Below are 113,156 nucleotides of genomic sequence, written 5' to 3' on the forward strand. Positions count from 1 at the left end.
GGCAAAGGCGTCCATGCCGGTGCCCGCGGTGATCACCTTGGGCATGCCGACCGTCAGTTCCGGGTCGCAGATCGTGACTGCCGGTAGGAACTTCGGATGGAAGATCACCTTTTTCACATGGCTTGCCGAATTGGTGATGACGCTGGCGCGGCCGACTTCAGAGCCGGTGCCGGCGGTGGTGGGCACTGCAATGATCGGTGCAATGCCTGAGACGCTCGCCCGCGTCCACCAGTCACCGATATCCTCGAAGTCCCAGACGGGGCGGCTCTGCCCGGCCATGAAGGCGACGCACTTGCCGAGGTCGAGGCCAGAGCCGCCGCCGAAGGCGACGACGCCGTCATGGCCTCCATCCTTGAACGCCTTCACGCCGGCGGCGAGATTAATGTCGTTCGGGTTCGGATCGACGTTGGCAAAGATCGCGCGGCCGAGGCCGGCGGCCTCGAGGATATCGAGCGCATTTTGCGTAATCGCCATCGGCGCGAGGCCCCGATCGGTAATCAGCAGCGGCTTCTTCATGCCGACCGCCTTGCAATGGTCGGCAAGCTCCTTGATCCGGCCGGCACCGAACTTGATGGACGTCGGATAGCTCCAGTTGGCGGTGATGGTCATGCGGTGACTTTCTTCAGATGATAGGATTTCGGACGGGTGAGGTTCTGGAAGCCGATGACCGAAAGCGAGCCGCCGCGGCCGGTTTCCTTGACGCCGGTCCAGCAAAGCGCCGGGTCGAGATAGTCGGCGCGGTTCATGAACACCGTACCAGTCTCGATGTCGGCGCCGATGCGCGCGGCACGCTCGGCATCCCTGGTCCAGAGCGATGCGGTAAGGCCATACTGGCTATCGTTCATCAACTCGATCGCCTGGCTGTCGCTATTCACCTTCATGATGCCGACGGCAGGGCCGAAGGTCTCTTCGCGCATGAAGGCCATGGAGTGGTCGACATTTACGAGGATCTGCGGCGCGAGATAGGCGCCGCCGTCGTCGGCAGGGAAAAGCTTCGGGTCGATCAGAGCCTTGGCGCCCTTGGCAACGGCGTCGGCGATCTGCTCGCGCACGGTGGCAGCAAAACGCTTGTTGGCCATCGGCCCCAGCGTCGTTTCCGGATCGAGCGGATTGCCGAGCTTGTAGTTGGAAACCCAGGCGACCGACTTCTCGACGAAGGCGTCGTAGAGCTTTTCGTGCACGTAGATGCGCTCGATGCCGCAGCAGCACTGGCCAGAATTGTAGGTGGCGCCGTCCATCAGCGTGTCGACGGCCGCGTCGAGATCCGCGTCTTCCATGACGTAGCCCGGATCCTTGCCGCCGAGTTCGAGACCGAGACCGGTAAAGGTACCGGCCGCCGCCCGTTCGATCGAACGCCCGCCTTCGACCGAACCGGTGAAGTTGACGAAATCGAAGCTCCTGGCCGCAATCAGCGCCGCCGTTGTTTCGTGGTCGAGGAAGATGTTCTGGAAGACGTCGGCGGGAACGCCGGCCTCGACGAAGGCGCGCACCATGCGTTCGCCGACGAGGATCGTCTGGCTCGCATGTTTGATGATGACCGTGTTGCCGGCCATCAGCGCCGGCGCGACCGTGTTGATCGCGGTCATGTAAGGGTAGTTCCAAGGTGCAACGACGAAGACGACACCGTGCGGCTCGCGGGCGATGCGGCGCTCGAAGCGGTCGCTCTCCTCGATCACCAGCGGCTTCAGTGCATCGGCGGCGATGGTCGCGACATAGTTCGAGCGCTCGTTGAAGCCCTTGAATTCGCCGCCATAGCGCACCGGCCGGCCCATCTGCCAGGCAAGCTCCGGCACCACTTCGTCGACCATCTCGTTGAGGCGCGCGACACCGGCCAGAACCAGATTGACGCGCTCGTCGAGCGGACGGCGCGCCCAGGCCTTCTGCGCCTGGCGGGCGCGGGAAACCACCTGCTTTGCCATGTCCAGCGGCATCGCCGGGCGTTCTGCGTAGACCTCGCCGTTCACCGGCGAAATGCACTTGATCATGCTCATGATCGTCTTCCTGCTTTCATTGCGAATGATGCGATGGCCGCTCCGGTCAGGAACGGCCATCCTTGTGAATGATTATGTCGCGGGTCAGGCCCGTTCGAAACCGCGTGCGACCTCCCAGTCGGTGACGCGGCGATCATATTCTTCCTGCTCCCAGCGCCCTGCCCGTGCATAGTGCTCGATGACCTCGTCGCCGAAGGCGGCGCGCAGCATCTTCGATTCCGTCAGCGCGGCCGTCGCATCGCGAAGCGTGCGCGGGATCTCGCGCACGTCCTTGCCGCCATAGGCATCGCCGACGAAGGGCGCTTCCAGTTCCATCTTGTTTTCGATACCGGAAATGCCCGCCGCGATCAAAGCGGCGAAAGCGAGATAGGGATTGAGATCGGAGCCGCCGACGCGGCATTCGATACGGATCGCCTTGGTGTCTTCGCCGCAGAGACGATAGCCGGCCGTGCGATTGTCCTTGCTCCAGACCGCCTTGGTCGGCGCGAAGGTACCGGCCATGAAGCGCTTGTAGGAGTTGATGTAGGGGGCGAGGAAATAGGTGATCTCGCTCGCATGGGTGAGAAGCCCGGCCACGTAATGGCGCATCATCTCGGACATGCCGTATTTGCCGCTCTCGTCGTAGAACTTCGACGACTTGCCGTCCGCGCTCCAGAGCGACTGGTGGATATGCGAGGACGAACCGGCGGCCGCATAGTTCCACTTGGCGAGGAAGGTGATGGCCTTGCCGCGCGACCAGGCGATTTCCTTGCAACCGTTCTTGATGATCGCATGCCGGTCGGCCATCGTCAGCGCGTCGGCATAGCGTACGTTGATCTCTTCTTGGCCGGCCGACGCCTCACCCTTGGAATTCTCGACCGGAATGTCTGCACCCTGGAGACCGTTGCGGATCGCCCGCATCACGTCCTCTTCCTTGGTCGTCTGGAAGATGTGGTAGTCCTCGTTGTAGCCGCTGACGAGCTGCAGGTCGCGATAGCCGGACTGGCGGGCGTCGTCATAGGACTGGTCGAAGAGGAAGAATTCGAGCTCGCTCGCCATATAGGCCTTGAGGCCCATCTTCTCGAGACGCGCCACCTGCTTCTTCAGGATCGCCCGCGGCGAATGCGGCACTTCCTCATGGGTGTGATGGTCGAGCATGTCGCAGAGAACCAGCGCCGTGCCTTCGAGCCAGGGGATGCGGCGAAGCGTCGAAAGGTCCGGCTTCATCGTATAGTCGCCGTAGCCTTTTTCCCAGCTTGTCGCCTTGTAGCCGGGAACGGTCTCCATCTCCATGTCGGTCGCCAGCAGGTAGTTGCAGCTATGCGTTTCCTTCCAGGCGCCATCGACGAAGAACTGCGCGTGGAAGCGCTTGCCCATCAGCCGGCCTTGCATGTCGACCTGGCAGGCGAGCACCGTATCGATGCGGCCGGCGGCGACGTCTTCCTTCAACTCGTCAAACGTATAGCTCATCAACTTCCATCCCATGTTTTGTCACGCGGCCGTTCCCTTGAGGTCACGATATTTTTTGGCCGCGTGAACGTGATCAGCTCGAATTGTCTGGCGCGGAGTGCGGGCCGGAAGCCGCGCACATTGTTTTCGATTTCGTCCGGCCCCAAAGAAAAGGCGGAAGTCGCGGTCGCGCTTCCGCCCTTTTGTCGTTGATCAGATCTGGCCGACGGCCTTCTCTGCAGCGGCGATCTCTGCCTGGCGGCGTGCCACTTCGTCACCGATCGGCGGGCCGCGGAAGCGGCGGCTCTCGAAGCCGAACCAGACAGCGCCGGTCAGCACCAGGAAGCCCACGGTGATGTAGAGTGCCCAGTCGTTCGGCGGCTGCACGCCGAGGATGAAGATCAGCACCATGGCGATGATCGAGAGCACCGCGAACAGCTTGAACATGCTCTCGCCGAGGTTCCACGGACCCATCTTGTCCCACTTCGAAGTGCCCCAGGCGAACAGGCCGAGGGTGATCGGGATCGCGAAGGAGAAGAACAGGAAGATGACCGTGCACGAAACGACGATGGTGTAGACCGGCGTCTCGCCGATCGAGACCAGCGACGAGCCCCAGACGAACAGGACCGACAGGATCGAGCCGATCCAGATCGCGGCAACCGGCGTGCGGTAGGTCGGGCTCACCTTGGCAAGCGCCTTGGAGGCCGGCAGGCCGCCGTCACGCGAAAACGCGAAGATCATGCGCGACACCGAGGTCACCGTTGCCAGGCCGCACAGCCACTGGCTGACGAGGATGGCGAGATAGAGGATGTCCTTGATGATGGGGTGCACCTGCGCATCCATTGCCCAGAAGAACACGTTCCAGCCCTGCTTGGCGGCTTCGTCCATGTTCGGGATCATCAGCACGAACGAGCACAGCATGATATAGCCGAAAAGCGCCGACCAGAGCACCGACGAGACCATGCCACGCGGCACCGAATGGGCGGCTTTGACCGTCTCTTCGGAGGTGTGCGCCGAAGCGTCATAGCCGGTGATCGTGTAGATCGGCAGGAGCAGGCCGAGTAGGAACACCCAGGTGCCCGAGGTCTGAGGCCACACGTTGCCGCCGGCTTCACCGGAATAGTTGGAGAAGGTGAAGAGACGGGCGATGTCGTAGCTGTCGGCTGCGACCAGGCACACGAGCGCCAGCAGGATCGACGTCGCGAAGATCAGGTAGCCCGAAAAGTCGGTGAGCTTGGCTGTCAGCCCGATGCCCATGTGGTTTACCAGCGCCTGCCCGCCGGTGATGATGGCCAGGAAGACGATGCGCGTCAGCGTCGTATCGGCGAGGCCGAAATAGGGCGTGCCGAAGGAACCCATGAAGAAATAATAGGTGCCGACGTTGATCGCACCGAGAACGGTGACGAGACCGAGCAGGTTGAACCATGCTGTCAGCCAGCCGGTGAAGCGGTTGCCGAGGATCGAACCCCAGTGATAGAGGCCACCCGCCGTTGGATAGGCCGAGCTGATCTGTGCCATGGCAACGGCGAAAACCAAGGAGATGAAGCAGCCAAGCGGCCAACCGATGCCGATCGCGGCGCCCCCCGCGCCGGCGGTCGCCTGGGCGAGCGAGTTGATGCCGCCCGAAAGAATGCAGATGATCGAGAACGACACCGCGAAGTTCGAGAACTGGCTCATGCGCCGCTCGAGCTCCTGGGCATAGCCCATCGAGTGCAGGACGCTCATGTCCTGCTTTTTGTCTGAATCACTGTAGTCCGACATTTTTCTTCCCCTGATTTCTTCAGACCACACCGCCCCATTGCGGCAGGGTCCCATCAACCACCTGCCCCGGTTGGCCGGAACAGGACCGCGGCAACGCCGCTCCCCAGGGTCTTTTATTGTGCTGAAACAGCCGCAGCGCCTTTGCGCAGCAGCCCTTCCAGGTAATCGGCCATGACCCTTTGGCCGATGTCATTGCGAATGAGATCGTTGCGGATCTCGATCATCACATTCGGCAGTCCGTTGTGGACGCCATATTCGATCAGGCTATGGGTAACGCCGTCGGCCGGCCCATAGGGCTCGTTGCGCCGGATGTCGTAGGCAACCTGCCCCTTGGTGGCAGTCGCGAGCATATGGTCGGCAAGCCGGCTGTCGGCATCGTGAAGCACGCCGACTTCGACGGCGCGCGGCTTGCCGAAATAGACGGGCGTGAAACTGTGCATCGTCACGAGAACAGGCGGGCGTCCCGCGGCCTTGCGATCGGATACGAACCGGGCGACGGCATCGTGGAACGGCCGATAGATCTCGTCGACCCGCGCCTGGCGCTCGTCGGCCGACATCGTCCGGTTTCCCGGGATCTCGTAGACCTCGCTGACAGCAGGCATCGCCGCGTCCGCTTCCGGCGGTCGGTTGCAGTCATAGGCAAGGCGGGAGAAGCGCTGGTAGATCAGGGACCCGTCGAGCTTTGTTGCGAGCAGCTTGGCAACCGCAAGCGCACCCGGGTCCCAGGCAATATGACTTTCGAGCGCCTGTTCGCTGAGGCCAAGCGTGCCCAGCCGTTCGGGAACGAGGCGCGAGGCATGCTCGCAGACGAGCACAATATCGCCTTTGCCTGCGGCGTTCTCGATCGCAACCGGATCGCCATCTGCTTCGGTCAAAAGTCGCGTCAACACCGGCATCCCCTCTTGCCCCGTTAGACGTTCGTTAATGAAAAGAATTCTTCAGAGGATGACGCATGTCAATCAAAATCTGAAACGATCTCTTCAAAATTGCGATTGACTCCAATTGTGACAGCGATGTTTAATCTGTCACAAACCGGCTTAAGATCGGTTCAGGGGAGACAATTTGAGCAGCAAGGCGACGTCCACCACCGTGTCGGATGTGATCAACGCCCACTTCACCGTGCTGACCCGCGCGGAGAAGCAATTGGCAGAGACGCTTCTCGACAATTATCCCGTTTCGGGACTCGGTTCGATCACCACGGTTGCCGAGAACGCCGGCGTTTCGACACCGACGGTCGCCCGCATGGTGCAGAAGCTCGGTTTCCGCGGTTTTCCGGATTTCCAGGCAAGGCTGCATCAGGAATTGGAAGCGACGATTTCCAATCCGATCACCAAGCACGACCGCTGGGCGGCCAATGCGCCCGGCACCCACACGCTCAACCGCTTTGCCGACGCGATCACCAGCAATCTGCGCGAGACGCTGACCCAGATCGAGCCGCAGGAATTCGACGAGGCGGCCGCGCTGATCGCCGACCGCAAGCGCAGCATCTATCTGCTCGGCGGCCGCATCACCCGCTCGCTCGCCGATTATCTCTTCACCCACCTTCAGGTCATTCGGCCGGGGGTCACCGAAATCGCCACCAATGCCAGCGCCTGGCCGCACTACGTGCTCGACATGCGCCAGGGCGACGTGCTGATTCTCTTCGACATCCGCCGCTACGAGCAGGAGATGGTGACGCTTGCCAAATCCGCCCGCGAGCGGGGTGTCGAGATCATCCTTTTTACCGATCGCTGGAGTTCGCCGGTCGCCAAGTCCGCCTCAAGGGTGTTTCGCTCGCAGATCGAGGTGCCCTCGGCCTGGGACAGTTCCGTCGTCATCCTGTTCTTGATCGAGGCTCTGATCGAGGCCGTTCAGAGTTCGAACTGGGACGAAACCCGGGATCGGATGAAGACGCTCGAGGGCCTGTTCGATTCCACCCGCATCTTTCGCAAACCGGTCTAGGAGAATTCGCCGACACGTTCACAGGATTTCATGCAGTTATGCGACAGTGGCCCGCCGAAGCCAAAAAAGAAATGTTCTTCCAACGACATACGCGGCGCGAACGGATAAACCCCTGTCACATTACTTTCATCGCATCTCTTTAACAGCTTCGCCGAAATCGACTGAAACCCAACGAATTTGACTAAACCCATAAGGAGAACTCCAGTGATTTCAAAAACCCAACGCCTGCTTTCGCTCTCCACCGCCATTTTCCTGGCGACGACGGCAATCGCCGCTGCCGAACCGAGCGCCGAGCTCATCGAAGCCGCCAAGAAGGAAGGCATGCTGACGACCGTCGCCCTGCCCCACGACTGGTGCGGCTACGGCGACGTCATCGCCTCCTTCAAGGCCAAGTATCCGGAAATCCAGGTCAACGAACTGAACCCGGACGCAGGCTCGGCCGACGAAGTCGAAGCCGTCAAGGCCAACAAGGACAACAAGGGCCCGCAGGCGCCTGACGTCGTCGACGTCGGTCTCGCCTTCGGCCCGCAGATGAAGGCCGAAGGCCTGCTGCAGCCCTACAAGGTCTCCACCTGGGACGAGATCCCGGACAGCGTCAAGGACGCCGAAGGCTACTGGTACGGCGACTACTACGGCGTCATGTCCTTCCTCGTGAACAAGGACCTCGTCCAGAACGCACCGAAGGACTGGGCTGATCTGCTGAAGCCGGAATATGCCGGCCAGGTTGCTCTCGCCGGTGACCCCCGCGCCTCGAACCAGGCGATCCTCGGCGTTCTCGCCGCTGGTCTCGCAAAGGGCGCAAAGTCCGGCAAGGAAGCCGGTGAAGCTGGTCTCGGCTACTTCGCCGAACTGAACAAGGCCGGCAACTTCGTTCCGGTTATCGGCAAGTCGGGCACGCTCGCCCAGGGCTCGACCCCGATCGTCGTTGCCTGGGACTACAACGCGCTCGGCTGGGCAAAGACCCTCAACGGCAACCCGCCGACCGAAGTCGTCGTTCCGGCCAGCGGCGTTCTCGCCGGCGTCTACGTTCAGGGCATCTCGGCCTACGCGCCGCACCCGAACGCAGCGAAGCTGTGGATGGAGCACCTCTACTCCGACGAAGGTCAGCTCGGCTGGCTCAAGGGCTTCTGCCACCCGACCCGCTTCAACGCCATGGTCAAGGCCGGCAAGGTTCCGCAGGAGCTGATCGACGCCCTGCCGCCGGCAGCCGCTTACGAGAAGGCCTACTTCCCGACGCTCGAAGAAGTCGACGCCAACAAGGCTGCCGTCACCGGCGGCTGGGATTCCGTCGTCGGCGCGAACGTTCAGTAAGCCTTTCCACAGACATGTCGCCCCGACCGGTTTTCCGGTCGGGGCGCATAGGTTATTCGTAAGAAATTCAAGTCCTTGGAGCGAGATCTGGGAGCCGTGCGCGGCTTCGTCGGTTTCCCGCTTCTTGCTTGCAACAATCGATAACGCCCGCGTGGAAAACGCGGCTTCAGGGGCGCGAACGGAATGTCATCTGCTAAACCCGACGCCAGCCCGCCGGCGCGTCGCCTACCGCTTCACTGGCTGGGCATTCTTCCCTTTGCCGCCTTCGTGACGCTGTTCCTGCTTTTGCCGACGATGAAGATCGTGGTCGGCGCGTTTCAGACGCCCGATGGCAGCTTCACGCTCGACAACATCCGCGGCCTGTTCACGCCCTCGATTCTGGCTGCCTACTGGATCTCCATCAAGATCAGCATCGCCTCGGCGCTTCTCGGCTGCCTGATCGGCTTTGCCATGGCGTCCGCCATCGTCTTCGGCGGCTTGCCGAAGGGGATCCGCGGACCGCTCCTGACCTTCTCCGGCGTCGCCTCCAACTTCGCCGGCGTACCGCTCGCCTTTGCCTTTCTCGCGACGCTTGGACCTGTCGGCATCGTCACCGTCTTCCTGCGCTCGAACTTCGGGCTCGACCTCCGGATGCTCGGCTTCAACCTGCTGTCCTTCTGGGGGCTGACGGTCACCTATCTGTTCTTCCAGATCCCGCTGATGATCCTGATCATCACGCCGGCACTCGACGGCCTGAAGCGCGAATGGCGCGAGGCCGCCGAGATCCTCGGCGCCACCGGCCTGCAATACTGGCGCATGGTCGCCTTCCCGATCCTGCTTCCGTCGCTGCTCGGCACGCTGGCGCTGCTTTTCGCCAATGCCTTCGGCGCCGTTGCGACCGCGATCGCACTCACCGGCTCGTCGCTCTCGATCGTGCCGATCCTGCTCTTTGCCCAGATCCGCGGCGACGTGCTCGGCAACCCGCATCTCGGTTACGCGCTCGCCTTCGGCATGATCGTCGTCACCGGTATCGCCAACGCGATCTACATCTGGCTGCGCAGCCGCAGCGAAAGGTGGCTGAAATGAAGAAGATCTGGGCCTGGGGAGCCCTCGTTTTCGGCCTCCTCTATTTCACCCTGCCGCTCATTGGCATGACCAACTTCTCCTTGAAGATGCGCCGCGGCGAATACTCCTTCGACGCTTACCAGAAGGTCTTCGCCGACCCGCGCTTCCAGGAGACCTTCACCTATTCGGTGCTGCAGGCCTTGTTCACCATCCTCTTCGGTGTTCTGCTCGTCGTGCCGACAGCCTATTGGGTCCGCCTCAAGCTGCCGCGGCTGCGCCCCGTCATCGAGTTCATAACGCTGCTGCCGCTGGTCATCCCAGCGATCGTCATCGTCTTCGGCTACATCCGGCTCTACAACACCTCGAGCTGGCTGCCGTTGACGGGCTCGCTCACCGGCACCAACATCCTCCTGATGTTCGGCTATGCGACGCTTGCGCTGCCCTACATGTACCGCGCGGTCGACACCGGCCTTCGCACCATCGACGTCGCCACCTTGACCGAGGCCGCCCAAAGCCTCGGCGCCGGATGGACGACGATCCTTGCCAAGATCATTCTGCCGAACGTGCTCGTCGCCGTGCTCTCGGGCGCCTTCCTGACCTTTGCCATCGTCATCGGCGAGTTCACCATGGCTGCCTTGCTCAACCGCCCGGCTTTCGGCCCCTACATGCAGCTCCTGGGCGCCAACCGCGCCTATGAACCGGCCGCACTCGCCGTCATTGCATTCGGCATCACCTGGGGCTGCCTCGGCCTCATCCAGCTCGTCTCGCGCTTTCAAAAAAGCGCGCCTCCTAAGGCCTGAGGACCGCACCCATGAGTTTCCTGTCACTCACCAGCATCAAGAAGTCCTTCGGCCCGGTTCACGTCGTGCACGATTTCAACATGGACATCGAAAAGGGCGAGTTCGTCTCGTTCCTCGGGCCATCGGGCTGCGGCAAGACCACGGTCCTGCGCATGATCGCCGGCTTCGAAAGCCCGACCAGCGGCAAGATCGTCATCAACGGCCGCGACCAGAACTCGCTGAAGCCCAACCAGCGCAACATCGGCATGGTGTTCCAGGCCTATGCGCTGTTTCCCAACATGAACGTGCATGACAACGTCGCCTTCGGCCTCAAGGTCGCAGGTACAGACAAGTCGGAGATCGACGCGAGGGTGAAGCAGATGCTCGGGCTGATCAAGCTCGAGCACCTGGCGGACCGCTTCCCCTACCAGCTCTCCGGTGGTCAGCAGCAGCGCGTTGCGCTTGCCCGCGCCATTGCGGTCAAGCCGCAGGTGCTGCTGCTCGACGAGCCGCTGTCGGCGCTCGACGCCAAAATCCGCGTGTCGCTGCGCGAGGAAATCCGGCAGATCCAGCAACAGCTCGGCATCACCACCGTGTTCGTGACCCATGACCAGGAAGAAGCGCTGTCGATCTCCGATCGCATCGTCGTCATGAATGCCGGCCGCGCCGACCAGATCGGCACCCCCTTCGAAATCTACAACACGCCGTCAACGCGTTTCGTCGCCTCCTTCGTCGGCACGCTCAGCATCATCGAAGGCAAGGTCGCGGACCCGGCCGCGGGTGCCGTCACGATCGGCAACCAGCAGATCGCGCTGAAGGATCCGATTGCCGGCATGAAGGGCGGCGACAGCATATCGCTGGCGCTTCGTCCCGAAGCGGGCTCGATCGCCGAGGGCGCCACGGGCGACACGTCGCTTGCCGGCGAGGTCGTCTCGACGAGCTTCCTCGGCTCGGTCATCCGCACGCGCCTTCGCGTCGGCGGCGACGTCATCTCCTTCGACATGTTCAACAATCCGGGTGTGGCCCCGCCGGTTTCCGGCGACAACGTCACGCTGCGCTTTGCCGCCAAGGACCTGCTGGTCATTCGGGAGTAGGCCGATTGACGCCATCGGAACGATTTCTTCCGATGGCTCCAAACACTGGAAAAATCTGTCGTGATTTCTGGCATTTTCGTCGCACCGTGCGTTTGACCGCGCGCGGTCGCGCTATATAGTCGCGTTGTTCTCAGGGCGGGGTGAAATTCCCCACCGGCGGTAGCGGCCGAAAGGCCGAAGCCCGCGAGCGCCTCAGGGTTTCGCCCTGGGGGTCAGCAGATCCGGTCAGAATCCGGAGCCGACGGTCACAGTCCGGATGGAAGAGAGCAAGCAGCAACGTGGGTCCCCGCGACGGGACCTCGCGCGCATGCATGTTCGCCCGACGGGATCATTGGAAAACGCCAAACCCTGAAAGGCTTGAGACCATGACCATTCTTTCCCACCCCGCCGCCAAGATCGCGATCGTTCGTGCCCGCTGGCATGCCGATATCGTCGGCCGCTGCGTCGATGCCTTCGTCACGCAATGGACGAAGCTTGGCGGGTCGGCCGCCGACGTCGAGATCTTCGACGTACCCGGCGCGCTCGAAATCCCGCTGCATGCGCAGACGCTGGCCAAGACCGGCCGCTATGCCGCGATCCTCGGCACCGCCTTCGTCGTCGACGGCGGCATCTACCGCCACGATTTCGTCGCCGGCACCGTGCTCGACGGCATGATGCGCGTGCAACTCGACACCAATGTGCCGGTGCTTTCCGCCGTACTGACGCCGCACAATTTCCAGGAAAGCGAACCGCTGATCGCCTTCTTCCGCGAGCACTTCGTTACCAAGGGTACGGAGGCGGCCAACGCCTGCGCCCAGATCCTCGACGCCCGCGCCAAGCTGGCGCTCGTCAACGCCTGATCGGCGAGATGCGCTTGAGGTTGGCTCGCCCCTCATCCGCCCGGTGAAGGCTCGCCCCTCATCCGGCCTGCCGGCCACCTTCTCCCCGCCTGCGGGGAGAAGGCTAGCGTGAGGGGGCAGCGGCAGGGGCGAACAGCGCCAAACGCTGCGCTTGAATCAACCTCTGAACCACCTGAATCGGCTCACCAGCTTGAGCCGGCAACGCGCTGTTTCGACTCGCAAAATCAATGCGCAGCCTCGTTCTTGCGCAGGCTGCGATCCAGTGCCGCCACGCGGTGCCGGTGCCCCGCCACCTCGTAGCCGACGATGGTGACGACGGGCGCGAGCATCAGGATGATCAGGCACTTGGCCATGTCGAGCCCGGCCATGGCCGCGACCACTGACGCGGCCAGCACCACTGCCGTGCCCGCGAGCAGCCAGAGATGCAACCGCTCCACCTGCTGCATAAGATAGGCGTACATCGCATAGAGCAGCCCGATGTAGCACGCGACGGGCACCGCAACGGTCAGCACCGTTGCGACCGAGCCGATATGCGCCTTGTGCTCGATGTAATAGGCCGCCACATGCAGGCCGGCGCCAGTCGCCACGATCGAGGCGAAGATCGGCATGTGGCCGTAGCCCCAGACGAAGGAGCGTTTTTGACGGTGCCGGTGCAGGATCTCGGCGCTCGGCAGCAGAAAATAGATCCACCACATGCCGAAGGTGAGCCCCGTACCGGCGAGGCAGACGAGCGCGACATCGAGGTTCCAGCCCTGCCCTTCGACCACGGCGGAGATTGAGGCGACCGTGCCGACCACCCCTTCCCCAAGCGCGATGATCGCGAGCAGCCCGTAGCGCTCGGCGATGTGATGGGCATGCCAGGGCGTTCCGCCGTAGCGCATCTCGGCGACATAGGGGCCCAGCATCTCGATCGCCGTCAGCCCCACGACCATGACGAAGGTCACCAGCAGCGAGAAATCGAAGAAGATCAGAACGACCCAGCCAAGCTGGGCGAGGCTGATTGCTTTGACATAGGCCATGCAGGCATCCCGTCGGGCCGGGTCCTGCCGGCTGGCGCGCAGCCATTGGAAGAGCATTGCCACCCGCATGACGACATAGCCGAGCACCATGATGCCGTTGTCGAGATGCTCACCCTTGTCGATCGATTCGAACATTGGCGGCAGGGCGATCGCAAGGATCAGCACGCCGACCATCTGCACCATGGTGACGATGCGGAATACCCAGTCGTCCGTGTCGTAGGCGGAGGCAAACCAGCTGAAATTGATCCAGGCCCAGCAGATGGAGAAGGTCGCAAGCGCGAAGCCGAAGAGGCCGGAAAAGAAGTGCCCTTCGGCCAGGAAATGAGCAAGCTGCGAAGCCGCCAGGCTAAAGGCGATGACGAAGGTCAGGTCGAACAAGAGTTCGAGCGTCGTCGCCGTCCTGTGATGTTCATGCGTGTCGCGACCGCTCATGCGCGCCACATGGTGGTGCGCGCTTTGATGCGGCTCGGTCGGGGTGGTTTCACTCATGCGGCGACGCCCTTCAATTGACGATCCGCAAGAATATTCAAATATTTGCAGAAGCTTCGTCAAGGCGAAGCGGGAGACCGGACATGAAAACGCCCGGCATCGCTGCCGGGCGTGTCGTCACGATGCCTGAGGGAGGATCAACGGCATCGCGAGATAAGGTAGGCCTTGAACCGGGAACCGGATGCAGACGGCAAGCCGCCCGCCCCTTCCCTCAACCGGCTCTTGCGGCATCCAGGCGATTGATCGCCTCGACATTGCCGGCTGAAGAGCCGTTCGGGTCGAACTCGGACGCGAGCCAGGTGTCGACGATCGACTTTGCCAGCTCCGGACCGATGACGCGGGCGCCCATGGTGATGATCTGGGCGTTATTCGACTTGGCGGCCCGCTCGGCCGAATAGGTGTCGTGCGTCAGCGCCGCGCGGATGCCCGGCACCTTGTTGGCCGAGATGCATACACCGATGCCGGTACCGCAGAACAGTATGCCGCGGTCATGCTTGCCCTCGACAACCTGCTGCGCCAGGTTCTGTGCGAGGTCCGCATAGAAGCCGGACTGGCTGAGATCCACGACTTCCACGTCGCTGCGGCCACCGAGATGGGCGGCTATGACATCCAGCAGGGGCTTGCCGGCGCTGTCGGCTCCGATTGCAATCTTCATGATTGTTCCTTTCGTTCTTCTTGAGCTGCAACGGCCGGGGCTCAGATCGCCTTGGCGACACGCTGCAGAATGTCGAGATAGCCAGTGACGTCCCAGGCGGAGCGGCCGATGAAGAGGCCGTCGATATGCGCCTGGGTGATCAGTTCTTCGCAATTGCCGGGGTTGACGCTGCCGCCGTAGAGCACCGGCACGCGACGGCCGAGGGCGGCTTCCGCCACCTCTGCGATGCGCTTGTGGCGCTCGTCGGCATAGTCAGCCGTCGCCGGAATGCCGTTGACGCCGATCGCCCAGACCGGCTCGTAGGCCAGCAGGATCGTCGCCTTCTTCGCCGCGCCTTCGAGAAGTGCCAGCGCGCCTTCGACCTGGCGCTTCAGCACCTGATCCGCCTCGCCCGCTTCGCGCTCAGAAAGCGTCTCGCCGATGCAGATCAGCGGCACCAGACCATGGCGCACGGCGGCTGCCGTCTTCAGGCCGACGGTGCGGTCGGTCTCGCCGAAATGCTCGCGCCGCTCGCTGTGGCCGAGCTCGACCACATCGAGGTTGCAATCCGCAAGCATCAGCGGCGACACCTCGCCGGTCCAGGCGCCGGCATCGTCCCAATGCATGTTCTGCGCGCCGACCTTGACGCTGGTGCCGGAAAGTCGCGCCTTGACCTCACGCACCGCCGTGAACGGCGGAATGACGAAGCGCTGGATGCGGTCGTCGCGCGAAGCGTCGGCAGCCGCCAGGCCGTCGGCAAAGACCATCGCCTCGGCAAGCGTCTTGTTCATCTTCCAGCTGGTGCCGACCCACAGGCCTGACTTGCTCATGCTTTCTCCTTGAGATTGTCGATCCTGACCAGCCGGATGCCTGCCTCTTCGAGCGGTGCGGCATGTTCGGCCGAAACTTCAGCGCCGGTCAGCACCGCGTCGAAGGAATCGAGCCCGGTCAGGAAATGGAGCGCAGAGCGCCCGAATTTGTCGTGGTCTACTAAGAGGTATTTGCGCTTGGCCGCCTTCACCATCAGGCGCTTGGCCTGCACCACCTCCTGGTCCTGGTGGAAGGCCGTGGTGCCTTCGATGGCAGAACTCGAGAGAAAGGCGATATCGACGCGCAGCGACCGCAGCGCCTCGTCCGTGACGATGCCGAAGAAGCCGTTGAACTTCTTGCTGTATTGGCCGCCGAGCGCGATGACGTTGATGCCCGCAGCACCTGAGAGGCTGGTGATCACGCCGAGATTGTTGGTGATGACCGTCAGCGGCCGGATGTCGCGGATGCAATCGGCGATCGCGCCGGTGGTCGAACTGTCGTCGATGAGGATGCTCTGCCCCGGCTCGATCAGGCTCGCCGCATGTTCGGCGATCCGCCGCTTTTCGGAGATGGCGATCTTTTCGCGGTAGCGGAAATCGCTTTCGAATTGCGGGCTCGACTGGATCGAGGCGCCGCCATGGACCTTGCGCAAGAGGCCCGCTTGCTCGAGGTCGTCGAGGTCGCGATGCACTGTCATCTTGCTGACGCCGAAGCGCAAGGAGAGGTCTTCGACGGAGGCCGTTCCGGCCTCCATCAACACATCCATGATCGCCTGTCGCCTGTCTTCCGGCTTCATCGTCTCGGTCCCGATCCCGCGCAGCCTCGACCACGCTCACCGTGAGAAGGTAACACCTATTTGTGATATTTCAATTTATCTAACGTGATTTTGTGATCTTTCAGTGTGATTTTTCTGTGCGATTGAAGCCCGTATCGATATGCGGCTCCCAGAATTCGACCGACTCCCGGATCATCTCGACGACGTTGTGGTCCGTCGGCTCGCGTTCGCGGAAGGAAAGCTCCAGGCAGATCTCGTTGTCGGTGCCGCCACCGGCCTTGACCGCGCCGATCAGCCTCTCCGGCGTGATGCGGCCGTCGCGGTTGTAGGCGGCGGTGAACGGCCAATGACCGCCCTTGTTCATCGAGGATTGCTTGATGTGGATGATCGGCGAGCGCTCAGGGAACGCCGCCGCCCAGGCATAGGGATCGATGTCGTTGGGGTTGTCGGAGGTGACGTCGCCGTGGTCGATATCGACCATCATCTTCATCGGGATCGGCAAATGGGCTTCGGCGAGCCGCCGGTCGAGCGCACGGCATTCCTCGATCGTGTGGCCGAACTCGCGCCCGACCGACATCGGCTCCCAGAAGACATAGGAGAGCCCCGCCGCCTTGCCGTGCTCGGCAACTTCGCGCCAGCAATCGATGGCGATCCGCATCATCGCCTCGCGCCGCGACGGGTCGTCGTAATCGCGAAGCGTGAAGATCGCGAACTGCGTGCCCATGCCCGAGGCGCCAAGATCGGCGGAGATATCGGCGAAGGTCTTGAACCAGTCGACATAGTAGCGCCTGACATCCGGGTCCGGATGGCCGAAATGATTGAGCCGACCATAGGGGCCGGTCATGCCGGAGGTGATCTTCACGCCGGTACGGTCGAGCGCCCGACTAAACTGCCTGACGGTCTTGGCGATCGTTGCCGCCGGCCAGCCGGGATTGACGAACTCGTGGGTGAGCTGAACGTAGCCGATGCGGATCTTCTCGGCGATCGTGTCGATCAGGTCGTCAGGCTCGGCGAAGCGGTTGACCAGCGGATTGGTGTTGAGCGACAGCGTGAAGGCCACGACCTTACTCCCGGCTACCAGAGAAATTTCGGAAGGATGAAATCGGGGTTGGCGCCGTGTTCGGCAAAGAGCTTGCGGCGCTCCGCGTCCGAGGCGCGCTCCAGGATCCCCGTCGTCACCAGTATCGAGCGAAGTCCCGCGCTCGCGGCACCGGCAATGTCATGCTCGATGCTGTCGCCGATCGCGCAGACACGCGTCGGATCCGGATGGCCGAGGAATTCCAGCGCGGCTGCATAGATGTCGGCAAAGGGCTTGCCGATCCAGCGCACACTGCCGCCAAGCTCTTCGTAGAGCTCGGCGATACGCCCGGCGCCGAAGGCGGTACCTTCCTTGATCAGCATCACCTTGTCCGGATTGGTGCACAGGCAGGGCACGCCGCGTCTGGCGGCCGGCGCCAAAAGCGCCTCGTAGTGGGAAAGCGGATGGACATCGCCCTCGCTCGCGGCGAGCAGCACGAAATCGGCATCGGCACCACTGGTCGTGCGTTCGAGGTCTAACCCCGTCAGCGGCGAGAGGTCACCGTCGCGACTGATCAGCAGGCACTTGCGCCGCCCACCGGTGGCACCCTCGCCCTCCCGCCTGAGAATCTGCCAGGCGACCTCGCCCGAGGTCAGGAACCAATCCCAGCTCCCCGCGACGAAACCGAGATCGACGAGGCGACGGTCGTTTTCCGCCGAGCGCTTGCCGGAATTCGAGAGGATGATGATGCGCTTTCCCGCATCCTTCAGCTTGACCAGCGTTTCGGCCGCACCCGGATAGGGCCCGCGGCCATCGCGCAGCACGCCGAACTGATCGATCAGGAAGGCGTCGTAGCGATCGGCAATCTCGCCAAGCCTCGCTATCGCAGTCGTTTGAGCAAACGTCACAGCACACCAGCCTTTCTGGCACCGGCCAGCGCCAGCCGTGCCGTGCCGGCCGCCGCCTCCTCGGACAGGACGGGCAGGAACGGCACGCCGAGCTTGCGCGCCCGGATCGCGCTCCAGGCCGCGTTCTTGGCGCCGCCGCCGACACCGCGAAGCGATCGGAGCCCCGGTCCGCCAAGCGACGCCAGCCGCTGATAGGCGAGGCTCTCGACGCCGGCGATGCCCTCGAAGATTGCCTTGAGGAAGGTCGCGTCATCGGCCGGCCGCGGGCTCATGCGCGGGGCGAAATCCGGATCGGCGATTGGGAAGCGCTCGCCGGGCTTCACCAGCGGATAATAATCGAGCCCGGTGTCGACGGCCGGATCGATCCCGGCCGAAAGTGCAGCGATCCGCTCCGGCGAGAAATGCTCGGCCAGCACCACCCCGCCCGTATTGGACGCCCCGCCGGCGAGCCACATCTCGCCGATGCGGTGACTGTAGAGCCCGTATTCCGGCGCAAACAGCGGACGGTCGGACAGCATCTTCGCTGTCAGCGTCGTGCCGAGCGCGCTGACGCCGTCGCCCGGCTGATCGGCGCCAGTGGCGAGAAACGAGGCGCATCCGTCCGTGGTGCCGGCAACGACCACCACCTCGCTTGAAAGCCCGAAGGCTCCGGCCGCTTCCGGCGAGATCGTCGCGATCGGCGCACCAGCCGGCAGCACATCCGGCAGCAGTTCGACGCGGGCGCCGGTCTTTTCCATCCAATCCGGCCAGGACCGCGACACGGGATCGTAGCCGGTCTTCAACGCATTGTTCTCGTCGGAGACATCGTAGAGCCCGGTGAAATGCCCGGCCAGCCAATCGGCCTGATGGATCACCCGGAACACGCCCGGCACAGTCTGGAAAGCGAGAAGCTTGGCAAGGCCGGATGTGGCGCCATGGGCCGCACTTTCGCGCGGCGCATAGGCAGAGACCGCATCGAGCGGTGCGCGGTCGGCAACCGGGTCGTTGTACATCATAGGCGTTGCCAACGGCGCGCCCGCATGATCGACCGGCAGCATCGTGCCCGATGTACCGTCGATCGAAAGTGCAACGACCTTCTGCCTGTCGGTACCCCCAAGCGCTTCTTCGAGCGCCGCCTGCACGGCCTTCCACCAGCCGATCGGATCGCGGTGATCCGCAGAAAAAGCCGAGAGCTTCGCTGCACCCGATGCCACGACCGTGCCGTCCGCCGCCATCGCGACCGCACGGGCGCCAGAGGTGCCAAGGTCGATGCCGACGACCAGCTTGCGATTGTCACCGCTCATTGCAGCACCTGTCCGGCGCGGTTGAGCTGCTGGCGGTATTTCTCGGCGTCCCAGCCGAGAAGCTCGGCGTTCTCCGCCTCGGTCAGGTAACGTAACCGTGCGTCCGCTGGAATGCGTGCCGTCACGTCGGCAAGGCACCGCGCCATGGCGAAGGCACCGGCAGAAATCTCCTTCTGCACGAGCACGCCCTTGCCCGGGAAGAGCAGCAAGGGCGGCAGGCTGTCGCCGCTCGCACGCCGCTTCGTCTCGATCGAAAGCGCGGTCTCGCCGGGCGCGGCCACCGACACCCCCTTGCCGAGGAAGATGACATGATCGGGATAGAGACTGCCGCCGGCAGCAAGCCGGCAACTGTCGAGATCGGCGGCGACCGAATGCAGGGCAATGTCCTCCGGCAGCCGGTAATCGCTGTCGACCGCAAGCCGACCGAGCGACGCGAGATCGGCGGCCAGCGCCTGCCGACGCGTGCCGGTCAGGCGGCGGGTAATGTCGGTGAGCAGGATCGCCGCGTCGACCACGGTTTCAGCGGCGACGACCAGGCCGTGATTGCCGAGGATCAGAACCGACGTGTTGTCCTGCATCCGCTCAGCGATTGCTCTTGCAAGCGGCAGGCCCGGGCGGGCATAGGGCACGAAAACATGGGGGTAGCCGGCAAGCCGCTCAGCAGTGATCGCCGCACCGTTGGTCTGCACCGCCGTCGCGATCGTCTCGACGCAGTGCACATGCACCACCACCTTCTGCGGCATCAGCGCATGCACGGTGGTTTCGATCGAGGGGCGCAGGCCCGAAGGGTTGCGCTCGGTTATCACGAAATCCTGCGCCTTCTCGGTTGCCGGGTCGTTCGCTTCCAACGCATTGAGCAAGGGCTCGAGTGCCACCGGCACCATGACGTCGCGCTGGCGCGCATGCGCCAGCCACAGGCCCGAGGCCTTGATCCAGAGCGTACCGCCCTCCTTGATCGAGGTATTGCCGCCCGCCCCCTGCACCAGCAGCGGATCCGCCCCGACGCGGGCCGAAAGATCGAGAAGCGCTTCGAATTCCAGACTTCGCATCCGTTCTCCTTCAGGCCGCGGCCTGCTGGCGGTCCAGCCAATGAGTAAAGGCCTGCCGCTCGGCCGGCGTCATGTGCAGGCCATGCTTGGTGCGCCGGTCGAGAATGTCGTCCGCCGTCAGCGCCCATTCGTTTTCGATGAGGAAACGCGCCTCGCGCTCGCGAAAGAGCGAACCGAAAGCCGGGCCGAGATCATCAAGCGATGTAGCGCCGGCAAGCAGCGCATGCGTGCGGGTGCCATAGAGCCGCGCATAGTGTTTGACGAGATCCGATGGCAACCAGCGATAGCGCGCCTTCAACTCACCCAGGAACAGATCGAAATCGGCCGCCGCCATGTCGCCGCCCGGCAGATGCGCCTTCGCCGTCCAGGCCGGCCCCATCTTGGGGAAAAACGGCTTCAGCCGCTCCAGCGCATGTTCGGAAAGCTTGCGGAAAGTGGTGATCTTGCCGCCGAAGACCGAGAGCAACGGCGCCTGGTTGTCAGTCGCATCGACCTCGAAAATATAGTCACGGGTGACGGCCGAGGGGTTTTCGGCATTGTCGTCATAGAGCGGTCGTACGCCGGAGAAGCTGTAGACGATATCGTCCGACGTCAGCTGCTGCTTGAAGTAGCGGTTCACCGATTTCAAGAGATAGGCGATCTCGTTGCCGTCGGCGGTCACGTCCTCCGGACGGCCTTCGTAGGGGATATCCGTCGTGCCGATCAGCGCCAGGTCGTTCTGGTAGGGATTGATGAAGATGACCCGCTTGTCCGGGTTCTGCACCAGATAGGCCTGCCGCCCCTCCCAGAATTTCGGCACGACGATGTGGCTGCCCTTGACGAGGCGCACGCTGCGGGTGGAGTTCAGGCCCCCGATCCGGCCGATGACGTCGTTGACCCACGGACCGGCGGTGTTGACGACACAGCGCGCCCTCGCCTCGGTCTTGGCGCCGGTGCGCGTGTCGGTCATCTCGATAAACCAGAGCCCGTCCCGCCTTCGGATCGCGCTGCAGGCGGTCCGGGTCAACACCCGGGCGCCACGAGCAGTGGCATCGAGCGCGTTGAGCACCACGAGGCGCGCGTCATCGACCCAACAGTCGGAATATTCGAACGCTTTGCGATAATCGCGCTTGATCGGCGCGCCCTCGGGCGCCGTCGCAAGGTTGAGGCTGCGGGTGCCCGGCAGGCGTTTGCGCCCGCCGAGATGGTCGTAGAGGAACAGCCCGAGCCGGACGAGCCAGGCCGGGCGGTCCTGAGGGTTATGCGGCAGCACGAAGCGCATCGGCCAGATGATATGCGGCGCGGACTCCAAAAGCACCTCGCGCTCGATCAGCGCCTCGCGCACCAGCCGGAACTCGTAATATTCGAGATAACGCAGGCCGCCATGCACCAGCTTGCCGGAGCGCGAGCTGGTGCCCTGCGCCAGGTCGTCCTTTTCGCACAACAGCACCGAGAGCCCGCGCCCGGCCGCATCGCGCGCGATGCCCGCACCATTGACGCCGCCGCCGACGACGAACAGATCGTATATTCCGGTCTCGGAACTCACCATCGTTGCTCCTGTCATCAGCACGGATTGACCGGCGGCAGACCGGCGATGTAGCGGCGGACTTCCTCGGCCGCCATTTCGGCGGCGAAGGTGACGGTGCGTACCGAGGCGCCGGCAATATGCGGCGTCAGCGTCACATTCGCCAGTTGCAGCAGCGGCCAGTCTTTCGGCACCGGCTCGATCGCGAAGGTTTCGAGCATCGCCGCCGACAGATGGCCGCTCACCAGGTTCTCATAAAGGGCGTCGTAGTCGCAGAGCGGACCGCGCGCCGTGTTCACGAAGATCGCGCCCGGCTTCATCCTGGCGAAGGTCTCGGCGTTCATCATGTTGCGCGTCTCCTCCGTGACGCGCGGATGCAGGGTCACGACATCGGAACGGGAGAGAAGCGTGTCGAGCGACACCTGCTCGACGCCGGCGTTCAGATCATCGGCCGAGAGCTGCACATAGGGATCGTGCACCACCACCTTGGTGCCGAAGGCGCGCAAAAGGCGCACCACCTTGGTCCCGATATTGCCGTAGCCGATGACGCCGACGGTCATTTCGCAGAGCTCGCGACCGGTGCGATCGGCGCGGTAGAGATCGCCCCGCCACTCGCCCTTGCGCAAGGCTTCGTGGCCGGTGCGGATCAGCCGCGTTTCGGCGAGAATGGCACCAAGCGTGAACTCGGCAACGGCGTTGGCATTGCGGCCGGGCGTGTTGACGACGCGAACGCCGGCATCGCGTGCGGCCCCCATGTCGATGTTGACAGGACCGCCGCGCGAGACGGCGACGAGCCTCAAGCCGGGCAGTGCCTGAAGCATTCCGCGCGACAGAGGCGCCAGCTGCGTCACCAGGATCTCGGCGTCACCGATGAAGTCGATAATGTCCTCCGGCTTGCCGAGATATTCCTTGAGCCCGTCCATGCCCTCGACGGCATAGCCGTGCTCCATCGGCACATCCGGCCAGGGCAGTTCGAGCGTGCGGATGTCATGGCCGTTGCCGGTCGCCTCGACGATCTTGTCGCGAAACACGTCCGGCAGCATGAACCGGTCGCCGATAATGGCTATCTTCTTCATTTCGATGTTTCCTGTTGAGTTCCCGCGGCCGCACCTTGGGAGAGTGCGTGCCAGACGGGCCTGAGCGCTGTGCGCGACTGCTGGTAGGTGGGAAAGAGTTCGTTGTAGCGGCGGGCAAGCGCCGGATCGGCGGCCTCCGCGGGGCGCTGATAGGGCGTCACCCAATCGCCGAGGCAATCGGCCATCGAGGGATAGATGCCGAGCGAGACGGCGGCGATCATCGCGGCACCGGCAGCACCGGCCTCTTCCCGCTCGCTCGTCTGGACGCTGGCGCCAAGGGCAGCACCGAGGATGCGGCGGAGCGAGGCGCTGCGGGCAGCTCCCCCCGTCAGCCGGATGCGGCCTGGAAGCGGCCCCATCTCGGCGTAGCAATCGCGCGCCGCCATGGCGAGCCCGTCGAACACCGCCTTTACCATGTCGGGAAAGCCGTGGGTGATTGACAGCCCGACGAAGGACGCCCGCGCCGTCGCGTCGACGAAGGGGCCACGCTCGCCGGCTTCCGAGATATAGGGCTGGAAGATCAATGGCGTGTCCTTGGCATCGGCCAGCCAGCCGTCGACAAAAGCGAGCAACTCGCTCTTGGATTTCTCGACCCCCATGCCCTTCAAGAGGCCTGAGGCCAGCGAGAGGATCCAGTCGATATTGAGCGTCGCGGCCATGTTCGACTGCATCTGCGCATAGGCGCCGGGGATCGGCATGCACATGGTGTAGCCGGTCAAGTCCCGGTTCAGCCGCACATCGTCGGCGCCATTGGCGAGCCGCATGTGCATGCCGGTCGAGCCGATGATCGAGCAGCCGGTATCGGTGCCCGGATCGTAGAGCCCGGCGCCAAGGGCTGTGCAGACGACATCGACGTAGCCGAGCACGATGGGCGTGCCCTCGGTGAGCCCGGTGATCCCGGCCGCTTCCGCCGACAGCGGATGATGGGTCGCCGCTCCGTCGACGATCTCGGGCAGCACATGCTTCAGCTTTTCAAGGCCGAGAAAGCGGATGACATCGTCGCTATAGCTGCGGCTGCGGAAATTGCCGAAACTGAAATTCGCCTCGGAGGGATCGGTGGCGCGTTTGCCCGTCAGCTTGAAATAGAGCCAGTCCTTGCAGTGGAAGGTGGTGGCGACGCCTGAGAGCATCTCGGGCGCATGGTCGCGCATCCAGCGAAGCTGCGGCCCCTGCTGGCAGGCGGCAAGGCCCGAGCCGGTGCTTTCGAAGCGGGCGATATCGCCGCTGTCGGCGCGCAGCCGCTCGACGGTCTCGCCGGCGCGCGCGTCGAGCCACAGCCAGCCCTTGCCGACCGGCACGCCGGCCTTGTCGATCATCCATGTGCCGTCGCCCTGACCGGTCACGGCGATCGCAGCGACACGGCCGGCGAGGTTCTCGATCTTGTCGGAGAGCTGCTTCAGCGTCGTTGCCGCGTCGGCCCAGGTGCGGTCGAGGTCCTGCACGCTGCCGGCGCGGCCTACGGCCTCATAGGCGTTCGGTAGTGCCGCCGTGGCGATCTGCCGGCCGGTGAGATCGAAGGCCACCGACTTGATGACCGACGTCCCCGCATCGATGCCGATGAGGATGTCCCGCATCAGGCGAGCTCCTGTCCGTGACTGATCGCCCGTCCGCTCTCGCCATCGAACACATGCAGGCTCGACGGATCGAGATGAATGCCGATCGGCTGGCCGACATCGAGCTCCGTGCGATCGTGCTCGACCAGCACCATGGTGCCGCCGGCAAAGTCCGCGGCGATATGGGTCTGGTCGCCGAGCCACTGGTTGACGGCGACGCGGCCCGTCACACCATCAGCGCTGCGGCGCACCGAATAGGGCCGGATTCCGAGCACCACCTTCTGCCGCTTGATGAGTTCGTCGCGCACCGCATGCGAGAAATCCGACGCCGCATATTCGAGCCGCACGCCGTCCTTGAGCCCAAAGGCCATCTTGCTGTCCGAGCCGGTGACGCTGGCCTCAAAGACGTTCATCGGCGGCTCGCCGACGAAGGTGCCGGTGAACAGATTGGCCGGCCGCTCCTTGATCTTCTGCGGCGTATCGAACTGTTGCAGCACGCCGCCCTCCATGACCGCGATGCGGTCGGCAAGCGCGTTCGCTTCGGTTTGGTCGTGGGTCACGAGGATCGCCGTCAGCCCGCGCTCCTTGATGAAGTGCTTGATGCGGCCGCGAAGCAGCGCCCGAAGCTGCGGCTCGAGCTGTCCCATCGGCTCGTCGAGCAGGTGCAGGTTGGCGTCGCGGATCAGCGCCCGCCCGAGCGAGGCGCGCTGCTGCTGGCCGCCGGAGATCGAGCTCGGATAGCGCCCGAGAATGTCCTCGATTTCGAGCAGTTTGGCGATACTGGCCACCTTCTCGTCGACGACGCCCTGCGAGAGCTTCGAGGCCTTCAGCGCAAAGGCGATGTTCTCGCGCACCGTCAGCGGCGGATAGAGTGAATAGCCCTCGAATGCCATGGCGACGTTGCGGCGCACCGGCGGCAGCGTCTGGACCTCTTTGCCTGCAAGCGAGATCGTTCCGCGCGAGACCGCCTCGAAGCCGGCGATCATGCGCAAGGTCGAAGTCTTGCCGCATCCGGAGGAGCCGAGCAAAGCGATGATCTCGCCCTTTCGCACATCCATGTTCAGCTTCTTCACGGCATGCACGCCGAAGTCGACGGGGCCGTAGAACTTGTCGACGTCCTTGATCAAAAGAGCGGTGTCGGTCATGCCGCTTCTCCATTACGCTTGGCTGCAAGGTCGGCGCGCGGCAAAAGAGCGCCGCTCGTCTTGTCGAAGAGAAAGGCCTGCGCGCCATTGACGGCAATATGGGCAGGTCCGGCGGTCGGACCAGGCGTGCCGGCCGGACGCGACACCAGGATTTCGCGGCCGCGTGCCGTCAGCGCCAGCGTCACGGTCTTTTCGTTGAGCGGCGTTTCCGCCTCGACCGTCACAGGAATGGCGCCAGGTGCTGCCGCATCGACGAAACTGATCGCCTCCGGCCTGAGCCCGATAACGCACGGACTGCCGACGACATCGGCGCCATAGTCGCCGAGCCGCACCCGTACATTCGAGAGCTCGACGAAGGCGTCTCCGCCGCTGCGCTGCGGCGTGACATCCAGCAGGTTGATCGTCGGATCGCCGAAGAGCCGTGCGATCTCGATGTCGGCGGGCGCGTTGTAGATCTCTTGCGGCGTGCCGATCTGGCGGATGCGGCCTGAGGCCATGACCGCGATCCGGTCGCCGAGCGCCATCGCCTCCTTGTAGTCCTGGGTGACGTAGACGACGGTGGCGCCTTGCGCTGCGAGCAGTCGCGGCAGTTCCAGCCGCATCTCGAAGCGGAGCTTCGCGTCGACGTTGCGCAAGGGATCATCGAGGAGAAGCAGCGGCGGCGAGCCGACAAGCGCACGGGCAAGTGCCGTGCGCTGCTTCTGACCGTTCGACAGTGCCTTCGGGTGATGCGTCAGCACATGGTCGATCTTTAAGAGCTTGGCGACCTTCTGCACGCCTGCCGCTATTTTCTCCTTCGACGATCGCGTCGCCGTCAGCGGGCTTGCAATGTTGTCGAAGGCACTCATGTGCGGGAAGAGCGCGAAGTTCTGGAATGCCATGCCGACGCCGCGATGTTCGGCATCGACATCGGTCATGTCCTCGCCGCCGATCAGCACCCTGCCCTCGTCCGGCTCGATAACGCCGGCAACCAGCCGGAGCAGCACGGTCTTGCCGGCGCCGGAGGGGCCGAAGAGCACCAGCCGTTCACCGTCGGCGACGTCAAGCGTAAGATCGTCGAGAACCGTCTGGCTCTTGTAGCGCTTGACGATATTCTTCAGTTGCAGCGTGGTCATGAGTTACCCTTTCACCGCGCCGAGCGACAGGCCTTCGACGAGGTAGCGCTGGGCGTAGAGTGCAAGTGCGAGCGTCGGCGTCACCGAAAGCACGATGGCCGCGGCGATCTGTCCGTATTGGATGCCCGAGGAGGTGACGAAGGCAAGCGCGCCGACCGTCACCGGCTGCTTGTCGGCAGATGCCAGCACCAGCGCGAAGACGAAGTTGTTCCAGGCGAAGATGAAGGCGAGCAGGCCGGCGGCGGCAATGCCCGGTCCGGCAAGCGGCAGGGCGATCTTGCGGAACGTCGCAAACCAGGAATGGCCGGCGATGCGATAGGCATATTCGACGTCGGCCGAGATGTCCTCGAAGTAGCCGCGCACGATCCAGAGAATCAGCGGCAGGCAGATCAGCTGGTAGACCCAGATCAGGCCGAAGTAAGTGTTGGAGAGCCCGAGCCACTGGAAGTACTGCGTCAGCGGCAGGAGCACCAGCAGCGGCGGCGCGAAGCGGAAGGACAGCAGCGTGAACGCGATGTCTTCCGATCCTTTGAACTTGTGGCGGGCAAAGGCATAGGCCGCTGGCACGCCGAGCACCAGCGCCACGGCGACGGAGGCGACCGACAGGAAGATCGAGTTGCCGAGATTGCGCATGAAGGCGATGTCGAGCGTTCCGGCCGCCGTCTGCAGCTTGCCGGTGATCAGCGCCGCATAGTTGGAAAGCGTCGGCGAGAACACGACCGATGGCGGGATCGCGAGGATCGTCTCGTTCGTCTGGAACGACATCAGGAAGATCCAGAAGATCGGGAACATGAAGAAGACGACGACGAGCGTGAGGGCGAGACCGCGCAAGGTCCGTTCGAGCGGAGACATGGTTTCCATTGGTCCCTCCTTTACGCTTCGCCGCGTGCGCGTTCGCGCAGCCGCAGCCAGTTCTTGATGAAGACGTTGGACAGCGTGTAGGTGATCGCCCACAGGATGATCAGCAGTGCCGCCGACCGGCCGACATTGGTCGACTGGAAGAAGTTGAGATAGGCCTCGACCTGGAAGACGGTGAGCGTGTTGCCGGGCCCGCCCTGGGTCATCGCGTAGATGATGTCGAACTGCTGGATACTGTCGAGCAACCGGAACAGCGTTGCCGTCAGGATGTAAGGTGTGAGCATCGGAAGCGTGATGCGGAAGAAGACGAAGCTGCGCGGCACGCCATCGAGTGCGGCCGCCTCGAAGGGCTGCGTCGGCAGCGAGCGCAAGCCCGCAAGCAGCAGGATCATGATGAAGGGCGTATAGACCCAGATGTCGACGAGCACGACGGTGAGCAGCGCTGTGTCCGGCGAGGACGCCCAGCGGAAATCATGCAGTCCGATCAGGCTTGCGAGATAGCTGAGGATACCGAAGCTCGGATTGGTCATCAGCTTCCACATCAAGGCGGCCAGCGCCGGCGCGATCATCAGCGGCAAAAGCAGCATGATCGAGATGAAGTTGTTGACCGCGGAGCGCCGCTGCAGCAGCAGCGCGATGCCGAGACCGAGCAGCAGTTCCAGCGTCACGGTGAGGCCGGCATAGAGCAGCGACACTTTCAGCGTGTTCCAGAAGGCCGGGTCGGTGAAGAAGTTGAGGTAGTTTTCGCCCCAGTTGAACTGGCGCGCCCAGGGCTGGCTCAACCGGTAGCGCTGGAAGGAGTAGATGACCGCCGTGAAGAACGGGATGAGGATGCCGATGCAGACGAGCAGCGCCGGCAGGCTCAGCACATAGGGAAGCATCTTCCTGCTGATCCTGAAACCGGAGGCTGGTCTCTTGAGGGTTTCTGTTGAAGCCATGTCGAGCTCCGTTCCTGACGTCTTTGAAGAGCACGCGGCACGCGGCAGCCTTCAGGCGCCGCGCCAGTTCCTCGGCATCTCAGGTTGATTTCGGCGCGACCTCAAACCGGTCGCAACAGGCCGGTCGAGCCGGCATCTCGGGATCCCCGGCGCGTGCTGGCGCCGGGGATCGCTTGGGAGGCCTATCAGCCGAGACCCGCCTCTTGGAGCTGGCGGTTGATGCTTTCCACGAGCTGGTCGAGACCCTCATCGACCGGCACCTGCTTGGCGACCATCTTCTGCAGCGTCGACGCCCATTCGGTGGTCACGTCGAAGAACAGCGGCTGCGGCGTGAACTTGATGGAGGCGCCGGCGGCCGAGGCGTCGAACATTTCGACGTAACCCGGATACTTGCCGTTGAGCTTCTCGCGGAAGATCTCGTCCTTCCAGATCGACTGGCGAACCGGATCGACGAAGTCCATCTTGGTGGCGCCGAACAGCGCATGCTCCGGACCGGAAGCCCATTGCAGGAAGTACCAGGTGGCGTCCTTGTCCTTGGAGAAGTTGGACATGGCGAGCGACCAGATCCAGATGTTCGGCGTCGAGGCAGTGGCTTCCGGGTTGGCGGCGAAGGCGGCATAGCCGAGCTTGCCGGCCATCTTGTTGTCGCCACCGTTCATGAAGTAGCCGAGGCAATCGGCGTCGAAGATCATCGCCGAAGCGCCGGCGCCAAGGTCGGTGCCGACCTGATACCAGGTGTAGGTCGACCAGTCCTTCGGACCGCTTTCCTGGATCATCTGCACGAACTTGGCGTGGTAGGCCTTGGATTCCGCCGTGCCCATCGCCGCTGACAGCTTGCCGTCGGCCGAGACGTTCAGGTCCTTCTGGTTGAAGTTGGCATAACCCGACAGGAAGCCCGGATGGATCGTCGCCCAGGAGCGCGAACCGCGAACGCCGATGCCGTAGATGCCACCGATGTCCTTCTGCAGCTTGGCCGCCACCGTGATCATGTCGTCGAGGTTCTTCGGCAGCTCGACGCCGGCCTTGTCGAACATCTCGCGGTTATAGGTGATGTTGTTCTGCTCGAACGCCCACGGAATGCACCACTGCTTGGCGTCTTCCGAGCCGAGCGCCCCGCCCGGCTGGCCGTTCCAGGCGCAGGAATTCTTCACGCCTGCGAGGAAATCGTCCCAGTTGTAGTTGGGGTTGGTCTTGGCCGGATCCTTGATCCATTCGTTGAGGTCGGCGATCCAGCCGGCCGGTCCATAGGTCCAGGTCATGTAGGCGCCGGTCATGAAGGCATCGTATTCTGCCGAGCCCGAAGACAACGCCGCCGTCACCTTGTCGAAATAGACGTCTTCCGGAAACACGTCATAGGTAACGTCGATGCCGGTCAGGTCCTTGAAGGCCTGCAGGTTGGCGATCATCGCATCGGCGTAAGGGTGCTTGTTCAAAAGTAGCTTCAGCTTCTTGCCCGAATGCGCCTTCCAGTCGAAATCGGCGGCGAGCGCCTGCGTCGACATCATGTTGAACAACGTGCCGGCCGTGCCGGCTGCCAGGCCTGCAGCCCCCAATCCCTTGAGCATGCCGCGGCGGTCCACCTCCCCACGCAGGAATGCGCTGATGAGGTCCTTCTCCTTCTCGTACATTCGTCTTCTCCTCCGTTGCGGGTATGATTGCGACTGCCGGCTACCCCACCGGTATTCCTCCCGTTAAGGCCCGGATGGCAGATCCTCCCTGCCCTCCGCATGGCCTCGAATGTTTCAGCGCCTCATGCGCCGTCGGCGGCCAGCGCCCTCGCAGTCCTCTCGTCGGTGATGAGACCGCTCAATTGCCCGCTGGCGAGCACCGCCCGGATGGCCGGAACCTTGATCTTGCCGCCGGCAACAGCGACCGTGCGGCGGTTCTTCAGGTCCTCGCGGCTGAGCGTAAACGTGCGGTCGGAAAGCGTCGTCTCGACCGGCTTGCCGTCGCGGTCGAAGAAGTGGCCGAGCAACTCTCCCATCGCCCCGCCCTTCTGGATGTCCTCGATCTCGCTGGTCTCGATCATGCCGGTCGAAACCAGCGACGCCTCGCGCTCGACGGTGCCAATGCCGACCATCAGGAGATCGGCTGTCTTGGCGAGATCGAAGACTTCGCGCACGCCGCGCTGGCTGAAGAGCACGTCGCGATCCTCGACCGTGTTGGCGAAGAACGGCACTGGCATGACATAGGCCTCTGCCCCCGTACGCTCGGCGAGCCGGTGGATCACGTCATGCGGGTTGGCGGAGAACTTGCGGGTAAGCCCGCCGAGCAGCGACACGAAGCGGGTGTTGCCGCTGGCGATCCGCGGCAGATATTCGACGCAAGCAGCAAGCGTGCGGCCATGACCGACTCCGACCAGCGCCGTTTCGCCACGCTCGATCTCACGCTTCAGGAACTGTGCGCCGGAAATGCCAAGCGCCTTCAGCGGCAGGTCATCGGAATCGAAGTCCGGCACCACTTCGCAATAGTCGAGGCCGTAGCGCGCCGAAAGCGCCTGTTCGAGCTCCACGCATTCGGAGACTTCGCCGTCGATATAGACCTTCACCAGGCCTTCCTGGTTGGCCTTCATGATCAGCCGGTGGGCCTTGAGCGAGGTGAGCCCCAGGCGCTTGGCGACCTCCGCCTGGGTCAGGCCGCCGGCATAGTGCAGCCACGCCGCCCGTGTCGCCATGCTGGTTTCGTCATCACGAATGCCCGTCCCGCCAATCGTCATTGTCTCCACCCGGCTCTTGTTGCGCTGCATGATATTTTTTGCACCGCGTGATATTTTTATCCGTTAATGAAAGAAATTTCATGGCGTGAAATTTTTGTCAATAGCGTTTGACAAATGAGCGATCACGTTTGCGAAGAGACGGTTGAGCAGTTGCGGCGGCTGCACGCAGGGGCAGCGGTCGCAGGCAAGCGCCAGACGGCGTAGGCTCGTCAAAAGCGGAAAAAGGGCAACGCAGGCGAAGATCGAACGGCCGATCAGCGGTGCAAGGATCGCAGGATTATTGCCCGAGATTTCTCAGATAGAGCGACAGAAGCTGGGTCTGCGAGGAGATGCCGAGCTTGCGATAGACGTTGCGGCGATGAACCTTCACCGTGCCGGTGGAGATGCCGAGCCTGAGGCCGATCGATTCTGACGAATGGCCCTGCAGCACCAGTTCGATGATCGAGGCTTCGCGGTCCGTCAGATTGAGATGCTGCCAGACGCCGTCGGCCGGCGGGTGCGTCGCCTTGCGCCTGCTGCGCCCGGTTTTCGCCAGCGCCGCATCGAACCGGCGGCCGAGATCGGCCCAGTGATGGCGCACCAGGCCGGAGACCAGCGGCTCCACCTTTTTCAACAGCGCGAACTCCGTCGCGCTGAAAGTCCCCGTCGCCTCGCGCCGCATCAGCGAAAGCACGACGGTGATCTGCTCGTCGATCGGCACGAAGAAGCCGACCTCTTCGGCAAGCCCCGTCTGCACATAATAGGTGCGATAATATTCCGAGGAGAAGAACCGGTCGGGCGCCAGCTCCCGCATCCGCCAGACGCCGGGCTCACTCTTGATCGCCGCGTGGTAGAACGGGTCGAGCAGGTACGGTCCAGCCTGATAGAGGCTGACGAAGAGCACGTGATCCTTGGCGTTGAAGGTGCTGTAGAGGTCGATCGGGCGTTCCTTGCCGCGATAGGCAAAGACAACCACGTAGTCGAAGGTCATCAGCGTCGACATCAGCCGCCGATAGGTGGAGCCGACAGCATCGTCGTCCATCGCGGCACCCGCCACCAGCGGCGCCATGACCTGAAAAAGTCCTTCGAGATCGACGCTCAAACCGCCCTCCCGGCCGGTGTTTCCTGCTCTGGGGTATACTCCTCACACAGAGCAATCTGCGTTGAAATACCTCTCTCGGGGTATATACCGGCAGGGCACGCGGTGACTAGGCTGTGTGTCAATGACGGTGGAGTGCCAGGATGCAAGATCCTGGCGACATCCGATAACAACCGCAGGGAACAGACGTGACATCCGCTTCGACGAACGACATCGAGTTCCGTTCGGTCGCCAAACGTTATGGCGCCGTGACGGCCGTTTCCGACATCAATCTTCAGGTGCCGCGCGGCGCCTTCATGGCGCTTCTCGGGCCATCGGGTTGCGGCAAGACCACGTGTCTGCGCATGATCGGCGGCTTCGAGCAGCCGAGCGAAGGCACGGTCTTCATCAGCGGCGAGCCGATGAATGGCGTTGCCGCCTATCGCCGCCCGGTCAACATGGTGTTCCAGCACTATGCGCTGTTCCCCCATCTCGACGTCGAGCAGAACGTCTCCTACGGGCTGAAGCAGATGCGGCCGCGCATCGCCGGCGCCGAGATTTCTCGCCGCGCCCAGGAGGCGCTGGAGATGGTACGGCTCGGCGGTTTCGGCAAGCGCCGCATCCACGAAATGTCCGGCGGCCAGCAGCAGCGCGTGGCGCTCGCCCGCGCCATCGTCAACAAGCCGAAGGTGCTGCTGCTCGACGAGCCCCTCGCCGCCCTCGACAAGAAGCTGCGCACCGCCATGCAGATCGAGCTGCAGACGCTGCAGCGCGAACTCGGAATCACCTTCGTGCTCGTCACCCACGACCAGGAGGAAGCGCTGTCGATGAGCGATTTCGTCTGCGTCATGAATGCCGGTCGCATCGTCCAGGTCGGCCCGCCGCAGGAAATCTACGACAGGCCCGCAAGCCTCTTCGTCGCCGATTTCGTCGGCAAGACCAACCGCATCTCGGCGACCGTCGACGGCAACGCCTCGATCGAGCTCGCCAACGGCACGCGTTTTGCCGCCCCCGCGATCAACGGCACACGGGGGGCGGCCATGGTGGCACTCCGGCCCGAGGCGATCCGCCTGACGCGCAACGGTGCCGTCAGCACGGCGGCGCTGGCCGGCACCGTCACCCACCGGATCTTCCTGGGGTCAGCGGTCGAATATTCCGTCGCGGTCGACGGTCTCGGCGACTTCCTCGTGACGGCCGACCGCCGCACGCTCGGCGACAGCGAGCTGGTCGAGCCCGGCGAAAAGGTCGGCCTCGCCTTCGATCCGAACGCGCTTCACGTCTTTCCAGCCTGACATCGCCCGGCTTCCGAAGCCGGTTCTGCCGCCTACGCATGAACGTCAAACGATAAAGGGAACAGCGTCATGAGCAAATGGTACAGAGAAAATGCCCCTATCACCGCCGACCAGCTCGCGGACGAACTGATGCGCCTGAAGCGCGGCTCGGTCACGCGCCGCCACTTCCTCGGCGTCACCGGCCTCGGTCTTGCGACCGCCGTTCTGGCGCGCCAGCCCGGCCTCTTCAATTCCACCGCCTTTGCCGGCGACCTCGGCACGCAGATGTCGATCGCCACCTGGCCGAACTACCATGATCCGGCGACCTTCGAAGCCTTCCAGGCGGCCACCGGCGTTGCCGTCGAGGTCAACGTCTTCGGCTCCAACGAAGAGATGCTGGCGAAACTCCAGGCCGGCGGCACCGGCTGGGACCTCTTCGTTCCCACCAACTACACGATCTCGACCTATGTGAAGCTTGGCCTCATCGACGAACTCGATCTTTCCAAGCTTGCGAACTACGACGCGTCGACCGAGACGGCGCGCTTCACCAACGAAGGCATCGTCGACGGCAAGACCTATGCCGTGCCGAAGAACTGGGGCACGACCGGCATCGCGGTCAACTCGGCGAAGATCAAGAAGCCGGTGACGAGCTGGAAGGAATTCTTCGAGATCGCCATGACCGAAGGCGACGGCCGCGCCATGGTGCACGATTACCAGCTCACCACCATCGGCAACGCGCTGGTGTCGCTCGGCTATTCCTTCAACTCGATCAAGCCGGACGAACTCGCCAAGGCCGAGGAACTGCTGATCAAGGTGAAACCACACCTCTACGCCATCAACAGCGACTACCAGCCGTCGATGCGCGCGACCGATGCCTGGATGACCATGTGCTGGACCAATGACGGCGCCCAGCTCAACCGCGACATGCCGGAAATCCTGTTCACGCTCGGCAAGGACGGCGGCGAGATCTGGTCGGACTTCTACGCGATCCCGAAGAGTGCCGCCAACAAGGCCGCCGGCTACGCGCTGCTCAACTATCTGATGGCGCCGGAAAACGCCATGAAGGAGCACATCGCCAACGGCGCACCGACCACCGACAGCCGCGTCATGAAGCTGCTGCCGGTCGACGTTACCTCCAACAAGATCGTCTATCCGGACGAGGCCGCGCTGACGCCGCTCGAATTCGGCGCCGCCGTGACCCTCACCGACCCCGGCCGCGCCGAACTGATGGCGCGCTTCAAGTCGGCTTGATCTGGCATGTGACTGCCCCTCATCCGCCTGCCGGCACCTTCTCCCCGCAAGCGGGGAGAAGGAACAAGCGGCAAGCTCCCCGCCCTCCTGCTTCTGCCGGAAGAAAGGGACCGGGCGGGTGCCACAAATCCCCTTCCCCCACCTGCGGGGGGAAGGTGCCGGCAGGCGGATGAGGGGCCTTTCCCTCCCGCTCGCATCGAAGTGCTGATGAAACGCGAACGGAAGAATTTATGACCGCGGCAACGAACACGAAGAGAAACCTGGTGACGGCGGCGCTGGTGGCGCCGGCCGCGGCCTGGCTGATGATCTTCCTCGTGCTGCCCTTCATCGCCATGCTGGTCTTCGCTTTCGGCGAACGCGCACCGGAAGGCGGCTATCAGGCAGCCTTCACCTTTGCCCAATTCGCCAACCTGCCGACACGGGCGGCCGCCTTCTGGAACACGCTGATCCTCGCGCCGGTCGGCGCGCTCGCCTGCCTGCTGATCGCCTATCCGGTCGCCTATTATCTGGCGGTCAAGGCGAACCCGCGCTACCGGCTGATCCTCGTGTCGCTCGTCGTCGTGCCCTTCTGGACGAGCCTGCTCGTGCGCACCTATGCCTGGATGTACATTCTTGGCTCGCGCGGGATCCCCAATCTGCTCTCGATGATCGGCATCGAGGACGTGAGGATGTTGAACACGCCGGGCGCCGTGCTTCTCGGTATCGTCTACGGCTACCTGCCGCTGATGATCATGCCCATTTACGTGAGCCTTGAAAAACTCGATCGCCGCCTGCTCGAGGCCTCCGCCGACCTCGGCGGGAGGCCGGTGTCGACCTTCTTCGGCGTCACCCTGCCGCTCTCCTTGCCGGGTGTCATGACCGGCGTCGCGCTGGTGACGATCCTGCTGCTCGGCGAATACCTGATCCCGCAGCTCCTGGGCGGCGGCAAGGTTTTCTTCATCGGCAATGCGTTGGTCGATCTCTTCCTGCAATCGCGAAACTGGCCGTTCGGCTCCGCGATCGCCGTCACGCTGGTTGCCGTCGTCGTCGTGATCCTGATGGTGGCAATGCGCATTGCCTTCCGCGTCGCCGGCACAAGACAGGTGGATCTCGTCTGATGCGCGCCTTCATCTCCTCCGTCTACCTCTTCCTCTACGCCCCGATCGCGCTCGTCGTCCTGTTCTCCTTCAATGCCGGGCGCAATGCGAGCGAGTTCACCGGGTTTTCGACCGCCTGGTACGGCAAGGCGCTTGGAAATACCTTCCTGGTTTCGGCGCTGCAGAACAGCCTGCTGATCGCCTTTACCAGCGCCACACTCGCCGCGATCTTTGGCACCATGGCAGCCCTCGGGATGGAGCGGATGGCTCCGCGCAACCGGGCGATCTTCGATGCGCTGTTTGCAGCCGCAATCGTCGTGCCCGGTGTGGTCATCGGCATCGCCACGCTGGTCGCCCTCGTTGCCGTCTTCTCCTTCGTCAACCCGGCGCTGGCGACGATCTGGCCCGGCGACCAGCCGCCGCAGCTCGGCCTTGGCTACGGCTCTATCATCGCCGCTCACGGCCTGTTCTCGATGGCGCTGGTGACGATGATCGTGAAGGCCCGCATCGCCAGCCTCGGCCGCGATATCGTCGAGGCATCGAGCGACCTTTACGCGACACCGCTCACCACCTTCCGGCTGATCGTGTTGCCGCAGATCCTGCCGTCGATCCTTGCCGGCTTTCTTCTGGCCTTCACCTTCTCCTTCGACGATTTCATCATCGCCTTCTTCGTCGCGGGCTCGAAGACCACGCTGCCGATCTACGTCTTCGCCTCGATCCGCCGCGGCGTGACGCCCGAGATCAACGCGATCGCGACGCTGGTGCTCGTCGCCTCGCTGCTTCTGATCCTGACCGCCCGCATCCTGATGCGGGAAAAGAAAACGAAATCCGGGGAGTGAAACCATGATCCTGAAAGACCGGGTCGCGATCGTGACCGGAGCGGGCTCCGGGATCGGTCAGGCGGGTGCGGCCATCATGGCGCGCGAAGGCGCCCATGTCGTCGTCATCGACCGCAGCCTTTCGGCCGCGGCAACCGCCGTCGAGGCAATCGCCGCCAAAGGCGGCAGCGCCGAGGCGCTCACCATCGACGTGACGGATGACTCGGCCCTTTCTGACGGCATCGCCGATATCCTCTATCGCCACGGCCGCATCGACATTCTGCACAACCACGCCGGCGCCCAGGTCGCGGGGGACCTGGAAGAGGTCGAGGTCGCCGGCTTCGACCGCTCCTGGAACCTCAATGTCCGCGCCCATTTCATGGCAGCGCGGCTGGTCATGCCGTCGATGCGCGCCGCCGGCCGCGGCGTCATCCTCAACACCTCCTCATCCTCGGGCGTGCTCTACGACCGCGAGATGATCGCCTACACGACCACCAAACACGCCGTCATCGCCATGACCAAGCAGATGGCCGGCGACTACGCCCGCCACGGCATTCGCGTCAACGCGCTCTGCCCCGGCTGGGTCGACACCCCCTTCAACGAACCGTTCATCGCGCAAATGGGCGGCCGCGGCGCAATCGAATCCTATATCCGCGAAAAGGTGCCGCTCGGCCGCTGGGCCAGCGTCGAGGAGATCGCCGAGTCGATCCTCTTCCTCGTTTCCGACCGCTCCTCCTACATGACCGGCCAGATCCTGGTGGTGGACGGCGGCGAGACGGTGGTGTGATGAACAGAGAGTGCGGTAACATCCCGTCATGGTGAAGTGCCGCGGCGGAAAATCCGACACTGAAGAAGTGAGCGCCGGAAGGCCCACGCCGTGAGGCGGTCCCAATGCTCGCAATCACGAGATGGCAAGGCATGAGCCGGTTCAAGAATGGGCGCAGATGTGCCGCGTGTTGCATCACTTCGGCGTCATGAAGGATTACAGCGCAGCGGAATGCTACCGCATCGCCAAGGAACTGAAAAAGCTGGTCGCTGAAGGCAAGGTGGTGAAGATCAGTCGCGGGCGCTATCGCTTCCTGCCACCAGTCGACGACAGAAATGGTGAGGAATGACGGCGGCAAGTGAGGAGCCCGCTACGCCCCAGGAACAATCCCCCGGCAGGCCCAGGCAACCGCCGCAAAGGACCGCGGCCCATCGGGCTGGCCAGCCTGGTAGGCGGCCCTGACCGCCGCATCGATCTTCGCCCGCTGACCAGAATCCAGCGCACCGATGTATTTGCCGAGCGGTCCTTCGCCCGCCGCGATCGGCTGCCAGAAATCCTCGAACGACTGATAGTCCATGCGGATCATCAGTGACGTCTGCTCGACCCTTTCAAGACCGTGCGCCGCAAAGTTCTGCATCATTTCCCCGGGCCGCATCATCGGCTGGAAACAATAGCGACTGCGCACCTGCTCGGCATTTCCATCCAGCATCGCCGCCACATCGAGCACCATGCGCATGCCCGGCATGCCGCCAAAGTGATCCCAAACAACGGCTGCAACGACGCCGCCCGGCCGGGTGACTCGGCGCATCTCGGCGACCGCCTTTCCCGATTCCGGCACGAAATGCAGCACCAGCAGCGCCATCGCCCGGTCGAAGGATGCATCGGCAAAGGGCAGCGCGCAGGCGTCGGCCTGCTGGACTTTGATCCGCGGATCTGAACTCGCCCGGATCGTCGCTTCGACGAAAACAGGCGAAAAGTCGATTGCAACGATCTCGCTGACATCGGCCGCGCGCGGTAAGGCAAAGGTAAGGCTGCCCGTGCCGCAACCGACATCCAGCACCCGCTCACCGTCGGCAACACCCGCAAAGTCGATGAATGGCGGCGCAAGCCGCCGGCTCCACCGGCCCATCAACTGTTCGTAGCCGGCAGCACTCTGCACATTGAAGCTCGATGTCATGATCGCCTCCGGGCAGTGAGGCGTGCATTGTAACGTGTGGCAGGCGCGACACCAAGACACCGGCTCACCGCTCGAGCGCCGTCAGCAGAAACGGTGGAAGGTACGTCGTCAGATCGCCTGCGTGAGCGGGCGTGATTTTTGAGAATGGCAAAGCAGCAAGGAAGTCAGGAAGGTTGAGGCGTCTGAAGCAAGTTGCTCGGGATTTGTTGCAACAATTCCGCCAATCGTTTCTGCCAATGCGGATTGCGCTGTCTTAGCGGCTCTAGAGCGTCGCCTGACACGTTCTCCAATTCGCTCATCAACGCGCGCGATGATCGAGCCTCTGCAAGACGCCCGGCAGCCGCATAACAGCAGGCCAGCGTTTCTTGGACCGGCCGCCATCCGGGGCGCACCTTTTGGGCCTTCACGGCAGCAGCGAGCGCGTTTGTTCCATCGCCTGCAAACAGGTGGGCGAGCGCCAGAAAATTCAGCCAGACGAAGTTCTGCGGGTCATTGGCGTTCAACATGAGACCGTGTTCAAGCGACGCTATGGCACCGGACGCGTTCCCCCTGAACAGCTCCGCCATCCCCAGGACAAGGTGGCCAAGGGCGAAACTCGGGCTGATCTCGATCGCCCTTTCGGCGGCGAGGACCGCCTGCTCGGGCGCATTCGCGTACGCGCTGCAGATCGCCAGCGCATAGTGTGTGTACGGGTTCTTTTCGTCGAGCCGAACGGCTGCCAAGGCGGCGTCCAAACCCTCTCTGATGTCATCGGAAGGAAGCTCGCTCCATCCATAGGCGACGATGCCTGCGCTCACGCGACCAAGCCAGAGATGCGCTTCGGCAAGCTCGGGATCAAGCCGACACGCCTCCCTGAATAGCTCTCGCGCCATCAAGTGGGTCTGCTGGCCAACCTGGTGAAAATACCAGGTCCCCTGCCGCACGATCTCCCACGCCGACAAATTTCCCGTGTGCCGCGCCGGCGAGGGGAATGATGCCGTCTTCAACAGTTCTGGTTCAATCGCACCTGCAACTCTCTCTGCGATGGCGTCTTGAACTGCGAATGCCTCTTCCATTTCCAGGTCATACCGTTCGGCCCAGACCTGGCTGGCCGAGGTGGTCTCGACCAGTTGCGTGGAGACCCGAAGACGGCCGCCGGAGCGGCGCACGCTTCCTTCGAGCACGTAATCGACATCCAGGTCTCGGCCCACCTGCTTGGCGCTCACCGACTTGTGCTTGTAGACGAAACTTGAATTGCGCCCGATGACCCGAAACCACCGAAATCTCGTAAGCGCGGTGATCACATCTTCGGTGATGCCATCGACCAGATACGACTGTTGCTTGTCACTGCTCAGATTTGCAAACGGTAGGACCACGATCGATGGTCTGCCCGGGTTCGCGGGCGAACCTGGCAGTGCCGGCGACGCATCAGCGGCAACCGGATGCAGGCTATTCACCCGGGCGGCAAAACGATAGCCCGCACGCGGCACGGTGGCGATCCATTCGTTCCCCTCCGGTTGAGGGCCCAGCATCTTGCGCAAGGCAGCGATCTGAACCGAGAGATTGCTCTCCTCGACGACAGCCGCGGGCCAGGCTGCCTCCATCAGCGCGGACTTGCTCACGACCTGCATCGACGCTCGCACCAGCGCGTGCAGCAGCAACAAGCCCTTATGGCCAATTGCGACCCGCCGCCCTTCACGCGTCAGTGCGCCGCGCTCCATGTCGAGGATGAATGTCCCGAACGCGAACAGTTGCGGCTCGACACTATCGGCCACGACGTCTTCGGAAGAATTCGGAACTTTTCGCCCTCCCATTCAGGACTCCAGCCGGTCTTCTTGCGATCCTTTGCGCAGGTCGACCAGACTACCACAGAGGAGACCGAAAAATGACGATTTCAGAAGAACGAACCGACGCGCGTCCAGGCTTCTCGCGGGGCAAGGCCCTCGTATCCAAAGGGGACGCCGGTTACCGGGCTGAACAGGGGCCCGATTACCTGCCCGGCATTAGTGCAGAGTCGGTTGGCTCCACCGCACTGTGGCTCGGTATCGCTACGATACCGCCTGGAAAGCGCACCAAGGCGCATGTGCATGAGCGCCACGAAACTGCCTTCTACATGTTGAGCGGCGAAGAGCTGGAACTATGGAGTGGCGATGAACTCCAGCACCGGGATGTGATGCACCCAGGAGACTATCTGTACATCCCCGCCAACGTGTTGCACGTGGCCGTTAATCGAGCTGACCAACCAGCCGTATTTATCGGGGCGCGCAACGAGCCAACCGCGCAGGAGAGCGTTGTTCTTTATCCTGAAATGGATTCCAGAGTGCCGTAACAGGTGCAAAACTGCTTATGGCAAAGCCGCCGCCAGGTCCTTACACCTTCACAGGTCCTTACACCTTCACATGCCCGATGCCCTTGGCGGCGATCTCCTCAAGGCTCTCGTCATAGCCGGCATCCGCATAGCGGATGACGCCAAGCGAGGTGTCGTTGGTGAGGGCATAGTCGAGGCGCTCGTCGGCCTCGACCGTGCCGTCGGCAACAACGGTCACGCCGCAGCTCGTCATGTAGCCGGCATAACCGCCACCACCGGAATGGACGACCACGAGATCGGCCATGGAGGAGCAGAGCAGCATGGCGTCGAGTAGCGGCCAGTCGGCGATCGCGTCCGAGCCGTCCTTCATCCGCTCGGTCATGATGTTCGGATGCGCCATGGCGCCGGCATCGAGATGGTCGCGGGAAAACGCGATCGGGCCTTTGAGTTCGCCAGATGCCACCAGTTCGTTGACGCGCCGCGCCAGCGCCGTGCGTTCGCCGTGGCCGAGCCAGGCGATGCGGGCCGGCAGGCCCTCGAAGGGAATATGCTGGCGCGCAAGCCTGATCCAGTTGGTGACGATGCGGTTGTGCGGAAACATGTCGAGCAGCAGATCGTCGATCCGGGCGATGTCGCTCTCCTCGCCGGAAAGCGCCATCCAGCGGAAGGGGCCGATGGCGCGGGCAAAGAGCGGACGCAGATAGGCCTCGGTGAAGATCGGGATGTCGAAGGCATTGGCAACGCCGCCCTCGCGCGCCTGGGTGCGGATGAGGTTGCCGTTGTCGAAGACTTCCGCGCCCTTCTGCTGGAAGTCGAGCATCGCCTTGACGTGCTCGACGATCGAGGCGCGGCTCGCCGCCATCAATTGCCCCTGGCCGTCGTCGCGCAGCGATTTCACCTGGTCGAGGCTCATGCCCTTCGGCACATAGCCGTAGACAAGATCATGCGCTGACGTCTGGTCGGTGACGACGTCGGGCACGATGCCACGCCGGGCGATCTCCGGATAGATCTCAGCCGCATTGCCGACGAGGCCGACGGAGAGCGCCCGCTTGTCCTTCACTGCCGCGTCGATCATCGAGAGCGCAGTATCGAGATCGGGCGCGATCTCCTGCAGATAGCCGATCTCCCGGCGCTTCTTCGCCCGCTCCGCGTCGATATCGACACAGAGGATCGCCGCCCCCGCCATCCGGCCGGCAAGCGGCTGGGCGCCGCCCATGCCGCCAAGCCCCGCCGTCAGCACGAAACGCCCGGAGAGATCGCCGCCGAAACGGCGTTCGGCGATGCGCATGAAGATCTCGTAGGTGCCCTGGATCACGCCCTGGCTGCCGATATATTGCCAGGCGCCGGCCGTCAGCCCGCCCCAGCAGATCAACCCTTTTCGCTGCAAATCATAGAACACCTCGGCGTTCGCCCATTGGCCGACAATGTTGCAATTGGCCATGATGACGAGCGGCGCCTTGGCGTGGGTCTTCAAGAGCCCCACCGGCTTGCCGGACTGGATGACGAGCGTCTGGTCCTCGTCCATTTCGATGAGCGTCTTGACGATAGCCCGGTGCGCCGGCCAGTTGCGCGCCGCCTTGCCAAGTGCTGCATAGACGACCAGATTGTCAGGATCCTCGCCGACCGAAAGCACGTTTTCCAGGAGCCGCAGCAGCGCTTCCTGCCGCCAGCCCTTGGCGCGCAGCTCCGGTCCACCGGGGATGGGAAAACCAGGATGACGGGGATTGGCCTTGGGCATCGTCTCGTTCCTCTTTGTCTTGTCGGCGGGGTGGTTGCCCCACGCATTCATGGCGACGGGAGGTCGCTGCCTCTCGTTTATGGCGGGGGCAGATCCCTGCTCCCTTGCATTCGTGGCACGCGCAAGTCGCCGCCTCTCATGCTTGTGGCGACGGGTGGTGACGGCCCGACACGCACTGGCGAGAGCGGCCAATGAGGCTCGCCGCCGAGGCAGCGAGCCTCATTCACTTCGGCGGCAGCGTCTCGACGAACGCGATCGCCCCATCCAGCAACCGCCGGCGCAGCGCATCATCGCCATAGGCATCCGCCCCTGCGCGCACCCAGCCATGCATCGCCCGTCCGTTCATCACCATCAGCTCGATATCCGGCAACGCCAACGCCCAGCCGTCATTGCCCTTGCCGAGGCGCACGAGCAGAGAGCCCTCGCGCGCGCCAAGTAGCAGGTTGCCTTGAAGCAGATAGGCCCAGCCGCCGAACATGGCTTTTTCCGAAAGCCCGGCGCGGTCACCGAGCTCTTCGCGGATTAGTTCCTCTAGCCCTGCATCGCGCGCCATCACCCTGCTCCCGTCAGCTACGGCTGGAAAGCGCGTAGCGGGCGAGCTCGATGCCCATCGCCTTTTCAACCGATGGATAGACCGTCGGGTCGAGCACGCTGGAGGACAGCGGGATCACCGTCTTCGGCACATGCAGCACGAAGATCCTCATGCCCACCTGCAGCTGGCCGACACTCAAAGGCTCGCCCTCCCGCGACAGCGTGGTGATGACGTCGGGGAAGGTCGCAAGCCGCGTGCCTTCCGCAGAGTCAACCGCCATATACTCGTTCATCACGTGCAATACCGTTGAGTCAGCGCCCTTCCCCAGCGTCACCGTGCCGATGTCGAAGGCTTCCTTGGTATAGACGACCGATTTGTCAGTGATCGTGCCCTCGGCGAGAATCGCGCCATTGGTCGTCTTGACGATCGCGTCGATCACTGCGCTGCCGCCCTTGGCTTCCGCCGCGATGATCGCCTCGCCGAGCGCCAGCGCCAGCGAGATGCCGCCCAGCGCCGCATTGGCTTTCACATAGGATGCCCTGACCGGATTGCGGCAGGAGGCAATGAAGCCGCCGGACATGTCGGAGGCGGTGCGCAAGACCGGCGAGACCTTGGCCGTGGCGCCGCGCACGACCAGCTCGATATAGCGGTTCTCGTCGCGATTGCCGCCGACCGCCGTCTGGATCATCGGCTCGGGCGAACCGGCAAGGCCGATCGAGCCCATGTCACCGGTCGGGTGCGCGCGGATGTCGCCGACCGCGTCCACCACCTTGGTGCCGAGTATCGCCGACGGCAGCCAGCCGTTCAGCGTCGAGGACTTGCCGTTCTGGCCGATGATGAGCCCCGAGAGCTTCTCGCCGAGCGCCTCCTGCAACAGCTGCACGGCCTTGACGTAATCGACCCCACGCATCTCCCAAGGCGTGGTCGAGGCCGGTGCACCGATCGCGGCGGCCGTAGCCACCCAGTCCTGTGCCTCGAGTTCGTCGATCGAGACGAGCTCGGGTTTGCCGATCGAGACCGCTGCATAGCCGAGCATACGACCATGATCGGCCCAGCCGCCGCCGCCTGCGGCATAGACGGAACCGCCCTTGACCGCTGCCTCGACATCCTTTTCCTTCAGTATCCGGCCCATCTCACACCTTCTCCTGCAATTTCTTGTCGAGTCGCTTCACCGCATCGAAGAGAACGGCCGCGCCGAGCGCGATATCATCGTTTTCGGCCCACTCCTCCGGCGCATGCGAGCGCCCGCCGAGGCAGGGAATGAAGATCATCGCCGAACGGGTGATGCGTCCCATCCAGGCGGTGTCGTGACCGGCGCCGGAGGCCATGCGCCGATGCTTGGCGCCGATCGCATCGCAGCTTTCTTCAAGCGTCGAAAGCAGGAGCGGATCGCCCGGCGTCGGGTGGTTGTCCGAGATCACATTGGCGGGCGGGATCGTCACGCCCGACGCCTCGGCGACACCCTGGCAAAGGGAGCCGAGCGTTGCCAGAAACCGCTCCATTTGCGGCCGCAGCTCGGCACGCGCATCGATCAGCAGCCGGACGCGAGACGGCACCACATTGGCTGCATTCGGCTCGATCGAGAATTCACCGACCGTCGCGGTGAAATGCCCGTCGCCGTGAGAAAATTCCGTCGCCAGCCGCTCGATCTCCAACACCAGATGCGAGGCGGCAACCAGCGCGTCGCGCCGATGCCCCATCGGAGTCGTACCGGCATGGTCCGCCTGGCCCTCGACGATGATCTCGATGCGGGTGATGCCCGAGATGGCGGTGACCACCCCGACATCGAGCCGCCCAGTCTCCAGTATGGGCCCCTGTTCGATGTGCAGTTCGAGGAAGGCCTTGATGTCGGAGCGTTTCGAGCCGGAAAGCCTGGAGGGGTCACCGCCCACTTCGACGATACCCTGCCTGAGGCTCAGATCCCCTTGCGTGCGGCTGAGCCACCCATCGGGCAGCACGCCCGCCATGCCGCGGCTGCCGACGCAGGAAACGCCGAAGATCGACACTTCCTCGGCCAGGAAATCAACGATCTCCAGATCGTGGTCGAGGTCGATGCCGTTGTCAGAAAGCGCGCGCGCCACTTCAAGCGCCGCCGCCACGCCGGCGATGCCATCGAAGCGGCCGCCATCCGGCACCGTGTCGGAATGGGAGCCGAGCAGGATGGTGCCGAGCGCCGACTTTTTCCCCTTGCGCCGGCCGATCAGGTTACCGGCGGCGTCGATGCGGGTTTCAAGCCCGGCCGCGCGAAAACGCCGGTCGAGAAAGGCCCGGCCTTCGAGGAACAGCGGCGTGAAGGCGCGGCGTGTGTAGGGCCGGTCCGGCTCGGTGATACCAGCCAAGCCGTTGACGATGCCGGCAATCCGGCTGGCATTGACGGGCAGATTGGCCGGAACTTTGTGGGCGGTCTTGCTCATCACATTTCCTACATCTCGATGCCGGATGCGGGCGGAAAATCGCACGCACTTTTCCGCATTCCGCTTTACAGAGCCAAAGTGGCGAGTGGCCGGACAAACTGTCCCGCGCCCGGCTCGGCCAAAACCTGGCGACCATCGAACGCAAGCCTGCCCCGCAGATAGGTCGCTGAAACGCGCCAGGGCAGTCGAATGCCATTATAGGGCGACCAGCCGACGACGTTGTGACCGCTCTCGGCCGCATCATAGACATAGGGCTCCGGCGTCATGACGATGATGTCGGCATCCTTTCCAGGTTCCAGCGCACCCTTCTGATGATCAAGACGGAAATGCCTGGCCGGGTTCAGCGTCATCAGCTCGGCTGCGCGCGTCAAGGGAATGCCGCGCTCCAGCGCGCCCTTGACGAAGAGCGGCACCATGACTTCGAGCCCCGGAACGCCAGACGCGTTCGCCAGCATGTCCGGATTGGTCTTGCGATCCTCAGACCAGCTGACGTGATCGGTCGAGACCATCGTCACCGTGCCGTCGGCCACGTGCCGCCAGAGCTTTTCCACCTCGGCGTGCGGCCGGATCGGCGGGTTGATCTTGGCCTTGCCGCCGAGACGGCGAACATCGTTTTCCTCGTCGAGCGTCAGGTAGTGGATGCAGCACTCGATCGTCGCTTTGTAGCCCTGGGCGCGATAGGCGGCGGCAATCTCATAGCCGCGCCCGAGCGAGCAGTGCACCACATGCGCCGGGCAGCCCGTGGCGGCACCCGTCTCGTAGATCTGGTTGGTGGCGAGCAGTTCCGTCAGCGGCGGACGCGACAGCCCATGGGCGCGGTAGTCGGTGATGCCAGCCGCCTTGACCTTGTCGATCGCGGCACGCACCGCCTCGTCATCCTCGTTGTGGACGCCGGCTGAAAGCCCGGTTGGCGCGATCGCCCGGAAGCAGTCTTCGAGAAGGGCTGCCGGAATGCGGGGAAAGCGCTTTGGATCGGTGCCGAAGGTCGAGAACTTGAAGGCGGCGACACCCGCCTCCACCATCTCGCCGATGCGCGCCGGTCCCTCCTCCGGGTCCACGGTGCCATAGAGCGCGAAGTCGACGCGCGCCTGCGGTCCCGCATGGTCGATCTTGCGACGAAGAGCCTCGGCCGAACAGACAAGATTGCCCTCGTCATAGGGCATGTCGACAATAGTGGTCACACCGCCGGCCGCCGCCGAGCGGGTCGACCAGAGGAAATCCTCCTGGTTCTTCTGCGACAGCGAATGCACCTGCGCGTCGACGGCCCCGGGCAGGATCAGCGCGTTGCCGAGATCATGCCGCTCCCGCGCGGCGGGTGCAGCCCTTTGCCCGACATGCACCACCTTGCCGTCGCGCACCGCCACGTGGCCGCCCTCGACGATCCTTTCGGGGAGAACAACGGTGCCTTTCAGAACGAGATCGAAATCGGACATGCTGCTCTCCCAGTCGGATTATTTGTCGAGCGCGAAGAAGTCGTCGAATTCCGGCATCGGCGCCAGAGCGACGAAGGAGCGCAACAGGTCGTGGCAGGTGAACGCATCCTGCAGCGCCTCGATCTCCTTCGAGAGCGGCCGGTCTTTGAGATACATGGGGCTGACCGAACGGGTCTGGTCATAGGCGCGCTTGACGATCCCCTGCGGCTGGTCGCCGACGAGATCGATCGCCTGGGCCGAAAGCATCGCCTCGATCGCGGCGAGCTGGCGCAGATCGCGCACCTGGGTTTCCATGCGCTCGACGATCAGCGGCAGGAAGGTCGCCTCCTCTTCGAGACCGCCGGCAACCACGATCGACTGCGCCGAAAGCGGCACGGCGAGCGACTGCACGCGCATATAGAGTTCGACCGCAAGCTTCATCAGCGGCCCGAGCCCGGTCGCGACTTCCCCCGGCGCCACCAGATTGACCGAGAGATTGCGGCGTCCGCCGTTCGACAGCAGGATGCAGCGGTTCAAAACATTGCGCGCCGCATGGGAAAAGGCGATCTGCGCCGCCTCGATATAGAGCGTCGTCGTCAGCGGCAGCGATGCGCCGGAGGAATGGACCTGGCCGCCGATGACAACAGGGTTGTCGTCGGAGAGATAGGTCTGCTCCACCAGCCGGCCGGCGGCGACCAGCAGCGTATCGACGACCGCGCCGAAGACCTGGGCGGTCATGCGCAGGCTCAAGGGATCGTGGATCGCCGTCGGTAACGGCCAGTCGGAAATGCCGGACTGGCCATAGAGCCAGGAGCCGACCAGCGCCTCGCCGCGGGTCGAGAGCGTCGCGGCCACCCGCCACGGGTCGGCGGAGGCACCGAGCGCCTGAGACGACATGACGCCGGTGACGAGCAACACGCGGATCGCGGCCGCCGCCTCGCGCAGCACGTTTACGGCAGCGGCAAAGGAAATGGCGTTGACGCTGAGAGCCGCCAGTGCATCGCGCGGCTGCATGACGAACGGCTTGAGACCCGCCTCGGCAAGCGCCGTATCGGCCGAAACGAGGCGCCCTTGGTAATAGGCCTCGCCGACACCGGTCAGCACCGAGGCGATCTGGCCCATCAGCCCGATATCGGCGCAGCCCATGGAGCCGTGGCGGCGCACCGCCGGAATGATGTCGTGCTCGCTGAGTGCCAGAAACGCCCGGATCAGGTCCGGGCTGCAGCCGGTGTGGCCCCGCATCGCGGTGTTCACGCGGATGGCGATCGCCATGCGTACGATCGCCGGCGCAAAGAATTCGCCGGTGCCGAAATGGTGGGCTCTGACCAGCGCATTGTTGAATTCGGCGAGATCGTCGGCGGTCCAGAGCCGGTCCTTCATCGAGCCGACGCCGGTGTTGGAGCCGTAGACGGGAAGCCCCATCGCGACACGTTCGGCAACCACCTTGTGGGCGGCGGCCACCCGTTCCATGCCGCCGTCGTCAGCCACCGGTCGCGCCCTTCCCGCCCCGATATCCTCGAGCGTCGCGAAGTCCAGCGGTTTCCCGCAGAGAACGGTGGTTTTGACCTGATACAGCATGCCGATAAATATCCTTCCGCGCCGAGCGCGCTTCGGTTTCGAAACGGTGCGCGGATGCTCTGATGTCTCGCACCCGACGCTCGAAAACGCCGGGGTGCTTCATGCATGCTATGCGCTTATCGCGCATCCATGCTATATCCCAAATCCGGAACGGGTGATGCATATTTCAGAACGCACCTGATGAAGGTGCCACGTCCGGGGTCATTGGAATGGATATGGCGACGATCGCTTTGGTCGATGCGGTGCTTCGTGAAGGTGGCGTTCGCCGCGCCGCAACTCTCTGCGGCCGGGCGCCGTCGAGCGTGAGCGCCGCGGTCAAGCGCTTCGAGCAGGCGATCTCCATGCCGCTTTTCCGTCGGGAAGAAACAGCGCTGGTGGTGACGCTCGAAGCGCGCGCGCGCGCCGTCGACGTCGAAGAGGCAACCGGCAAGATCACCGCCATCCTGGAAGGCGTCGAACGGGAGACGACCGCCCCCGTGCCGCCGATAGGCCTCGTCGCGCTCGACCGCTTCGTGCGCATCGCCCGCTCCGGCAGCATCCGTGCCACGGCAAAGGCGCTCGGCCTCGGCCAGCCGCAACTGACGCGGCAGATGGCGGATCTCGAACGCCATCTCGGCACCAGGCTGTTCGAACGCTCCCATGGCGGGGTCCTCTGTACGCCAACCGCGGAGCGGATCATTCCTCTCAGCGAGGCCCTGCTCGATATCTGGGCGCGGCTGACCCACGCCTCTGCCGACCGCTTTCGCCGCGACGTCGCCACCTGGCGGCTCGGCGCCGTCATGCCGCTTGGTCCGGAAAGCGAGATCGCCCGCATGCTGGCGGCCCTGACGGCGAACTGGCACCGCGCCCGCCCGCGCCAACCACTGTTCATTTCCAGCACCACGGCCGACGAACTGCTCGTCGGCCTTCGCAGCCGACGGTTCGATGTCGCGCTGCTCGATGTCGCCGAGATCCCGGCCGACTGCGACGGCCGGCTGGTGTCGCAGACGCCGCTGGTGCTGGCGGGGCCAGCCTCCGCCCTTTCGGAACTGGGCGGCAACCTGCCCCGGCTGCTCGCCGCCTGCCCGATCGCGGTGCCGAGCGTCCGGAGCGGCCTTCGCCGCGAGGCCGCGCGCTTCCTCGACGACACGCTTGATGAAGCCGAACGGCGGCGCATCACCCTCGTCGAGGTCGATTCCATCCCCGTGATCATCAACCTCGTTCGCCAGCACGGTTATCTCTCGGTGCTGCCGCAATCCTCGCTCGCCCGCGTGCATCGCCCGCCAGCCATGATCCGGCTCGGCCCCGCCTATCGGCAGTCGCTGACACTCGTCTGGCCGCGCGGCGCCTTCGCCGCCGAGATCGGCGAGTTGATGATTTCGATGATGAAGATGAGCGCCGAGACGAGATCGCCGGCGGAATCAGTTCCTGATCATCGGCCGCCAAACGCCTGAAACGACTCTGAAATTCCCGCCTGAATCGATACTTGAAGCGCGCGCTCAGCTCTTCAGCTTCAGCCGCCTGCGCGTTTCGCTCGGGCTTTCACGGTAGTGCGCCCTGTAGCTGCGCGAGAAAGAAGACGACGAGTTGAAGCCGGAGATCGCGGCAATGTCGGCAAATTCCATCCGCGTCTCGATCACCTTGCGCCGCGCCGCATTGAGACGAAGCGCCAGGTAGTGCTCGTGCGGCGCAACGCCCATCGTGTCGCGAAAGAGATCTTGCAGATGCCGGGTGCTGACGCCGATGCGGCGGGCGAGCCTGGCGAGCGTCAAGGGCGCTTCCACCGTTTCCTCCATCAGCTTGACGGCGGCACCGACGCGTGGATCGAGGATGCGCATGTTGCCGATCGTCGGCATCTGCAGGAGATCGCCGCGGGTGCGCTCCTGCTCGTAGATGAAGAGGCGGGAGACTTCGAGTGCCAGCGAATAGCCATGCGCCCGGCGGATCAGCTCCAGCATCAGGTCGAGCGTCGGCAACGAGCCACCGGTCGTGATGCGCTTGCCGTCGATGACGAAGCGCTCGCGCACCATCGTCACCTGCGGGTAGGCAGCGGTGAAATCCTCGAAATCCTCCCAGTGGGTCGTCGCCTTGAAATTGTCGAGCAGGCTGGTCTCGGCAAGCAGCCAGGAGCCGGATTCGATGCCGGCCATCAGCTCGCGGTGCCGCGCGGTCTGCGAGAGCAGCATCTTTAGCTGCGAAGTGGCGCTGCGCTGCCAGTTGTAGCTCGAGAGGATGAAAAGCGGCGACGTCTCGCGCTGCGGCCGGAAGATACCGGAGACCGGAATGGGGATGCCGCTCTTCGTTTCGATCGGCGCACCGTCGGGGCTGTAGATCGTCCAGTCGTAGAGCGGGCGGCCGGCAATGCGGTTGGCGGCACGCATCGGCTCGATGACCGAGGCAACGAGGATCAGATTGGTCTCCGGCAGCACCAGGACATCGACGTGCTGCACCTGCGAAACGTTCTGATCCATGCCCAAACTTCTCCACTCTGTCGCCGATAATGTATAGAATGAAGCCGATAATGAAAAGCAACGCGGTCTTTCTTGGCTCGTAATGGGCGCAATAAAAGGGAGACAGCAATGCCGCTCAGCATGAACCGCGAGGTATTCATCACCTGTGCCGTCACCGGCTCGGGAGACACCGTTTCAAAGTCCAGCCACGTGCCGATCACGCCGAAACAGATCGCCGAAGCGGCGGTCGAGGCGGCCAAGGCCGGCGCTGCCGTGGTCCACTGCCACGTCCGCGATCCGGAGACCGGCGCGCCGGCCCGCAGGCTTGATCTCTACAGGGAAGTGACTGACCGTATCCGCTCTGCCGATGTCGACATGGTGCTGAACCTGACCGCCGGCATGGGCGGGGACCTGATCTTCGGCAATGTCGAAAGCCCGCTCCCGCTCAGCGAGAAAGGCACCGACATGGCCGGCGCCACCGAGCGCGTCGCCCACGTGGCCGAATGTCTGCCGGAAATCTGCACGCTCGACTGTGGCACCATGAACTTTTCGCTCGGCGACTACGTCATGACCAACACGCCGTCGATGCTGCGCGAAATGGCCCGCCAGATGACCGCCCTTGGCGTGCGTCCGGAGATCGAAGCCTTCGACACCGGCCACCTCTGGTTTGCCAAGCAGCTGGTCGAGGAAGGCCTGATCGAGGATCCGGTCTTGATCCAGCTCTGCATGGGCATTCCGTGGGGCGCGCCCGACGACCTCAACACCTTCATGGCCATGGTCAACAACGTGCCTGCCAACTGGACCTTCTCGGCCTTCTCCATCGGCCGCAATGCGCTCGCCTATCCGGCAGCAGCCATCCTTGCCGGCGGCAACGTCCGCGTCGGCCTCGAAGACAACCTCTATATCGGCAAGGGCCAGCTCGCCACCAACGGTCAGCTCGTCGAAAAGGCGGTTGGCGTCATCGAGGGCATGGGCGCCAAGATCATCGGACCGAAAGAGGTCCGCGAGAAACTGAAGCTGACGAAGCGCTGAGCAAGGACTGGACACCATGAGCTTTATAACCAAAGCAGCCTGTGTCGGCGGCGGCGTCATCGGCGGCGCCTGGGTGGCGCGCTTTGCGCTTGCCGGCATCGACGTAAAAATCTTCGACCCGCATCCGGAAGCCGAGCGCATCATCGGCGAAGTCATGGCCAATGCCGAGCGCGCCTATGCCATGCTGACCATGGCGCCGTTGCCGCCGAAGGGAAAGCTCACCTTCTGCAAGAGCATCGAGGAAGCGGTCGAAGGCGCTGACTGGATTCAGGAAAGCGTGCCGGAGCGGCTGGAACTGAAGCGCGGCGTGATCACCAAGATCGATGCCGCCGCAAGGCCCGATGCGCTGATCGGGTCCTCCACCTCGGGCCTTTTGCCCTCCGACCTGCAGTCCGAGATGCACCACCCCGAGCGCATGTTCGTGGCGCATCCCTACAACCCCGTCTACCTCTTGCCGCTCGTCGAGCTCGTCGGCGGCAAGAAGACGTCGAAGGCGACGATCGAGCGCGCCATGCAGGGCGTCGAGCAGATCGGCATGAAGGGCGTCGTCATCGCCAAGGAGATCGAGGCCTTCGTCGGCGACCGCCTGCTCGAGGCACTCTGGCGCGAGGCGCTCTGGCTGATCCAGGACGACATCTGCGATACCGAAACGCTCGACAACGTCATGCGTTATTCCTTCGGCATGCGCTGGGCGCAGATGGGCCTGTTCGAGACCTATCGCATCGCCGGCGGCGAGGCCGGCATGCGCCACTTCCTCGCCCAGTTCGGCCCCTGCCTGAAGTGGCCCTGGACGAAGTTCACCGACGTCGTCGACCTCGACGATGCGTTGGTCGAAAAGATCGGCGCCCAGTCGGACGCGCAGGCCGCCGGTCGCTCGATCCGCGAGCTCGAACGCATCCGCGACGAAAACCTCGTCGGCATCATGCATGCGCTGAAATCCGGTAACGGCGGCGAAGGCTGGGGTGCGGGCAAGCTGCTTGCCGATTTCGAGGCCAAGCTCTGGGCCAACGCCCGGAAGCCGGAAGCCGACCTCGGCGACGTCAAGCCGCTGCGCATCCTCGACACCAAGGTCAGCGCCGCCTGGGTCGATTACAACGGCCACATGACCGAGCACCGTTATCTCCAGGTCTTCGGCGACACCTCCGACGGCGTGCTGCGCCTGATCGGCGTCGACCTCGACTATGTCCGCGACGGTCACAGCTACTACACGGTCGAGACCCATATCCGGAACCTTGGCGAAGCCAAGCTCGGCGAGGCGCTCTACTCGACCTGCCAGATCCTGTCGTCGGACGAAAAGCGTCTTCACATCTTTTCGACGATCTACAACGCCGCAACCAACGAGGCCGTCGCCACCGCCGAACAGATGATGCTTCATGTCGACAGCAAGGCCGGCAAGGCGGTCGCGGCACCCGAGGCGGTGCTGAGCAAGCTCCGCGCAATCACTGAAGCCCATGCGCAACTGCAGACGCCCGATGGTGCCGGACGCTTCGTCGGCCAGAAGCGCGCCTGACCGCAACAGCGGCAGGCCAGCAACAACAGGCAGCTTCGCCTTCCGGCGGAGCCGCAAACCGCAGCCGAAGGACGCTTGAGGAGGCGGCCATCGTTTGCGGCACCTACGTCAGCGGCGCGAAAACGAGGGGAACAACACAATGAACTTCGCACTGACCGAAGAACAGCAGATGATCGTCGATACGGTCAGGAGCTTCGTCGAAACGGAAATCTATCCGCATGAGGACGAGGTCGAGCGCACCGGCGTAGTGCCGCGCGAACTCGGTCAGGAGATCGCCCGAAAATGCAAGGAGATCGGCTTCTTCGGCTGTAATTTCCCGGAGGAAGTCGGCGGCGCCGGTCTCGATCACACCTCCTTCACCCTGGTCGAGCGCGAGCTTGGCCGCGGCTCCATGGGCCTGACCGTCTTCTTCGGTCGCCCCTCTGGGATCCTGATGGCCTGCAACGCCGAGCAGCGCGAAAAGTACCTGCTGCCGGCCGTCAAAGGTGACAAGTTCGATGCGCTTGCGATGACCGAGCCGGACGCCGGCTCGGACGTGCGCGGCATGAAGTGCTTTGCCCGCAAGGACGGCGACGACTGGATCGTCAACGGCACGAAGCATTTCATCAGCCACGCCGACATCGCCGATTTCGTCATCGTCTTCATCGCGACCGGCGAAGAGGATACGCCGCGCGGCCCGAAGAAGAAGATCACCTGCTTTCTCGTCGATCGCGGCACGCCCGGCTTCGAGATCCGCAAGGGCTACAATTCCGTATCGCACCGCGGCTACAACAACTGTGTCCTGACCTTCGACGATTGCCGCCTGCCCTCCGCCCAGATCCTCGGCGAGGTGCACAAGGGTTTCGACGTCGCCAACGACTGGCTGTTCGCCACCCGCCTGACGGTGGCGGCGACTTCGGTCGGCCGTGCCCGTCGCGCCTTCGACTATGCGCTGAATTACGCCGCCGAACGCAAGCAGTTCGGCAAGCCGATCGGTGCCAACCAGGGCGTCTCCTTCAAGCTCGCCGACATGATCACCGAGATCGACGCCGCCGACCTCCTGACCCTTTCGGCCGCCTGGCGGCTCGATAACGGCCTGCCCTCGAACCGCGAGATTGCGTCCGCCAAGGTTTTTGCCACCGAGATGCTCGCCCGCGTCACCGACGAGGCGATCCAGATCTTCGGCGGCATGGGCCTGATGGACGACCTGCCGCTCGCCCGCTTCTGGCGCGACGCTCGCGTCGAACGCATCTGGGACGGCACGTCTGAAATCCAGCGCCACATCATCAGCCGCGACCTGCTGCGGCCGCTGGGAGCGTGATCGGCCGATGATACGCTCCCTCGACCGCCTCATCCGCCCGCGCACCATCGCCGTCTTCGGCGGCAAGGAAGCCCGGCGTGTCATCGAGCAATGCGACAAGATGGGCTTTACCGGTGAGATCTGGCCAGTGCACCCGCGCGAAGCCGAAATCCTCGGCCGCAAGTGCTATCGCTCGGTGGCAGAACTGCCAGGCGCACCGGATGCCTCCTTCGTCGGCGTCAACCGGCAGCTGACGATCGATATCATCCGCGATCTTGCGAGCCGCGGCGCCGGCGGCGCCGTCTGCTACGCCTCCGGCTTTCGCGAGGCGGCAAGCGAGCTTGACGACGGCAACGACATGCAGGAGGCGCTGGTGGCGGCTGCCGGCGACATGCCGATCGTCGGGCCGAATTGCTACGGCTTCATCAACATGCTCGATGGCGCCCTGCTCTGGCCGGACCAGCACGGCATGCAACGCGTCGAAAAAGGCGTCGCGATCCTGACGCAGTCCTCCAACATCGCCTGCAACATTTCGATGCAGACGCGCGGTCTGCCGCTTGCCTATGTCATGACTGCCGGCAACCAGGCGCAGACGGGCCTCTCCGACATCGCCTGCGCCGTGCTCGAAGACCCGCGCGTCACCGCCGTCGGCCTGCATATCGAGGGTTTCGACAGCGTTGTTGCCCTCGAGCGGCTGGCGACGCGCGCGCGCGAACTCGGCAAACCGGTCGTGACGCTGAAGGTCGGCAAGTCGGAAGCGGCGCAGCTTGCGACGGTGTCGCACACCGCATCGCTTGCCGGCAACGACCGCGTCTCCTCGGCGCTTCTTGCCCGCCTCGGCATCGGCCGAGTGGACACGTTGCCGGCGCTCTTGGAAACGCTGAAGCTGCTGCATGTGGCAGGCCCACTCGAGAGCAACGACATCTCCTCGATGAGCTGCTCCGGCGGCGAGGCCTCGCTGATGGCGGATGCCGGCGAGCGCTACCGGGTCAATTACCGGCCCTTGCGCGACGAGCAGAAGAAGCCGCTGAAGGATGCGCTCGGCGAGATGGTGACGATCGCCAACCCGCTCGACTACCACACCTTCGTCTGGGGCAACCGCGAGAAGCAGACCACCGCCTTTACCGCCATGATGAAGGGCGGCTACGCGATCAATCTGCTCGTGCTCGACTTCCCGCGCCTTGACCGCTGCGACCCGGCAGACTGGGAAACCACCTGCCATGCGGTGATCGACGCGGCCCGGGCAACGGGTGCCCGCGCCGGCATCGTCGCCAGCCTTGGCGAAAACATGCCGGAAGCCACCGCCCTCTTCCTGATGAAGGCGGGCGTCGTACCCTTCTTCGGCATCGAGGAGGCACTGGCAGCCATCGAGACGGCCGCCGACATCGGAGCCGCCTGGGCCAAACCCGCCCCGCCCCGCCTGCACGATGGCGGTGTCGCCGCTGCCGGTGAAGCCATCACGCTCAGCGAACACGAGGCCAAGGTGGAGCTTGCTGCCGCCGGTCTGACCGTGCCGAAGGGCAAGACCGCAGCAACCGCCGAAGAAGCCGCAGACGCTGCCGAAGCGCTCGGTTTCCCGGTCGTGCTGAAAGGCCTCGGCGTCGCCCACAAGACCGAAGCGGGTGCCGTGAAACTCAACCTTGCGAGCCGCGCGGACGTCCTTGCGGCGGCCAAGGCCATGGCCGCCGTCACCTCCGGGTACCTTGTCGAGAAGATGGTGGCGAAACCGGTCGCCGAGCTCATTATCGGCGCCACGCGCGACCCCGTCGCCGGCCCGGTTTTGACGATCGGTGCCGGCGGCATCCTCGTGGAACTGCTCGATGATTCCGCCATCCTGACGCTGCCGACGACGCCGGAAGCGATCGGGGAAGCAATCGGCGGGCTGAAGATCCGCAAGCTGCTCGACGGCTATCGCGGCGCGCCTGCTGCCGATTACGCCGCTTTAACCGCGGCTGTCGCGGCAGCGGCATCCTATGTCGTTGCAAACGCTTCGAAACTCGAAGAACTGGATATCAATCCATTGATGGTGTTGCCGAACGGTCAGGGTGCCGTTGCCGCCGACGCTCTCATTCGCCGGAGGAACTGACCCTCATGACCGGACCTATCCTCACACGCCGCGAAGGCGGTATTCTGGAAGTCACGATCGACCGGCCGAAGGCGAACGCCATCGACCTGAAAACCAGCCGGGTCATGGGCGAGATCTTCCGCGACTTCCGCGACGACGACAGTCTACGTGTCGCGATCATCACCGGCGCCGGTGAAAAATTCTTCTGTCCGGGATGGGACCTGAAGGCTGCTGCCGACGGTGACGCGGTCGATGGTGACTACGGCGTCGGCGGCTTCGGCGGCATGCAGGAACTGCGCGATCTCAACAAGCCGATCATCGCCGCGATCAACGGCATCTGCTGCGGCGGCGGCCTCGAGATCGCGCTTTCGACCGACCTGATCCTTGCCGCCGAACACGCGACCTTCGCGTTGCCCGAAATCCGCTCCGGCACCGTTGCCGATGCTGCCTCGATCAAGCTGCCGAAGCGCATCCCCTATCACATCGCCATGGACATGCTTCTGACCGGCCGCTGGCTCGACGTGCAGGAAGCCCACCGCTGGGGCTTCGTCAACGAGATCCTGCCGGCGGGCAAACTGATGGAGCGCGCCTGGGAGCTCGCCCGCCTGCTCGAAAGCGGCCCGCCGCTGGTCTATGCGGCGATCAAGGAAGTGGTCCGCGCCGCCGAGGGCGAAGCCTTCCAGACGACCATGAACAAGATCACCCAGCGGCAGTTCAAGACCGTCGATATTCTCTATTCGAGCGAAGACCAGCTGGAGGGCGCGCGCGCCTTCGCGGAGAAGCGCGACCCCGTGTGGAAGGGTCGCTGAGACCGAACGAGAATGCGTGCGGTTTCCGCCCGCAACGCGCTTCGAACAGCACCGCCGACCCTTGGCGGCGTAGGCAACAGAGCCGGATGACCGGCACCGGAACGTGACGAGACGCGCGGGCAACATCGCGCGCCATTAAACACGTGTCCATAAGCCACGCTTATGGAAATAAATTGTAATTTAGGGCGTTACAACAAGAGTTCCAGCGATTACGCTTATCGATCTGAACGAAGGACGCCCGGCCAGAAGGAAGGAGAGACAAGAACCCGGAAGAAAACAAGCGGCCCTCCGGCCCAGTCCGAAGCCATCGATACAATGGCTGTACGCAGCAATCTCTACCAACCACAACGAACGGCGAATGCCGACGAGAAAAGGGAACAGGGGAATGAGCGATTACAAGGATTACCTCACACGACAGGTCATGCTCGGCAAGATGAACCGGCGCGAGTTTTTGGGCCGCGCGGCAGCAGCCGGCATTCTCGCCTCGACGGCCGGCACTTTGTTTGCCACCAGCGCTGCAGCGCAGGAGCCGAAGCGCGGCGGTCACCTGAAACTCGGTCTCGAAGGCGCTGCCGCCACCGACTCGAAGGACCCGGCCAAGGCGCTGTCGCAATTCATGTTCGTCGTCGGCCGCAACTGGGGCGACATGCTCGTCGAAAGCCACCCGACGACCGGCGCGCCGGTGCCGGCACTCGCCGAATCCTGGGAGCCCTCGACCGACGCGTCGACCTGGACCTTTACCATCCGCAAGGGCGTAAAATTCCACGACGGCAAGGAGCTGACGCTCGACGACGTCATCAAGACGCTGCAGCGCCACACCGACGAAAAGTCTGAATCCGGCGCGCTCGGCGTGATGAAGTCGATCAAGGAAATCAAGGCCGACGGCGACAAGCTGGTGCTCGTGCTGACCGAAGGCAATGCCGACCTGCCGCTGCTTCTGACCGACTATCACCTCATCATCCAGCCGGGCGGCGGCATCGACAAGCCGGACGCAATGATCGGCACCGGCCCCTTCAAGGTGACGAGCTTCGAAGCCGGCGTTCGTGCCACCTTCGAGAAGAATGCCGACGACTGGCGCACCGACCGCGGCTATGTGGACTCGGTCGAGCTGATCGCCATGAACGACGCCACGGCCCGCATCGCCGCGCTTTCCTCCGGCCAGGTGCACTACATCAACCGCGTCGATCCGAAGACGGTCAACCTTCTGAAGAAGGCGCCGACGGTCGAGATCCTGAACACGTCCGGCCGCGGCCATTACGTGTTCATCATGCATTGCAACACCGCACCCTTCGACAACAACGACCTGCGCATGGCGCTGAAATATTCGATGGACCGCGAGACCATGGTCCAGCGCATCCTCGGCGGCTACGGCAAGGTCGGCAACGACTTCCCGATCAACGACACCTACGCCCTCTTCCCCGAAGGCATCGAGCAGCGTGCCTATGATCCGGACAAGGCGGCCTTCCACTACAAGAAATCCGGCCACAGCGGTCCGGTACTGCTGCGCACCTCCGACGTCGCCTTCCCGGGTGCTGTCGATGCAGCGGTGCTCTACCAGGAAAGCGCCAAGAAGGCGGGCATCGAGATCGAGGTCAAGCGCGAGCCGGGTGACGGCTACTGGACCAACGTCTGGAACGTGCAGCCCTTCTCCACCTCCTACTGGGGCGGCCGTCCGACCCAGGACCAGATGTACTCCACCGCCTATCTTTCGACCGCCGACTGGAACGACACCCGCTTCAAGCGTCCGGATTTCGACAAGATCCTGCTCGAGGCCCGCTCTGAACTCGACGAGGCCAAGCGCAAGGACATGTACCGCACCATGGCCATGATGGTGCGTGACGAAGGCGGCCTGATCCTGCCGATGTTCAACGACTTCGTGAACGCCTCCACCAAGCAGGTGAAGGGCTACGTGCACGACATCGGCAACGACATGTCGAACGGCTATGTCGCAACCCGGGTATGGCTGGACGCATGATGATGGAAAGCGGACCGCTCACTGGTCCGGTTCCGACGGATGGAACCGCGGGTGCAACACACCCGCGGTCTGCCGAACTTTCCGGAGTACCAGCAAAACCCAACCCTGCCACCAATCCCTCGAACGGTGAAATCGGCGGCACCTTCTGGCGGCGCTTCACCTTCCGCCGCCCGCTCGCGGCGCTGATCCTGCAGCGCCTCGGCTTGAGCGCCGGCCTTCTCTTCGCCGTATCGCTGATGATCTTCGGCGGCATCGAGGCGCTTCCCGGCGACTTCGCCACCACCTATCTCGGCCAGTCGGCAACGCCGCAGGCGGTCGAAAACATCCGCAAGGATCTCGGCCTCGACCGGCCCTGGACCGAACGCTACGTCTCCTGGCTCGGCGGCGCTGTCCAAGGCGATTTCGGCACCTCCTGGGCGAGCAAGAATTCGGTCGGCGAGCAGATTTCCAAGCGCCTCGGCAACTCGCTGTTCCTTGCCTTCTTCGCAGCCCTCGTCTCCGTACCGCTCGCCGTCGGCCTCGGTATGCTGGCGGTGCAGTTCCGCAACCGGCTGCCCGACAAGATCATCAACGTCGTCTCGCTCGCGGCGATCTCGCTGCCCGAGTTCTTCGTCGGCTATCTCCTGATCATGTTCTTCGCCGTCAAATACGGCGTCGCGACCTTCCCCGCGACCGTCTATGACAGCATGAGCTTCACCGAACGTCTCTCGGCGATCGCGCTTCCCGTCGCGACCCTCGTTCTCGTCGTTCTCGCCCACATGATGCGCATGACCCGCGCGGCGATCCTCAACGTCATGTCGTCGGCCTATGTCGAGACGGCGGAACTGAAGGGCCTCGGCATGTTCCGCATCATCGCGCGTCACGCCGCCCCCAATGCGGTGGCGCCGGTCATCAACGTCATTGCGCTCAACCTGGCCTATCTCGTGGTCGGCGTCGTCGTGGTCGAAGTGGTCTTCGTCTATCCGGGCATGGGCCAATATATGGTGGATGCGGTGACCGTGCGCGACATGCCGGTCGTTCAGGCCTGCGGTCTGATCTTTGCCGCCTTCTACATCTTCCTGAACATGGCGGCCGACATTCTCGCGATCATCGCCAACCCGAGACTGAGGCATCCGCGATGAACCTGAGATCCATCCCCTTCAGCGCCTGGATCGGCATCGCCGGCATCGCGATTGCGATCTTCTGCGCCCTCTTTGCGCCTGTCATCGCCCCCTTCGGCGAACGCGACGTGGTCGGCGACGTCTGGCTTCCGGCCGGCGGCGACTTCCTGCTCGGCACCGACAATCTCGGCCGCGACCTGCTGTCGCGTCTGATCTATGGCGCCCGCACCACCATCTTCGTGGCATTTGCGGCAACCGTGCTTTCCTTCTCGCTCGGCATGATCCTGAGCTTCACCGCCGCTGTTGTCGGTGGTTTCACGGACCAGCTGTTTTCCCGCTTCAACGACCTGATGATGGCGATTCCGACGCTCATTTTCGCCCTCGTCGTTCTCGCCGTCCTGCCGCAGCATCTGTGGATCCTGATCCTGGTGATGGCGGTGCTCGACAGTACCCGCGTCTTCCGCATCGGCCGCGCCGTGGCGCTCGATGTCGCGGTCATGGAGTTCGTCGAGGCGGCAAGGCTGCGTGGAGAAGGTTCGCTCTGGATCATCTTCCGCGAGATCCTGCCGAACACACTGTCGCCGCTCTTGGCAGAATTCGGCCTGCGCTTCGCCTTCTCGATCCTGTTCCTCTCCACCCTCTCCTTCCTCGGCCTCGGCATCCAGCCGCCGGCAGCCGACTGGGGCGGCATGGTCAAGGACAACAAGGACGGCATCATCTTCGGCATTTCGGCAGCGCTCATACCCGGTGCTGCGATCGCGACGCTCGCGATCTGCGTCAACCTCGTGGTCGACTGGCTGATGAAGAGAACCTCGAGCCTCAAGGGAGGACGCGGCGATGCCTGAGATGCTCTCCGTCAAGAACTTGAAGATCGAAGCGACCAGCTACCCGCCGGGCGAACCGCCGAAGGTCGTCACCCTCGTCGAGGGCGTCTCCTTCGACGTTCAGAAGGGCAAGGTGCTCGGCCTAATCGGCGAGTCCGGCGCCGGCAAGTCGACCATCGGCCTTTCGGCGCTCGCCTATGGCCGCGGCGGCGTGCGCATTACCGGCGGTCAGGTCCTGCTCGACGGCAAGGACATTCTGACGCTCGACAAGAACGGCATCCGCTCGATCCGCGGCGCCCGCGTCTGCTACGTCGCGCAATCGGCAGCGGCCGCCTTCAATCCGGCGCATCGGCTCGGCGACCAGGTGATCGAGGCGTCGCTCCGCCACGGCATCATGAGCCGCGAGGAGGCTAAGAAGCGGGCGCTCTATCTCTTCCGCGTGCTGGGCCTGCCCAATCCGGAAACCTTTGGCGAGCGCTATCCGCACCAGGTCTCCGGCGGCCAGCTGCAGCGCGCCATGACCGCCATGGCGCTCTGCCCCAACCCGGAGCTGATCGTCTTCGACGAGCCGACGACCGCGCTCGACGTCACCACCCAGATCGACGTGCTCGCCGCGATCAAGCATGCGATCGAAGAGACGCACACGGCAGCCCTCTACATCACCCACGACCTCGCCGTCGTCGCCCAGATCTCCGACGACATCATGGTGCTGCGCCATGGCAAGACGGTGGAATACGGCTCGACGAAGCAGATCATCGAAGAGCCGCGCGAGGAATACACCCGGGCACTCGTCAGCGTCCGCCAGACGAAACGCGAGGAAGCCGCCGACCAGACCGGGACGCAGTTGAAGATCGAGCATATCAGCGCCGGCTATGCCAACGGCTTCAAGGTGCTGCATGATGTCTCGATGCATCTGCCGAAAGGCCAGACACTGGCGATCGTCGGCGAAAGCGGCTCGGGCAAGTCCACCCTTGCCCGCGTCATCACCGGGCTTTTGCCGCCGACCGAGGGGCGCATCACCTTCGAGGGCAAGGAGCTGCCGCGGGCGCTGAAAGGCCGCAGCAACGACGAGCTCCGCCGCATCCAGATGATCTACCAGATGGCCGATACGGCGATGAACCCGCGCCAGACGGTGCGAGACATCGTCGGTCGACCGCTCTCCTTCTACTTCGGCATGCACGGCCAGAAGAAGACGGAGCGGGTCAAGGAACTGCTCGACCAGATCGAAATGGGAACGCGTTTCCTCGATCGTTATCCGGCCGAACTTTCGGGCGGCCAGAAGCAGCGCGTGGCGATCGCAAGGGCGCTCGCCGCCAAGCCGGAGCTGATCCTCTGCGACGAGCCCACCTCGGCACTCGATCCGCTTGTGGCCGAAGGCATCCTGAATCTGCTTCTGAAGCTTCAGGAGGAAACCGCTGTTTCCTATGTATTTATCACCCACGACATCGCCATCGTGCGGGCGATCGCCGACAGCGTCGCGGTCATGCATCGCGGCCGCCTCGTGCGCTTCGGGCCGAAGTCGAAGGTGCTGTCGCCGCCCTTCGACGACTACACGGACCTGCTGTTGAAGTCGGTTCCGGAGATGGAAATCGGCTGGCTGGAGCGGGTGCTGAAGACACGCCGCATGGAAAGCGCCGGCAACTGAAAAACGAGACGGCGGCACGATCGCGTGCCGCCGTCTCATGCCTTCGTCAGGCAAGCTCAGCGTTGCCAGAAGGCCTTGCTCGTCTCTGCGCGAACCTCAGCCCTCGTCATCCCGATATCCTTGAGCCGCTCCGGATATTGATCGGCCATAAGCTGAAGTTGCTCGCGGACGCGAACGCGGTCCTCCCAGACGACAAGGATCCGGAAGGGATCGTGGCGGCCGAGGCTGTCGGCCAGATGCTTGGCCGGCTGGTTGAGATCAAGCCGGACGGCATGATAGAAATCGGACATTCCCGAAAGCAGGCTGCTCATCGCCGTTCCCACCTCTTCCTGCCCCTCAGGGCGTTGAAACATTGTCGGAACTTTAGGCCCGTGGAACGCGTCCCACATCGCGCAGCTGCTGTGTTTTCCTCTCCTGCATTTGTAGTATTTTGCCTGCAGCACCGCGCGCCCCGTTGGACGCGCAAGAGGCACTGTGGCACCTTGCCTTATGTCGCCATTGAAAACGGCCCGGTCAGATGGCAGGAAGCAGCCATGAACCGTATCCCGACACCACAGGTCGCCACCGAAGCCTTGTCAGACCGCGAGCGCGCCGTGGCCGAGCGTTTTGCCGCCGGCCTGACCTATCGCGAAATCGGCGGGGCGCTGTTTATCGCGCCGTCGACGGTGCGCACGCATCTGGCGACGATCTACGGCAAGCTCGGCGTTCGCAACAAGATCGAGCTTGCCGCCTCGGTCGCGCAGATGGTGGCCGGCAGGACGGCGACCGAGGCGGTCGCGCCGTTGCGCGACGCCGAGCCCGCCTCGCCGACGCTCGCCGTCTTTCCCATTGAAAGCCTCAATCCGGAGGAGCGCTGGCGCCGTTTCGCCGACGGGCTGTCATCCGACATCTGCGTCGATCTCGCGCGCTTCGCCGATCTGCCCGTGATCGCCTTCCACACAATGAAGCTGCTCGGCAACCGGCCGGAAAGCTTCGAAGACCACGTCCAGGCGGTCGGCGCCACCTATGCCATCACCGGGCAGCTGCGCGCGGACGACCGGCGGGTCCGCCTGACGATCCAGCTTTCCGATACCCGCACCGGCATGACGCTCTGGAGCGAGCGCTACGAGCGCACGATGGAGGACGTGCTGACGCTGCAGGACAGCCTCACCGAAAGCGTCATCAACGTGCTCGCCGGCTGCTTCGGCACGCTGGCCGCCATCGGCCGCAAGGCGAGCCGGCAAAAGCCGCCGGGCAGCCTGCAAGCCTATGACTACTTCCTGCTGGGCGTCGAACAGCACAATCGCTTCAGCCCCGATGGCAACGCCGCCGCCATGCAATTGCTGACGCGCTCGATCGAGCTCGATCCGGGGCGGGCGCGCGCCTGGACCGAACTTGCCTATGCCCATTCCATCCAGGCGGCGAACGGCTTCGGCGACGACCTCGAAAGCGCAAGAAAGAACTGGCGCAGCGCCGCCGAGGAGGCGCTGCGGCTCGATCCGACGGATCCGGCCGGCCATACCTGTATCGGCGATTTCAAAGCCTGCATCGGTGATCTGGCGGGTGCCGCCGAGGCCCACGCCCGGGCGCTCGAATATGGCAGGAACAACGCCGATACGCTGGCGCTGCTCGCGGGAGCCAAGGCCCTGATCGTCGGCGATCCCGCCGACGGGATTCCCTTCATCGAGCGCGCCCTCTCGCTCAACCCGCTCGGCCCTCCCTGGTACCACGGCATGTTCGCGCGCGTTCTCTTCGTCGTCGGGCGCTATCGCGCGTGCTTGTCCGCGCTTGAAAAGAGTTCGCAGGAATCGCCGAACACACTGATGTTCCAGGCGATGGCACACGCGTACCTTGGCGAGATGGAGGAAGCGGCAGAGGTCGTATCGCGGCTGCAAACCCAGTTCCCGTCGTTCACGGTCGAGGGCTTCATTGCCGGCTATCCCATCTCCAATCCGCCGGCGCTTTCGGCCGTTCGGGAGGGTGCCCGGTTGGCCAGGCTCGTCTGACGATAGCTGTCACTTCTGCCGGCAATCGACGTCGCCCACCCTCTGCGCCGCCTCGCCTTCGAAGGTCACCGTCGCCTCGCCCTTGGCCGAGCAGTCGCCCTTTTCGCCGCTGCCGGCGCGGAAGTGCACCACCGGCTGGCCTTCGACCATGATGCTCGGCACCACCTCGTAGAGTTCCGGCGGGCAATTGGCGACATCGGAAAGCCTGAGCGCCGGCTGCCCGCCGATCATCACGCTGGACGCACCCGAAAGCGCACAGGACGGGATCAGCGCCCGTGCCTCCTCGGCCTTTGCCGGTGACATCGGCAATGCGAAGCAAAGGCAGGCGATAGCGGCCAAAGCAGATTTCATGATCCCCTCCTCGATCGGTGCGTTCGGCGAAACCTACCACATGGCGACGCCGCCTCAATATTCGGTCGGCACGGTCAAGAGCTCGGCATCGGGCGTATCGAGGAAGGCTCGCACCGTCTGCGGCAGGTGCCGCGAGCCGAAGGACAGCACGCCGCAGCGTGAGAGCATCTGCCGCAGATCCGGCTGCGCCCCGAGCGAGCGCCAGATCATCCGGGACGCGTAAGGCAGGTTTTCCTTGCGCCAGGAGACCCCCATGGTGGTGCCGCGCAGATAGACCCGCTGATGCACTTCGAACGGCAGAAGGATGGTCTGCGCCAGCATCGGCTCGCGCCCGATGCTGCGCTCGGCGATGAAGATGCGGTTTCGCCAGAGAGTGACGAGGCCGACATATTTTGAGAACTGCTGGATCTCGTTTGCGGGATCGCGGATGCGCTCGATCGATTTCACCCGGATCGAGCCTGCCTCCTCGTAGATCCGCGCGCAGGAGCAGACGACCAGCCCCGGCCAGGAGAGCGACACGTGATAGGTCTGGTAGTAGCCGACATGGCGCCGGAGGCCCGCGATGTCGCCCGGGAAACCCTCAAGCAGCAGGCCGGCATCCGAGCGGTCCCGATCGGGGCGCGTCATGCGCGCCTCGAACTGTTTGGCCGGCAACGCGAAGTCTTCGGCCGAAAGCCCGAAGAAGCGGGCAATGCGCGCCACATTGTGCGCCGATGGCCGCGCCTCGCCACCGATGTAGCGGTTGAACTGCTGGCGGTTAATGCCGATTTCGCGGCAGATCTGCGAGATCGACCGTCGCGTCGCACAGGCAAACTTGAGATTGGCGGCGAAGATGTCGATGTCCTGCACGATGCTTTTCGAACCCCATTCAACGCGCTTCCAATCCCTGTCGAACAGGAAGCATTCAGGTAGCGTAAAAGAGCGTAAAGAAGCGTCAAGTCGCGAAATTGTGTGCCGGTCGGCAAACGCTAGGTTTTCCCTAACAAGCATCACTCCAAAGGGAACCCTAGAATGACCGAATTCACGAAGCGTCCTGACGGCCTCCTTATCCCCGCGAGCCTTGCCTCGACCGGCCTCAGCCGGCGCGGCTTCCTGGCCGGCACGGCAGCATTGGGCCTTGCGGCCGGTTTCGGCGGCACGCTCGCCGCCACGGACGCAAGGGCTCAGGAGCCGAAGCGTGGCGGCCATCTGAAGCTCGGTCTCAAGGGCGGCGCCACGACGGACTCGCTCGACCCGGCCGCCTATAGCGGTTCCGTTTCCTTCGTCATCGGTCACCTCTGGGGTGATACGCTGGTCGAATCCGACCCGAAGACCGGCGCGCCCCTGCCGGCGCTTGCCGAATCTTGGGAGCCCTCGGCCGATGCGTCCGAGTGGACCTTCAAGATCCGCGGCGACGTGAGCTTCCACGACGGCAGCAAGCTGACCGTTGCCGACGTCGTCGCCACGCTGAAGCGCCATGCGGACGAAGGCTCGAAGTCCGGCGCGCTCGGGCTGATGCGCTCGATCAAGACGATCGAGGAGAAGGCAGGCAGCCTGGTGCTGACGCTCACCGAAGGCAATGCCGACCTGCCGCTGCTTCTGACCGACTATCACCTGATCATCCAGCCGAAGGGCGGCGTCGACAATCCGGCCTCGCCCGTTGGTACCGGCCCCTACAAGCTTGCAAGCTACGAGGCAGGCCTGCGCGCCACCTTCGAGAAGAACGCCGATGACTGGCGCTCGGACCGCGGCTTCGTCGACAGTGTCGAGATCATCGTGATGAACGACACGACGGCGCGCATCGCAGCACTTTCTTCCGGCCAGGTCCACTTCATCAACAACATCGACCCGAAGACCGTGCCGCTCCTGAAGCGCGCCCCGCGCGTCGAGATCCTCAGGACCTCCGGCAAGGGCTTCTACAGCTTCCTGATGCATTGCGACACCGCGCCCTTCGACAACAACGATCTGAGGCTGGCGCTGAAATATGCGGTCGATCGACAGGCGATCCTCGACCGGGTGCTCGGCGGCTTCGGCACGCTCGGCAACGACTATCCCGTCAACGGCAACTATGCGCTGGCACCCGAAGGCATCGAGCAGCGCGCCTATGACCCGGACAAGGCGGCCTTCCACTTCAAGAAGTCCGGCCATGACCGGCCGATCCTGCTGCGCACCTCCGACGCCGCCTTCCCGGGTGCTGCCGACGCCGCGGTGCTCTTCCAGGAAAGCGCCAAGAAGGCGGGCATCGAGATCGAAGTGCGCCGCGAGCCGGAAGACGGCTACTGGACCAATGTCTGGAACGTGCAGCCCTTCTGCGCCTCCTATTGGGGCGGCCGGCCGACGCAGGATTCGCGCTACTCGACCTCCTATCTCTCGACCGCCGAATGGAACGACACCCGCTTCAAGCGTGAAGATTTCGACAAGCTCCTGCTGCAGGCCCGCTCCGAGCTCGACGAGGCCAAGCGCAAGGAAATGTACCACACCATGGCTATGACGGTGCGCGACGAAGGCGGCCTGATCCTGCCCGTCTTCAACGATTACGTGAACGCCGCCTCGGCTTCGCTCAAGGGCTTCGTCGACGACATCGGCAACGATCTCTCGAACGGCTACGTCGGCAGCCGCGTCTGGTTCGACAGCTAAGCCATTGTGACGAAAGCCGGACGCGGGCTCGCGTCCGGCATTTCCCGAGAAAACAAAGAGATCGTTAGAACCACATGTCAGAGCGCGAATTCACAGTCATCGAAAACGAATGGATCCGGCTGAAGGACGGCACCGAGCTTGCCGCCCGCATCTGGATGCCGGCCGGCACGGAGGCCGATCCGGTTCCGGCCGTGCTCGAATACCTGCCCTACCGCAAGCAGGGCGGCACGAGCCTGCGTGACGAATCCACCTATCCTGTCTTTGCCGCCGCCGGCATTGCCGGCGTGCGCGTCGACATCAGAGGCTCCGGCGAAAGCGAAGGCGTGATCGACGGCGAATATACGCCGCGCGAGCTTTCCGACGGTTGCGAGATCGTCGAATGGATCGCCGCCCAGCCCTGGTCAAACGGCAAGGTCGGCATGATGGGCATCTCCTGGGGCGGCTTCAACTGCCTGCAGGTCGCGGCCTTGAAGCCGCCGGCGCTGAAAGCCGTCATCTCCATCGCCTCGACCGTCGACCGCTACAACGACGACATCCACTACAAGAACGGCTGCCACCTCTCCGCCCAGCTGTCCTGGGCGGCGACCATGCTCGGCTACCAGTCGCGCTCGCCGGATCCCGCCATCGTCGGCGACCGTTGGAAGCAGATGTGGATGGAGCGGCTGGAGAAGGAGCCCTTCTTCATGGAGGAATGGCTGGAGCACCAGCGTCGAGACGAATTCTGGCAGCACGGATCGATCTGCGAAGATTTCGACAGGGTTGGGATCCCCGCGCTGGTCATCGCCGGCTGGGCCGACGGCTACCGCAACACGCCCTTGAAGGCGGTCGAAGGCCTTGGGGACAAGGCCAAGGCGCTGATCGGCCCCTGGGTGCACAAGTACCCGCATTTCGCCTTTCCGAAGCCGCGCGCCGATTTCCACGGCGAGGCGATCCGCTGGTGGAACCGCTGGCTGCGCGACGAGGAAAACGGCGCCGAGAACGGGCCACAGGTGCGCGCCTATATTCTCGACGGGCCCCGCCCGTCGCTCCGGCGTGACAGCGATCCCGGCCGCTGGGTGGCGAAGGACGCCTGGGCAACGCCGGAAATGCAGCTCTTCGGCATCTCCCATGACGGCCGGCTGACGCCGTCGGCCGGCGGCACCGGCATCGGCGAGGTCTACCTGAAATCGCCGCTCGATACCGGCACGGCATCCGGCGAGTATTTCACGCTGAAGCCCGATGCCGAAATGGCCGGCGACCAGCGCATCGACGATGCCGGCTCGCTCACCTTCGAGACGGCACCGCTACTGGATGCCGCCGACTATCTCGGCCAGCCAACGCTGACCGTCGACGTCACCTGCCAGGAGCCTACCGCCAATCTCGCCGTGCGCCTCGTCGACGTGCATCCTGACGGTACCGCCACCCGCGTCGCCTTCGGCGTGCTCAACCTTTCGCATCGCGACGGCAACGCCCAGCCGCGCGCCATGGAGCCCGGGCGCAAGACGCGCATCACGCTTACGCTCGATGCCTGCGGCTACCGCTTCCGCGCGGGAAATCGCATCCGGGTGTCGCTCTCGACCTCCTATTGGCCGCTGATCCTTCCCACCCCGACCGATCCGGGCCTTTCGATCGACACAGCAAGCCTCTCGCTCGCCCTTCCCCTGCTCGGCGCCCACAGGGAGATCGCCGTGCCCGAGCCGGAGAACCCCGACCCGCTGCCAAAGTATCGCGAGCTGACGCGCGGTATTTCGAGCCGCACCGTCGAGCGCGACATGACCCACGGCATGACCCATTACCGTATCTACGAGGACACCGGGCTTTCAGAACATCCGGATACGGGCCTTGCCACCCAGGATATCCGCGACGAGACCTGGTCGATCGCACCGGACGACCCCTCGTCGATGATCGGAACCTCGACCTGGACCTGTGTTGCCAAGCGCGAAGGCTGGTCTGTGCGTACCGTCTCGACCTCGACGCTCCACTGCACGAAAAGCGAGTGGATCACCGAGGCGGAGGTCGTCGCCTATGAGGGCGAGACACGGATTTTCGAGAAGCATTTCAAGAAGCGCATCCCCCGCGACTTCATGTGAAGGGCACGGGCGGCCGGTTCCAACGCGCTGCCCCGCCCCCGCATTGACATCTCACACAAGTCATTGTACCAATCGGTAAAGAGTTTACTAATTGGTACAACCATGCGCCATTTCTTCTCGCGTCATCAGCCTCCCGTTCATATCAACCGCGGCTTGATTGCCGGCATCGGCGGCCTCGTCGCCATCGCCGCCGTCGGCGCCCTCACAGGCCTTGTCGGCCACCCCATGTTGATGGCGCCCTTCGGCGCCAGCTGCGTGCTGATCTTTTCCGTCACGGCGAGCCCGCTGTCGCAGCCGGCCAACGTCGTCGGCGGCCACTTCGTTGCCACCCTCGTCGGCCTGATCCTCAGAACCGTCTTTCCGAATGAATGGTGGGCGGTCGCCATCGCCGTCGGCGCGGCGATCGCGCTGATGGCGGCATTGCGCATCACCCATCCGCCGGCAGGCGCCAACCCGCTCGTCGTCTTCGCCGCCGATCCCGGCTTCGAATTCCTGCTCTTCCCGGTGCTGACCGGCTCGCTTATTCTCGTCGCCGTTGGCGCGCTGTTCCACCGTTTCGCCAAGGTCGAGTATCCGCTCGCGAGGAAGCCCGCATGAGCCGCGTCGTCGCTGAGCGAAAGGACGTGATCGCCATGCTTGCGGAAATCTTCCGCGAGCACGGTTATGACGGCACCAGCCTCAGCCTGATCACCGAGAAGACCGGGCTTGGCAAAGGCAGCCTCTACCACTTCTTCCCCGGCGGGAAGGAGGAGATGGCAGAGGCCGTGCTTGGCGATATCGCCGCCTGGTTCCGCACGCACATCTTCGAGCCACTACGCAATGCGGAAGACCCGGCCGCAGCGCTGGACGCGATGTTTGCCGCCGTCGACGGCTACTTCCGCCAGGGCAGACGCCTCTGCCTGATGGGGGTAATCGCCACGAGCGGCGCACACGACCGCTTCGCCCGCGAACTCAACCGCTATTTCTCCGATTGGCGTGCCGATCTATCCGCAACGCTTGAACGCGCCGGCACACCGGCCGCCGAGTGCGACGGCGTTGCCGAGGAAATCGTCGGCGGCATCCAGGGCGCGCTGATCCTTGCCCGAAGCCTCGAGGACCCCGGCGCCTTCGTCCGGGTGCTGGCCCGCCTCAAGGCGCGCCTGCCCGTATCATCGTAAAAGCAAGCGACCACCCTTCCTCCCCCGCCCAAATTGACAAAAATCAGATCGCGGCTTGAGCCTGCCTTGACAATCGCCTTTTCGCACGGATATTAACCGCTAAGTTAAATAACTCTACGGTTAAAGACTGGGCGTATTGGGGCGCCCAGAGGAGGATTCATGACAGCGGCGACCGCAAACGCAGCACGCAAGGATATCAGCCTGGAAATCGTGCGCGACTTCGAGGCGCCGATAAACCTCGTCTTCAAGGTCTGGTCGACGCCGGAGCACCTGTTGCGCTGGTGGGGACCGCAGGACTTCACGCCGCATTCGGTCAACATGGACTTCCGTCCGGGCGGGGCCTGGCGCGCCTGCATCCGCTCGCCCGAAGGCCAGGACTATTGGATGAGCGGCATCTTTCGCGAAGTGCGCGAGCCCGAGAAGCTGGTCTTCACCTTCGCCTGGGACGAAGACGGCGAGCCCGGCAGCGACACGCTGATCACCGTTTCCTTCGCCGATATCGGCGGCAAGACGCGGCTCACCTTCCAGCAAACACCATTCGAGACCGTCGAAGAGCGCGACTCGCACCAGGATGGCTGGGGCGAGTGCCTCGAGCGGCTCAGGGATTACGTCGACCATGTCTGAGATTTCGAACCTTGAAACCGAAAACGCGCCCGGTCCGAAGGCGACCCGGCGCGAATGGATCGGGCTCGCCGTGCTGGCGCTGCCCTGCATGCTCTATTCCATGGACCTGACGGTGCTGAACCTCGCGGTCCCGCAGCTTGCCGAACAGCTCAAGCCCTCGGCCGCCCAGCTTCTCTGGATCATCGATATCTACGGCTTCATGGTCGCAGGCTCGCTGATCACCATGGGCACGCTCGGCGACCGCATCGGCCGCCGGCGCCTGCTGATGATCGGCTCGGTCGCCTTTGGCCTGGCGTCGATCTTCGCCGCCTTCGCCTGGAATGCCGAGACGCTGATCATCGCGCGCGCGGTGCTTGGTGTCACGGCAGCAACGCTTGCGCCCTCCACCCTCTCGCTCATCCGCAACATGTTCCTCGACGACCGCCAGCGCACGTTTGCGATCGGGGTGTGGATCGCCAGCTTCTCGGCCGGCGGCGCCATCGGCCCCGTGGTCGGCGGGCTGATGCTGTCGCAGTTCTGGTGGGGCTCGGTCTTCCTGCTCGCCGTGCCGGTCATGGTGCTGATCCTCATCCTCGGGCCGATCCTCCTGCCGGAATTCCGCGATCCCGAGGCCGGCCGGATCGATCTCGTCAGCGCCGCCCAGTCGCTCGTCGCCGTGCTTTCGGTGATCTACGGCATGAAGCACATCGCCGAGGCCGGGTTCGATACGATCGCAGTCTTCTTCATCCTGCTCGGCATCGTCGTCGCGATCCTGTTTGCGCGGCGCCAGCTTCGTCTCGCCGATCCGCTGATCGATCTGGCGCTGTTCAGGACGCCGGCCTTCAGCGCCGCCCTTGGTGTCAATATCCTCGGTCTCTTCGTCGGCTTCGGCGCTTTCCTGTTCGTCGCGCAATACCTGCAGCTGGTGCTCGGGCTCACGCCCTTCGTCGCCGGTCTCTGGTCGGTGCCGACGGGTGTGGCGATGATCGTCGCCTCGATGACCGTGCCGATGCTTGCCACCCGTTTTGCCGCCTCCAACCTGATTGCGGCGGGCTTCGTGCTGACGGCGATCGGCTTTGCCATCTGCACCCAGGTCGGCACCACAAGCAGCCCGCTTCTCGTCACCACAGGCCTCGTGGTGCTCTGCCTCGGTTTTGCCCCGGTCGGCACGCTGACGACGGATATGATCGTTGGCTCTGCCCCGCCGGAGCGCGCCGGCGCCGCCTCGGCGATCTCGGAGACCAGCTTCGAGTTCGGCGGCGCGCTCGGCATTGCCGTGCTCGGCAGCCTGCTGACCTCGGCCTATCGCGGCCGCATGGACCAGCTGGTGGTCACCGGCCTGCCGGAGGAAACCGTTGCCGCAGCCCGGCAGACGCTCGGCGGAGCGGTCGCGGTGGCTGCCGACCTGCCTCCTGCAGAAGCCGAACGGCTGCTGACGGCGGCGCGCGACGTCTTCACCCAGTCCTTCGCCTTCACCGCCTCGATCTGCGTGCTGCTATCGCTCGGCACCGCACTCATCGCCTTCCTGCTCCTGCGCAAGGCCAGCGATGACGGTGACGGCAAGGCGCAGGTGGCCGCCGATCAGCCGGCGCATTCGGGCAACGCCGGTTAACGGTGCCCGGCGCCAGACGCCGGGCCGGAAACGCAAAGTAGCGCAATATCAAGCGGCGCCGGCCAGATGGCCGGCGGGCGATGATCTGCGTCCAATCCCAGGGAGGAAACCGATGAAGAAGCTCTATCGCGGCAGCTGCCATTGCAGCGCCATCGCCTTCGAATGCCAGCTTGATCTCGCCGAGGGCATCCGCCGCTGCAACTGCTCCTTCTGCGCCAAGACGCGCATGCAGAAGGCCTTTGCGCTGCGCGAAGAATTCGAGATCACGTCAAGCAAGGACCGGCTGACGAGCTACCGGGCCGACAATTCGAGCTGGATCGAGGGCGACGTCGATCATTATTTTTGCAGCCGCTGCGGTGTCCGGCCCTTCTCGCGTGGCTACCACAAGGATTTCATCGGCCATTTCTACGCGGTCAATGTCGCCTGCCTCGATGGTGTCAGCGACGCGGAACTCGCCGAGGCGCCGATCATCTACGAAAACGGCCGCGATGACGACCACTTCAACGCGCCCGCCGACACGCGCTTCATGTGAGCGCACACGGCCAGTCAGGCGACGGTCAGCGCCCGGAGCGCATCGAGCGCTCGCTCGGCATCCGCTTCCGGCACGAAGATGTGGTCATGGTAATAGGCGGCGATCACATTGGCGCTGATGCCCTCGCGCGTCAGCGCTGCCGAAACGGCCGCCGTCAGCCCCACGGCCTCGAGCGCCGAATGCACGTTGAGCGTGATGCGGCGAAGCAGCGGACCATAGGCGAGCCCGGCCTCGTCGGCGGCCGCGCGGGTAACGACCAGGGTCAGCCCCTCGTCCTCGCGATAGGTGGCAAGCGCCTCCAGCGCCTGGTAGCGCGCCTGATCCTGATAGGCGACGGTACAATAGACGTAGGTCTGCGGAAACAGCACCGGGTTCATCGTCGAAAGCAGTTTCGCGAGATCCGTTACTCCGGCCATGTCATCGTCCCTCGTTCTCGACGCCTCGTGCTTGCCCACTGGTATCGGATCGTCACGTTGGCGTGAAGCACGCGATCGCGATTTGACCGTTGCCAATCCCATGAAAACATGAGGTCATCGAACACCGGCGCTGGAGCCGGGCGACGGGAGGACGCGATGGCGCGCAGCAAGTCGGTACAAACCTCTGACAGATCCCTCACAAGATTGACCGCGGCCTTCGCCGCGTTGCTGGCGTTTTCGCCCATCGCCGCCGCCCAGGAGCCGGCCGTCGTCATCCCGCCGCCGTCACTCGACGAGAAGTCATCCGCTTCGACCGAAATCGCCGTCTTTGCCGGCGGCTGTTTCTGGGGCGTGCAGGGCGTCTTCCAGCACCTTAAGGGCGTGAAGAAAGCGGTCTCCGGCTATTCCGGCGGCACCGCGGCAACCGCCGACTACGAGACGGTGAGCGGCGGCAAGACCGGCCATGCGGAGGCGGTGGAAGTGACCTTCGATCCGCGCGACGTCACCTATGGCCGGCTGCTGCAGGTGTTCTTCTCCGTCGCCCACAATCCGACCCAACTCAACTATCAGGGGCCGGATCACGGCCCACAGTATCGATCGGCGCTCTTTACCGTCACCGATGAACAGAAGCGGATCGCCGATGCCTATATAGCCCAGCTCGGCAAATCAGCCGCCTTCCCGGCAAGGATCGTCACGCAGGTTTCGCCCTTCAAGGGCTTCTACGCTGCCGAGGACTATCATCAGGATTTCCTGACGCGAAACCCGACGCACCCCTATATCGTCTACAACGACCTGCCGAAGATCGAGAACTTGAGAACCCTGTTCCCCGAGGCCTTCCAGGCAAATCCGGTGCTGGTGTTCAAGCCGAAGAGCTAGGCCCGCTTCTCAAACGGACACAGCAGGTCGTCAACGCGTTCCGACAAGGACCGCCACGCCTTCCGCCAGCCGGCGAAACCCGTCGCGCGCGCCCTCGCTCATGTGCCGCGCCCTCAGCCACGCATGGATCATCTGCGGCTCCTCGCGGAAGGTGACGTTCACGCCCGCCATGGCAAGCCGCGCCGCATAGAGGCGGGCATCGTCGCGCAAGGGGTCGAAGAAGGCGCCGGTTACATAGCTCGGCGGCAGGCCCGAGAGATCCGTTTCCGCCAGCGGCGCGGCGAAGGGATTGCCCATCGGCGCCTTGAGGATATCGCGATAATAGCTGACATCGGCGGTCGTCAACCCCGGCGCCTCGGCCATGTCGGCATAGGAACCCGACACGAGATCGCCGCCAAGGCCGGGATAGATCAGCACCTGGCCAACGATGCCGGAAAGCCTTTCCGCCCGTGCCTTGAGAACGATGCCAGCCGTGAGATTGCCGCCGGCGCTGTCGCCGGCCACGACGACCGGGCGGCCGTCGGACAGGAGGTGTTGCAGCACGGCGTAGCTGTCGTCAAAGGCAGCCGGCCAGACATGCTCCGGCGCGAGCCGATAATCGACCGAGACCAGCTCGGCCTGAGCGAAATCCGCAAGCTCGGCACAGATCGCATCATGGCTGTCGAGTGAACCGACGACGAAGCCGCCGCCATGGATGTAATAGATGCGCGTTTCGCTCGAGACCTTGGCCGGCCGGTAGCGCCGGGTCGGGATACGGCCGTCGACGAGTTCATCCATGCGCGTCAGCCCGGCCGGGCTCGGCGCATCGAACTCGGCGCAGAGCGCGTCATACCATTTGCGCTGCTGCTCGATCGAGGCGTCGACCGCGTCGGCGGGATAGAAGTCCTCGCAGCGGCGATGAAAGGCGAGGATCCCCTCCTCTGTCGGCATCGGCCGCTTGGTCACCTGATCCACGTCGTCCTCCCTGCAATCCCGAAGTCGCCTGCAGCTTAGCACCGGCGTGCCGGCTCCCTGTCCGAAAACCGACATGACGGGAAAAAATCGGCGGTCGATCCGGTTGCATCGGCCACCCGCTTGCCAGCCCTGCCTCGCACCTATTAACTCTCGCCATGGCCTTCACTTTCAGACAGTTGCAATATTTCGTCGCCGTCGCCGAACAGGGATCTATCACCCGTGCGGCGCAGAACCTCTCGATCTCGCAATCCTCGATCACCGAGGCGATCAAGGAGCTGGAAGGCGATCTCGGCGTCGAGCTCTTCGACCGGCATCCGCGGGGCCTGTCGATCACCCACAACGGCCACCAGTTCCTGCGCCACGCCACCAAGATCCTCTCCAATGTCTCGGACGCCCGCCGCAGCTTTTCCGACAGCCGCGAGGAAACCGGCGGCAAGCTCAACCTCGGCGTCACCTCGCTGGTGGCCGGTTACGTGCTCTCCGATCTGCTGGCGCGATACCGCCGCGCCTGCCCCGGCGTGGAAGTCAGCGCCATCGAGGACAACGGCTCCTATCTCGAACATCTGCTGATCGGCGGCGAGCTCGATGTCGCCGTCATGGTCATCTCCAACCTGCGCGACCGCATGGCGCTGCAGGCGGAGATTTTGGAGACCTCGCCCTATCGCCTGTGGCTGCCGATCGGCCATCCGCTTGTCAGCGCCGACATCATCTCCGTCAGCGATATCGCCAAGGAACCGCTGATCATGCTGACAGTGGACGAAATCGAGGAGAACACCGGCAAGCTTTTGTCCGCACTTGGCGCCCGCCCGCATGTCGCCTTCCGCACCCGCTCGGTCGAAGCGGTGCGCAGCCTGGTGGCGACAGGCGCCGGCATCGCGCTTTTGCCTGACCTCGTCTACCGCCCTTGGTCGCTGGAAGGCGACCGCATCGAGAGCCGCGACGTGTCGGGCGCGCTTCCCGTCGTGCAGGTCGGCATGGTCTGGCGCAAGGGCTCCGGCCTGCCACAATCGGCACGCGATTTCGTCGGTATCGCCGAAGCGCTGAGAAGCGCCAGACCGCGCTAATTCACTAAATTTATTAGTCTTCTCCCGACACTGGCCACACCTTTGGCGTGCCGGTGGGTGACCGATATCGGAAAAACCGAAAGCGACATTCTGTTTAATGAATTTGCGAATACGGTGAAATGAAGGCACGCTTCATCTTGGGAACGAAGCCGCAAAACGCGGCTCAAAACTGGGAGAATTCAGATGAAGCAGATGCTCAAATCCTGCACGGCATTGACCCTGTCGCTCGGCCTTGTCGCCCCGGCCTTCGCGCAGGAGCCGCTGAAGGAACTCGGCAAGGGCGAAGGCGAACTCTCCATCGTCGCCTGGGCCGGCTACATCGAGCGCGGCGAGACCGACAAGGCCTATGACTGGGTCACGGATTTCGAAAAGCAGACCGGCTGCAAGGTCTCGGTCAAGACCGCCGCCACCTCGGACGAAATGGTGGCGCTGATGAACGAAGGCGGCTTCGACCTTGTCACCGCCTCGGGCGACGCCTCGCTGCGCCTCGTCGCCGGCAAGCGCGTCCAGCCGATCAACACCGATCTCATCCCGAGCTGGAAGACGATCGACGAGCGCATGCAGAACGCGCCCTGGTACACAGTCAATGGTGTCCACTACGGCACGCCCTACGTCTGGGGCCCGAACGTGCTGATGTACAACAAGGACGCCTTCAAGGGCGAAGCGCCGAAGAGCTGGAACGTCGTCTTCGAGGAAATGAACCTGCCCGACGGCAAATCCAACAAGGGCCGCGTCCAGGCCTATGACGGCCCGATCCATGTGGCCGACGCTGCCAACTACCTGATGAAGCACAAGCCGGAACTCGGCATCAAGGACCCCTACGAAATCAATGAAGACCAGTACAAGGCAGCGCTCGAGCTGCTGCGCGGCCAGCGCAAGATCGTCGGCCGCTACTGGCACGACGCAATGATCCAGATCGACGACTTCAAGAACGAAGGCGTCGTCGCCTCCGGCTCCTGGCCGTTCCAGGTCAACCTGATGGAAGCCGAGAAGCTGCCGATCGCCTCGACCATTCCGGAAGAAGGCGTGACCGGATGGGCCGACACCACCATGCTGCACGCCGACAGCCAGCATCCGAACTGCGCCTATATGTGGATGGAGCACTCGCTGTCGCCGAAGGTCCAGGGCGACGTCTCCGCCTGGTTCGGCGCCAACCCGTCGGTCGGTGCGGCCTGCAAGGGCAACGAACTCTTGACCGACGCCGGCTGCAAGACCAACGGCTACGAGGACTTCGACAAGGTCAAGTTCTGGAAGACGCCGGTGACGAAGTGTGAAAGCCAGGGCGAATGCGTGCCCTATCACCGCTGGGTCTCCGACTATATCGGCGTGATCGGCGGCCGCTAAGCCGTCAGACCTATCGCAAGCATTTGCCCCTCACCCTGACCCTCTCCCCGCACGCGGGGAGAGGGAACGCCCCCGGCCAAACCGTAGGGCGTGAACTTGAGGCAAGACGCCCGCCGCACGTCCCCTTCGCCCCGCCTGCGGGGCGAAGGTGCCCGGCAGGGCGGATGAGGGGCCACATTTCCCGGAGCCATACAATGACCACCGCCGTTCTCTTCGACAATGTTTCCCGCCACTTCGGCGCCGTGCGCGCCGTTGATGGCGTGAACCTCGAGATTGCCGAGGGCGAGTTCTTCGCCATGCTCGGCCCCTCAGGCTCCGGCAAGACCACCTGCCTGCGCCTGATGGCCGGCTTCGAGCAGCCGACCGGCGGCCATATCGAGATCTTCGGCGAAACGGCGGAGGGCGTGCCGCCCTATCGCCGCAGCGTCAACACCGTCTTCCAGGACTACGCGCTCTTCCCGCACCTCTCGATCCTCGACAACGTCGCCTATGGGCTGATGGTCAAGGGTGTCGGCCGCGAGGAGCGCCGCAAGGCGGCCGAGGACGCACTCGCCATGGTCAAGCTGCCGGGCTATGGCACCCGCCGTCCCGGGCAACTCTCCGGCGGCCAGCGCCAGCGCGTGGCGCTCGCCCGGGCACTTGTCAACAAGCCCAAGGTGTTGCTCCTCGACGAGCCGCTCGGCGCGCTCGATCTGAAGCTGCGCGAGCAGATGCAGGAGGAACTGAAGAGCCTGCAGAAGTCGCTCGGCATCACCTTCGTCTTCGTCACCCACGACCAGGGCGAGGCGTTGTCGATGGCCGACCGCATCGCCGTCTTCAACGATGGCCGCATCCAGCAGCTTGGCAGCCCGGAAGACGTCTACAAGCAGCCGAAGACGCGGTTTGTCGCAGATTTCGTCGGCTCGTCCAACGTGCTGCCGCAAAAGCTCTGCCAGCGGCTCGGGCTGAAGGCACCCTTTGCGAGCCTGCGTCCCGAAGCGATCGTCCTCGCCCAGCCGGTAGATGGCGCGCTCAGCCTCTCGGGCACCGTCTCGGCCCATAGCTTCCTCGGTGCCGTCAACCGTGTCGTCGTCGATGTCGATGGCGCCCGCGTCGCGGTCGCCAGCCCCGCAGCGCTCGCCGTGCCCGCGCTCGGCAGCCCCGTCACCATCAGCTTTGCCGCAAACGAGCTGCACCCGATGGAGGACGCATGACCGCCTTTGCCGAACCCCTCGTTCTGCCTGAACGCCGAGGCCCCGCCGGCCGCCTGTCGGACTTCTTCTGGAAGCACCCGCATCTGCTTCTGTTGATCATGCTCGCCCCGCCGCTGCTCTGGCTCGGCGTCGTTTATCTCGGCTCGCTGTTTGCGCTTCTGCTCCAGAGCTTCTTCTCGATCGACGATTTCTCGGGCCTGATCAACTACGAGTTCACGCTCGCGACCTATCGCCAACTGCTCAGCGAAACCAATCTCGACATTATCCTGCGCACCGTGCTGATGGCGGCGACCGTCACCGTCGCTTCCGCCGTCATCGCCTTCCCGATCGCCTATTACGCCGCGCGCTACGCACAGGGGAAATGGAAGGTGCTCTTCTATCTCGGCGTGATGCTGCCGCTCTGGTCGAGCTATCTGGTCAAGATCTATGCCTGGAAGCTGATTTTGGCCAAGGAGGGCATCCTCACCTGGTTCTTCGAAAAGCTGCATCTCATGTGGCTGCTCGACGGCTGGCTGTCGCTACCCGTGGTCGGCGGCAACTCGCTCTCGGTCAGCTATACCGGCACCTTCATCGTCTTCGTCTATGTCTGGCTGCCCTTCATGATCCTGCCGATCCAGGCAGCGCTGGAGCGCGTGCCCGGCAACCTGATCGAGGCCTCCTCCGATCTCGGCGGCACGCCGGCCCAGACCTTCCGCCACGTGCTCTTTCCGCTGGCCCTGCCCGGCATTGTCGCCGGCTCGATCTTCACGTTCTCGCTGACGCTCGGCGACTACATCATCCCGCAGATCGTCGGCTCGTCGCGCCTCTTCATTGGCCAGGCCGTCTATGCCCAGCAGGGCACGGCCGGCAACATCCCGCTGGCCGCCGCATTCACGGTCGTCCCGATCGTCATCATGGGCGCGTACCTCTTCGTCGCCAAACGCATGGGAGCCTTCGATGCGCTCTGAACGAAACCGCTCACCGATGGGCCTGAAGATTGCGGCCGCCGCCGGCCTCGCCTTCCTGCACCTGCCGATCCTCCTGATCTTCCTCTATGCCTTCACGACGGAGGAAAAGAGCTATCAGTTCCCGCCGCCGGGGCTGACGACGCAGTGGTTCGCCGTTGCCTGGAACCGGCCCGACGTCTGGGCGGCGCTAACGCTTTCGGTCAAGGTCGCCTCAATCGCAACCGCGGTCGCGCTGGTGCTCGGCACGCTCTGCGCCGCAGCCGTCAGCCAGACGCGCTTCTTCGGCCGCGAGACGGTCTCGCTGCTCGTCATCCTGCCGATCGCGTTGCCCGGCATCATCACCGGCATTGCGCTGCGCTCCGCCTTCTCGATGGCCGATATTCCGTTTTCCTTCTGGACCATCGTGCTCGGCCACGCGACCTTCTGCATCGTCGTCGTCTACAACAATGCGGTCGCCCGCTTCCGGCGGATTTCCGGCTCGCTGATCGAGGCCTCGATGGACCTTGGCGCCGACGGCTTCCAGACCTTCCGCTACATCATCCTGCCCAACATCGGCACGGCTCTGCTTGCCGGAGGCATGCTCGCCTTCGCGCTCTCCTTCGACGAGGTGATCGTCACCACCTTCACTGCCGGCCAGCAGTCCACGCTGCCGATCTGGATGCTCGAAGAGCTGATCCGCCCGCGCCAGCGCCCGGTGACCAATGTGGTTGCCATGGTCGTGGTGCTCGTCACTTTCCTGCCGATCCTCGGCGCCTACTACCTCACCCGCGACGGCGACCAGATCGCCGGCGCCGGCAAATAACTCGACTATCAAGGGAGAACAGACATGGACACCCAACTGCTGATCGGATCGCGCTTCGAGGCCGGCACCGAGGCCGACGAACACATCCTGAACCCGCGGACGGGCGGCAAGATCGTCGATCTGCCGGAAGCCTCGCATGCCCAGGTCGAGGCGGCCGTCGACGCTGCTGAAAGCGCCTTCACCAGCTGGTCGCAGACGACACCGGCCGAACGCTCCAACTATCTCTTGAAGATCGCCGATGCGATCGAGAAGGATGCGGACGGCTTTGCAGCCCTCGAGGCGCTCAACTGCGGCAAACCGATCAATGCGGTCAAGAATGATGAGCTGCCGGCGATCGTCGACTGCTGGCGTTTCTTTGCCGGCGCCGTGCGCAACCTGCACGCCCCGACCGCAGGCGAATACCTGCCCGGCCACACCTCGATGATCCGCCGCGATCCGATCGGCATCGTCGGCTCGATCGCGCCGTGGAACTATCCGCTGATGATGATGGCCTGGAAGCTGGCGCCGGCGATCGCCGGCGGCAACACCGTCGTCTTCAAGCCATCCGAACAGACGCCGCTGACGGCGCTGAAGCTCGCGCGGGTGCTTGCCGACATCCTGCCGGAAGGCGTGGTCAATGTTGTCAGCGGCCGCGGCGAAACCGTCGGCAATGCGCTGATCAACCATCCGAAGATTTCGATGGTCTCGATCACCGGCGATATCGCCACCGGCAAGAAAGTGCTGGCGGCGGCCGCCAAGACCGTGAAACGCACCCATCTGGAGCTCGGCGGCAAGGCCCCGGTCATCGTCTATGACGACGCCGACCTCGAAGCGGTGGTCAACGGCATCCGCACCTTCGGCTATTACAATGCCGGCCAGGACTGCACCGCCGCCTGCCGCATCTATGCCGAAGCCGGTATCTACGAGAAGCTGGTCGCCGACCTCACCTCGGCCGTCTCGACCATCCGCTACAACCTCGCCGACGACACCGAAAACGAGATCGGCCCGCTGATCTCGCGCCGCCAGCGCGATCGCGTTGCGAGCTTCGTCGAGCGCGCCGCCGACCAGAAGCACATCGAGATCACCACCGGCGGTGCCGCCGGCAGCTCGGACGGCTTCTTCTTCCAGCCGACGGTTGTGGCCGGCGCCACGCAGGAAGACGAGATCGTGCGCCGCGAAGTCTTCGGCCCCGTCGTCTCCGTTACCCGCTTCACCGGCAAGGACGATGCCGTCGCCTGGGCCAACGACAGCGACTATGGCCTCGCCTCCTCCGTCTGGACCAAGGACATTTCCCGGGCGATGAAGGCCGCCTCCCGCCTGCAATACGGCTGCACCTGGATCAACACCCACTTCATGCTGACCAACGAGATGCCGCATGGCGGCGTCAAACAGTCGGGCTACGGCAAGGACATGTCGGTCTACGCGCTCGAGGACTACACCGCCGTTCGCCACATCATGATCAACCACGGCTGAGGCTCACCGCCCCGGGCGCGGAGAATGCATGCAAACGAAACAAACGGGAGGAGTTTGCGATGTACCGTCGTCAATTGCTTGTTACCGCTGGAGCCCTCGGCCTCAGCGCCCTCGTGCTCACGCCGGCGGCGTTTGCCGCCGACGCGGCGCCGGATGTGGTCGCGGCCTATGTCGCGGCCTGGAATGCCCATGACTCGAGCAAGGCCGCATCCTACTTCGCCGATGACGTCACCTATTACGACGCGTCGGTCGGCAAGCCGGTCACCGGCAAGGATGCCGCCAAGACCGGCGTCATCGACAATTTCCTGAACGCGGTGCCTGATGCCGTCTGGACCATGAAGGGTGATCCGATCGCTAGCGGCGACAAGGTCTCCTTCGAATGGGAGTTCTCCGGCACCAATTCGGGCGCCTGGGCCGACGGCACGGCCGCGACCAACAAGAGCTTCAAGTTCACCGGCGCCTCGGTCTTCACCGTCAAGGATGGCAAGATCGCCGCCCAGAACGACTATTACGACGCGCTCGGCTTTTACAAGCAGCTCGGTCTGATGCAGTAGACGAGCCGAGCGGCGGTTTCGCCGCTTCGATGGCCGCAGGCTTCGGCTTCCGGCCATCGTCTCTTGGCTTCAAATCATGAATACAAAACTCATAAATGACTTGCACCGGAAAAAATCTTGAGTAACACGATCACCTTATGAGTTTCTGACCACGCTCAGAAGGTATCGCATGCTTGCAGGACGGCGTTCTTCCAAGGCTCCATTTCCGATCGGGCTTACCCGCGCGCGGGTGACGTCTTGACGGCGGCCGTGTCCGAACCGGTCGTCGCGACAGGCGGCCCCAAGGCGCTGTCGGCCGCCTTTGCCGGCACCCATGCCTGGTGCAATGAGAAGATGGTGCTCTCGGACGAGCTTTCCGACGGCATGGCGCTGCCGGACTTCTTTGCCTCCGGCGCCTTCGACCGCGCGCTCGATATTCACACGGAGAAATCCGGCGCCAGCGACCGCCGTGCCGTCGCCTCCATGTGGTCGCTCTACTATTTTTCGAGCCTCACCATTCCCTATCTCGTCGCGCGCGTGCTTGACCATCAGGTGCTGCCCGTCGCCTTCGATCAGATGAAGGTGGCGCTCGCCGAGGATGGCCTGCCGCGAACCTTCGGTGTCGCCACACCGGGCGACTGGCAGAAAGCGGACGATAGCGACGTTTTCGCCACGCTTGCCCCCCTGATGCAGGGGCATCTGCGTGAGGTCGTCAGCTATCTCAAGTCCGTCGGCGGCATCGCCCCGAAGCTCGCCTGGAACAATGCGCTCGTCTATATCGACTATGCGCTGCGCGCCTCCGGCATCGAGCCGCTGAACGCGCAGGCCGACGCGCTGATCGGCAGCAAGTCCCTGCCGGACGGTACACCCAATCCCTTCTTCGATTGCCTGCGGCACGAGGAGGAAGATGGCGCCCGTGTCTGCCGGCGCAAGATCTGCTGCCTGCGCTATCTGCTGCCCGGCGTCCCGAGCTGCGGCAGCCTCTGCGCCCTCCCAAGCCAAAGGAACCAATAGGTTTTGTCTTCCCGCTTCCTCTTCCCGGCCGCCCTGCGGCTGACGCTCGTTTTCATCACCGCCCTGCTCTTTGCTGTCTCCGCCCGCGCCGAAAGCAACTGGCCGATGACCGTAACCGATGCGGTCGGCCGCGAGGTGACGATACCGGCAAAGCCGAAGGCGATCCTGCTTGGAAGCGGCTTCAATCTCGTCGCCCTGTCGCTCATCCATCCCGATCCCGTCAGCCTGCTTGCGGCCTGGTCCGGCGACATGAAGACCGACAACCCCGAGATCTACGAGAGCTTCCGGCGTAAGTTTCCTGATATCGCCGACGTGCCGCAGATCGACGATGGCACCGGCCCGGGCCTCTCCTTCGAGACGCTGCTGACGGTGAAGGCCGATCTCGCGCTGCTCAATAACTGGCAATCCGACACCGAGTCCGGCAGGCGCGCCATCGAGTATCTGACCGGCATCGGCGTGCCCGTGGTGGTGGTCGATTTCAACAACGACGCGCTGACCGGCACGCCGCGCATGATGCGTCTGCTCGGCCGCATCCTCGAACGGGACGAACAGGCAGAAGCTTTCGCCCGGTTCTACGAGGACAAGCTCAAGCTGATCCGCGACCGCATCGCCGCCAAGCCGGAACCGCGCCCGCTGGTGCTGATGGACGCCTTCCCCCAACCCGACCGCTGTTGCTGGGCCTATGGCACCGGCGGTCTCGGCGAATTCCTGACGGTGGCCGGCGGCCGCAACTTTGCCGAAGGCGTGCTGCCACGGCCGGGCGGGACCGTCAACGCCGAGGCGATCATGGCCGCCAATCCGGAAATCTATATCGCCACCTCCTCGCCCGGCGGCAAATACGGCACGCTCTCGATCGGCCCCGGCGTCAGCGAAGACGAAGCGCGCGAGACGCTGGCCCGCACCATCGAGGCGCCGGCGCTGAAGACCATCCGCGCCGTCGAGGAAAAGCGCGTGCACGGTCTCTGGAACTTCTTCAACGCGATCCCGCTCAACATCGTCGCCGCCGAAGCCTTCGCCACCTGGATCCGGCCGGATCTGTTCGGCGATCTCGACCCCCAGAAGAGCCTTGCCGAGATCAACGCCCGCTTCGCCGCGGTGCCCTTCGAGGGCACCTACTGGGTGGACCTGACACCCGCCAGATAGGGAGACGTCCTGTACACGCGAGCGCGGACCCACGCGGCATCGTCATGCGTGTTCACCAATTCGTCAGGGTGCTTCCTTTCGTCCGACGCCCCGGCGTGTTGCCAGTCGGCGCCCACCCTATATAAAGGCCAGGTGGTATAGAGCACCGTTCCAAAATGCGAGCGTCGCTGTAACACGTTGATCGGCTGCACGATTTCTCTGTTGCGTCGATTCCGGACCAAGGAATGATGCGGGGTTGAGGAGGATCTTGATGCTATGGTTGATCGCGTTACCGCTGGGTCTTGTCGTGGTGTATCTGGCAGCGCGCTTCAGCCGCTTTCGTCATTGGGCCGAACCGATCCTCTCCGTCGCCGTGGCGCTCGGCCTGCTCGTCGCCTTCATCATCTGGTTTGCCGACCGCGACGGTCGCACGCCGGCCGCGCCCCCGCCCGTTGAGACGACCCAACCGGCCGGCCTCACGGCCGCCGACGTTGCCCTCGAAGGCCTGACCTTCGAACAGAGCCAGCCGGAGAGAAGCTTCCGGCTGCGCGGCACGGTGACGAACAAAGGGCCGAAACTGCTCGAATATTTCCGCCTCGCGGTAACGCTCGAAAACTGCCCTGACGGCAATTGCGAGACGATCGGCAACGACACCGCACTCATCCTCGCCCGCGTGCCGGCGGGCCAGAGCCGTTCGTTCGAAACCTTCCTCACCTTCCCCAACCGCGAGGGCGAAAGCCTGACGGCGCCGAAATGGACGACCGAGATCCAGGAAGTCCGCGGCGCCAACCGGTAGTCGGCGGCGCGGGAGCGGAAGCACCTGAACGGTAGCCCCGTCTGCCCGCGCCCGACCGTCAAGCCGCTGCCGGTCGCTGCAACGCCTCGACGAGCTTCGCCGTCGACAACACCTCGGCAAATTCCGCCCGCAAGGTCGCCACGTGGGCGCGGTGGATTTCGCGCGCCGAGATCACTCCGCCTTCGCCGTCCGGCTGGTCGAAACAATCGCAGGCATCCTCGACGAGGATCATTCGGTAGCCGAGATTGGCGCCGACGCGCACCGAGGTCGAGACGCACATGTCGGTAGAAATGCCGAAGGCGACGACCGTCTCGACGCCGAGACGACGCAGGCGCAAGTCGAGGTCGGTACCGATAAAGGCGGCGTTGACGCCCTTGGTGACGAGTGCCTCGTCTCCCATCGGTCCGAAGCCCGGCCGGAAGCCGTTGCCGGGCGCGCCGAGGGAAAGCGTCGAGCCGGGCATGACGCTGTCGTGGCGCACGTGAATGACTGGTCGGCCGCTTGCCCGCCAGGCGGCAAGAAGCGCAAGGCCGTTGCTGTCGACCGCCTCATTCCAGCGACGCGGCCAGGGGGTGCTGTCAAAGGCCTGCTGCATGTCGATCGGCAGCAGCACGGCGTTGTCGGGGACACTCATTTTGGGCATGGCAAGGCTCCTTGGTTGTAGGGAGACGCTATCTTGCCTATCGTCCGATTTCACTGGACATGATGACGCCTGACCGGACATATGTCCGGAAATGGCGACAAGGAGGCGACGTTTTGACGGAAATCGATGAAAAGGATCGCCTGCTTTTGGCAGCGCTCAGGCAGGATTCGCGCCAGAGCCTGGTGGCACTGGCCCGCCACAGCGGTCTTTCGCGCAGCGCGGCCCATGACCGGCTGCGACGGCTGGAATCGAAGGGCGTCATTGCCGGCTACACCATCCGCCTCGGCATCGAAGACCAGAGCCCGACCGTCAAATCGCTGATCGCGATCACCTTCCAGCCCGGCAAGAACTGCGACCATATCGTGCCGCATCTCTCGGCCATGCCGCCCATCGTCACCTGCTGGTCGCTCGCCGGCGCCACCGACCTGATGGTGCTGGTCGAATGCGCCTCCAACGGCGATCTCGACACCATCCGCCGCCAGATATCGATCATCCCGGGCGTCGCGACGGTGCAGACGCACGTGGCGCTGAGGACGCATTTCAACCGGCGGGACTAGGCAAACGAAATGCGTCGCCGGCACGCTTGCACCGGCGACGCGATTTGCCTGCAGCTTGCCGCTCAGGCCGGCCGGCTGATCTCGTCGAGATACCAGTTGATGTAGCGCAGCTCGTTCTGCTCCATCGGCGCGATTGGGCCTGGCACGAAGTAGTGCGAACGCACGCCGCGCGACGTGTGCTCGATGATCGCCTTGTCCTCGTCGGTCGTCACCTTCCAGAGCCAGGTGAGCTTTTCCAGATCGTAGTCGCGCCCCTCCTCGGCCTTGCCGTCGACGAGCCAGATCAGCTCCATCTCCGAGGTTTCGGCCGTCTTCGGGATGAAGCGGTAGATCATGCCGTGGTCCGGATAGCAGACGAGGAAGGTGGTGCCACCCAGATGGATCGAGGTGACGCCGCCGTCGAAATCGGTGAAGCGGCCCATCAGCGTGCTCAGCGCCTGCCCGTCCTTGCTGCCGGTCTGGACGCCATCATAGAGCGCGTAGCGGAAGGCATGAATGGTCTCCTTGCCGCCGGTGGAATTCTGCCAGTGATTGCCGGAGGCGACCTCGATGCCGAGCGCGCAGGTGCGCGCCTCCATCCTGGCGTTCAGTTCCTCGATCAGGTGCAGCGGCTGTTCCAGCGCATGGGTTTCGGAATATTCCGGATGCGCCGGCCCGCAATGGTAGCACTCGACATAGTTTTCGACCGCAAGCTTCCAGTTGGCGTCGATCGCATAGCTCTGACGATGGGCGATCTTCGCCGATCCCCAGCCATACTGGCCGCAGGTCGCACGCAACAGGCGCTCGACTTCGGAGAAATCAAGCGGCTCGGCGGCAAAGGAGATGAAGATCAATCCTTCGACGACACGCACGTTGAGCTTCTTCAGGCCGTGGTCCTCGCGCTTGAAGTCCTTGGGCATCAGCCGCGCCGCCTTCAGCGCGCCATCATTGCCATAGGTCCAGGCATGGTAGGGACAGACGAAGGCACGGGCATTGCCCTTGTCCTTGGTGCAGACCTCGGCCCCGCGATGACGGCAGACATTGAGCATCGCATGGATCTCGCCGCTTGCCGTACGGGTGACGATCACCTGCTCGGAGGCCATGCGGAAGACCTCGAAATCATTGGCGTTGGGGATCGCGCTTTCATGGGCGACGCAATGCCAGTGACGCCGAAAAACCCGCTCGAGGTCCCGTTCATAGATCTCCGGGTCGAGGTAGAAGGCGCGGGCAAGCCCATGGCCCGGACGATGGCCGGCGACCAGCTGATCGATGCGGTCGCCCGCAACTGTCGTATCCTTAAGCTCCGATGCGAGCATGGACTGAACTCCAGAAAGAAGACCGGAAACCCGCGATCCGGCACGCGTATTTTCGTTGTGCCTCGAAGAGCCCCTCATCCGCGCGGTGAGGGGCTGTCTCAAGCGCCAGGCACGCCACCCAACGCCTGCCTACATCCGCACCCGCTCCGCCCGCGGGTCGTACATCGGCTTCAACGACGCCTCCGCCTTCACCCGCGTTCCGGCGATCTCGATCTCGAAGCTTGATCCGAGCACGTCCTCTGCGCTCTCGCCTTCCGAGGGCACGTAGCCGAGGCCGATGGCGCCGCCGAGGTGGTGGCCGTAATTGCCTGACGTGATCGTGCCGACGATCTTGCCGTCGCGAACGATCGCCTCGTTGTGGAAGAGCAGCGGCTCTGGATCTGCGAGCCGAAACTGCACCAGCCGGCGCGAAAGCCCGCGATTGTGCTTGGCAAGCACCGCCTCGCGGCCGATGAAATCGCCCTTGTCGGCCTTGACCGCAAAGCCGAGTCCGGCTTCGAGCACATGATCTTCGTCGGTGATGTCGTGGCCGAAATGGCGGAAGGCCTTTTCGATGCGGCAGCTATCCAGTGTGTGGATGCCGCAGAGCTTGAGGCCCAGGTCCTGCCCCGCCGCCTCCAGCGCCTCGAACACATGCGCCGTCTGGTCGGTCGAGACATAGAGCTCCCAGCCGAGCTCGCCGACATAGGTGACGCGGTGGGCGCGGGCGAGGCCCATGCCGACCTCGATCTCGCGCGCCGTGCCGAACGGATGCCCCGCGTTGGAAAAATCGTTCGGGCTCACCTTCTGCATGAGCTCACGCGCCTTCGGCCCCATGACGCAGAGCACGCTTTCGCCAGCGCCGACATCAGTGATCACCACGAACTCGTCCGTCAGATGCTTGCGCAGCCAGGCGAGGTCGCGCTGGAGCGTGGCACCGGGCACGACCAGCAGGAAGGCGGTTTCCGACAGCCGCGTCACCGTCAGGTCGCTCTCGATGCCGCCGCGGGCGTTGAGCATCTGGGTATAGACGATCCGGCCGGGCTCGACGTTCATCTCGTTGGCGCAGAGCCGCTGCAGGAAGGAAAGCGCATCGCGCCCTTCAACCCGGATCTTGCCGAAGGAGGTCATGTCGAACAGGCCGACGCCGTTTCGCACCGCAAGATGCTCGTCCCTCTGGTTCTCGAACCAGTTCTGCCGCTTCCATGAATAGCGGTACTCGCGCGACTGGCCTCCCTTCGCAAACCAGTTGGCGCGTTCCCATCCGGCGACTTCACCGAAGACAGCGCCGCGAGCTTTCAGATGCTCGTGCAGCGGCGAACGGCGCACCCCGCGCGCGGTCGCCATCTGGCGATAGGGGAAATGGTCGGCGTAGAGCAGGCCGAGCGTTTCCGAGACGCGGTCTTTCAGATACGCGCGGTTCTTCTGGAACGGCTGCGCCCGGCGGATATCCACCTCCCAGAGATCGAAGGGCGGCTCGCCGTCATTCATCCATTGGGCGAGCGCCATGCCGGCGCCGCCCGAGGAAACGATGCCGATCGAATTGTAGCCGGCCGCGACCCAGTATCCCTTCACCTCCGGCGCTTCGCCGAGATAGTAGCGGTCGTCGGGCGTAAAGCTTTCCGGGCCGTTGAAGAAGGTATGGATCCCAGCCGTTTCCAGCATCGGCATGCGGTTGACCGCCATTTCGAGGATCGGCGCGAAGTGGTCGAAATCGTCCGGCAACTGGTCGAAGCAGAAATCCTCGCGGATGCCGTCCATTCCCCAGGGCTTGGCCTTGAGCTCGAAGGCCCCGATCAGCATCTTGCCGGCATCTTCCTTGTAGTAGGTGCACTCGTCCGGCACGCGCAGAACCGGCAGGCGCTTCAGCTCCGGGATCGCCTCGGTGACGATGTAGAAATGCTCGCAGGCGTGCAGCGGCACCGTGACGCCCGATTGCCGCGCAAACTCCCTGCCCCACATGCCGGCGCAGTTGACGACATGATCGGTCTCGATCGTGTAGCTCTCGCCATTCTGCTCGCAGGTGACGCCGGTGACCCGGCCGTCCTTCTTCAGGACGGATGTCACCTTGACACCTTCGATGATCGTTGCGCCGTTTTGCCGGGCGCCCTTGGCGAGCGCCATGGCGATGTTGGCCGGGTCGCACTGGCCATCGAGCGGCAGATGCACCGCCGCCTTCACATCCGAGGTGTTGAGGTGCGGATACATCGCCTTGACCTCGTCAGGCGTGATCTCGCGCACGTCGACATTGAAGGCGCGCGCCAGCGATGCCTGGCGGTAGATCTCTTCCTTGCGTTCTTCCGTCAGTGCCACGGTGATCGAGCCGTTCTGGCGCATGCCGGTGGAAATGCCGGTTTCGGCCTCGAGCTTGACGTAGAGGTCGGCCGAGTATTTCGCGAGCCGCGTCATGTTCTGCGAGGCGCGAAGCTGACCGATCAGGCCGGCCGCATGCCAGGTGGTACCGGAGGTCAGCTGCTTGCGCTCAAGCAGAACCACATCGGTCCAGCCGAGCTTGGCGAGGTGATAGGCGACGGAACAGCCGGAGACGCCGCCACCGATGATGACTGCGCGGGCTTTCGAGGGAATGGGCTTGCTCATGCGCGCAGTCTTTCATTGGAGGGATCCCAGAGCGGCTGGTCGGCCTCGACCGTCGCCTTGAAGCGATCGCCGAAGATCTCGACCTCGATCTCGTTGCCGGGCACGGCGAGATCGGCGCGCAGCATGCCGAGCGCGATCGACTTGCCGACGCGGTAGCCCCAGTTGCCCGAGGTGGTCTCGCCGACAACCTGGCCGTCCGACCAGAGCGTCGACATATAGGGCGCATCGCAGCCGTCGGCGGCGACGGTCAGCGTCACGAAGCGTTTGGAAACGCCCTGCTGCTTCTCACGCTCCAGCGCCGCCTTGCCCTTGAAGCCGGGCTTGCCCCAGTCGACGAAGCGCTCCAGCCCACCCTGCAGGATGGTGTAGTCGGTCGACAGATCGCCCTTCCAGGCGCGGTAGCCCTTCTCGATGCGCAGACTGTCGAGCGCTTCCATGCCGAAGGGTTTGAGGCCATGCTTCTGACCGGCCGCCCAGACGGCGTCGAAGATGGCGGCCGTATCCTCCACCTTGGTATGGATCTCCCAGCCGAGTTCGCCGGCGAAGGAGACGCGCACGAGCTGGCAATAGCGCCCGGCGATCTGCGCCGTCTGGTGCGTGAGCCAGCCCTTGGCGAGATCCGCTTCGCTGACCTCGGCGAGGATCGCGCGCGACTTCGGCCCGGTCAGGATCTGGCAGGAGAAGGACTTGGTGACGTCGTCGATGGTGAAGGCGGCGTCGGCCGGCCGGTGCTTCATCAGCCATTCGAAATCGTGCCACTGCGCGGTTGCGGCGGTGATGAGGAAGAAGAAGTCTTCGTCGAGCATCATCACCGACATCTCGGTAACGATCCGGCCCTTGTCGTCGGCGAAATAGGCCAGGCCGATGCGCCCAGGCTTCGGCACGCGGCCTGTGATGAGGCCGGAGAGCCATGCGGTCGCGCCCTCGCCCTTTACCCGGAAGCGCGAGAAGCCCGGCAGGTCGAGTATGCCGGCGGCATCGCGCACGGCCAGGCACTCTTCTTCGATGCGCTTGGCCCAAGGCCCTTCGCGGCCCCAGGTCTGCGTCGCCTCTTCCGAGGTGTCGTCGCCTGGTTTGGCGTACCACATCGCACGCTCCCAGCCGTTATAGGGCTTGAACTGGGCGCCGAGGGCGGCGATGCGGTCGTGGATCGGCGATAACTTCTTGCCGCGCCCGGCTGGCCAGTAATGCTTCGGAAAGTGCATCGCGTATTCGTGGCCGTAGATCTCCATGCCCTTGGCGATGCAATAATCCTGGTCGGTATAGTCGGTGTAGCGGCGCGGATCGCAGGACCACATGTCCCACTCCGTCTGGCCCTCGGTGATCCATTCGGCGAGCACCTTGCCGGCGCCACCCGCCTGGCAGATACCGAAAGTGAAGACGCAGGCTTCGAAGGCGTTCGGCACGCCCGGCATCGGGCCGATCAGCGGATTACCGTCGGGTGCATAGGGGATCGGGCCATTGATGATCCGCGAAAGGCCGGCCGTGCCGAGGATCGGCACGCGCTCCACGGCATCGTTCAGGTACCATTCCAACCGGTCGAGATCGTCCGGAAAGAGCTGGAACGAAAAATCCTCCGGCATCGGATCGTCAGGCGTTACCCAGTGGGCGCGACAGTTGCGCTCGTAGGGGCCGAGGTTCATGCCGTTCTTCTCCTGGCGGAGATAGTAGGAGCTGTCGACGTCACGAAGCAGCGGCAGCTTGTGGCCGGCCTCCTTCGACCAGGCGGCAAGCTCCGGGATTTCGTCGAACAGGATATACTGATGGCTCATCACCATCATCGGCACGTTGCGGCCAAACATCTTGCCGACCTCGCGGGCGTAGTAGCCGGCGGCGTTGACGACGTATTCGCAGCGGATCTCGCCCTGCGGCGTAGAGATGACCCATTCGTCGTTTTCGCGGCGCGCGCCCGTGACCGGACAGAAGCGGATGATCTTGGCGCCCATGTCGCGCGCACCCTTGGCGAGCGCCTGCGTCAGCTGCGCCGGGTCGATGTCGCCGTCATAGGGATCGTAGAGCGCGCCGGTCAGCTCGTGTGTCTCGAGAAACGGATAGCGGGCGCGCATCTCGTCGGGCGACAGGATATCGAGATCCATGCCCTGGTAGCGCCCCATGCCGACGACGCGCTTGAACTCCTGCAGCCGCTCCTTCGAATGGCCGAGCCGGATCGAGCCGGTGACGTGATAGTTCATCGGATAGTCGACGAGCGCGCCGAGGTCACGATAGAGCGACGCTGAATAGCGCTGCATGTTCATGATTGACCAGGAGGACGAGAAAGTCGGCACGTTGCCGGCGGCATGCCAGGTGGAGCCCGCCGTCAGCTCGTTCTTTTCCAGAAGCACGCAGTCGGTCCAGCCGGCCTTGGCGAGATGGTAAAGCGAGGAAGCCCCGATCGCTCCCCCACCGATGATCACGACGCGTGCGTGCGACGGCAAATTCGACATCAACTGTTCCCTCGTTTTGGCGAATTCTTGCCGGTGAAGCCGGGCGCCATCAAGCAACGGAAACAGGCTTTATTGATCGATGCTTTCGATTAGATTGGAGCGATTGCAGCGGGAGAGAACGGCATGCAGGTGGAGCTGATCGAAACCTTCCTGGACCTGATGGAGAGCCGCTCCTTCAACCGCACCGCCGAGCGCCTGAATCTCACCCAGTCGACCGTCTCACATCGGGTGAAGGCACTGGAAGCGCAGTTCAACCGCAAGCTCTTTACCCGCAACAAGGGTGGCACCGTGCCGACGGCCGCCGGCCTGCGCTTTCTAGATTACGCAAAAGCCCTGCAAAACCAATGGCATGAGGCCACACGCGCGGTCACCAATGCCGGCGCGCTGGAGCGCTCCATGCGGCTTGGTGTCCAGCATGATCTGGCGGAAGCCTTTGCCGGGGAATGGATGGCAACGATCCGCCGGGAGCTGCCCGGCATCGAGATCTATATGGAGGCGGACTACTCCAACCAGATGAACCGCGATCTCGGCGCTGGCGACCTGGATCTGGCGATCCTCTACACGCCCCACTACCTGCCCGATCTCTATTACGAAAGGATCGGCGATCTGCATTACGTGATGGTGAGCACGGAGGCGCAGATGCTCGCCGAGATCCGCTCCGAGAGCTACATCCGCTCAAGCTTTTCGCCAGGCTTCGATCGCGCCCACCGGCTGGCGCTGCCGCATCTCTCCGCAGCGCTGCTTGCCGCCGGCCAGAACATGGCGATCACCCGGCTGCTTCGCACACTCGGCGGATCGGCCTACGTGACGGCAGCAACGGCCGAGCGGCTGGCGGACGATGGATTTACTGCGCGCGTTCAGGACGCGCCCGTCATCCCGCAAACGGTCTATGCCGCCACCAGCCTGCGCACCCGCCACGCCCACCAGCACCGCAAGATCATCGCCGCCATGGCCGATCTGCTCGCGACGCTGCCGGTGCCGAATTCGGAAGCGGGTTAAGCCATGCGCCGCTGGATCAGCCGCTGCAGAAACATCAGGATCGAAACGATCGCGAGATAGTAGACCAGCGCTGCCGAATACCACTCGACGAAGCGGAAGCTGGAGGCGATCGCGTCGTTGACGACCGCCATGATCTCGCGCATCGAGATTACATAGGCGAGCGAGGTCAGCTTGATCAGGTTGATGAATTCGTTGACCAGCACCGGCATGACGATGCGCAGCGCCTGCGGCAGAACCACCAGAAAGAAGGTCTGCCAGCGATTGAGCCCGAGCGCGCGGGCGGCATCCGTCTGCCCCTGGCCGATCGCCGCAAGCGCCCCGCGCATCGCTTCCGCCATATAGGCGGCCGTGACCAGCGTAAACGCGATGAAGGCAGCGACGAAGGGCGTGTACCAGGGCGCCCGCGTGAGCCCCGGAAAGAGCTGCGGTGCGCCGTTCCAGACGATCAGGAGCACGAGGATCAGCGGCGCCGAGCGAAACAGCCAGACATAGACCTGCGCCGCTGTGCGCCTGACCGCCGCCATCGAATTGAGCGCGACGGCCAGCGGCAGGCAGAGCAGGAACGACGCCGCCTGCACCAGGATCGACAGCAGGATGGCGATGCCCGCCCCCTGCAACATGACGGGCATGGTCAGGGCATCGAAAAACAGTTTCGTATCGAAGTTCATGCCCCGCCTCCTTTCGCTCAGGAGTCGTAGTCGACGTCGAAGAGCGCCGGATCGAGCCCGTATTTCCTGGCGAGATCGCCGAAGAAGCCCTTCTCCTTGAGCGCCTTCAGCCCTGCCTTCACCGCGGCTGCATCGCCACCGTCACGGCGGCTGTAGATGCCGTATTTGAAGTCCGAGGCCCAGATATAGGGGAGCGTGAGCGCGCCGTCGGAGCGCGACGCGCGATAGGCGCCCTCCGCCTCTTCCGTTACGGTCGCATCGACGCGGCCGACGAGCACCTGCTGGTAGGCGGCCTGCTGGGTCGGGTATTCCTGCACATCGACCGGCGGCAGGCCCTTGGCCGCGAGCGCCTCGTTTAAGGGCCCGATCCGCTCTTCCTTGTAGTAGGCGCCGGCTTCGAGCGCGATGACCTTGCCGCTGAGATCCTCCGGCGCCTTGATCGTATCGCTGCCCGCTTTGGTGACCATGGCGGTCGCCGATTTCATGTAGGGCACGCCGTCATAGGTCTCGCGCCGCTTGGCGTTGATGTAGATGCCGCTGACGATGACGTCGCAGCGCCCTGCCCCGAGCGTCGGCAAGAGGCCGGCGAATTCGGTGACGGTGTAGTTCACCTTCGCATTCCATTGCGCGGCCAGCGCTTCGGCGATCTCGATGTCGATGCCGGTCGGCTTCGCATCGGCCGGATGCTCCTTGAAGGAAAGCGGCGGAAAGGCCGCGGTGGTGCAGACGCCAACCTCTCCATCGGCGGCGAAAGCCGGCGGCTCGGCCTGTGCGGCGCCGGCCGTAAGCACGGCGGTCGTCAGAAGGGTTGCGCAGGATGCCAGTCTGATCATCTTCATTCCCCTCATTGTGCTGGTGAAACGCGGCCGACGATGTCGCCATAGGTCTGGCTGTCGAAGGCAGGAAGGATGAGCGGATCCACGAAGCCGTCGCGCCGCGCCGTCAGCACGTATTGCATCATCGACGCATTGTCCGGCATCTCGAAAACCTGGACGAAGTCATAGGTCCCGAGCGTGGCATAGAAGGCGACCGAGCGGCCGCCGAGCGCTGCGACCCGATCCTCGCTCACCTTGCGCCGGCTGCCACTATCGGCAAGCTCGGCCAGTCCCTTCGAGGTCAGTCGCATCAGCGAGATGTATCGTTGCATAGGGCATCATTCCGTTGAACGGTTGGCAAAAGGCTTTGGAAATGTGAGGACCGCGCCTGGAGCAATTCCAGGAGAAGCGTGAAGCGGCTTTTCGCCCGGAATTGCGCGGTGCCAGAGCGCTAGCGGGCGGCGGCCTTGGCCAGTCCGGCAATAACGGCATCACTGGTCGAGACCGTGCCGAAGATGCCGTTCTCGATCGAGATCATGTTGATCGCCGCCTCATGCGCCCACTGCTCGCCGCTGGCGCAGCAGTCTGAAATCGTCAGGCACTGGAAATTGCGGTCGCAGGCTTCGCGCAGCGTCGTATGCACACAAACGTCCGTGGTGCAGCCGGTAAAGAGCATGTGGGTGATGCCCTGGGATCTCAAGACATGCTCGAGATCCGTATAGGTGAAGGAACTGTTGCAGGTCTTGTCGATGATGACGTCGGTGTCGGCGACATCGAGTTCCGGAAGCAACTGGAAGCCGGGGCTGGAACGCAAAAGCACCTGCGTGTTCTCAAGTCCGGAGCGCTTGCGCCGCCATTTCTCGTAAGGCGTCATGTCGGCGAGATCGGCGCGGTAGCCCTGGCGCGTGTGGATGATCAGGCAGCCGGCTTGCCGTGCGGCCGCAATCACCCGGTTGACCGCGGGCACGATCGCGGCCAGCGGCGCCGGATCGTAGCCCATCGAGGCGAAGTAACCGTTGGCCGAGCAGAAGTCGATCTGCAGATCGATCACCATCAGCGCCGTCTGCGCCGGAACCAGCTTTCCATCATAAGGAAAATCAAACGGTTGTGCCTCGATCATTGTGTTCTCCCTCTCTCAGGCCCGATTCATAGGAGCAAAAATCGATTGGGAATAGCGATTTTTTATGCTTGATATTGTGCAGTCTGGCTAAACGATTTCACGCCGTGAGGGGCGCGATCAGAGCGGGAGGGCTCACGTGAAGGCGTTGCATTTCCTGCCCTATATCCGGGCGTTCGAGGCGGTCGCGCGCATCGGTTCCGTGCGCCAGGCGGCGGATGAGCTCGGCTTGAGTCCCGGCGCCGTGTCGCTGCAGCTGCGCCGGCTCTCGGAGACGACCGGCCTGACGCTGCTTGAAAAATCCGGCCGCAACATCAAGCTCACGGCCGCCGGCCGCGAGTTCGCGCAGACGGTTTCCCACGCGATCGGCAACCTTGCCGCCGCCGTGGAGGACGGCACCGACCGACGGCTCGAAAGCCACCAGCGCAAGCTGACGGTCGGCCTGCCCCCGGCGCTCGCGATTGCCTGGATGGCCGGCCTCCTCGTACAGTTCGCGGGTGCGCGCGGCGTCACCGATCTTTCGATGCGCAATTGCATCCGCGCCAGCGACGTCGTCTGGGACGATGTCGATCTCGCCGTCGTCTACGACAATCCGCCCTTCGACGGCCTGTGGTGGCAGCCAGTCAGCGACGTGAAGCTCAGGACGGTCTGCTCGCCGCTCCTCTTCCCCCGGCTTGAAGGCCCGCTGCGCGAGCGGAAGCTGCGCGACGTCACGCTGCTGCATGAGGATGACGGCCGGGAATGGACGCGCTGGTCGGCCGCATCGCGCATTTCGCTCGAAGGCAGCCGGAGCGTGCGGGTGCAATCGGTCGCGATCGCCGTCGCCTCGGCGCTACAGGGCCAGGGCATCGCGCTCGTCTCAGACGTGCTGACACGCTCCTATCTCTACGAAGGACGCCTGATCCAGCCCTTCCCGACGGCGATACCGGCCTCGGCCGGCTACTATCTGCTCTGCCCGACGGAAAAGGCGGAGGAGCCGCTGATCCAGGCCTTCGCCAACCAGATCGCCGCGCACCTGCGTGGCGAGCGGTCCGGCGACAAGCAGGCTCAGTAGCGACCCTTGAGCAGCGCCTTCAGCCGCTCGGCGTCCGCCTCGCTGACATCAGCCGGTGCCATCACCTGCATCCACGCGTCGATATAGTGCTCCGGCGCATAGACATGGCCGTAGCCGATCGGCGAGGTCGTCGCGAGCGCCATGTCGGCAAGCAACTGAAACATGGTGACGACGGGGAACCATCTGAGCGCAGGAGAGACGTCGGCACCGCGCGGCGCCTTCATCCAGTCGGGCTCGCGGTAGAAGGAGTATGGATCGAAGAAGGTGATCGGATCACTGGCATATTGCAGATAGACGATGCGGACATTGCCCCAGGTCGCGCCCGGGATGTTCAGCGCATTCTCCTGATTGGTGAAACGGATCACCGAGCCGTCGCGATAAAGCGGCCGCCATTCCGGCGAGCCCGGATTGCGGTTTCGGGTGATCTGCAGCCAGGTCTTGGTCGGGAACGGCGAGCCGACCCAGAGCGCGCCCTGGAACGGATCGCTGATGATATCGAAGGGATCGACCGAGCCTTGCGAGTTCATCGAGCCGAGGCTGAGGCCATAGAGATAGAGCTTCGGCCTTCTGTCCTTCGGCAACGTCGTCCAGTAGCCATAGACCGCATCGAAGAGCGCATCGGCAGTCTCCGCGCCATATTCCGGCTCGACCAGCAGCGACAGCCAGCTCGTGAGATAGGAATACTGCACCGCGACGCTGGCGACATCGCCCTTCAGCAGATATTCGAGCGAATCGAGGCCCGGCGGGTCGATCCAGCCGGTGCCGGTCGGCACCACGATCAGAAGGTTCGATCGCTCGAAACCACCGACGCGCTTCAATTCCTCCAGCGCGAGCTTCGCCCGCTCCTTGGCGGTCTCGGCCGAGTTGAGACCGGCGTAGACGCGCAATGGCTCTTGTGCCTCTCCGCCGAAGAAGCCGCCGATGTCCTTCGCCGTCGGACCGGAAGCGATGAACTGGCGGCCCTGGCGGCCGAGTTCGTCCCACGTCATCAGCGACGCGCTGCTGCCGGTCTTCAACGGATCGGTCGGCGGCGCGACATCCGGATCGATCAGCGCGTCCAACCGCTGGAACGAGCTGTCGGCCGCATGCAGCGCGAAGCGGAAGATGACGCCGTCAACGGCGGACCAGAACAGCGCGACGGCGGCAACGACGGCTGCGACCTTTGCCAGCGGCCGGGTCAACACATGCTCGAAGCGGCGGGTCAGAAACCGGAAGGTCAAGCGGAACAGGCGCGCGATGAGCACGATGGCGACAAACACGAGTGCCGCGATCAGCCCGAGCTTGAACGGCTCAGCACTTTCGACCGGGTCGAGCCCCATGATCTGCCGCACCGTGTTCTGCCAGTAGGCGGTGCGCCAGAGGAAGGCGAGCGCAACCGCGGTGCAGCCGAGCGCCGCTAGCACCTTCACCGTAAGGCCTGTGCGGCCGCGGATCTCCGGCAGGTCGAGCAAGGACCACAGCCAGCGCAACAGTACGCCGATCGCATAGCCGGCGGAAAGCGACAGGCCCGAAATCACCGCCTGCACCACATAGGGCCGCGGGATGAGGCTCGGCGTCAGCGACATGGCAAAGAAGAAGACGCCGACGATGAGCCCCGTGGTCGAGAACGATGCCAGCAGCGTCGAGAGAAAACGCGGCATCGGCAACCTCGACAGCGGCGTCTGTTGAAGATGGTCCATGGCGTCGGGTCCCCACTGATGCTGGCACGGTCACCGGAACGACTGCGGGCTGTTCCGGCGCCGGCAATGTCGCTTCCCCGGCGTGTCCAGTCAATCGCCACAACCGCAAGACACCCTGACGCGAACCGGCCGACGGGCACTTCGGCCCCTAAACCCGGGTGACCTCGACCGGCGTCTTCATGATGATTTCACGGTGCGGGAACGGGATCGAAATGCCCGCCGCCTTGAACGCATCCCAGAGCGCCATCAGCACCTGGCCGCGGATGTTGGTGAGCCCGTTACTCGGATCGGAGATCCAGAACCTCAGCTTGAAATCGAGCGACGAGGCGCCGAAACCCGTCATCCAGCACACCGGCTGCGCGTAGCTGCTCGCCACCCGCGGCAGCGATGCGGCAGTCTCGATGGCGATGCGCGCCACCTCGTGCGGGTCGCTGTCATAGGAGGTACCGAAATCGACCTCGATGCGGACGAAGTCGCTGGAGAACGACCAGTTCACCACCTGCTGCGAGATGAAATCCTCGTTTGGAATGAGGTATTCCTTGCCGTCCCGGGTGATGACGGAGACGAAGCGGGAGCGCAGGTCGCGCACGGACCCGAAGGTATCGCCGAGCGTGATCGTGTCGCCCGGCTTGATGGATTTGTCGAGCAGGATGATGATACCGGAGATGAAGTTGGAAACCACCTTCTGCAGACCGAAACCGATGCCGACACCGACCGCCCCGGAAAAAACCGTCAGCGCCGTCAGGTCGATGCCGGTGGCCGATAGCGCGATTGCGCCGGCAAAGCCAATCAGCGCAATCTTGACCAGCTTGCTGATCAGAACCTTGAAGGAGGGGGTCAGGTCCGCTGACCGCTGGATCCAGTGCGACGAGACATTGCCGATCAAAACGGCAAGCCAGATCAGCGCGGCGGAGAGCACGATGGCTTTCAGGACGAGCAGCAGCGACAGGCGAACCGCACCGAGATTGATGGCAACGCCATCAAGTGTCGTCAGGATCACCCGGTCGAGCCCGACCGCATAGAGCGCAAAATAGATCCAGCCGACGACGGCGGTGACGCGCGCCAGCATCTGGTTGCGGATGATGCGTGTGAGCACCGAGATGACGAACCACGCCGCCGTCAGCGTCAGCGCGGTCGCCACCAACCAGCGATAGGACGGCCAGCCAAAGCGCAGGATCATGCCGTCGGCAATCCAGAGCCAGACGATCAGAAACAGCCACCGCAGCCGCCGCATGAAGGCGATGATGACCCGCAAAAGATCCGGATTGCCCTTGATCAGACGGGCTCGAGCCTCGACCCGCGGCTCTATTCGCTTCGCCAGTGCGCCGCAGACCAGGTAGCCGGCGACGATGACGGCGAGCTGATAATAGGTCCACTCGTTCAAAAAGACCGTCTGCAGCCAGGAAGCGGCGGCATCGAGCGCTGTTGCGAAATCCATCGTCTCTCTCCGAGAGAGCAAGGCGCCCGCCGAGCGTGTGGGACGCCCTCCTAACTCGAATCTAGGGCATCCCTGATGGTTTCAAAGCCGGATGGACGATTATCGAACCGCTTCAGAGGCTTATGGAGGGGTTGGCGCTAGACTCGCCGCTCCTTGATCGTGTTCATCACGAAACTCGTCTCGATCGAGGCGACGCATTTGAGCCTTGCGATCTTCTCCTTGATGAAACGCTCGTACTGATCGAGGCCGGCGCTCATCACCTTCAGCACGTAGTCGCGCGAGCCGGTCACCAGATGGCATTCGAGCACCTCGTCCCAGCCGCGCACCGCCTCTTCGAACATGACGATCTCGTCTTCGTGCTGGCGGCTGAGCGTGACGGTCGCAATCGCCGTCATCGTCCAGCCGTCGACTGCGGGATCGACCAAAGCCGTATAGCCGCGGATGACCCCGGTCTCCTCCAGCCGCCGTAGCCGACGCAGACAGGGCGACGCCGAGAGCCCCACCCGCTCGGCGAGCTCGTTGTTGGTCAGGCGGGCATCCGCCACCAGTTCCTTCAAAATCCTGCGATCCGTCTCGTCGGCTATTTTCTGCGCCATATCTTCTCAACTCAGCCAAATCTTTGCGCAACTCAAGGCGATCCCGCCGGAAATAGCAAGGATCGGTCCAAGCATCTGATATAATTTGCCTGTCAGTCGAGTCCGCTTCGCTTGAGGAGACAAGCCATGACCGCACCGCATCCCTCCAAAACCCACATCGGAAACCACAAGCTGCATCCTGAAACGCAGATGCTGAACTATGGCTACGATCCGGAACTGTCGGAGGGCGCGGTCAAACCTCCGGTCTTTCTGACCTCCACCTTCGTCTTCCGCTCCGCCGAAGAGGGCCGCGACTTCTTCGACTTTGTCTCCGGCCGGAAGGAACCGCCGGCGGGTGTCGGCGCCGGCCTCGTCTATTCGCGCTTCAACCACCCGAACAGCGAGATCGTCGAAGACCGTCTCGCCGTCTACGAGCGCACCGAAAGCTGCGCACTGTTCTCGTCGGGCATGTCGGCGATCGCCACGACGCTGCTCGCCTTCGTCAAGCCGGGCGACGCGGTGCTGCACAGCCAGCCGCTCTATGGCGGCACCGAGACGCTGCTTGCCCGCACCTTCCTCAATCTCGGCGTTTCCGCCGTCGGTTTTGCCGATGGCGTGAACGAGGCGGCCGTCAGCGCCGCCGCAGAAGAGGCGATGGCCAAGGGCCGGGTCTCGGTGATCCTGATCGAGACGCCGGCGAACCCGACCAATAGCCTCGTCGACGTCGCCATGATCCGCCGCGTTGCCGATGCGATCGGCAGGAAGCAGGGCCATACCCCGATCGTCGCCTGCGACAACACGCTGCTTGGGCCCGTCTTCCAGCGGCCGATCGAGCACGGCGCCGACATCTCGCTCTATTCGCTGACCAAGTATGTCGGTGGTCACTCCGACCTGATCGCCGGCGCCGCGCTCGGCTCCAAGGCGGTGATGAAGCAGGTAAAGGCGCTACGCGGTGCGATCGGCACGCAGCTCGATCCGCATTCCTGCTGGATGCTCGGCCGTTCGCTCGAAACGCTGGCGGTGCGCATGCAGAAGGCCGACGACAATGCCCGCATCGTCGCCGAATTCCTGCACGACCACCCGAAGGTCGAGCGTATCCACTACCTGCCCTTCCACGGCGAGGACACGCCGGTCGGCCGCACTTTCAAGACGCAGTGCACCGGCGCTGGCTCGACCTTCTCCTTCGATATCGCTGGCGGCCAGGAGGCGGCCTTCCGCTTCCTCAATGCGCTGCAGATCTTCAAGCTCGCCGTCAGCCTCGGCGGCACGGAATCGCTCGCCAGCCACCCGGCGGCGATGACCCATTCCGGCGTGCCGATCGAGGTGCGCCACCGCATCGGCGTGCTGGAATCGACCATCCGCCTGTCGATCGGTATCGAGCATCCCGACGACCTCGTGGCCGATCTTTCAAACGCGCTGTCGCTCGCCTGATGCAAGAGGCCGCCGGTCCAGCCGGCGGCATCCTTCGCGAGTTTGCAAGGACGCAATTCCGGACGGAAAACCGCTGCGCACTTTTCCTGGAATTCGCTCGCTTGGCTGGCGCAATTGCTTCGCACTTTTCCTGGAATTGCTCAGTGCGCCAGGATGTTGACGATATTGCCGAACGGGTCGCGCATGTAGAAACGGCGCACGCCCCAGGGCTCGTTGGTGATGTCGTAGACGATCTCGACACCGGCGGCCTTGGCTCGCTGATAGGCCCGGTCGACATCGTCCACCTCGATCGAAAGCACCGGCACCGGCGTATCGTTGCCGCCCTCGCTGGCGATGCTCACCTGTGGCATCGCGGCCTTGCCCTCGGCGGCAAAGGTCAGGATCCAGCCGTGATCCATCACCACGTCGAGTTCCAGCAGGTCGCCGTAGAAGGCGCGCGCCACTTGCGGGTCCGGGGCGTAGAGGTTTGAGACGATACGCTTGACTGTCATGGATTTCCTCCTCCGGTGAGCCGCAACGCGGCCACACCGGCGCTCAATGGTTGTTCGGCTGATAACGATACAGCCCATACTGCCCGCCAACGGCAGCCGATTGAAAGCGGAAATCGCCTCGCTTCAGAATGAAGCCGCCGCATGTTCCGATGGCGCCTTCGGGTTTGCTCCGGCAAGCGCCACCCGCACAAGCGTCGCCGCAGCCTTGCCCGCCACCTCCATGTAGTTTGGATCCCGGTGCAGCAGCACGACCGCGAAACTGCCGTCGAGCAGCAGCAGGATCTGCTTTGCCAGCACGGCCGGCTCGGCGACACCGGCTTCGGTAAAGGTCTCGGCAATCCAGGCCTCGAACTTCTTCTTGTGGGCGGCACCGATGCGGATCGCCGGATGACCGGGCATGTTGGCAAGCTCGGCGGAGGTGCGCAGGAAGCCACAGCCCTTCCATTTCGGATGGCGCGCCGCCCGCGCCAGGTTGACGAAGATCGCCTCGACCTTGTCGGCAATGTCCCCGTCGCCCGCGTCGAACCACTTGCGGAAGAGTTTCAGATTGGGCTGGTCGCGGCCTTCGAGATAGGCGGCGATCAGCTCGTCCTTGCTGTCGAAATGATAGTAGAGCGTGCGTTTGGTCACGCCCGCGGCTTCCGCCACCGCATCGACGCTGACGGCGCGGATGCCCTCGGCATAAAATAGCTTTTCCGCCGCTGCGACGATCAGCTCCCGGGTCGATTTCTCTGCTTTCGCCATCTCTCATGTATACCGACTAGTGAATATACATGGCATCTTCCCTCACCTAGCCTCTCCCCGTCAACACCTGCCGGAGAGCAACCATGTCGAACACCGTGCTGATGCAGATTTCCGAGGGCATCGCCCTCCTCACTCTCAACCGCCCAGAGAAACTCAACGCGCTGAACTACGAGCTGATCGACCGGCTCATGAGCCTTCTCGACCAGATCGAAGCGAACGACGGCGTCGGCGCCGTGATCATCACCGGCACCGGCGACCGCGCCTTTTCCGCCGGCGGCGATATCCATGAGTTCTCGGAAAGCGTGGCCAAGGGCGTAAACCCGGCCGTGCGCGATTTCGTCCGTCGCGGCCAGGGCCTGACGGCCCGGCTCGAAGCCTTTCCGAAGCCGGTCATCGCTGCCGTCAACGGGCTTGCCTATGGCGGCGGCTGCGAGATCACCGAAGCGGTGCATCTCGCTGTTGCCAGCGACCGGGCGCGTTTTGCCAAACCGGAAATCAAGCTCGGCATGCCGCCGACCTTCGGCGGCACCCAGCGCCTGCCGCGGCTGGCCGGCCGCAAGCGCGCGCTTGAACTGCTGCTGACAGGCGAGGATTTCTTGGCCGATCGCGCGCTGGAGTTGGGGCTCGTCAACCACGTCGTCGCTCATGAGGAACTGATGTCGGCCGCCCGTGACCTGGCAAAACGCATCATGGGCCACTCCCCGCTTGCAGTGCGCTCGATCATCACCGCCGTCACCCGCGGCCTCAACATGTCGATCGCCGAGGGGCTGCTGGTCGAAAGCGAACAGTTTGCCCAGATGGTGCCGACCGACGATCTTGCCGATGCGCTTGCCGCCTGGAAGGGACGGCGCATCCACGACGACCCACCGCGGCCTGGTCTCTTTTCGCGATACTTTTAAATTCAACCGAACGGTTGACAATTAGGTCGACCGAGAGGATATTCAACAATATGGTTGAATATCAGAACGCACATCTCGATGCCGTGTTTCACGCGCTTTCGGACCCGACGCGGCGCGCCATGCTCCAGGACCTTTCGCAGGGCGAAAGACTGGTGGGTGAGCTTGCGGCGCCGTTCTCGATCTCGCTGGCCGCGGCATCGAAGCACATCAAGGTGCTGGAAGGAGCAGGTCTGGTGCGCCGCGAAGTGAAAGGTCGCACGCATGTGTGCCGGCTCGATGCCGCGCCGATGCATGCAGGCATGGAATGGATGCGCCACTACGAAGCCTTCTGGCGCACCCGCATCGACGCACTCGAGGCGCTGCTTCTCGCCGAAGACGCCACAATCCAAACTGATCCGGAGGAAAAGCCATGACTTCGTCTGCCACAGCCTTTGCCGGCGCCGATTACGGCCGTGTCGTCGCACCGGACGCGGTGCGCATCGAGCGCCTGCTTCCCGGCCCGATCGAGCGGGTCTGGTCCTATCTGACGGAGGAAAGCAAGCGCCGGCTCTGGATGGCGTCCGGAACGATCGGATCGAAGGAAGGGGCCGAGGTCGAGCACGTCTTCCGCCATTCGGAACTGACGACGGAGGACGATCGGCCACCGCAGAAATACGCCGAGCACGCCGGCGAGGTGCGCAATTACGGCCACGTGCTCGCCTGGGAGCCGCCACGACTACTGGCCTATACCTGGAACGAAGAGACCGGCACCCCGTCGGAGGTCCGCTTCGAGCTCAGCCCCCGCGGCGACAAGGTGCTGCTCGTCGTCACCCATAAGCGCATCGCCGACCGCGCGGTCATGACCAGCTTCTCTGCCGGCTGGCACGTACACCTCGACATATTGCGTTCTCTGCTCGAAGGCGAAAAGCCGGCAGCCTTCTGGAGCAAGTTTGCCGACCTTGAAGCGCAATACGACGCGCGTATTCCGAAGCCCTGACGGCGGGATGTGCTTGAAGGTCAAGGCGCGTGCAGGCGCCGGCAAGGATCGACTTGCCGGCGCTTTTCGTCAGGCGCGGGCGAAACCGAGAACGAAAAACGCCAGCGCGCCGATCGAGGCCCATGTGCGCACGTGGTTCCACCAGACCCAATCAGTCAGATAGCGCTCACGCCATAGATCGGTCGCCGCCTGACCGGGGGCTGCCGCGGCGAGCGCGTCATTCATCGGCACGTTGAAGACAATGGTCACCAGCAGCACGCCAACGACATAGGCAATGCCACCGGCGGCAAGCCACCACCTGCCCTCGCCCCCCGAGATGAAGGCGACGACGACGAGCGCAAGGGCGAGCAGCGCCGTGCCCATGAAGGCGCTGAGGAAGATCGGGTTCTGGATCACGACATTGATGGCGTTCATCGCGGCGATCCCCTGCTCCGGCGGCAGCCGCGACAGGGCCTGCATGATGCAAACCGAGAAGATGAAGAACAGCCCGGCCATCAGGCCGGAACCGATCGCGGCGGCAAACGCCAGAGCGGGGATCAACGGGATCATGCGGCAAGACTCCAAACACCAGTTGCTGCGGTTTCCCGGGCGTAATCGGCAAATTCGCGCGGACGCCGCCCAAGCACGCGCTCGACATCGGACGTCATGCTGGAATTGCGTCCGTCGAGCACCGAGGTGAAGAGATAGCGGATGAGTTCGACATAGTCATCCGGCACGCCGTCCGCCTTGAGATGCGCTGCGAAGTCGGAAACCGGAATGGCCTGATAAGAGATCCGACGGTTGGCGGCCGCGGCGATCTCGGCGACGGCCTGGGCAAAGGTCATCAGGCGCGGGCCGGTCAAGGCATAGACCTTGCCGATATGCGCATCGTCCAGAAGGGCCTCAACCGCCACGTCGGCAATGTCGTCGCAACTGACGAAGGGCTCGGTGACCTCGTCCACCGGCAGGAAGACCGAACCACTCACCACGCTGTCAGCCAGGAAGCCTTCGTCGAAGTTCTCGAAGAACCAGCTGCCCCGGATGACCGTCCAGTCGGCGCCGGAGGCCTGCAGCGCACGCTCGGAGGCTTCCGCCTCGTCCTCGCCGCGGCCCGACAGGAGCACCAACCGTTTGATGCCGGTGCGAACGGCAAGGCTCGAGAACTTGGCGATGACGTCGACGGCGCCCGGCACCGCCAGATCGGGCTGGTAGCAGACATAGATGCGATCGACATTTTCAAGGGCGGGCGTCCAGGTCGCCTCATCCGTCCAATCGAAGGAAGGCGACGCCGAACGGGCGCCGATGCGGACCGCTACGCCCCGCTCCCGAAGGCGATCGGCCACCCGCCGCCCCGTCTTGCCGGTACCGCCCAAAACCAGTGTGACTTTCTGAGACATCGCTTCCTCCTGAGGTTCCACCAACAAACATGAGCATCTCTCACATTTGCAAATGTGATAAATCCTCGTATTTTAGGAGTCAAGTCAAAATGTGAGCATTACTCATGATTCCAGATGCAAGTCCCGCCACGCTTCCCGCCGACGACGAGCCTGCGCTGCGCCGGACGCCGAGCCAGAAGCGCAGCCGCGAGCGCGTCGAGCAGATCCTTGCCTGCGCGACGGCGCTCATCCAGGAGAAGGGCAGCGACGCCATGCGCATGAGCGAAGTCGCTGAAAAGGCGGGGATCTCGATCGGCTCGCTTTATCAGTACTTCCCCGACAAGGCGGCAATCGTGCGCACGCTGGCCGAGCGCTACAATGCGGTCTGCAACGAGTGCATCGCGGCCGAACTGGCAAAGGTCACGTCGATAGCCGAACTGCGCGACGCCTTCTCGCTGCTGTTCGACATCTACTACGACATGTTCCTCGCCGAGCCGGTCATGCGCGACATCTGGTCGGCGATGCAGGCCGACAAGGCACTGCGCGAGATCGATCTTGCGCAAAGCCGCGCCGGCGGAAAGCTGCTTGCCGATGTCTGGGCCTGCCTTGTGCCGGAGACGCCGCGCGAAGAGATCGACAGCGCCGCCTTCCTGATCATGCATCTCGGCGACTGCACCATGCGACTTGCAGTCTCGGTCGACCGGGCCGAGGGTGACCAGATCGTCGAAGCCTACAAACGCATGACCATCAAGGATTTTGTCGCGGATGGACCGCGCGGCGGCGCGCACTCAATTGACAACTCCATGACACAATCCTAATCATCTGGGATCGATTGGTTCCCGGGACGCGAACGTGTTTCGGGAGCAAACGGGAATGTGACGGATGGACCCAAGCTGGGCATTCAAATCACGGCCGACCCCGCGACTGTAGAGCGACGTCGATCCACCGTTCCGGAGCGATCCGGAAGAAGCCACTGGCAAGACCGCGAGAGGGCGGCCGAGCTGGGAAGGCGAGGCAGATCGAGGGCATCGAGCCCAACGCCGTGAGCCAGGAAACCTGCCACTCGATACGGGCATAGGGCCCAACCGGGAATTTCCCGATGCCATCACGGAGGTTGTCATGGCTACGTCTACCATTTCGAGCACCCCGCTCTCCCTCAGCGATCGTCTGACCGCTGGCGTCATCGCGCTCTTCATCGGCGCATTCCTCGTCTTTGGCGCCGGCCTTGCCAACTCGGCAGTGCTGCACGACACGGCGCACGACACTCGCCACTCCTACGGCTTCCCCTGCCACTGACCGATGCGCCGGAACGTGAACAACGTTCCGCATCGAACAATCTGCGGACCTGAACGCATCCGGCCTGAGCCGGATGGAGGCCTGCGTGCATCCCGGTTTTTCCGGCGCGCGAAGGCCATCCGCAGCATTGGGAAAATGGGAAGGCTCAAGGACCACGCCACAGGGCGTGGCTTTTGTCGTTATCGAGGGATTTCAAGATGATTGTCAGAACGCTTCTGGCCGCGATCGTGGCTGGATTGATTGCCGGTGTCTTCATGACCGGCGCCCAGGAACTGCGCGTCACACCGCTGATCCTGCATGCAGAAGAATTCGAAGGCGAGGCACCGGCCGCCACCGAACAGCCCGCCGCCCAGCCGGGTGCGGCACAGCCGGCCGCAGAAAACCACGACCAGCATTCGTCGCTCAAAGCCGTGTCGCCGTTCGGCGCTTTCCTCGACGCTTTGTCGCCGATCACCCCGGCCTATGCCCATGAGGGCGAGCATGAGGAAGGCGGCATCATGTTCGGCATGAGCCGCTTCTCCGGCACGCTGATGGCGAACCTCGTCACAGGTTCCGGCTTCGGCCTGCTGCTCGCCGGCGTCAGCCTGGTGATCGGCTACCCGATCACGCTCAGGAACGGCGCGCTGTGGGGCGCCTGCGGCTGGCTTGCCGTGCACATGCTGCCGGCGATCGGTCTGCCGCCGGAACTGCCGGGCTTTCCGGCAGCCGAACTCGGCGACCGCCAGACCTGGTGGCTGGTGACCGTGGCGCTCTCCGCCGTCGGCCTCTATCTCGTCGTCCTGCGCGAGGAGATCGTCTCCAAGGTCGCAGGCCTGGTGGCGATCGCAGCACCCCATGTCTACGGCGCGCCGCAGCCGCTCGATATCACCAGCAACGTTCCGGCCGTGCTCGGCGCCGAGTTTGCGGTTGCCGCACTCGCCACCACGCTTGCCTTCTGGATCGTGCTCGGCGTCGTCTCCGGCTTCATCAACGAGCGCTTCGTCAAGGCACAGTGATCACTGATCACAGATCGTCAGCAAAGCGACGGCGGGGTTCAGGTCCCGCCGTTTTGCATGAGATGCGCCGCCAGCCGCGCGCGGCGATCTTCCGGCTCCAGCAGCACGCAGGTGTCGCAGAAACTGCCCCCTTCCGTCTTGAAGTAGAGACAGCAGCCGCAACGGATCCGATACTGGCGCGACAGCTGAGCGCCGCTTGCCGGATCGAGAGCCGCGATCTGCTCGTAGCAGAGCTCCTCTGAGTAGAGCCGCGAACCCGGTCGTTTGACGATCGCCAGCGCCTCGGCCATGCCGCGCGCCTCGTCGCCGATCGCGCGGCCGATTTCCAGGAACGCGCCGGCCAGGGCATCAGCCGCGAGCCGCCATTGCGCCCCGCTCGACAGCCCTGCTCGCGCTTTCAGAACCGCAACGACGGGTGCCAGATGGGCGATGAAGCCCGGTTCGAATGCGCTGACGCCTTCGCCACCCTGGCGCTCCGTCGCCGGCGGATGCAGGCGAAAATGATAGCGCTTGCCCGCGACTTCGACGCCACGGTGAAGCCGCGTCCAATCCTCGAAACGAATGCCGGCCACCTCCGCCTGCAACCCGGCGCCGAGATGGAACGCGCCAAGGACCACGCTCAGCTGGCGGCTATAGAAGGCGATCAGATGCGCCGCCCGGATCCGGTCGGTCATGCCGACCCCGAAGAAATCCTGATAGGCGAGCCCCGCCTCAAGGCCAGCGCTGCCCGCAGCCCAGAAGTCGCCCGGCGCGCTGAAATCACTGGCCGCCGGCCCGAGCGAGACGGCAGCCTCGGGAAACTGGGCACGCAGATGGTCGGCGACGGCCAGCGCCTGCGGCGCAAACGCCGCGGTCTCCGCTGTCGGCCGGTGGTCGTTCAAGCGCATGCCGTCTCCGTCGTCCATTCTCATCCTCTGGCGCGGGATGCGGGCGGATTACCACACGCGCCTTCCCCCTCCTGCAGCCAGCCACCGTCGAAGCCCGCCCGCTCAAGGCCGAGACGGATCGCCGGCATGCTGCGCATCAGCGCCCAGCCAAGGCCGCTTTGCCAGTTCTCGATCATCATGACAACGATGCCCTGGTCAAGACCGACGACACGCGCATCGATCCAGCCCTCCGGGCCTGCGCCGGCGGCCAGGCTCGGGTTAAAGCCGCCGGGAAAGCGCCCTTCGCTCAAAAGTCCCGGATAACTGTCTGCCATATGCACGAGGGAGGCCCGCGCCGCGTCCGGCTCGAACGGCAGGCAGGCGAGCGGCGCCCAGGGCACGAGCGTGCCGTCATCAAGGCCGTAGGGTGCGCCGCGGTTCACATAGCCGAAAAGCCGCTGCTGGCGCCCATCCGCAAGCCGCAGCCGGCCGCGCGGCGCATGGCAGGCGCTCAGGCCCCACAGGTCCTCGCCATATCCGGCGAAACCGCCGGGATTGGAGCGCGCATGGTCCCGCTGCAAGGCGATGGCGCGTCGGGTATTCTCGAAATAATCCGTCCCCCGCTCCCGCATCGTCCGGTCGGAAAGCCCGCGCAGATCGAGCCAGGCCTGCGGAAAGAGATGGATGAAGAGTGGCGCCGCATGCAGATGCGGCCGGCCGTCGACGGGAATCCAGTCATGGCCCTCGGCAAAGGCCGCATAGTGCTCCGGTTCGATCGAATGGTCGGGCGCGCCGAGTGCCAGCACATAGAGCAGCAGCGCTTCGCTGTAACCCCGCCAGCGATGCTTCAAGAACCGCCCCGGCGGCCGCCAGCCCATCGTCAGCGTGTCGGCCCGATTGAGCGCCCAGCGCCAGTCCACCCGCGCATAGAGCCGATCGGCAAGCGCGCGGATCTCGCATTCGTCCGCATCCCTACCGGAAAAATATGCAGAGGCGGTCAGGCAGCCGGCGATCAGCAGCGCCGTATCGACGGTCGAAAGCTCGCTCTGCCAGGTGCGCTCGCCGGTCCGCATGTCGAGGAAGTGATGGTAGAAGCCGCGATAGCCGGTCGCCTGCCGGTGGCGGGACTGCGGGCTTTGGACAAGGAAGCGCAGGGTCGTCACCACCCGCCGCGCGGCATCGCTGCGCGAGAGCCAGCCGCGCTCGACGCCGATCGGATAGCAGGAAAGGCCGAAGCCGGTCGCAGCGATGCTCGCCGGCGCGCCCGGCAACGCGGTGTCGGCGATCAGTCCGGTGACCGGATCCGAATGTTCGAGGAAATACCCGAACGCCGCCTGCTGCAATCGATCGATCTGAAATCGCTCAGTATTTTCCGTACGCTGCGGCATTTCGCCTTTCCTGTCCGACATCCGGCCTCATGCAGGACCCGGCAAAATCACTCTTTAGTGAAGGCCAACTACACCCAAACGGTCGCCGAAATCCAATCTTGTGTTACAGTCTTCTAATCTGACCGCGCGCAATGACTGGTTGAAGCGATGTTGAGCGTGTTGGCGTTACTCCTTTCATTGAGTGGTGGCCCGAGCCCATCGACCGCCGAGGCGACGAATGTCGACGTCGAACTGATCCTGGCGGTCGACATGTCCGGCTCGATGGATCTCGACGAGGCCCGCATCCAGAGGGC

The 113,156-nt window shown here is 63.9% G+C and carries 106 protein-coding genes, 1 pseudogene and 2 riboswitches (2 of these 109 only partly in view); of the genes and pseudogenes, 53 read left to right on the forward strand and 54 right to left on the reverse strand.

Going from position 1 to position 113,156, the window contains the following annotated elements:
* From FA04_RS11175 to FA04_RS11195, 5 genes are all read right to left on the reverse strand, one after another.
* Positions 1-609 carry the 5' portion of an iron-containing alcohol dehydrogenase gene (locus FA04_RS11175; protein WP_034792313.1) on the reverse strand. 537 nt of this gene lie to the left of the window's left edge, so the window shows 609 of its 1,146 coding nt (coding positions 1-609); the start codon lies at positions 607-609; its stop codon lies beyond the left edge, outside the window.
* Positions 606-1,991 (reverse strand): aldehyde dehydrogenase family protein, encoded by a 1,386-nt coding sequence (locus tag FA04_RS11180; RefSeq protein ID WP_034793564.1) that lies wholly within the window; start codon positions 1,989-1,991, stop codon positions 606-608. The genes FA04_RS11175 and FA04_RS11180 overlap by 4 nt, the downstream gene beginning before the upstream one ends.
* An 84-nt stretch (positions 1,992-2,075) precedes the next feature.
* Complete coding sequence (locus tag FA04_RS11185) at positions 2,076-3,440, reverse strand: glutamine synthetase family protein (protein WP_034792288.1); 1,365 nt, start codon at positions 3,438-3,440, stop codon at positions 2,076-2,078.
* A gap of 192 nt (positions 3,441-3,632) precedes the next feature.
* Positions 3,633-5,180 carry an amino acid permease gene (locus FA04_RS11190; protein ID WP_034792285.1) on the reverse strand — a complete coding sequence of 516 codons (1,548 nt, stop codon included), beginning with the start codon at positions 5,178-5,180 and terminating at the stop codon, positions 3,633-3,635.
* Positions 5,181-5,293: 113 nt separating this feature from the next.
* A complete protein-coding gene (locus tag FA04_RS11195) occupies positions 5,294-6,067 on the reverse strand; it encodes an N-formylglutamate amidohydrolase (RefSeq protein WP_082566243.1) in 774 nt (257 codons plus the stop codon).
* Positions 6,068-6,242: 175 nt separating this feature from the next.
* On the opposite strand from FA04_RS11195, the gene FA04_RS11200 reads away from it, so the two are divergent.
* The 6 genes from FA04_RS11200 to FA04_RS11225 all read left to right on the forward strand — a co-directional run bounded on the left by FA04_RS11200 (position 6,243) and on the right by FA04_RS11225 (position 12,188).
* Positions 6,243-7,121: a MurR/RpiR family transcriptional regulator gene (locus tag FA04_RS11200; RefSeq protein ID WP_034792277.1), complete on the forward strand. Its 879-nt coding sequence runs from the start codon at positions 6,243-6,245 to the stop codon at positions 7,119-7,121.
* Between the two features lie 204 nt (positions 7,122-7,325).
* The gene (locus FA04_RS11205; protein ID WP_034792275.1) at positions 7,326-8,432 is read left to right on the forward strand and encodes an ABC transporter substrate-binding protein; all 1,107 of its coding nucleotides are present in this window, start codon (positions 7,326-7,328) and stop codon (positions 8,430-8,432) included.
* Positions 8,433-8,615: 183 nt separating this feature from the next.
* Positions 8,616-9,497, forward strand: a complete 882-nt coding sequence (locus FA04_RS11210; RefSeq protein WP_034792273.1) for an ABC transporter permease — start codon at positions 8,616-8,618, stop codon at positions 9,495-9,497.
* Positions 9,494-10,276 (forward strand): ABC transporter permease, encoded by a 783-nt coding sequence (locus FA04_RS11215; RefSeq protein ID WP_034792271.1) that lies wholly within the window; start codon positions 9,494-9,496, stop codon positions 10,274-10,276. Before FA04_RS11210 ends, FA04_RS11215 begins: the two co-directional genes overlap by 4 nt.
* 11 nt (positions 10,277-10,287) lie before the next feature.
* Positions 10,288-11,349: an ABC transporter ATP-binding protein gene (locus tag FA04_RS11220; protein ID WP_034792269.1), complete on the forward strand. Its 1,062-nt coding sequence runs from the start codon at positions 10,288-10,290 to the stop codon at positions 11,347-11,349.
* A gap of 122 nt (positions 11,350-11,471) precedes the next feature.
* Positions 11,472-11,621: riboswitch (FMN riboswitch) on the forward strand.
* Positions 11,622-11,714: 93 nt separating this feature from the next.
* Positions 11,715-12,188: a 6,7-dimethyl-8-ribityllumazine synthase gene (locus FA04_RS11225; protein ID WP_034792248.1), complete on the forward strand. Its 474-nt coding sequence runs from the start codon at positions 11,715-11,717 to the stop codon at positions 12,186-12,188.
* 224 nt (positions 12,189-12,412) lie between these two features.
* On the opposite strand, the gene FA04_RS11230 is transcribed toward FA04_RS11225, so the two are convergent.
* From FA04_RS11230 to FA04_RS11315, 18 genes are all read right to left on the reverse strand, one after another.
* Positions 12,413-13,696, reverse strand: coding sequence for a low temperature requirement protein A (locus tag FA04_RS11230; protein WP_034792246.1), 1,284 nt, complete (start codon positions 13,694-13,696; stop codon positions 12,413-12,415).
* A 211-nt stretch (positions 13,697-13,907) separates the two neighbouring features.
* Positions 13,908-14,351, reverse strand: a complete 444-nt coding sequence (derI, locus tag FA04_RS11235; RefSeq protein WP_034792218.1) for a D-erythrulose-4-phosphate isomerase — start codon at positions 14,349-14,351, stop codon at positions 13,908-13,910.
* 41 nt (positions 14,352-14,392) lie between these two features.
* The gene (locus tag FA04_RS11240; RefSeq protein WP_034792216.1) at positions 14,393-15,160 is read right to left on the reverse strand and encodes a triose-phosphate isomerase; all 768 of its coding nucleotides are present in this window, start codon (positions 15,158-15,160) and stop codon (positions 14,393-14,395) included.
* Positions 15,157-15,936 (reverse strand): DeoR/GlpR family DNA-binding transcription regulator, encoded by a 780-nt coding sequence (locus FA04_RS11245; RefSeq protein WP_034792214.1) that lies wholly within the window; start codon positions 15,934-15,936, stop codon positions 15,157-15,159. The genes FA04_RS11240 and FA04_RS11245 overlap by 4 nt, the downstream gene beginning before the upstream one ends.
* Before the next feature lie 100 nt (positions 15,937-16,036).
* Complete coding sequence (locus FA04_RS11250; RefSeq protein ID WP_034792212.1) at positions 16,037-16,975, reverse strand: sugar phosphate isomerase/epimerase family protein; 939 nt, start codon at positions 16,973-16,975, stop codon at positions 16,037-16,039.
* A gap of 14 nt (positions 16,976-16,989) precedes the next feature.
* Positions 16,990-17,841: a TIGR01459 family HAD-type hydrolase gene (locus FA04_RS11255; protein ID WP_210339096.1), complete on the reverse strand. Its 852-nt coding sequence runs from the start codon at positions 17,839-17,841 to the stop codon at positions 16,990-16,992.
* Positions 17,838-19,124 (reverse strand): FGGY-family carbohydrate kinase, encoded by a 1,287-nt coding sequence (locus tag FA04_RS11260; RefSeq protein ID WP_034792210.1) that lies wholly within the window; start codon positions 19,122-19,124, stop codon positions 17,838-17,840. Before FA04_RS11260 ends, FA04_RS11255 begins: the two co-directional genes overlap by 4 nt.
* Positions 19,121-20,173: a class II aldolase/adducin family protein gene (locus FA04_RS11265; protein ID WP_034792208.1), complete on the reverse strand. Its 1,053-nt coding sequence runs from the start codon at positions 20,171-20,173 to the stop codon at positions 19,121-19,123. Before FA04_RS11265 ends, FA04_RS11260 begins: the two co-directional genes overlap by 4 nt.
* 10 nt (positions 20,174-20,183) lie before the next feature.
* Positions 20,184-21,701 (reverse strand): glycerol-3-phosphate dehydrogenase, encoded by a 1,518-nt coding sequence (locus FA04_RS11270; RefSeq protein ID WP_090425622.1) that lies wholly within the window; start codon positions 21,699-21,701, stop codon positions 20,184-20,186.
* 14 nt (positions 21,702-21,715) lie between these two features.
* The gene (locus FA04_RS11275; RefSeq protein ID WP_034792206.1) at positions 21,716-22,753 is read right to left on the reverse strand and encodes a 2-hydroxyacid dehydrogenase; all 1,038 of its coding nucleotides are present in this window, start codon (positions 22,751-22,753) and stop codon (positions 21,716-21,718) included.
* Complete coding sequence (locus FA04_RS11280; protein WP_034792204.1) at positions 22,750-24,327, reverse strand: FGGY-family carbohydrate kinase; 1,578 nt, start codon at positions 24,325-24,327, stop codon at positions 22,750-22,752. Before FA04_RS11280 ends, FA04_RS11275 begins: the two co-directional genes overlap by 4 nt.
* Positions 24,327-25,451 carry an ABC transporter ATP-binding protein gene (locus FA04_RS11285; RefSeq protein ID WP_034792202.1) on the reverse strand — a complete coding sequence of 375 codons (1,125 nt, stop codon included), beginning with the start codon at positions 25,449-25,451 and terminating at the stop codon, positions 24,327-24,329. Before FA04_RS11285 ends, FA04_RS11280 begins: the two co-directional genes overlap by 1 nt.
* Positions 25,448-26,566 (reverse strand): ABC transporter ATP-binding protein, encoded by a 1,119-nt coding sequence (locus tag FA04_RS11290; protein ID WP_034792200.1) that lies wholly within the window; start codon positions 26,564-26,566, stop codon positions 25,448-25,450. Before FA04_RS11290 ends, FA04_RS11285 begins: the two co-directional genes overlap by 4 nt.
* Before the next feature lie 3 nt (positions 26,567-26,569).
* Positions 26,570-27,427: a carbohydrate ABC transporter permease gene (locus tag FA04_RS11295; protein WP_034792198.1), complete on the reverse strand. Its 858-nt coding sequence runs from the start codon at positions 27,425-27,427 to the stop codon at positions 26,570-26,572.
* 11 nt (positions 27,428-27,438) lie between these two features.
* Entirely contained in the window at positions 27,439-28,362 is a 924-nt protein-coding gene (locus tag FA04_RS11300; RefSeq protein ID WP_034792195.1) for a carbohydrate ABC transporter permease, read from the reverse strand.
* Positions 28,363-28,547: 185 nt separating this feature from the next.
* The gene (locus FA04_RS11305) at positions 28,548-29,990 is read right to left on the reverse strand and encodes an extracellular solute-binding protein (protein ID WP_034792193.1); all 1,443 of its coding nucleotides are present in this window, start codon (positions 29,988-29,990) and stop codon (positions 28,548-28,550) included.
* A 122-nt stretch (positions 29,991-30,112) separates the two neighbouring features.
* Entirely contained in the window at positions 30,113-31,078 is a 966-nt protein-coding gene (locus tag FA04_RS11310) for a sugar-binding transcriptional regulator (protein ID WP_034793557.1), read from the reverse strand.
* A gap of 277 nt (positions 31,079-31,355) precedes the next feature.
* Positions 31,356-32,099 carry a helix-turn-helix transcriptional regulator gene (locus FA04_RS11315; RefSeq protein ID WP_164475044.1) on the reverse strand — a complete coding sequence of 248 codons (744 nt, stop codon included), beginning with the start codon at positions 32,097-32,099 and terminating at the stop codon, positions 31,356-31,358.
* Between the two features lie 245 nt (positions 32,100-32,344).
* Here FA04_RS11315 and FA04_RS11320 point away from each other — a divergent pair, with 245 nt between their 5' ends.
* From FA04_RS11320 to FA04_RS35120, 6 genes are all read left to right on the forward strand, one after another.
* Positions 32,345-33,427, forward strand: a complete 1,083-nt coding sequence (locus FA04_RS11320) for an ABC transporter ATP-binding protein (RefSeq protein WP_034792163.1) — start codon at positions 32,345-32,347, stop codon at positions 33,425-33,427.
* A 69-nt stretch (positions 33,428-33,496) separates the two neighbouring features.
* Positions 33,497-34,657 carry a polyamine ABC transporter substrate-binding protein gene (locus tag FA04_RS11325; protein ID WP_029742636.1) on the forward strand — a complete coding sequence of 387 codons (1,161 nt, stop codon included), beginning with the start codon at positions 33,497-33,499 and terminating at the stop codon, positions 34,655-34,657.
* A gap of 230 nt (positions 34,658-34,887) precedes the next feature.
* On the forward strand, positions 34,888-35,754 hold the full coding sequence (locus FA04_RS11330; RefSeq protein ID WP_029742635.1) for an ABC transporter permease: 867 nt from the start codon (positions 34,888-34,890) through the stop codon (positions 35,752-35,754).
* Positions 35,754-36,572, forward strand: coding sequence for an ABC transporter permease (locus FA04_RS11335; RefSeq protein ID WP_029742634.1), 819 nt, complete (start codon positions 35,754-35,756; stop codon positions 36,570-36,572). Before FA04_RS11330 ends, FA04_RS11335 begins: the two co-directional genes overlap by 1 nt.
* 4 nt (positions 36,573-36,576) lie before the next feature.
* Positions 36,577-37,338: an SDR family NAD(P)-dependent oxidoreductase gene (locus FA04_RS11340; protein ID WP_034792159.1), complete on the forward strand. Its 762-nt coding sequence runs from the start codon at positions 36,577-36,579 to the stop codon at positions 37,336-37,338.
* 157 nt (positions 37,339-37,495) lie between these two features.
* Positions 37,496-37,666, forward strand: coding sequence for a hypothetical protein (locus FA04_RS35120; RefSeq protein WP_156552976.1), 171 nt, complete (start codon positions 37,496-37,498; stop codon positions 37,664-37,666).
* Between the two features lie 21 nt (positions 37,667-37,687).
* Here FA04_RS35120 and FA04_RS11345 read toward each other — a convergent pair whose 3' ends face one another.
* Both FA04_RS11345 and FA04_RS11350 read right to left on the reverse strand, forming a co-directional pair.
* On the reverse strand, positions 37,688-38,494 hold the full coding sequence (locus FA04_RS11345) for a class I SAM-dependent methyltransferase (protein ID WP_034792154.1): 807 nt from the start codon (positions 38,492-38,494) through the stop codon (positions 37,688-37,690).
* A gap of 164 nt (positions 38,495-38,658) precedes the next feature.
* Positions 38,659-40,287 (reverse strand): winged helix-turn-helix domain-containing tetratricopeptide repeat protein, encoded by a 1,629-nt coding sequence (locus tag FA04_RS11350; RefSeq protein ID WP_082572745.1) that lies wholly within the window; start codon positions 40,285-40,287, stop codon positions 38,659-38,661.
* 71 nt (positions 40,288-40,358) lie between these two features.
* Between FA04_RS11350 and FA04_RS11355 the strand changes: the two genes are divergently transcribed.
* Positions 40,359-40,802, forward strand: coding sequence for a cupin domain-containing protein (locus FA04_RS11355; RefSeq protein WP_082572744.1), 444 nt, complete (start codon positions 40,359-40,361; stop codon positions 40,800-40,802).
* A gap of 58 nt (positions 40,803-40,860) precedes the next feature.
* On the opposite strand, the gene FA04_RS11360 is transcribed toward FA04_RS11355, so the two are convergent.
* From FA04_RS11360 to FA04_RS11385, 6 genes are all read right to left on the reverse strand, one after another.
* On the reverse strand, positions 40,861-42,519 hold the full coding sequence (locus tag FA04_RS11360; RefSeq protein ID WP_034793553.1) for a urocanate hydratase: 1,659 nt from the start codon (positions 42,517-42,519) through the stop codon (positions 40,861-40,863).
* Between the two features lie 223 nt (positions 42,520-42,742).
* Complete coding sequence (locus FA04_RS11365) at positions 42,743-43,072, reverse strand: TfoX/Sxy family protein (RefSeq protein WP_034792152.1); 330 nt, start codon at positions 43,070-43,072, stop codon at positions 42,743-42,745.
* Positions 43,073-43,085: 13 nt separating this feature from the next.
* Positions 43,086-44,183: a DUF917 domain-containing protein gene (locus tag FA04_RS11370; protein ID WP_034792150.1), complete on the reverse strand. Its 1,098-nt coding sequence runs from the start codon at positions 44,181-44,183 to the stop codon at positions 43,086-43,088.
* A gap of 1 nt (position 44,184) precedes the next feature.
* The gene (locus tag FA04_RS11375) at positions 44,185-45,465 is read right to left on the reverse strand and encodes a Zn-dependent hydrolase (protein ID WP_034792149.1); all 1,281 of its coding nucleotides are present in this window, start codon (positions 45,463-45,465) and stop codon (positions 44,185-44,187) included.
* A 65-nt stretch (positions 45,466-45,530) separates the two neighbouring features.
* The gene (locus FA04_RS11380) at positions 45,531-46,898 is read right to left on the reverse strand and encodes a dihydroorotase (protein WP_034792147.1); all 1,368 of its coding nucleotides are present in this window, start codon (positions 46,896-46,898) and stop codon (positions 45,531-45,533) included.
* Between the two features lie 18 nt (positions 46,899-46,916).
* Positions 46,917-48,455 (reverse strand): aromatic amino acid ammonia-lyase, encoded by a 1,539-nt coding sequence (locus tag FA04_RS11385; protein WP_034792145.1) that lies wholly within the window; start codon positions 48,453-48,455, stop codon positions 46,917-46,919.
* 215 nt (positions 48,456-48,670) lie between these two features.
* On the opposite strand from FA04_RS11385, the gene FA04_RS11395 reads away from it, so the two are divergent.
* Positions 48,671-49,888 (forward strand): LysR family transcriptional regulator, encoded by a 1,218-nt coding sequence (locus FA04_RS11395; protein WP_159415442.1) that lies wholly within the window; start codon positions 48,671-48,673, stop codon positions 49,886-49,888.
* Between the two features lie 45 nt (positions 49,889-49,933).
* Here FA04_RS11395 and FA04_RS11400 read toward each other — a convergent pair.
* Positions 49,934-51,045 (reverse strand): annotated as a pseudogene (locus FA04_RS11400) (GlxA family transcriptional regulator).
* Here FA04_RS11400 and bcoG point away from each other — a divergent pair.
* From bcoG to FA04_RS11445, 9 genes are all read left to right on the forward strand, one after another.
* Positions 51,014-51,916 (forward strand): 3-dehydrocarnitine:acetyl-CoA trimethylamine transferase BcoG, encoded by a 903-nt coding sequence (gene bcoG / locus FA04_RS11405; RefSeq protein WP_029742619.1) that lies wholly within the window; start codon positions 51,014-51,016, stop codon positions 51,914-51,916. The pseudogene FA04_RS11400 and the gene bcoG sit on opposite strands and share 32 nt — an antisense overlap.
* 16 nt (positions 51,917-51,932) lie before the next feature.
* Complete coding sequence (locus FA04_RS11410; RefSeq protein WP_034792138.1) at positions 51,933-53,426, forward strand: carnitine 3-dehydrogenase; 1,494 nt, start codon at positions 51,933-51,935, stop codon at positions 53,424-53,426.
* A 139-nt stretch (positions 53,427-53,565) separates the two neighbouring features.
* A complete protein-coding gene (locus FA04_RS11415; RefSeq protein WP_029742617.1) occupies positions 53,566-54,726 on the forward strand; it encodes an acyl-CoA dehydrogenase family protein in 1,161 nt (386 codons plus the stop codon).
* 7 nt (positions 54,727-54,733) lie between these two features.
* Entirely contained in the window at positions 54,734-56,791 is a 2,058-nt protein-coding gene (locus FA04_RS11420) for an acetate--CoA ligase family protein (RefSeq protein ID WP_034792136.1), read from the forward strand.
* Positions 56,792-56,796: 5 nt separating this feature from the next.
* Positions 56,797-57,579 (forward strand): carnitinyl-CoA dehydratase, encoded by a 783-nt coding sequence (locus FA04_RS11425; protein WP_029742615.1) that lies wholly within the window; start codon positions 56,797-56,799, stop codon positions 57,577-57,579.
* Between the two features lie 385 nt (positions 57,580-57,964).
* Entirely contained in the window at positions 57,965-59,554 is a 1,590-nt protein-coding gene (locus tag FA04_RS11430) for an ABC transporter substrate-binding protein (RefSeq protein ID WP_029742614.1), read from the forward strand.
* Positions 59,539-60,675, forward strand: coding sequence for an ABC transporter permease (locus FA04_RS11435; protein WP_034792133.1), 1,137 nt, complete (start codon positions 59,539-59,541; stop codon positions 60,673-60,675). The genes FA04_RS11430 and FA04_RS11435 overlap by 16 nt, the downstream gene beginning before the upstream one ends.
* A complete protein-coding gene (locus FA04_RS11440) occupies positions 60,672-61,499 on the forward strand; it encodes an ABC transporter permease (protein ID WP_029742612.1) in 828 nt (275 codons plus the stop codon). Before FA04_RS11435 ends, FA04_RS11440 begins: the two co-directional genes overlap by 4 nt.
* Positions 61,492-63,123, forward strand: coding sequence for an ABC transporter ATP-binding protein (locus tag FA04_RS11445; protein WP_034792132.1), 1,632 nt, complete (start codon positions 61,492-61,494; stop codon positions 63,121-63,123). Before FA04_RS11440 ends, FA04_RS11445 begins: the two co-directional genes overlap by 8 nt.
* A gap of 56 nt (positions 63,124-63,179) precedes the next feature.
* On the opposite strand, the gene FA04_RS11450 is transcribed toward FA04_RS11445, so the two are convergent.
* Positions 63,180-63,476 carry a DUF1127 domain-containing protein gene (locus FA04_RS11450; RefSeq protein ID WP_127889278.1) on the reverse strand — a complete coding sequence of 99 codons (297 nt, stop codon included), beginning with the start codon at positions 63,474-63,476 and terminating at the stop codon, positions 63,180-63,182.
* A gap of 180 nt (positions 63,477-63,656) precedes the next feature.
* Between FA04_RS11450 and FA04_RS11455 the strand changes: the two genes are divergently transcribed.
* Positions 63,657-65,108, forward strand: coding sequence for a LuxR C-terminal-related transcriptional regulator (locus tag FA04_RS11455; RefSeq protein ID WP_034792124.1), 1,452 nt, complete (start codon positions 63,657-63,659; stop codon positions 65,106-65,108).
* 9 nt (positions 65,109-65,117) lie between these two features.
* Here the strand turns inward: FA04_RS11455 and FA04_RS11460 are convergent, their stop codons facing one another.
* Both FA04_RS11460 and FA04_RS11465 read right to left on the reverse strand, forming a co-directional pair.
* Entirely contained in the window at positions 65,118-65,459 is a 342-nt protein-coding gene (locus FA04_RS11460; protein ID WP_034792122.1) for a PAAR domain-containing protein, read from the reverse strand.
* Positions 65,460-65,513: 54 nt separating this feature from the next.
* Positions 65,514-66,308, reverse strand: coding sequence for a helix-turn-helix domain-containing protein (locus FA04_RS11465; protein ID WP_029742607.1), 795 nt, complete (start codon positions 66,306-66,308; stop codon positions 65,514-65,516).
* Between the two features lie 162 nt (positions 66,309-66,470).
* Here FA04_RS11465 and FA04_RS11470 point away from each other — a divergent pair, with 162 nt between their 5' ends.
* The 7 genes from FA04_RS11470 to FA04_RS11500 all read left to right on the forward strand — a co-directional run bounded on the left by FA04_RS11470 (position 66,471) and on the right by FA04_RS11500 (position 74,048).
* Positions 66,471-68,075: an ABC transporter substrate-binding protein gene (locus tag FA04_RS11470; RefSeq protein WP_051659243.1), complete on the forward strand. Its 1,605-nt coding sequence runs from the start codon at positions 66,471-66,473 to the stop codon at positions 68,073-68,075.
* Between the two features lie 74 nt (positions 68,076-68,149).
* Positions 68,150-70,144 carry a CocE/NonD family hydrolase gene (locus FA04_RS11475; protein ID WP_034792119.1) on the forward strand — a complete coding sequence of 665 codons (1,995 nt, stop codon included), beginning with the start codon at positions 68,150-68,152 and terminating at the stop codon, positions 70,142-70,144.
* Between the two features lie 102 nt (positions 70,145-70,246).
* The gene (locus FA04_RS11480) at positions 70,247-70,741 is read left to right on the forward strand and encodes an HPP family protein (RefSeq protein ID WP_034792117.1); all 495 of its coding nucleotides are present in this window, start codon (positions 70,247-70,249) and stop codon (positions 70,739-70,741) included.
* Positions 70,738-71,301, forward strand: coding sequence for a TetR/AcrR family transcriptional regulator (locus FA04_RS11485; RefSeq protein ID WP_034792115.1), 564 nt, complete (start codon positions 70,738-70,740; stop codon positions 71,299-71,301). Before FA04_RS11480 ends, FA04_RS11485 begins: the two co-directional genes overlap by 4 nt.
* Positions 71,302-71,460: 159 nt before the next feature.
* The gene (locus FA04_RS11490; protein WP_034792113.1) at positions 71,461-71,925 is read left to right on the forward strand and encodes an SRPBCC family protein; all 465 of its coding nucleotides are present in this window, start codon (positions 71,461-71,463) and stop codon (positions 71,923-71,925) included.
* Complete coding sequence (locus FA04_RS11495; protein ID WP_051659242.1) at positions 71,918-73,516, forward strand: MFS transporter; 1,599 nt, start codon at positions 71,918-71,920, stop codon at positions 73,514-73,516. Before FA04_RS11490 ends, FA04_RS11495 begins: the two co-directional genes overlap by 8 nt.
* Before the next feature lie 112 nt (positions 73,517-73,628).
* Positions 73,629-74,048: a GFA family protein gene (locus FA04_RS11500; protein ID WP_034792111.1), complete on the forward strand. Its 420-nt coding sequence runs from the start codon at positions 73,629-73,631 to the stop codon at positions 74,046-74,048.
* A 14-nt stretch (positions 74,049-74,062) separates the two neighbouring features.
* On the opposite strand, the gene FA04_RS11505 is transcribed toward FA04_RS11500, so the two are convergent.
* Positions 74,063-74,464 carry an ACT domain-containing protein gene (locus FA04_RS11505; protein ID WP_034792109.1) on the reverse strand — a complete coding sequence of 134 codons (402 nt, stop codon included), beginning with the start codon at positions 74,462-74,464 and terminating at the stop codon, positions 74,063-74,065.
* 156 nt (positions 74,465-74,620) lie between these two features.
* Here FA04_RS11505 and msrA point away from each other — a divergent pair, with 156 nt between their 5' ends.
* Positions 74,621-75,340 carry a peptide-methionine (S)-S-oxide reductase MsrA gene (msrA, locus tag FA04_RS11510; protein ID WP_034792106.1) on the forward strand — a complete coding sequence of 240 codons (720 nt, stop codon included), beginning with the start codon at positions 74,621-74,623 and terminating at the stop codon, positions 75,338-75,340.
* Positions 75,341-75,370: 30 nt separating this feature from the next.
* Here the strand turns inward: msrA and FA04_RS11515 are convergent, their stop codons facing one another.
* Complete coding sequence (locus FA04_RS11515; protein ID WP_082572780.1) at positions 75,371-76,270, reverse strand: alpha/beta hydrolase; 900 nt, start codon at positions 76,268-76,270, stop codon at positions 75,371-75,373.
* Between the two features lie 179 nt (positions 76,271-76,449).
* Here FA04_RS11515 and FA04_RS11520 point away from each other — a divergent pair, with 179 nt between their 5' ends.
* The 10 genes from FA04_RS11520 (at position 76,450) to FA04_RS11565 (ending at position 86,561) form a co-directional block, all read left to right on the forward strand.
* On the forward strand, positions 76,450-77,358 hold the full coding sequence (locus tag FA04_RS11520) for a LysR family transcriptional regulator (RefSeq protein ID WP_029742595.1): 909 nt from the start codon (positions 76,450-76,452) through the stop codon (positions 77,356-77,358).
* A gap of 183 nt (positions 77,359-77,541) precedes the next feature.
* Positions 77,542-78,702, forward strand: a complete 1,161-nt coding sequence (locus tag FA04_RS11525) for an ABC transporter substrate-binding protein (RefSeq protein ID WP_034792104.1) — start codon at positions 77,542-77,544, stop codon at positions 78,700-78,702.
* Positions 78,703-78,896: 194 nt separating this feature from the next.
* On the forward strand, positions 78,897-79,895 hold the full coding sequence (locus tag FA04_RS11530) for an ABC transporter ATP-binding protein (RefSeq protein ID WP_029742593.1): 999 nt from the start codon (positions 78,897-78,899) through the stop codon (positions 79,893-79,895).
* Positions 79,892-80,842: an ABC transporter permease gene (locus tag FA04_RS11535; RefSeq protein ID WP_034792101.1), complete on the forward strand. Its 951-nt coding sequence runs from the start codon at positions 79,892-79,894 to the stop codon at positions 80,840-80,842. The genes FA04_RS11530 and FA04_RS11535 overlap by 4 nt, the downstream gene beginning before the upstream one ends.
* The gene (locus tag FA04_RS11540) at positions 80,832-81,644 is read left to right on the forward strand and encodes an ABC transporter permease (protein ID WP_034792091.1); all 813 of its coding nucleotides are present in this window, start codon (positions 80,832-80,834) and stop codon (positions 81,642-81,644) included. The genes FA04_RS11535 and FA04_RS11540 overlap by 11 nt, the downstream gene beginning before the upstream one ends.
* A gap of 24 nt (positions 81,645-81,668) precedes the next feature.
* Positions 81,669-83,096: a gamma-aminobutyraldehyde dehydrogenase gene (locus FA04_RS11545; RefSeq protein ID WP_034792090.1), complete on the forward strand. Its 1,428-nt coding sequence runs from the start codon at positions 81,669-81,671 to the stop codon at positions 83,094-83,096.
* Between the two features lie 59 nt (positions 83,097-83,155).
* On the forward strand, positions 83,156-83,650 hold the full coding sequence (locus FA04_RS11550; protein WP_034792087.1) for an ester cyclase: 495 nt from the start codon (positions 83,156-83,158) through the stop codon (positions 83,648-83,650).
* Positions 83,651-83,983: 333 nt separating this feature from the next.
* Entirely contained in the window at positions 83,984-84,643 is a 660-nt protein-coding gene (gene fhuF / locus FA04_RS11555) for a siderophore-iron reductase FhuF (RefSeq protein ID WP_082572779.1), read from the forward strand.
* 33 nt (positions 84,644-84,676) lie between these two features.
* The gene (locus tag FA04_RS11560; RefSeq protein WP_034793544.1) at positions 84,677-85,786 is read left to right on the forward strand and encodes an ABC transporter substrate-binding protein; all 1,110 of its coding nucleotides are present in this window, start codon (positions 84,677-84,679) and stop codon (positions 85,784-85,786) included.
* Positions 85,787-86,036: 250 nt separating this feature from the next.
* Entirely contained in the window at positions 86,037-86,561 is a 525-nt protein-coding gene (locus tag FA04_RS11565; protein WP_034792086.1) for a hypothetical protein, read from the forward strand.
* A gap of 58 nt (positions 86,562-86,619) precedes the next feature.
* On the opposite strand, the gene FA04_RS11570 is transcribed toward FA04_RS11565, so the two are convergent.
* A complete protein-coding gene (locus tag FA04_RS11570) occupies positions 86,620-87,204 on the reverse strand; it encodes a cysteine hydrolase family protein (protein ID WP_034792084.1) in 585 nt (194 codons plus the stop codon).
* A 113-nt stretch (positions 87,205-87,317) separates the two neighbouring features.
* Here FA04_RS11570 and FA04_RS11575 point away from each other — a divergent pair, with 113 nt between their 5' ends.
* A complete protein-coding gene (locus FA04_RS11575; protein WP_226020607.1) occupies positions 87,318-87,761 on the forward strand; it encodes an Lrp/AsnC family transcriptional regulator in 444 nt (147 codons plus the stop codon).
* 62 nt (positions 87,762-87,823) lie between these two features.
* Here the strand turns inward: FA04_RS11575 and FA04_RS11580 are convergent, their stop codons facing one another.
* From FA04_RS11580 to FA04_RS11590, 3 genes are all read right to left on the reverse strand, one after another.
* Positions 87,824-89,056: an aromatic ring-hydroxylating oxygenase subunit alpha gene (locus tag FA04_RS11580; protein WP_034792082.1), complete on the reverse strand. Its 1,233-nt coding sequence runs from the start codon at positions 89,054-89,056 to the stop codon at positions 87,824-87,826.
* Between the two features lie 129 nt (positions 89,057-89,185).
* On the reverse strand, positions 89,186-91,633 hold the full coding sequence (locus tag FA04_RS11585; protein WP_034792080.1) for a GcvT family protein: 2,448 nt from the start codon (positions 91,631-91,633) through the stop codon (positions 89,186-89,188).
* Complete coding sequence (locus FA04_RS11590) at positions 91,630-94,077, reverse strand: GcvT family protein (protein WP_034792077.1); 2,448 nt, start codon at positions 94,075-94,077, stop codon at positions 91,630-91,632. The genes FA04_RS11585 and FA04_RS11590 overlap by 4 nt, the downstream gene beginning before the upstream one ends.
* Before the next feature lie 123 nt (positions 94,078-94,200).
* On the opposite strand from FA04_RS11590, the gene FA04_RS11595 reads away from it, so the two are divergent.
* Entirely contained in the window at positions 94,201-95,076 is an 876-nt protein-coding gene (locus tag FA04_RS11595; protein ID WP_034792075.1) for a LysR family transcriptional regulator, read from the forward strand.
* On the opposite strand, the gene FA04_RS11600 is transcribed toward FA04_RS11595, so the two are convergent.
* From FA04_RS11600 to FA04_RS11615, 4 genes are all read right to left on the reverse strand, one after another.
* Positions 95,073-95,744: an amino acid ABC transporter permease gene (locus FA04_RS11600; protein WP_034792072.1), complete on the reverse strand. Its 672-nt coding sequence runs from the start codon at positions 95,742-95,744 to the stop codon at positions 95,073-95,075. The two genes, FA04_RS11595 and FA04_RS11600, sit on opposite strands and share 4 nt — an antisense overlap.
* A gap of 17 nt (positions 95,745-95,761) precedes the next feature.
* Entirely contained in the window at positions 95,762-96,577 is an 816-nt protein-coding gene (locus tag FA04_RS11605) for a transporter substrate-binding domain-containing protein (protein ID WP_159415440.1), read from the reverse strand.
* Between the two features lie 11 nt (positions 96,578-96,588).
* A complete protein-coding gene (locus FA04_RS11610) occupies positions 96,589-96,891 on the reverse strand; it encodes a GYD domain-containing protein (protein ID WP_034792064.1) in 303 nt (100 codons plus the stop codon).
* 119 nt (positions 96,892-97,010) lie between these two features.
* Complete coding sequence (locus FA04_RS11615) at positions 97,011-97,679, reverse strand: cysteine hydrolase family protein (RefSeq protein ID WP_034792059.1); 669 nt, start codon at positions 97,677-97,679, stop codon at positions 97,011-97,013.
* Between the two features lie 136 nt (positions 97,680-97,815).
* Here FA04_RS11615 and FA04_RS11620 point away from each other — a divergent pair, with 136 nt between their 5' ends.
* Positions 97,816-98,730, forward strand: coding sequence for a LysR substrate-binding domain-containing protein (locus FA04_RS11620; protein WP_034792055.1), 915 nt, complete (start codon positions 97,816-97,818; stop codon positions 98,728-98,730).
* Here FA04_RS11620 and FA04_RS11625 read toward each other — a convergent pair.
* From FA04_RS11625 to FA04_RS11635, 3 genes are all read right to left on the reverse strand, one after another.
* Positions 98,724-100,409 carry an alpha/beta hydrolase gene (locus tag FA04_RS11625; protein WP_034792053.1) on the reverse strand — a complete coding sequence of 562 codons (1,686 nt, stop codon included), beginning with the start codon at positions 100,407-100,409 and terminating at the stop codon, positions 98,724-98,726. The genes FA04_RS11620 and FA04_RS11625 overlap by 7 nt on opposite strands.
* 148 nt (positions 100,410-100,557) lie before the next feature.
* Positions 100,558-101,847 carry a mechanosensitive ion channel family protein gene (locus tag FA04_RS11630; protein ID WP_034792051.1) on the reverse strand — a complete coding sequence of 430 codons (1,290 nt, stop codon included), beginning with the start codon at positions 101,845-101,847 and terminating at the stop codon, positions 100,558-100,560.
* A 137-nt stretch (positions 101,848-101,984) separates the two neighbouring features.
* A complete protein-coding gene (locus FA04_RS11635) occupies positions 101,985-102,443 on the reverse strand; it encodes an Lrp/AsnC family transcriptional regulator (RefSeq protein ID WP_034792047.1) in 459 nt (152 codons plus the stop codon).
* A gap of 126 nt (positions 102,444-102,569) precedes the next feature.
* Between FA04_RS11635 and FA04_RS11640 the strand changes: the two genes are divergently transcribed.
* Positions 102,570-103,853 carry a cystathionine gamma-synthase family protein gene (locus FA04_RS11640; protein ID WP_034792023.1) on the forward strand — a complete coding sequence of 428 codons (1,284 nt, stop codon included), beginning with the start codon at positions 102,570-102,572 and terminating at the stop codon, positions 103,851-103,853.
* A 140-nt stretch (positions 103,854-103,993) separates the two neighbouring features.
* On the opposite strand, the gene FA04_RS11645 is transcribed toward FA04_RS11640, so the two are convergent.
* Both FA04_RS11645 and FA04_RS11650 read right to left on the reverse strand, forming a co-directional pair.
* Complete coding sequence (locus FA04_RS11645) at positions 103,994-104,344, reverse strand: VOC family protein (protein ID WP_034792008.1); 351 nt, start codon at positions 104,342-104,344, stop codon at positions 103,994-103,996.
* 123 nt (positions 104,345-104,467) lie between these two features.
* Positions 104,468-105,088, reverse strand: coding sequence for a TetR/AcrR family transcriptional regulator (locus tag FA04_RS11650; RefSeq protein WP_034792004.1), 621 nt, complete (start codon positions 105,086-105,088; stop codon positions 104,468-104,470).
* Positions 105,089-105,171: 83 nt separating this feature from the next.
* Between FA04_RS11650 and FA04_RS11655 the strand changes: the two genes are divergently transcribed.
* Genes FA04_RS11655 through FA04_RS11665 form a run of 3 tightly spaced genes read left to right on the forward strand, consistent with a single transcriptional unit; the run spans position 105,172 to position 106,963 of the window.
* On the forward strand, positions 105,172-105,987 hold the full coding sequence (locus FA04_RS11655; protein WP_034791976.1) for a crotonase/enoyl-CoA hydratase family protein: 816 nt from the start codon (positions 105,172-105,174) through the stop codon (positions 105,985-105,987).
* A 50-nt stretch (positions 105,988-106,037) separates the two neighbouring features.
* Positions 106,038-106,400: an ArsR/SmtB family transcription factor gene (locus FA04_RS11660; protein WP_034791974.1), complete on the forward strand. Its 363-nt coding sequence runs from the start codon at positions 106,038-106,040 to the stop codon at positions 106,398-106,400.
* Positions 106,397-106,963: an SRPBCC family protein gene (locus tag FA04_RS11665; protein WP_034791972.1), complete on the forward strand. Its 567-nt coding sequence runs from the start codon at positions 106,397-106,399 to the stop codon at positions 106,961-106,963. Before FA04_RS11660 ends, FA04_RS11665 begins: the two co-directional genes overlap by 4 nt.
* A 69-nt stretch (positions 106,964-107,032) precedes the next feature.
* On the opposite strand, the gene FA04_RS11670 is transcribed toward FA04_RS11665, so the two are convergent.
* Positions 107,033-107,512 (reverse strand): anthrone oxygenase family protein, encoded by a 480-nt coding sequence (locus FA04_RS11670; protein ID WP_034791970.1) that lies wholly within the window; start codon positions 107,510-107,512, stop codon positions 107,033-107,035.
* Positions 107,509-108,339 (reverse strand): NAD(P)H-binding protein, encoded by an 831-nt coding sequence (locus tag FA04_RS11675; RefSeq protein ID WP_034791968.1) that lies wholly within the window; start codon positions 108,337-108,339, stop codon positions 107,509-107,511. Before FA04_RS11675 ends, FA04_RS11670 begins: the two co-directional genes overlap by 4 nt.
* Positions 108,340-108,443: 104 nt before the next feature.
* Here FA04_RS11675 and FA04_RS11680 point away from each other — a divergent pair, with 104 nt between their 5' ends.
* From FA04_RS11680 to FA04_RS11690, 3 genes are all read left to right on the forward strand, one after another.
* Entirely contained in the window at positions 108,444-109,136 is a 693-nt protein-coding gene (locus FA04_RS11680) for a TetR/AcrR family transcriptional regulator (protein WP_051659240.1), read from the forward strand.
* Positions 109,135-109,396, forward strand: a riboswitch (cobalamin riboswitch). (Overlaps the previous gene by 2 nt.)
* Before the next feature lie 41 nt (positions 109,397-109,437).
* Positions 109,438-109,614 (forward strand): CbtB domain-containing protein, encoded by a 177-nt coding sequence (locus FA04_RS11685; RefSeq protein ID WP_034791966.1) that lies wholly within the window; start codon positions 109,438-109,440, stop codon positions 109,612-109,614.
* 197 nt (positions 109,615-109,811) lie between these two features.
* Positions 109,812-110,609: a CbtA family protein gene (locus FA04_RS11690; protein ID WP_034791964.1), complete on the forward strand. Its 798-nt coding sequence runs from the start codon at positions 109,812-109,814 to the stop codon at positions 110,607-110,609.
* A gap of 38 nt (positions 110,610-110,647) precedes the next feature.
* Here the strand turns inward: FA04_RS11690 and FA04_RS11695 are convergent, their stop codons facing one another.
* Together FA04_RS11695 and FA04_RS11700 are read right to left on the reverse strand one after the other, a co-directional pair.
* Positions 110,648-111,514, reverse strand: coding sequence for a ferric iron reductase (locus tag FA04_RS11695; RefSeq protein WP_234798702.1), 867 nt, complete (start codon positions 111,512-111,514; stop codon positions 110,648-110,650).
* A gap of 2 nt (positions 111,515-111,516) precedes the next feature.
* Positions 111,517-112,863, reverse strand: a complete 1,347-nt coding sequence (locus FA04_RS11700; protein WP_051659239.1) for a glucoamylase family protein — start codon at positions 112,861-112,863, stop codon at positions 111,517-111,519.
* Between the two features lie 147 nt (positions 112,864-113,010).
* On the opposite strand from FA04_RS11700, the gene FA04_RS11705 reads away from it, so the two are divergent.
* Positions 113,011-113,156, forward strand: partial view of a DUF1194 domain-containing protein gene (locus FA04_RS11705; protein WP_034791962.1) — the start only. Its footprint extends 649 nt past the window's final position; 146 of the gene's 795 nt are visible here — the first part of the coding sequence; its start codon is at positions 113,011-113,013; its stop codon lies off the right edge, out of view.

Origin of the sequence: Ensifer adhaerens (genome assembly GCF_000697965.2) — a bacterium.
In the GTDB taxonomy this organism is placed as follows: domain Bacteria; phylum Pseudomonadota; class Alphaproteobacteria; order Rhizobiales; family Rhizobiaceae; genus Ensifer; species Ensifer adhaerens.

What these genes read in the sequence shown, in the direction of transcription:
- FA04_RS11180 (WP_034793564.1), bottom strand. Translation starts at nt 1,991, where the DNA reads ATGAGCATGATCAAGTGCATTTCGCCGGTGAACGGCGAGGTCTACGCA.
- FA04_RS11185 (WP_034792288.1), bottom strand. Translation starts at nt 3,440, where the DNA reads ATGAGCTATACGTTTGACGAGTTGAAGGAAGACGTCGCCGCCGGCCGC.
- FA04_RS11190 (WP_034792285.1), bottom strand. Translation starts at nt 5,180, where the DNA reads ATGTCGGACTACAGTGATTCAGACAAAAAGCAGGACATGAGCGTCCTG.
- FA04_RS11210 (WP_034792273.1), top strand. Translation starts at nt 8,616, where the DNA reads ATGTCATCTGCTAAACCCGACGCCAGCCCGCCGGCGCGTCGCCTACCG.
- FA04_RS11215 (WP_034792271.1), top strand. Translation starts at nt 9,494, where the DNA reads ATGAAGAAGATCTGGGCCTGGGGAGCCCTCGTTTTCGGCCTCCTCTAT.
- FA04_RS11220 (WP_034792269.1), top strand. Translation starts at nt 10,288, where the DNA reads ATGAGTTTCCTGTCACTCACCAGCATCAAGAAGTCCTTCGGCCCGGTT.
- FA04_RS11225 (WP_034792248.1), top strand. Translation starts at nt 11,715, where the DNA reads ATGACCATTCTTTCCCACCCCGCCGCCAAGATCGCGATCGTTCGTGCC.
- FA04_RS11230 (WP_034792246.1), bottom strand. Translation starts at nt 13,696, where the DNA reads ATGAGTGAAACCACCCCGACCGAGCCGCATCAAAGCGCGCACCACCAT.
- derI (WP_034792218.1), bottom strand. Translation starts at nt 14,351, where the DNA reads ATGAAGATTGCAATCGGAGCCGACAGCGCCGGCAAGCCCCTGCTGGAT.
- FA04_RS11240 (WP_034792216.1), bottom strand. Translation starts at nt 15,160, where the DNA reads ATGAGCAAGTCAGGCCTGTGGGTCGGCACCAGCTGGAAGATGAACAAG.
- FA04_RS11245 (WP_034792214.1), bottom strand. Translation starts at nt 15,936, where the DNA reads ATGAAGCCGGAAGACAGGCGACAGGCGATCATGGATGTGTTGATGGAG.
- FA04_RS11260 (WP_034792210.1), bottom strand. Translation starts at nt 19,124, where the DNA reads ATGAGCGGTGACAATCGCAAGCTGGTCGTCGGCATCGACCTTGGCACC.
- FA04_RS11265 (WP_034792208.1), bottom strand. Translation starts at nt 20,173, where the DNA reads ATGCGAAGTCTGGAATTCGAAGCGCTTCTCGATCTTTCGGCCCGCGTC.
- FA04_RS11270 (WP_090425622.1), bottom strand. Translation starts at nt 21,701, where the DNA reads ATGGTGAGTTCCGAGACCGGAATATACGATCTGTTCGTCGTCGGCGGC.
- FA04_RS11275 (WP_034792206.1), bottom strand. Translation starts at nt 22,753, where the DNA reads ATGAAGAAGATAGCCATTATCGGCGACCGGTTCATGCTGCCGGACGTG.
- FA04_RS11280 (WP_034792204.1), bottom strand. Translation starts at nt 24,327, where the DNA reads ATGCGGGACATCCTCATCGGCATCGATGCGGGGACGTCGGTCATCAAG.
- FA04_RS11285 (WP_034792202.1), bottom strand. Translation starts at nt 25,451, where the DNA reads ATGACCGACACCGCTCTTTTGATCAAGGACGTCGACAAGTTCTACGGC.
- FA04_RS11290 (WP_034792200.1), bottom strand. Translation starts at nt 26,566, where the DNA reads ATGACCACGCTGCAACTGAAGAATATCGTCAAGCGCTACAAGAGCCAG.
- FA04_RS11295 (WP_034792198.1), bottom strand. Translation starts at nt 27,427, where the DNA reads ATGGAAACCATGTCTCCGCTCGAACGGACCTTGCGCGGTCTCGCCCTC.
- FA04_RS11300 (WP_034792195.1), bottom strand. Translation starts at nt 28,362, where the DNA reads ATGGCTTCAACAGAAACCCTCAAGAGACCAGCCTCCGGTTTCAGGATC.
- FA04_RS11305 (WP_034792193.1), bottom strand. Translation starts at nt 29,990, where the DNA reads ATGTACGAGAAGGAGAAGGACCTCATCAGCGCATTCCTGCGTGGGGAG.
- FA04_RS11310 (WP_034793557.1), bottom strand. Translation starts at nt 31,078, where the DNA reads ATGACGATTGGCGGGACGGGCATTCGTGATGACGAAACCAGCATGGCG.
- FA04_RS11315 (WP_164475044.1), bottom strand. Translation starts at nt 32,099, where the DNA reads ATGGACGACGATGCTGTCGGCTCCACCTATCGGCGGCTGATGTCGACG.
- FA04_RS11325 (WP_029742636.1), top strand. Translation starts at nt 33,497, where the DNA reads ATGAGCAAATGGTACAGAGAAAATGCCCCTATCACCGCCGACCAGCTC.
- FA04_RS11330 (WP_029742635.1), top strand. Translation starts at nt 34,888, where the DNA reads ATGACCGCGGCAACGAACACGAAGAGAAACCTGGTGACGGCGGCGCTG.
- FA04_RS11335 (WP_029742634.1), top strand. Translation starts at nt 35,754, where the DNA reads ATGCGCGCCTTCATCTCCTCCGTCTACCTCTTCCTCTACGCCCCGATC.
- FA04_RS11340 (WP_034792159.1), top strand. Translation starts at nt 36,577, where the DNA reads ATGATCCTGAAAGACCGGGTCGCGATCGTGACCGGAGCGGGCTCCGGG.
- FA04_RS35120 (WP_156552976.1), top strand. Translation starts at nt 37,496, where the DNA reads ATGTGCCGCGTGTTGCATCACTTCGGCGTCATGAAGGATTACAGCGCA.
- FA04_RS11345 (WP_034792154.1), bottom strand. Translation starts at nt 38,494, where the DNA reads ATGACATCGAGCTTCAATGTGCAGAGTGCTGCCGGCTACGAACAGTTG.
- FA04_RS11350 (WP_082572745.1), bottom strand. Translation starts at nt 40,287, where the DNA reads ATGGGAGGGCGAAAAGTTCCGAATTCTTCCGAAGACGTCGTGGCCGAT.
- FA04_RS11355 (WP_082572744.1), top strand. Translation starts at nt 40,359, where the DNA reads ATGACGATTTCAGAAGAACGAACCGACGCGCGTCCAGGCTTCTCGCGG.
- FA04_RS11360 (WP_034793553.1), bottom strand. Translation starts at nt 42,519, where the DNA reads ATGCCCAAGGCCAATCCCCGTCATCCTGGTTTTCCCATCCCCGGTGGA.
- FA04_RS11365 (WP_034792152.1), bottom strand. Translation starts at nt 43,072, where the DNA reads ATGGCGCGCGATGCAGGGCTAGAGGAACTAATCCGCGAAGAGCTCGGT.
- FA04_RS11370 (WP_034792150.1), bottom strand. Translation starts at nt 44,183, where the DNA reads ATGGGCCGGATACTGAAGGAAAAGGATGTCGAGGCAGCGGTCAAGGGC.
- FA04_RS11375 (WP_034792149.1), bottom strand. Translation starts at nt 45,465, where the DNA reads ATGAGCAAGACCGCCCACAAAGTTCCGGCCAATCTGCCCGTCAATGCC.
- FA04_RS11380 (WP_034792147.1), bottom strand. Translation starts at nt 46,898, where the DNA reads ATGTCCGATTTCGATCTCGTTCTGAAAGGCACCGTTGTTCTCCCCGAA.
- FA04_RS11385 (WP_034792145.1), bottom strand. Translation starts at nt 48,455, where the DNA reads ATGCTGTATCAGGTCAAAACCACCGTTCTCTGCGGGAAACCGCTGGAC.
- FA04_RS11395 (WP_159415442.1), top strand. Translation starts at nt 48,671, where the DNA reads ATGGCGACGATCGCTTTGGTCGATGCGGTGCTTCGTGAAGGTGGCGTT.
- bcoG (WP_029742619.1), top strand. Translation starts at nt 51,014, where the DNA reads ATGCCGCTCAGCATGAACCGCGAGGTATTCATCACCTGTGCCGTCACC.
- FA04_RS11410 (WP_034792138.1), top strand. Translation starts at nt 51,933, where the DNA reads ATGAGCTTTATAACCAAAGCAGCCTGTGTCGGCGGCGGCGTCATCGGC.
- FA04_RS11415 (WP_029742617.1), top strand. Translation starts at nt 53,566, where the DNA reads ATGAACTTCGCACTGACCGAAGAACAGCAGATGATCGTCGATACGGTC.
- FA04_RS11420 (WP_034792136.1), top strand. Translation starts at nt 54,734, where the DNA reads ATGATACGCTCCCTCGACCGCCTCATCCGCCCGCGCACCATCGCCGTC.
- FA04_RS11425 (WP_029742615.1), top strand. Translation starts at nt 56,797, where the DNA reads ATGACCGGACCTATCCTCACACGCCGCGAAGGCGGTATTCTGGAAGTC.
- FA04_RS11430 (WP_029742614.1), top strand. Translation starts at nt 57,965, where the DNA reads ATGAGCGATTACAAGGATTACCTCACACGACAGGTCATGCTCGGCAAG.
- FA04_RS11435 (WP_034792133.1), top strand. Translation starts at nt 59,539, where the DNA reads ATGGCTGGACGCATGATGATGGAAAGCGGACCGCTCACTGGTCCGGTT.
- FA04_RS11440 (WP_029742612.1), top strand. Translation starts at nt 60,672, where the DNA reads ATGAACCTGAGATCCATCCCCTTCAGCGCCTGGATCGGCATCGCCGGC.
- FA04_RS11445 (WP_034792132.1), top strand. Translation starts at nt 61,492, where the DNA reads ATGCCTGAGATGCTCTCCGTCAAGAACTTGAAGATCGAAGCGACCAGC.
- FA04_RS11450 (WP_127889278.1), bottom strand. Translation starts at nt 63,476, where the DNA reads ATGTTTCAACGCCCTGAGGGGCAGGAAGAGGTGGGAACGGCGATGAGC.
- FA04_RS11455 (WP_034792124.1), top strand. Translation starts at nt 63,657, where the DNA reads ATGAACCGTATCCCGACACCACAGGTCGCCACCGAAGCCTTGTCAGAC.
- FA04_RS11460 (WP_034792122.1), bottom strand. Translation starts at nt 65,459, where the DNA reads ATGAAATCTGCTTTGGCCGCTATCGCCTGCCTTTGCTTCGCATTGCCG.
- FA04_RS11470 (WP_051659243.1), top strand. Translation starts at nt 66,471, where the DNA reads ATGACCGAATTCACGAAGCGTCCTGACGGCCTCCTTATCCCCGCGAGC.
- FA04_RS11475 (WP_034792119.1), top strand. Translation starts at nt 68,150, where the DNA reads ATGTCAGAGCGCGAATTCACAGTCATCGAAAACGAATGGATCCGGCTG.
- FA04_RS11480 (WP_034792117.1), top strand. Translation starts at nt 70,247, where the DNA reads ATGCGCCATTTCTTCTCGCGTCATCAGCCTCCCGTTCATATCAACCGC.
- FA04_RS11485 (WP_034792115.1), top strand. Translation starts at nt 70,738, where the DNA reads ATGAGCCGCGTCGTCGCTGAGCGAAAGGACGTGATCGCCATGCTTGCG.
- FA04_RS11490 (WP_034792113.1), top strand. Translation starts at nt 71,461, where the DNA reads ATGACAGCGGCGACCGCAAACGCAGCACGCAAGGATATCAGCCTGGAA.
- FA04_RS11495 (WP_051659242.1), top strand. Translation starts at nt 71,918, where the DNA reads ATGTCTGAGATTTCGAACCTTGAAACCGAAAACGCGCCCGGTCCGAAG.
- FA04_RS11500 (WP_034792111.1), top strand. Translation starts at nt 73,629, where the DNA reads ATGAAGAAGCTCTATCGCGGCAGCTGCCATTGCAGCGCCATCGCCTTC.
- FA04_RS11505 (WP_034792109.1), bottom strand. Translation starts at nt 74,464, where the DNA reads ATGGCCGGAGTAACGGATCTCGCGAAACTGCTTTCGACGATGAACCCG.
- msrA (WP_034792106.1), top strand. Translation starts at nt 74,621, where the DNA reads ATGGCGCGCAGCAAGTCGGTACAAACCTCTGACAGATCCCTCACAAGA.
- FA04_RS11515 (WP_082572780.1), bottom strand. Translation starts at nt 76,270, where the DNA reads ATGCCGACAGAGGAGGGGATCCTCGCCTTTCATCGCCGCTGCGAGGAC.
- FA04_RS11520 (WP_029742595.1), top strand. Translation starts at nt 76,450, where the DNA reads ATGGCCTTCACTTTCAGACAGTTGCAATATTTCGTCGCCGTCGCCGAA.
- FA04_RS11525 (WP_034792104.1), top strand. Translation starts at nt 77,542, where the DNA reads ATGAAGCAGATGCTCAAATCCTGCACGGCATTGACCCTGTCGCTCGGC.
- FA04_RS11530 (WP_029742593.1), top strand. Translation starts at nt 78,897, where the DNA reads ATGACCACCGCCGTTCTCTTCGACAATGTTTCCCGCCACTTCGGCGCC.
- FA04_RS11535 (WP_034792101.1), top strand. Translation starts at nt 79,892, where the DNA reads ATGACCGCCTTTGCCGAACCCCTCGTTCTGCCTGAACGCCGAGGCCCC.
- FA04_RS11540 (WP_034792091.1), top strand. Translation starts at nt 80,832, where the DNA reads ATGCGCTCTGAACGAAACCGCTCACCGATGGGCCTGAAGATTGCGGCC.
- FA04_RS11545 (WP_034792090.1), top strand. Translation starts at nt 81,669, where the DNA reads ATGGACACCCAACTGCTGATCGGATCGCGCTTCGAGGCCGGCACCGAG.
- FA04_RS11550 (WP_034792087.1), top strand. Translation starts at nt 83,156, where the DNA reads ATGTACCGTCGTCAATTGCTTGTTACCGCTGGAGCCCTCGGCCTCAGC.
- fhuF (WP_082572779.1), top strand. Translation starts at nt 83,984, where the DNA reads ATGGTGCTCTCGGACGAGCTTTCCGACGGCATGGCGCTGCCGGACTTC.
- FA04_RS11565 (WP_034792086.1), top strand. Translation starts at nt 86,037, where the DNA reads ATGCTATGGTTGATCGCGTTACCGCTGGGTCTTGTCGTGGTGTATCTG.
- FA04_RS11570 (WP_034792084.1), bottom strand. Translation starts at nt 87,204, where the DNA reads ATGCCCAAAATGAGTGTCCCCGACAACGCCGTGCTGCTGCCGATCGAC.
- FA04_RS11580 (WP_034792082.1), bottom strand. Translation starts at nt 89,056, where the DNA reads ATGCTCGCATCGGAGCTTAAGGATACGACAGTTGCGGGCGACCGCATC.
- FA04_RS11585 (WP_034792080.1), bottom strand. Translation starts at nt 91,633, where the DNA reads ATGAGCAAGCCCATTCCCTCGAAAGCCCGCGCAGTCATCATCGGTGGC.
- FA04_RS11590 (WP_034792077.1), bottom strand. Translation starts at nt 94,077, where the DNA reads ATGTCGAATTTGCCGTCGCACGCACGCGTCGTGATCATCGGTGGGGGA.
- FA04_RS11595 (WP_034792075.1), top strand. Translation starts at nt 94,201, where the DNA reads ATGCAGGTGGAGCTGATCGAAACCTTCCTGGACCTGATGGAGAGCCGC.
- FA04_RS11600 (WP_034792072.1), bottom strand. Translation starts at nt 95,744, where the DNA reads ATGAACTTCGATACGAAACTGTTTTTCGATGCCCTGACCATGCCCGTC.
- FA04_RS11605 (WP_159415440.1), bottom strand. Translation starts at nt 96,577, where the DNA reads ATGATCAGACTGGCATCCTGCGCAACCCTTCTGACGACCGCCGTGCTT.
- FA04_RS11610 (WP_034792064.1), bottom strand. Translation starts at nt 96,891, where the DNA reads ATGCAACGATACATCTCGCTGATGCGACTGACCTCGAAGGGACTGGCC.
- FA04_RS11615 (WP_034792059.1), bottom strand. Translation starts at nt 97,679, where the DNA reads ATGATCGAGGCACAACCGTTTGATTTTCCTTATGATGGAAAGCTGGTT.
- FA04_RS11625 (WP_034792053.1), bottom strand. Translation starts at nt 100,409, where the DNA reads ATGGACCATCTTCAACAGACGCCGCTGTCGAGGTTGCCGATGCCGCGT.
- FA04_RS11630 (WP_034792051.1), bottom strand. Translation starts at nt 101,847, where the DNA reads ATGGATTTCGCAACAGCGCTCGATGCCGCCGCTTCCTGGCTGCAGACG.
- FA04_RS11635 (WP_034792047.1), bottom strand. Translation starts at nt 102,443, where the DNA reads ATGGCGCAGAAAATAGCCGACGAGACGGATCGCAGGATTTTGAAGGAA.
- FA04_RS11640 (WP_034792023.1), top strand. Translation starts at nt 102,570, where the DNA reads ATGACCGCACCGCATCCCTCCAAAACCCACATCGGAAACCACAAGCTG.
- FA04_RS11645 (WP_034792008.1), bottom strand. Translation starts at nt 104,344, where the DNA reads ATGACAGTCAAGCGTATCGTCTCAAACCTCTACGCCCCGGACCCGCAA.
- FA04_RS11650 (WP_034792004.1), bottom strand. Translation starts at nt 105,088, where the DNA reads ATGGCGAAAGCAGAGAAATCGACCCGGGAGCTGATCGTCGCAGCGGCG.
- FA04_RS11655 (WP_034791976.1), top strand. Translation starts at nt 105,172, where the DNA reads ATGTCGAACACCGTGCTGATGCAGATTTCCGAGGGCATCGCCCTCCTC.
- FA04_RS11660 (WP_034791974.1), top strand. Translation starts at nt 106,038, where the DNA reads ATGGTTGAATATCAGAACGCACATCTCGATGCCGTGTTTCACGCGCTT.
- FA04_RS11665 (WP_034791972.1), top strand. Translation starts at nt 106,397, where the DNA reads ATGACTTCGTCTGCCACAGCCTTTGCCGGCGCCGATTACGGCCGTGTC.
- FA04_RS11670 (WP_034791970.1), bottom strand. Translation starts at nt 107,512, where the DNA reads ATGATCCCGTTGATCCCCGCTCTGGCGTTTGCCGCCGCGATCGGTTCC.
- FA04_RS11675 (WP_034791968.1), bottom strand. Translation starts at nt 108,339, where the DNA reads ATGTCTCAGAAAGTCACACTGGTTTTGGGCGGTACCGGCAAGACGGGG.
- FA04_RS11680 (WP_051659240.1), top strand. Translation starts at nt 108,444, where the DNA reads ATGATTCCAGATGCAAGTCCCGCCACGCTTCCCGCCGACGACGAGCCT.
- FA04_RS11685 (WP_034791966.1), top strand. Translation starts at nt 109,438, where the DNA reads ATGGCTACGTCTACCATTTCGAGCACCCCGCTCTCCCTCAGCGATCGT.
- FA04_RS11690 (WP_034791964.1), top strand. Translation starts at nt 109,812, where the DNA reads ATGATTGTCAGAACGCTTCTGGCCGCGATCGTGGCTGGATTGATTGCC.
- FA04_RS11695 (WP_234798702.1), bottom strand. Translation starts at nt 111,514, where the DNA reads ATGGACGACGGAGACGGCATGCGCTTGAACGACCACCGGCCGACAGCG.
- FA04_RS11700 (WP_051659239.1), bottom strand. Translation starts at nt 112,863, where the DNA reads ATGCCGCAGCGTACGGAAAATACTGAGCGATTTCAGATCGATCGATTG.